This is a genomic window from Enterococcus sp. 12C11_DIV0727 (assembly GCF_002148425.2).
Classification (GTDB): Bacteria; Bacillota; Bacilli; order Lactobacillales; family Enterococcaceae; genus Enterococcus_L; species Enterococcus_L lemimoniae.
On record NZ_CP147248.1, the window covers coordinates 758,871 to 874,213 of the forward strand.

A 115,343-nucleotide genomic window follows, 5' to 3' on the forward strand; every position below is an offset into this window, starting at 1 on the left:
ACCACCGAAGCCCATCACTGTGGAAACAACTAAACCAACTAGCACTTTGCCCCATTCAGAACCATTCACTGCACCAAGTCCGCCTAAAGCCATTGCCGACCCTGTCAATCCAGCTATCAGCGCATGACTCTCACTTGTAGGAATACCAAAATACCAAGCTGCTACCGACCAGACAACAATCGAAAACAAAGAAGCCGCTAGAGCTACTTGCGGTGCATTTCCTTGTGCATCAAAACTCACGATGTTACTGATCGTCTCAGCAACCTGTGCATTAAAATAGGTCATCACTAAGGCACCAAAGAAGTTCATGACAACAGCCATCCAAATGGCCACATTTGGCTTTAAAACACGTGTAGAGACAGCGGTTGCAATTGCATTCGGCGCATCAGTCCATCCATTTACAAATATCACGCCCATCACAAGTGTAACCATTACAACTAAAGCAATATTCACATTGACACCACCATTTCATTTTTCCCCTGTTATGATAGCATAATTTTTATAAAATGTATCTATTTTTCCTAGCAAACTTGATTTCAAATTGATTTTTAGCTAAAGAAATCAATATTTTTACTGTTAAGGAAAAAAACTTGTCATCTTTTATTGCAATGCCTGTTTGGATTAGGTATAATGATTAGTGTTGAATTACATATGGATTTTCCTGTGTAAGACCTTAATTTATCGGAGGTGAAAGAAATGCCAAATATTGAATCTGCAATCAAACGTGTACGTACTAATGCTAATAAGAATGCTCAAAATTCATCTCAAAAAAATGCTATGCGTACAGCGATCAAGAAATTTGAAGATGCTGTAGCTGCTGGTGCTGACAATGTGGATGCGTTATATACAGAAGCTGCTAAAGCTGTTGATATGGCTGAAACAAAAGGATTAATCCATAAAAACAAAGCAAGCCGTGACAAATCTCGTCTAAGTAAAAAATTAGCGAAATAATGATTTTTAGAAGTTAACATTTATGTTAGCTTCTTTTTTATTAAAAAAAAAAGCGCGAGATAGGCTCAAAAAGCTCTATCTCGCGCTGACAATTTTTACTCGATTTGTTGAACTACTCTAGCTTTATTGACATTGATTTTCGATTCCTTTACGGTCGATCTGAATCCAATACTCCGCTATTTTTCCTCTTTCAACTAAATAAACAGCACTAGCAATCTGAATGATTGCTTTATTTTTATCTGTTTGTCCAATCTGTTTCCAACGAACATAGACTTTATTTTCATCAGCTACTATTTCTTGAATAATCAATTCAAATTGTCCATAAAGTTCCTGCATCTCTTCTACGTGCTCAATATAATCTTTAGGTGATCTAGTGATTGTATATTCATCTTCAGACTGAACTTGATGAGCAATGACTTGTTCATGCATAAACTCGTATGCTGCTTGGAGATTTTTTCCAGAACGAACATTTTCAAAAAATGCGCTTACTATTGTTTTGGCCTCACTCAAACAACTCTCTCCCTTTTTAACTTGCTACTTGCCCAGATAATTTTAGAATGAATAACTCAAATAGCAACTCTTTTTCCATTTTACCTGTTTTCATTTTAAAATCATTCTCTACTAATTCATCATAAATAGCTTCTAACCGACTTAATTCAAAACTACGAACTTGCTGCAACGCTAATTTAACGCGGTAGGGATGGATTTTTAAGGTTTCTGCAATGTTCGCTTGTTGATAACCTAATTTCGCTAAAATTTTAGTTTGCAAAAATAAACGGATTTGATTTAATAAAATCGCGTTCAATTTGATAGTTTCCTCACCTTGTAATAATAAGTCTTCATATAATTGAATTGCTTTTTCTCCATTTCCAGATAAAACATCATTTGTTAAATCAAAAACGTTATGCTCCAATGATTTAGGTACTAATTCTTTGACTGCAATTAGTGAGATTATTTTGTTATCAGAAGCGTACAAGAATAACTTTTGTAACTCTCCCATAACTTTTGATAGGTTTAAATCTGTCAGTTGTAGCAACAAATCAAATGCTTCAGGACGAATTTCATAACCTTCACTTTGAATCGTTTGTTCCACATATTGCCTTACATCACGTTCTCCCATTGAATTAACATCAATGACTTCTGCCTGCTTTTTTACAGCTTTCGTGACTTTTTTTCGTTCATCTAATTTTTCAACATTCACAATAAATACTAAAATAGTCGTTGGAGATGGCTGTTCTAAGTAGTTAAGCAAACTATCGATATCATGATCTAGCCCATTCGTTTTTCGTTCGGCAGTTAAAAAATAAGGATTCTCAATAAAAACTAATCGATAATCGCCAAAAAAAGGAATGGTTTCAGCTTCTTCCATTGCGACAGATAAGGGAACTTCTTCCATATCAAAAGAAGAATAGTTGAACTGATCATCTTCTGTTTTGATCAGCTGATCCATCAATTCTGTTTTAAATAATTCACTTAAATAGCCTTCTGTTCCTTGGATTAAATAAACAGAAGCAAACTGCTGTTGTCTTACTTTTTTCAATGCCTCTTGTAAGTTCATAAATTCCCTCATTTCTGTATCCATCCTATCATGTCGTTTCAAGAAATGCTAGTCTTCTTCAATGATTGTTTTAGCCGCTGACATTTTTGTTAAAGGTGTCCATTCATAATAGACCATACCATTTTCATCAGTTCGATACTCATTGATTTTCGCTGCCTTTAATGTCGAAAGGGTTGCTTCATGAGGATGATCAAATCGATTATTCCGACCACATGAAATTACCGCATCTGATAAGTCGATGCTTTGAATAAACGAAGCATCTGATGAAGTCGCACTCCCATGATGCCCCACTTTCAATACGTCTATCTTCAATGAAGGAAATTGTTTTATCAATTGTACTTCTCCTTCTTTTTCTAAATCCCCAGTGAATAAGAAACGTTTGCCAGCTAATTGAGTATAGACTACCATAGAATCTTTATTTTCCCCTGTTCCTGGAGTAGTTGGTGCGAGAATCTTTAACGGGATTGACTGGCTGATCACTGCGCCTGCCAGAATTGGGTAACACTTTGTTCCACTTTTTTTTAGCCCTTCAAGAAGTCGCAGAAAGGCGACTTTTTTCTCTGTACCTTCCGGAAAATAGAGTGAACGAATTGGAATCTTTTCATTGATTGCTAGTAAATCACCACAATGATCGATATCTCCGTGGCTGATCAGTACTTTATCCAAATATTTAACGCCTTTACTTTTCAAATATGGAATCACAGAATAGTCAGCATTCGTTTTTTTATTCCGTCTAGTTGCCCACTTTTCATTTCCAAAATCAAGCTTGCCACCCGTATCGATCAGCATATTTTCTTGATGAAACGGTGTTTGAATAAAAATACTATCTCCTTGTCCAACATCAATAAATGCAACAGTGCCATTTGGCGAAAAATGTTTACTAAAAAGCAGTAAAACGATTGCTACAGCTAATCCATAAACTTTGTTCGATCGTTTATACAACATTTGTAGGAACAAAAAAAGCAATATAGAAAATGTCAAAAACAAAATTGGTGAAAAGGCTCCTATTACCAATGTAAAGGTACTGTGACGGCTCAACCATTCAAAAATACTTTGTTGAATCAAAAAATAAACTTCCAGCCCTCTAACTAAAAGCTGCAGTTTGAAGATAAATGAACTCACCAAACTAACAATTAAAATGGGTAAGATCAATTTTTCAAACACAGGAAGTAGTAAAAAAGTAAATAAGCTGCTTGTTAACTGCCACTCAAAAAACGTTAATCCAACCAAAGGAATCATCATGACATTCAACAATATAGAAAAACAGTACATCCGTAAATAGCGATTATTGATCCACTCTGTAATTGGATGAACATACAAAATGAAAAAAGATAGCCCATAACTTAACTGTCCGCCGATTGAAAATAGTAAATAGGGTCGAAAAAACAAACCAACTATCAGTGCCACGCTCCAACAATCCAATCCTGATAATCCCCACTTAAATTCACGATTACTTAGTGAAATCATACTTTGCAGCAAAGCCCGAACAACACTGATTGAAAATCCAGTAAGTCCACCATAGACAACCGAGAAGAGCAGCTGTAGCCAAAATAGACGTTCTATTGTGATTCCTGCTCTTAAAAACAAATACCTAAAGCTCCCCACAAAAAAAGTCACATGCATTCCAGATAGGCTAAACAAATGAAGAATACCTAAATTTGTTAGTACTCCTTCTTTTTGCGAAAACTCGCTTGATTTAAACCCAAAAATCAGTGTCTTAAGATACAATGCCGTTTCGTTCAAAAATACTTGGTCACAATAATCGATTGCCTTTTTCCTGTAAACACTTAGCCATGAAAAGATATCGTAAACCTTTGGAACTACTTTTTTTATTTTATAGATGTTAGTGATCCTCAGTGTTTGATAGACATTGTTTTCTTTTAAATACTTTCGATAGTCGAATCCGTTAAGATTTATTTGTGCTAGTGGTGTTTCAAACTCGCCTGTAAGATCGATATTGATTGGTTGATTTACTTTTTGCCAGTTTCGCTTTTCATGTTCTGATGAAAACTGATAAAATGCTACTACTTTTCGATTTTCCTTTTTATGTGTAGCGAACGCCCCCTCTAACTGGAGACGATCTCCGTCGATCTTATATTGGTCAGGCAATATAGATAGTTGCCCCTTTACTGCAGTTGTTTCTGGAAATTTTGAGTGTTTTTCTTTGCTACGGATTTGCCAACACAGACCGATCATCGTGAAGATACATAGAAAGCTAACACTAACAATCATTTTATTTCCTGTACAGACTACTCGGCCAATGAAAAAAAGCCAGATAATGCCGGTTAAAAGTGTTGGTTCTAAAACAAAAAAGACTGTTCCTATCGTTACTAATACTGGAAAAATCCAGTAATTATTGATCTGTTTGAGATGCTTCGTCCACTGAAGCAAGCTCTTCTTCTCCTAGTTGTAATTCAGCAAAATATTTTTTTGATAAGGTTACCTGATCTACTGTTGCACCTACTTGCTTGATCAAAGCCATTGCATATTCATCATTTCGATAATCTTTTAAATAATGAATTTTTTTGATACCAGCTTGTAAGATCATCTTGGTACACTGTAAACAAGGAAAATGAGTCACATAAATCTCAGCGCCTTCTGTAGGAATACCAAATTTGGCACATTGTAAGACTGCATTCATCTCTGCATGAATCGTTCTTACACAGTGACCATCTACAATGTAACAACCATCATCTATGCAATGGACATCGCCGCTAACTGATCCGTTGTAGCCTCCAGCAATGATCCGTTTATCCCTAACAATTGTTGCACCGACTTCAAGTCTAGTACACGTACTTCTTAACGATAAAAGCACACTTTGTGCCATAAAATATTGATCCCAAGGGATTCTTTCAAATGTCATAGTTTACTCCTTTTATGATTTATTTACTTTTTTAAGTTATTTCGCCGATATTCAATTTTATAGTAGGATATACAAATAGTAAATTATAGAAAAAGTCTCGTCAAGAACCTGCATACTATATTTGTAAAATAGTGATATTTATTCTCTAAAATCCAATAGTATTTTACACTTTAATCGACTCTTTTAGTTTTTCAAATGTTTTTTCGCCAAAACCCGAAATATTTTTTAGCTCGTCAATTGTTTTGAATCCGCCCTTTTCTTCTCGGTAGCGAATGATCTCTTGGGCCTTTTTCTGACCAATGCTAGGTAAGGTTTGTAGTTCAGATTCATCAGCCTGATTAAGATCAACTTTACTTGTGTCTTTTGAGGGATTCTCTTTAGCATCACCATTTTTATTTTCAACCTGAAGCTCTTCACCAACTTTTGGAACATAAATCACCATCTGATCTGTAATGCGTTCAGAAAAGTTGACTTGTTTTGTGTCCGCCTCCTCATTCACTCCACCAGCAAGCATCACAGCGTCCCAGACACGCATGTTTGCTCTTCCTTCATACATCCCTGGTTTTTCCACAGCACCCTTTATATCCACGTATATTTGCTGTGAAATCGACTCACTTTCCAACGATTGAGATACGCTAGTTGAATTCATTATCAACGCTTCATCTGGATCCTCCACTTGCTTTTGTTTACTATTAACGATCATGAAAAAAATACTTCCACTGATCGATAGTACTAAAATCATCCCAACAATTAAATATTGTTTATACTTTTTCAACAGCTCACGATAATCCATACTTTTCCTCCTTCAAAATAAAGATACGCACTATTTTTCCATTTTCATGATAGAAAAGGAAAAAGTTCATCGTATAATAGGGTAAGAAGGTGATAAAAGATGGAGAAGGAAATTATAGCGTTATTAATAAAGCGAGATTTTTTAGGGTTAGAACAATTTATCGATCTATTGGGGAGCGATATCGTTAAATGCATCCAGGCGCTCTTAAATCACCCGGAGGAAATAACCTATCGGAAAGAAGCTGAAAATGAAGTGTTTTATCGTATTTAGCAGAAAATAGCTAGTTATGATGCGGATAAGAGTAGCTTAAAAACATGGAGCTTAACCATCACACGGAACATTTGTTTAGATAAAAAACGAGCGATCATTCGTGCACAAAACATAATTCCCATAGAACAGCTCCCTGAAAGTACTTTAGTAGATGACTATTTTGAAAAAAGAGAATTTCTTGGATTTGTTACAAAATTTATCAGAAGAAGATCAATTGATTTTTCTCAAATACTACTATTATCAAGATACGCCAAGTGAAATTGCCAAGGAATTAACAATGGATGTTACTCAAGTTTATAATCATCTATCTCGTGGTCGGAAAAAAATCAAAGAGTTATTCGATCCAGACGTCTGAACAACTGGCGAAAAAAAACAAGGAGGAATTCTCATGGTCAATCCATTTAAAGCTGTTATTAACCAAATCAATAAAGACATCTCAACTAGCCAAAAAAAAGAATTGAATACTCAGCAAAAAAGAAATTTATTCAATCAAACAAAAATGTATATTTTTTTGCAAGATTTTATCGAGAAAATGAAATCTTACCTTGAAGATGGTGAAGAAATCCATGCCTACTTACCAATGACAAATGATGGTCAGAACGCTTCTGTTGTAGGGCTTGGTTTACTCGGAATGTATCATCCCGAAACAGAAGAAGCGAAAGCTTACGTGAAGGATTTCAATGATCTCAGAGGAAATCGAATTCTAATTTTCACTGACCAACGAATGATTTTTACAACAATCATCGAATTTTTAGACCAAAGAACTTTTTTTAGTTACCCATATACAACGATCAAAGCAATCACGCTAAGAGAAAATAAAATGAATTACTTTGATTGGGATGATTCTTTCCCACCTAAACGGGTTGCTCTTTATACCTATACGTTTGATTTTGAATCTGAAGACCATATCTTTTCAGAATTGTTAGGTAAACAAGATGCGGATATTTTAAAACGTCAATTGTTGGAAATTCCAGCACTGCAAACTATTCTTGTCACAAGAAAAGTCTATCGCGAACGTAGATTTGATAGAGTCGTTAATAATCCTGTACTGGCTTATAGGCTTATGTATTATTTCTCCATCTTTGCAGCCGTAACCTTCCTTTTGATCTTAGCTTTAGGTGGTTTCTTCCATATTGGACCCGCAAAACAAATGTTCGATTTCACTACTACGCCTACGGTGCAAATGCTTTTAAATTTGTCTTTTTTATAAAAAAACAAGAGCCCGAAATATAACTAAAAAAGTTATGTTTCAGGCTCTTCGTATCCGAATAAACGGTAGGAACGGAAGCAACTCCTTCTTATTTCTCGGAGTTAAACGCTTCTATCCCAACCTCCTTATTACTTATTTTTCTTTCAACGTTTCTAGATAATCTAACGCATCTTGGACATTTTTAACTGGAACAATTTTCATCTTTGTACCAATTTTTTCAGCTGCCGCTTTTGCTTCTTCATAATTCGTTTTGATTTCTGGTTCTGCTTTTTTCATCTCTTTGGTGATCTCATCATCCGGGGCAAAGAAAATCTCTGTATTATTTTTGCTGGCCGTTACAACTTTTTTATCGATTCCGCCGATTCTACCTACAACACCATCTGTATTGATTGTTCCAGTACCAGCGATTTTATGTCCTTTACGAATCCCTTTTTGTGTCAATTGTTCATAGGTTTCAAGTGTAAACATCAATCCAGCTGAAGGGCCCCCGATGTCTCCAGCATCGATTTCGACAGGAATCGATGAGTCAATTTCAGTATGATCGGTCAAGCCGATGCCAATACCAGGCTTTTTATCTGTCGGTAATTCAATTAATTTGCCTGTTGCTTCTTTCGCTTTCCCGTCTTGTAAAAAGTCTACGGTTACAACTTGTCCAACCTTTTGTTTCTTCACATAATCAACAAATTCTTCGCTACTTTTAAATGTTTTACCATCAATCCCTGTAACCGTATCTCCGACTGAAATTTTCCCTTTAAAACTAGAGTTGTCCTCAATAGCTAAGACATACACTCCTTTAAATGTCATTTCATAGGGAACTTTAGCAAGCTTCAGGGCTTGTTCGATCGCAGCATTTTTGGAAGAATCCATATAATATTGTTGAATTCGTTCGTACTCACTGTTTGTACTTGATCCCATCAAGTCTTCTTTGCTCACTAATTCTTGAAAGTCAGAAAATTTAGCTTTTAAGGCTGAACCTAGTGTTGCTTTACGTACACCAACAGTCGTTAGATAAAAAGCTCCTGGTTCTGAATCCTTTTTATTATCTACGGTCACAAATTCTTTTAGATTCTCTGTTGTACCAGGTCCTTCAATGTAATACGGAATAGGAAAGATCATTATAATGATCAATAAAATAACTACTGCAAACGGCAGCATCGATTTAATCGATATTTTTTCTTCACGCTCATTATTCATTTGGCTTCATCTCACGATTCTTTTGGTTTAGTGCTTGGTCGACAACTAAGGGAAGATATGCCGAGACATCTCCACCGAATTTCAGCACTTCTTTTAATAGACTTGAACTCACGTGTGCGTAGGCTTCATCTGCCAATAAAAAAACCGTTTCTAGTTCAGGTGCTAGATGATGGTTCATCATTGCGATGTCTTTTTCATATTCATAATCTTTCACATTTCTGATGCCTCGAATTAAAAAATTAGCCCCTAACTCAGCAGCACTTTCAACTGCCAGTTTGCTTTCTTGAGCAATTACTTCGACATTTTCTAAGTGTGCCACAGCTTGTTTGATCAGCGTCAGTTTTTCATCTAATGTAAAAAGAGCGGTCTTGTTGGTATTTACAAAAACACCGACAATTACTTTATCAAACATTTTTGTACCACGTTCGATCATATTTAAATGACCATTAGTTAACGGATCAAAACTTCCAGGAAAAAGAGCAATTCTAGTCATTATTGGCCTCCTGTTTAAAAATAGTGATTTGCGTGATTCCATATGTCGTCTCACGCGTTTTGATCAACGTCCCAATAGTTTCAGGAAGATCCACTGACTTATCGGTCTCACAAACAATCATAGCATCTTCACTTAATAATTTATAGGCTAGCATTTGCTCTAATTGCTTGGCAATTTCCTGTTTTGCATAGGGTGGGTCCAATAAGACCAAATCTAGTTTTGTTCCTTCTTGTTTTAAAAATTCTAGTGCTTTATTCGCATCCATTTTTTTGACGATAAACTTTTCAGGTTCTTTCGTTACCTCAATATTTTCTTTGATGATCTTAAGTGCAGCAAAATTCTTTTCAATACAAATTCCTAGATCCAACCCTCTAGATACTGCTTCTATCGCTAGGCCACCGCTACCAGCATATAAATCTAAGGCAATTCCTCCATCAAAATAAGGTCCAATCATATTGAAAATTGATTCTTTAACTTTGTCTGTTGTAGGACGTGTATTATCACCATCAAGTGCTTTTAATCGTCGTCCGCCATATTCCCCTGAAATAACCCGCATCTGTTTGTGCTCCTTTACTTGATTGTTCAGTATAAATTAATCGTAATTAAACTATACAGAAAAAAGATGAAAAATGTTTGAAGTTCGATCACATTTTCCATCTCAAATTTTACACATTTTCAGCTAGACGAATTTGAGTATTTAGTTCCTCAACTTCAAATCCTTCTTCTTTTTCATGCTGATAAGCTGCTTTTGTACCGATTTTCTCAGCAAAGTTCATCTCCACATCAGGACGATAAGAGCGTTCTACTCTACGGACAAAGTGTAGCCCATTGATTTTCGCTTCTGAACTTTCAATAGCCTCTTCATTCATATAAATCACCACATATTTCATTCGACGAGAAACATAATGGATCAACCCAAAACGTTTTAGCGTTTTTAATTGTTTCAAGCTATATACCCACACAACTAAACAGCGCCGCTTTTGGATAACAAATTCTTTTTCTTCATTAACTTGCATGACAACTACCTCCGCAACCTGAATGTTTTCCTTTTTCAAAGAAAGGATTTCCAGCATCTACTTTAATATCATCTGAAATAGTTTTAGCTACAGCCATCCCTATCAAATCTAAAACCGTTTGAATCTGTGTTTCAGAAAAACGAAATTCAGCTACTTCTTCACTCAGATCCAGCGCTCGTTTTGCTTTTCGCACAGCTCGTTGTTTTGTTCGGAAATCTGGAGCATGGTTACCATACGCTTCGATTCGTTCAAATGAATCTTTTGCCTCTAAAAATGCCTTTTGTTTGGCTTGAACATCTTTTGAACTGTACATTGTTTGACGATTTACTTTATACGTTTCAAAGCTCTCGCTTGCTAAAATTGCTTGAACAAGTTTTTCTGTCTGATCTTCTATTTCAAAAAGTTTTTCTGTCACTATCATGCTTATTCACTTTCCTCTGTTTGAGATATTTCTTTCTCTGTTTCTTGTAATAAGACTAACATACTTGCTTTAGAGAAAGCAACGCCAATGTTTTCATTTTCTTCGTGTGCAAACCTAGAATGATATAATGAATCAGAAAACCAAGAAAGGACTGTAATCGTTGGATCATACACTGGCTCGATAAACATACCCGTTGCCTTTTTTTTGTCTAGTTGTCCAACTTTTAATAGCTTTTGATATTCGTCATTTGTCAACGTAAAAAGAGCTGATGCGGTCATCTGTTCTTTACTGAACTGCCAAGTTTCAGCACGTTCTGACGAAAGGATATTTTTTTGATTTTTAGCTAAGGTTTCAAAAAGTTTTTGAGCATTGTTTTGGCTTTCTGTATTTACACGGTAAGTCGGTAGGCCTTCTTTAACTCTTAACAAATTGATTGTTCGGATCACCTGATTGCTTTTTACAGCGTCAAAACTTGCCGCTTGTTGGTTTGTAGAAAAAGGAATGACTTCACCTTCAATTAATTGGTAAGGCATTAAAGTCAATAAAGCTTCTTTATTTAGATAAGTAACGGCTGACAATTTTCCAGTTCCATGATTGAAAAATAATATCGCAAAAGTCTTATTATCAAAGGCAATCAGAGGACGGTAATTCATATCTTCTTCCATCAGCTCGATATTATAGTTATTTTCTTTATATGTAAAGGCAAAATTTGAATAGATGGTCATTAATTCTGAAACATCAGATAATTGCATCCCGATTGAAAATGGTGCGACCTCTTTTGTGTCGTTAAAAGCTTTGATCGTAATAATTTTTTCATCTACTACATTCAGCTCTAGGTAATCTGCATCTTTTTGGCCATATATCCATAACTCATACCCCATGCCACTCTTTTGTTTTTCAAGGGGTTCACCATAATCTGTTACAAATTCAGAGACTTTTTTACCTATGTATACAGCATAACCAGAAGTTGAAATTTCTTCATAAGGTAAAGCAGTATGGGAGATCATTGCGCTCCCATGATCTGCTTCTTGTTGGACTTTTTCAGCAGGGAAAAAAACGGGTTGTAGATAACCAATAATCAGGACTACAAAGAAAACGCCTAAAAAAGCTAAAAATCGTTTCATTTTTTTCCCCACTTTTCTTTATTTTTCTTTTACTTCGATCAAAAGATCGCCAGAGCTGATTGGTTCTTCTTCAAATACATAAATATGTTCAACGATTCCATCAAAACGTGCTTCAATCGTGGTTTCCATCTTCATTGCTTCCGTTACTAACAAGGCATCCCCTTTTTTAACTTTATCTCCTTTATTTACTAGAACTTGGAGAACAGAGCCAGACATGGTTGCACCAATTTGCTCTTTATTCGTCGGTTCTGCTTTGCGTTTTGCTTGGACAGATGATTTGATGGAAGTATCTTTGATAACGATTTCTCGACGTTGACCATTTAAGTTAAAGAATAAGACGCGATTTCCTTCAATGTCAGGATCACCGACTTCATCTAAGCGAATAATCAAGGTCTTCCCTTTTTCGATTTGAACTTCTACAGATTCTCCTTGACGAATGCCTTGGAAGAATGTAGGTGTATCTAATAATGTAACATCACCAAAATTTTGATAAGATGTACGATAGTCCAAAAATACTTGAGGATACATTAGATAGCTCAATACTTCTTCTAATTTTGGTTCATATCCAATTTTTTCGGCTAATTCAGCTTTTACTTTATCAAAATTAACAGGTGCAGCTAAGCTACCAGGTCTTTCTGTGAAAGCTGGACGTCCTTTCAAAATAATTCTCTGTAAGTCTTTAGGAAATCCACCGACCGGCTGACCCAAGTCTCCTTGGAAGAAGGTCACAACTGACTCTGGGAAACTTAATTCATCCCCATTTCCATAAATATCTGCTTCTGTTAAATTATTTTGAACCATGAACAAGGCCATATCGCCAACAACTTTTGAAGACGGAGTCACTTTTACAATATCACCAAACATCAGGTTAACTGTGTGATACATTTTTTTAATGTCATCCCATTGATGGCCTAAGCCAACTGCTTTAGCCTGTTGTTGTAAATTGGAGTATTGGCCACCCGGCATTTCATGCATATAAACTTCGGTTTGCGGTGCATTCAAGCCATTTTCAAATGGTTGATAATACATACGTACATCTTCCCAATAATGGTTGATTTTTTGTGTATTATCAATGTTAACGTCCGGCGTCCGATCACCATTAACTAAAGCGTAATACAAACTGCTCATACTTGGCTGGCTTGTAGCACCACTCATCGCACTGGTCGCCACATCTACAATATCTACACCAGCTTTGGTTGCAGCTGAATAAGTGATGATTCCGTTACCACTTGTATCATGAGTATGCAGGTGAATCGGTAAATCTGTCGTATCTTTCAGTTCACTGATTAAACGGTATGCGGCTTGCGGCTTCAATAAACCAGCCATATCTTTGATTGCAATAATATGAGCACCCATTTTTTCAAGTTCTTTGGTCATATTTTTGTAGTACTCAACGTTGTATTTTGCTCTGGATGGATCATTAATATCCCCAGTATAACAAATAGCTGCTTCCGCAATTTTCCCAGTGTCTCTAACAGCTTGAATACTTTTTTCCATTTGCGGCAACCAATTTAAACTGTCAAAAATGCGGAAAACATCAATGCCTTGCCGTGCAGACTCTTTAATAAATTCTTCGATCACATTATCAGAATAATTTTGATAACCAACCGCATTTGATCCTCTAAACAACATTTGTAATAAGGTATTTGGCATCAATTTACGTATCTTGCGTAGTCTTTGCCATGGGTCTTCATTTAAGAAACGGTAAGCTACATCAAATGTTGCACCGCCCCACATTTCACTAGAAAATAATTCTGGCAATCCTTCACCTGTTAAACGAGCAATTTCTTTAAAATCTTGCGTTCTTACACGAGTCGCTAGTAAACTTTGATGGGCATCACGGAAAGTCGTGTCCGTCAGTAAAACATTATCTTGTTTTTTGACCCAATCAATAACGCCTTGGGCGCCATCTTTATCTAATATATTTTTAGCAGTCACATAATCGCTCCGTAATGCTAAATCTGTTGGAATACGCGGTGCATCAAAATATTTTTTTGTTGATTTTTCAATTCCTGGAAAACCATTAACTGTCACTTCACCAATATATTTCATGGTCTTATTGCCACGGTCTCTTAATTTTGGAAATTCAAATAATTGCGGTGTATTGTCAATAAAGGTTGTCTTAGCTTCTCCAGACTGAAATTCTGGATGACCAATCACTTTATGTAAAAACGGAATATTCGTTTTTACACCACGAATTCTAAATTCTCGCAAACTACGTTCCATTTTTTGGATTGCCTTTTCAAAAGTAAAACCATGCGTACATACTTTTACTAATAAAGAATCAAAATACGGTGTAACGACTGCACCGGAATAGGCATTTCCTACATCCAGACGAACGCCAAAGCCACCTGGTGAGCGGTAGGTATCGATTTTACCAGTATCCGGCATAAAGTGATTCAATGGATCTTCTGTAGTAATCCGACACTGAATTGCTGCACCATTCAACGTAATTTGTTCTTGCTGCGGAATCTTCATGTCCTTATGAATATCTAAGCCTTGAGCGATTTGCAGTTGAGAGACTACGATATCTATATCTGTGATCATTTCAGTGATCGTATGCTCGACCTGAACACGAGGATTAACTTCGATAAAATAAAACTGATCCCCTTCAACTAAAAATTCAACGGTTCCAGCATTGACATACTGAACATGTTTCATTAATTGAACTGCTGCATCGCAAATCTCTTTGCGCTTTGCTTCACTCATTGAAACACAAGGTGCAACTTCAACTACTTTTTGATGTCTACGTTGAACCGAACAGTCTCGTTCAAATAAATGAACCACATTACCGTGACTATCACCTAAAATTTGCACTTCAATATGTTTCGGGTTTGAGATATATTTTTCTACATATACTTCATCAGAACCAAATGCTGCTTTTGCTTCACTTTTCGCTCTATCATACCCTTCTTTTGCTTCCTTCTCATCGTGTGCTACCCGCATTCCACGGCCGCCGCCGCCTAATGCTGCTTTGATCATGATCGGAAACCCATGAGTTCTACCAAACTCTAAGACACCTTCCACTGAATCCACTGGACCATCAGATCCCGGGATTGATGCAATTCCTGCAGCTACAGCTGCTTCTTTTGCTTTGATTTTATCACCAAAAATATCTAAGTGATGTAATGTTGGGCCTACAAAGATAAGACCTTCTTCTCCACAACGACGGGCAAAATCTAAGTTTTCAGAAAGAAACCCATATCCTGGATGAATCGCATCAGCGCCAGATTTTTTTGCGATACGAATAATGTCTTCCATATCAAGATAAGCTTCGATCGGCTTTTTGCCTTTACCAACTAAATACGCTTCATCTGCTTTAAAACGATGAACAGAATATTCATCTTCTGCTGCATAGATTGCCACTGTCCCGATGTGCATCTCTGTACAGGCTCTAAAAATTCGAATTGCAATTTCTCCACGATTTGCTACTAAAACTTTTTTCATTCTTTCACTCCTACCTGTTTATTGAGGGCGAAACAGAAATGATAGGCTCTTATTTTATAAAGCGCTCCTTCTGCTTCGCCATCTAATGACCTTCATTGATTTATATCTTACCAAGTAATTGGTATTCTTGGTCCATTTTTTGTTTTTTCTCGTCGGCACTGATATTCAGAACAAACGCAACAGCAATTGAAATAATCAAAACACTGTTCCCGCCATGACTGAGAAAGGGGAATGTGATCCCAGTTAGAGGAATCACTCCAGTAATTCCACCTAAGTTAATAAATACTTGCAATAACAACATTGAACCGATCCCAATACACATTAATGAATTGAACGGTTTTTTTGAACGAACACCGACTAAAATGATACGAGCAATCATAAACATTAAAATTGCTAAAATAATCAATGAAACGAACAACCCTAATTCTTCGATCGTAATGGCAAAAATAAAATCCGAATGAGCTTCAGGCAAGAAGCCTTTCTTTTGAATACTATTGCCTAACCCTTTACCAAACCAACCGCCATTATTGATTGCGTAATAAGAATTAGCTAATTGATGGCCATAGTTTCGTTCATCTTTAAACGGATTTAAGAAAATAGCGAAACGTTGATATACGTATTGATATCTAGCTGGAATAAAACTTCCTTTGCTCAAGATCAATGCTTGAATCACTGCAATACTGCCTAAAATCCCAGCTCCGCCAACGATATAAGTGTACATATAGTTTACTCCGCTAGCCAATAACATAATGATCACCAATAAAGTTAAAATGGCAGCATTCCCCAAATCGGGTTGAATCGCCACAAGAGAAATTAAAAAACCAACTAAAAGCATTGGTCTAAAAACTGCTTTCTTAAACTCTTTATCAATGTACTTCTGTCTTCGGCCTAAGATATAGGCAAGATACCAAATCACCATAATTTTCAAATATTCAGCCGGTTGCATGGAAAATGAGCCAATTAGCAACCAGCCAGAAGCACCATTAATGTTTCGACCTAATGGGGTAAATTTAACTGCTAAGAGTAGAAAGGATATCACGGCGATTGCAAACATGATAAACCCTTTATTTTGAAAGACTGTTGTTTTCATCTTATAAATAAAGAACATTCCTACTAAACTTAAAACCCAAAACTGCAATTGAGACACGACCATCGCTGTTGGGGATTCGCCTTTTGATACGAGCAAAGATGATGTTGAACTGTAAACCATGATCAAGCCCACAGCACTAAGGACTAAGTATGGGATCAAGATACTATAATCTAACAGGTGTCTCTTTTTTATCTTGTTTGGCAAAGTTTAACCCTCCTTGCCAATCTCTTTTTTTTCTTGCGTTTCTTCATAAACGTCACTATATAATTGGTTAAGTTCTTTTTCTAAATCACTTAGCAATTGATGTCCTTCTTTTGCGCTTAAAATGCCTAGTCGAATGGCATACGTCACTTGTCGAGAAAAACCATACATTTGTGTATCTACGACTTCCTCAAAGGCTTTACACTGGGAAATACATAGGCTATTTTTTTGATTACGGATCAACATCATGATTCGTTGTGCATCATCGTTTAACAGCTGAACGGCAAAATCTTTTGAAATGGATTCCATTTGCACTAAACCTCCCATCTTAATTATGTAATTATAGCATAATTTGCCTCATTATTAACAGAAATTTTCTGAAAATCCGCCGTTTAAATTTTTTTTTAATGTTCATCAAATTGGAATGAAAGAAAATCTCATGATTCTCACAACTTCTCTAAAAATTAGTCGTTAAAATCTACTGAGCAGCAAAAATCCTTATGCTATCATTACTCTAATTCTCCGATTCACAAAACGAGCACAGGAGGCTCCTTGTATGATTTTGCTGTTTTTGATCGTTGATTTTTTTCTTTTTTAGTTCAAACCATATACTACAACGTAATAAATTACATAAAACCAACTTAATATTCCATGAAAAATTGCCCAAAGTATACTATGCCAATTTACATATGAGATTACCAACGCTAATGCGCAACCAAATGAAATTCCTGCTTTTGCACTTTCTTTCATTGTTATCCCTCCAATATTTTGTTGATAATGATTTGTAGCCTATTTCAATATTTTAGCTTCTGCATATAACGCTCAAGGGAATTAGCTAGACTTGCCAAATACCTATTAAAGATCAGTATTAAACTGGGATAGAGACAGTTCCTGAAATATCTTTTATATCATTTTTCCCGATTCGCTTCGCTAATATGTATGTTGCAGGAATTTCCAGATCTGTTGTGATCCCTAAATGGCTAGCTTGTTCGAATCCATAGCGGTTGTAATAAGCTGGATCGCCAATCAAAATAATCACGCTATATCCATGTTTTTCGGCCTCTTGTTCAGCTTTAGTCATCAATTTTGCTCCTACACCTTTACCTCGCTGATCTAATCGAACAGTCAAAGGTGCTAAGATCAACCCGTCCATAGTTCTTGTCTCATTGGTTATTCTTGTTTTTGTTAACATGATATGTCCAACGATTTGCATATTTTCTTCTGCTACAAAGGCTAGTTCAGGCAAATAGTTTTCACTTTTCCTCATGCGCTTAACAAATTCTTGTTCCTCCCCATCTTTGACTTTAGCTGTTTTAAAGGCTTCTTTTGTGAAGTCATAAATTACCGGGAAATCTTTTTCTTGTTCTAAACGAATGATCATTTTCATCCCTCCATTCAACTATGTTTTTTGTTTTTGACACAGATTCGTCATTTACAATCATCCATGTTTTTTTACTGATTTATTCTTTGGCTTAAATTCTATTATTAATAGTAACAGAATCTTTTTTAAGAAGCTATCAAAGTACCTAGGTGAGCAGTTAAACCATTCTTTTTATAAAAAAAAAGACCTTTGAAAGTTGAGGCTGGACAGAGGCGTTTATTCGCATTGAGGAGTGTGGGACAAAAGTGGTTTTTACTTTTGTCCCACACCCCTCAATGATCTTTTTTATTTACTCTTTTTTTATTTTATAAATACTTTATTTTTTTAAATCAACGACCATTCTACCTTTGATTTTCCCTTGTTCCATTTCTTCAAAGATATCGTTCACTTCATTTAGGCAACGTCTTTCTACAACAGGAACTACTTTACCTTCCGCTCCAAACTGGAATGCTTCTTCTAAATCTTTACGTGTTCCTACTAAGGAACCAACGATTTGAATACCATCTAGAACAGTTTTAACGATTGCAAGATCCATTGTTTCTGGAGGAAGTCCAACAGCAACAACTTTACCTGCAGCTCTTACAGAATCAACCGCTTGATTGAATGCAACTTTAGAGACAGCTGTAACGACAGCAGCGTGAGCGCCACCAACTTTTTCTTGGATCCAAGCACCTGCATCGCCATCTGTTAATGGATTACATACTAGGTCAGCATCTAGTTCTTTTGCAAATTCTAGTTTGTCATCATTGATATCAACAGCAATAACTTTTGCATTGAAGACATTCTTAGCATATTGGATAGCCAAATTCCCTAAACCACCAATACCGTATATCGCAACCCATTGACCTGGTTTTACATCAGAAACTTTAATTGCTTTATAGCAAGTAACACCAGCACATGAGATACTACTAGCTTGAGCTGGATCTAATCCTTCTGGTACTTTAACGGCATAATCAGCTTTAACGATACATTGTTCAGCCATAGCACCGTCTACTGAAAACCAGCATTTTTTACTTGGCGGCAGAATGTTTCCCGTCCAGTAATACAATATTCACAAGTCCCACAACCTTCAAAGAACTAAGCGATACTAACGCGGTCTCCTACTTTTAGACTTTCAACACCTGGAGCGATTTCTTTTACGATTCCAATTCCTTCATGACCAATAACTCGACCTGGTACTTCACCGAAATCACCATGAGCTACATGTAAATCAGTATGACAAACACCACAGTATTCTACATCCACTAAAGCTTCACCAGCTTCAAGCGGTCTAATTTCTACATCTTTAATTTCTACTTTTCCATTATTTTCTTTCGTCACAACAGCTTCTTTCATTCTATCACTCCTGTATTTAGTATTATATGGTAACGATTATATTCCACCATCTATGAAATCGTTTTATCAGAACTTTCGAGAAATTGTTCAAGATAAAAAGAAACTTTGTTCAACTTCAATAAAAAAGAGTGAAAATGAATCACTTTGCATGATTCATTCCCACTCTTTTAGGAGTACACTATTTATTTTTTTAGATTGCTGTTGTTGCACCACGGTATACAATACCACGACGAGGATCAACAGTGATCAATTCGTCATTTGCAATCAAGTTTGTAGCATCAGCTGCACCAACGATTACTGGAATATCTTTCGCAATTGCAACAACTGCTGCATGAGAAGTTAATCCACCTTCTTCAACGACTAAAGCAATTGCTTTATCAATCGCAGGCATATAATCTTTGTCAGTTGTTTTAACGACTAAGATAGAACCTTCTGTTGCGTTTGCTACAGCTTCTTCTGCTGTAGCGGCTACAACAGCTTTAGCAATAATTGATTCTTCACCGATTCCTTGGCCTTGAACTAATTTTGATCCGATCATTTGGATCTTCATTAAGTTTGTTGTTCCTTTTTCACCAACTGGAACACCAGCAGTGATAATAATCAAATCACCTTCGCTTGCAAATCCTTCTTCTTGAGAAATGTGTGTTGCTAAATTGAACATTTCGTCAGTGCTTGCTGGTTTGTCAGCAACTGTTGCATAAACACCCCAAGATAATGATAAGCTGCGTGCTTTTTGTTCTGTAAATGTAATCGCAACGATATGAGATTTTGGACGATATTTAGAAATCATACGAGCTGTATGACCAGATTCAGTTGCTGCAACGATAGTTTGGATTCCTAAATTACGAGCAGTATGTCCAACTGATTGACCAATTGCTTCTGCCATATCGGTTTTGCTGTATAATTTTAATGCAAATGTATCTTGATTGATCAATGCTTCTTCCGTACGAACAGCGATACGCGCCATTGTTTGTACAGCTTCTAATGGGTAATCCCCAGCAGCAGTTTCACCAGAAAGCATTACAGCATCTGTTCCATCATAGATCGCATTAGCCACATCATTGGCTTCAGCACGTGTTGGACGTGGGTTGCGTTGCATAGAATCCAGCATTTGAGTAGCCGTGATAACTGGTTTACCTAAAGCGTTACATTTTTTGATCAAGTCTTTTTGAACAACTGGTACATCTTCAGTTGGAATCTCAACACCCATGTCCCCACGAGCAACCATTAAACCATCTGAAACTTTCAAGATTTCATCGATGTTATCGATACCTTCTTGGTTTTCGATTTTAGGAATGATTTGGATATGAGTAGCATTTTCTTCTTCTAAAATTTTAGTAATTTCTAAAACGTCAGTTGCACGACGAACGAAACTAGCAGCGATAAAATCAACGCCTTGTTCGATACCAAAACGAATATCAGCCGCATCTTTTTCTGTAATACCAGGAAGGTTTACAGATACGCCAGGAACGTTAACACCTTTTTTATTTTTCAAGATACCTTCATTTTTAACAAGCGTAACGATTTCATTTGCAACACGATCGATATCTGTTACTTCTAAATCGATTAAACCGTCATCTAAAAGAATGTGAGAACCGATGTTTACATCGTTAATTAATTCTGGATAAGTGATTGAGAATTTTTCAGGAGTTCCTAAAACTTCTGTCGTAGAAAGACGAACTGTTTCACCTGTTTTTAGAGTGATTGCGCCATTTTCCATTTCGTTCGTACGGATTTCAGGGCCTTTTGTATCAAGTAAGATCGCTACACGTTTACCTGTAATTTTTACAGCTTCACGAATATTTTTGATGCGGTTGCCATGTTCTTCAAAATCACCATGTGAGAAGTTCAAACGGCAAACATTCATCCCTGCATTTATTAAATTTACTAGCATATCTACTGATTCACTAGCTGGTCCGATCGTACATACGATTTTCGTTTTTTTCATTACCAAACGCTCCTATTCCAATTTTGTTTATACGTTATGAAGATTATCTATTTTCCTCAAGAAATCCTTTGAATAAATGATGAAGCCAGAAGCAACTCCTTCAGAAATATGCTTATGTTCCAACCTCCATTCTTAGAAAGAAATCTCTTGATTTAAATCATAAAGTGATAAGTCTGGTTTGTGTTTGTGGTTTTCCAATGTGTCAACGATATCGGCTGAAACAACTTGGTTATCCAACATACCGATACATTGTCCGCCAATACCGGCTTTCAATAATTCAACGGCATATGAACCAAATTTACTTGCTAATACACGATCACGAGCACTTGGTGAGCCACCGCGGACAACGTGTCCTAAAATAGAAACACGTGTATGGAAATCACCATGTTCAGAAAGTTTATCAGCAAATTCATTTCCGCCCATAACGCCTTCTGCCAAGATGATCAAGCAATGTTTTTTGCCACGATCGCGGCCTTCTCTGATACGTTTTGCAACATTGACCATGTCGAAATCATGTTCAGGAATAATGATTTCATCAGCACCACCTGCTACACCTGACCAAAGAGCGATATCGCCTGCACCACGTCCCATTACTTCAATGACAAATGTCCGAACATGCGAAGTTGCAGTATCACGAATACGGTCAATCGATTCTAATACTGTATTAATCGCTGTATCAAAGCCAATTGTGAAATCAGTCCCTGGAATATCATTGTCAATTGTTCCTGGAATTCCTACAGCTGGGAAACCACGTTTTGTTAGTGCCATTGCACCATGATAAGAACCATCACCACCGATAACAACTAAACCTTCGATACCAAATTTTTTCAATTGTTCGATGCCTTTCAATTGTCCTTCTTCTGTTGCAAATTCTGGGTAACGTGCAGAATATAAAAATGTTCCTCCACGTTGAATCTTATCGCCAACATCTGCAATGTCTAAGCGGCGGATATCACCTGCTACCAAACCTGCAAAACCGTAGTTGATTCCATAAACTTCGATTCCGTCAAAAATCCCTTTACGCACCACTGCACGAATTGCAGCGTTCATTCCTGGGGCATCTCCCCCACTGGTTAAAATACCGATACGTTTCATTCGTTCTTTCACCTCATATAATATACTTTTAAGCTGTAACAATTTTTTTGTCACAGTTATTCATTACTCAAAAATATTACGTCACTCATTTTACCATTAATAGTGCAAAAAGTCTTGATTTAAGAAGAAATAATTGAAAAAAGATGAAAACAATTAGTATTTTTTACCGTAAATCATTTGAAAACAACATTTTGAGCGCCTAAGATCGTTTCTAGTTCTTCTTTTGCCGCCACTGTATCAGCTAGCCAATTCTCTTCTCCTAAGACTAATTTCTTCCCGTTTTTTTCAAAATAAATAATCACTGGTGTATTGCCTTTATGTTTTTGAATGACTTCCCGAATACTTTGTAACACGTTTTTTTGATCTTTTTCAGCAATTATTTTCAGGTAACAAGTTGTTGCACTAATACTGTTTTCAATATCACTTGCCTTTTCAATCTGATTGACCAATAATTGTAATTCTTGGTTATAGTTACTTTTTTCTATTTTGCCTTCTACGAAATAAACTTGATTTTTTTCAACATTTTGACGCAACGTTCTAAAAACGGTTGGAAAAAGAGTCAAAGAGAGTGATCCAGTTAAATCATCTCCTTCAACAAAAGCCATTTGTTCTCCTTTTTTCGTTCGGATCACTCGAATATCTTTCACATAAATTAACAAGCGAGCTGTTTGTTTTTCAACAACGTCACTAACAAGCATGACCTGCTTCATTAATCGTGTTTTTTTGAATTCTTCAGTTGGGTGTCCAGATAAATAAACCCCTAAATATTGTTCTTCTTGTTCTAGTTTTTCTTCTAAAGTATAGTCTGCAATTTCTACTTCTTTTAGTTTCAAGGTGTCTTCCAATAGATTCATGCTGCCACCGCTATAAATGATATTTTGAATTTCACTATCTAAACTAACAGACAACTGACGACGATTAGGCTGAAGTTCGTCAAAAGCACCAATTGCGATTAGTGGTTGGATATTTTCAGCTTTCAACCATTTGCGATCGATACGTAACAAAAATTGATCAAAGGTTTTGAATGGTCCTCGCTCTTTTCGTTCGTCAAGGATGTTTTGGATGAAATCTCTACGAATTCCTTTTAGCGAGCTAAAACCAAACATGATTTGATCATCATTATTTAGATAGAAACTATATTGGCTAGAATTGATTGCAGGTTGCATAATCGTCATTTTATTTTTACGAGCTTCACCAATGTACTCTTTGATTTTTGTTGGGTTATGTCTTACCGAATGGAGGATCGCTGCATAAAAAGCACCTGGAAAATGAACTTTTAAATAGGCCATTTGAAACCCGATAAAGGAATACGCAAAAGCATGAGATCGGTTAAATCCATAATTGGCAAAACGCTCGATATAATCATAAATCGTTGTTGCTACGGCTTCGCTATGTCCTTGTTTCATAGCACCTTCAACAAAGTGCTTTCGTTCCTCATCTAGTACATCTTTTTTCTTTTTACTGACCGCACGCCTTAAAATATCAGCCTGACCCAGACTAAAACCAGCCATAGTAGAAGCAACTTGAATGATTTGCTCTTGATAAACAATCACACCATACGTATTCTTCAAAATCGGTTCTAAAACAGCATCAGGATACTCGATTGGTTCCTGTCCTTTTTTTCTCCGGACAAACAAATCGATATTTTGCATGGGACCTGGACGATATAAAGCATTGACCGCTGCAATATCTTCAATACTTGTCGGACCTAATTTTCTTAAAACATTTCTTATCCCAGCTGATTCAAATTGGAAAACGCCACTGGTCTCCCCACGTCTAAACAAGGCTAAGGTCAATTCATCATCTAATGGAATTTGGTTTAAAATCACTTCTTTTTTGTAGACTCTTTTGATTGACTTGATCGTATCATCGATGATCGATAGATTTCGCAAGCCTAGGAAATCCATTTTGAGTAAGCCAATTTTCTCCACATCATTCATCGTAAATTGCGTCAAGAAGATATCATTTGAACCTGGTTGTAACGGTACAATATCTATGAGATCAAGATCACTGATCACTACCCCCGCCGCATGAGTCGACACGTGCCGTGGTAATCCTTCTAACCGAACAGCAGTATCATATAAAAGGCGATTTATTTCAGAAGAATTCACCAGCTCTACTAATTTTTTTGAATCTGCATAAGCTGTTTTCAAGGTCATTTTCAGAACACTCGGAACAGCACTAGACCAACGATTAGATTCACTTTGTGATAAGCCAAAGACTCTAGCTACATCTCTTAAAACCATTTTTGCTGCCATCGTCCCGAAAGTAGCGATCTGCGCCATATGATAGTGTCCATATTTTTCTCGAACATATTGCAAGACTTCTTCACGTCGATTATCGGGAATATCTAAATCTATATCGGGCATCGAGTGTCTTTCAGGATTTAAAAAACGTTCAAATAGTAAATCATATTTGATTGGATCTACATCCGTAATCGATAAAACGTAAGAAACCAAGGATCCTGCTGCTGAACCACGTCCGGCTCCCGTTACGATCTTTCTTTCATGGGCAAAAGCCATAACATCCCAAACAATCAAAAAATAATCATCAAACCCCATTGTATGGATGATATCTAACTCTTTTGCCAAGCGTTTTTCATACTCAATCGTAACAGTTGGGATGCGTTCAGGTAATTTTTGTACACACAGTTCTTTTAAAAATGCCCCTGCCTCTTTACCATCTGGAATCGGATAATGCGGCAGTAATCGTTGATGTAACGGGATTTCTAAGGTACAATCATCAGCCAACAGTTCTGCGTTATGCACTGCTTGGTCATTGACTTTTACAAGTAATTGTTTTACGGCATCTGTCTGACTTCTTAGATAATATGGCCCTTCAATTTCAGTTTCCTCTGCATTCAAGGTCATTTGTTGCCCTTCATCGATATGAGCCAACACCTTTAAGGCAAAACCATCCTCGCGATTTAAATAGCGGGTTTCTTGTAATGCTACAAGTGGTTGTTCTCTTGTTTCATAAAATTGGAACAAAGCTGGATCGGTTTCCGGGTTACACGTAAATGAAGCTCCTGCAAAAAAAGATGATGGATCAAAAAAGTCTGTTAGCTGTTCTAAGCTTTCAGCCGCTTCTGCTTCACTTCGCTTTAAGGCAAAAGCAACCTCTCCTTTATCAGACGGCATCACGGCGTATAGATGATTCAAATACTCCTTGACTCCTTCTAAATAGAAAACTCTCTTACTGTTCATTTTGGCAGTAGAAATCCGCATCAAATTTTGATACCCTTGAAGATCTTTTGCATATAATAACAATTGAGCTGGCTGCTCCGATTTTTGTGGTGTATATTCTAATGTTAACCCGATGATTGGTTTGATTGCTTCTTTTTTGCAGGCCTCAAAAAATTCAATGGCGCCATGAAGTACATTAATATCCGTAATTCCTAAAGTTGTATAGCCTAAATTTTTGGCTTGTTGCACTAATTCTTGAATACGAATAGTACTGGAAAGTAATGAGTAAGAAGTAATTGTATATAGTTGTGGAAAAGGCATAAGACATCTCCTTATATGTATGATGGTTTTGATTCAAAAATGTAACTTTCAATTTCTTTACATTTACAAAAATTGTGCTAAACTATAGCTAGAAAAGAGGTGCAATCCATGCGTTACATTCTTGTATTGTTGTGGTCCTTTTTACTAGGACAAGTGGTCGGTTATATCGGCGGTGCCTTAAACGGCGGATCTTACGATTTTATGCTGACAACGATTATGTCATTGATTACCGGTGTGATTATCTTATTGATTGGTCAATTCGCTTTACCAAAAAAAGAAACCACTAAAAGTGCTCAATAACTTTGCAAATGAGACATCTTTTTTTAAGTAATCGTCTCGCCATTTATTACTTGAAAATCATCTTTATAAAAAAACCAGTTACTACAAACATTGTAACTGGTTTTTTTATGTTTTCAACTGTTTAGAGTCTTTTATTTAAAATTTTGCGAAAATTGAATAAAGAAAGGCAAATATTACCTAAGACAAAACAAGCTGTGACAATAAATACGGCACTATAACCAAAACCGTGAGCAACGGTCGATCCGATCATTGGACCTAAAACCTGCCCAAAATTACTAAACATTTGATTGTAACTGTAAATTCTGCTGACACCCTCTGATGGTGTGATTTTACTAATCAACGTATTGATCGACGGCATCAAAGCGCCTGTTGAAAAGCCTAGAAAAAATCGTAGTAAACCTAGTTGAAACGGTGTCTTAACAAAAGCCATCGGAATATAACAAATCATCGATAGCATCAATCCCGCCAACAAAACTTTATGATTCCCGATTTTATCCCCAAGCTTCCCTAGAACGGGTGAAGAGATGACTGCCGATACACCAGCTACCGAAACAATCAGACCACTGATAAACAAAATATTACCTGTATCATGGCTCAATGAACGGATATATAAGGTTAAAATCGGGCTGATACTTGTCACACCAATTTGCAAAATTAACGTTGTGATGAATAACCCAATCAAAATGGACACATGATCCATCTTTGAAAAAATATCTTTTGTACTCAACAGATCTTTCTTCTCTACTGGTTGAAAATCCTCTTTTACCATAAAAATTGTCAGTAATGTTGTAATTAATAGTACGATCCCAGTAATGATGAATACATTTTCCATTCCAAACCATTGTGCTAAAGCACCACCGATCGAAGGTCCAATCAAATTCCCTGCAATGGCACCTGTTGACAACGTTCCTAAAGCCCAACCGCTTTTTTCTTTAGGTGCTTGAGAGGCAATCATAGCTGTCGCATTGGGAATATAGCCAGATAGAATCCCGTTGAAAAAACGCATAATGAGCAACCAATAAACGTTTGACACAAAAGCCAAAGACCCCATCGTAATCGTCATCCCAGCTGCCGCTCGAATCATCATCACTTTGCGCCCTTTTCTATCTGCCAGATTCCCCCAGATTGGCGCTACAATTGCAGCGGCAAATGCTGTAACGGCTATCGCAAGTCCTGAAAAAAGCTCAACTTGACTCTTCGGTGTCCCTAACTGTTCAACATAAACAGGGATAAAAGGCATCACCAAACTAATGCTCGCACCTGTAAAAAAACAACCTAACCAAGCAACCATTAAATTCTTTTTCCACTCAATTCTCATAATAACGTACACCTCACAAGTTCTTCACTATTAACTATACTCCAAATTCTGTAATCTCTCAAAAAATTTTTCTGTTAAACAAAATAAAAAAGCCCAACTGCCTAAAAGACAGCTAGACCTTTTCATTAAAAACCTCTTTTATAAAATCGCCAAAATAACAAAGTTTAAGATAAACAGAGCATTAACGACCCAAAGAATGGGCGAAACTTCATTAAATTTTCCTTTTGCTACTTTTACTACTGCATAAAAAATGAAGCCAGCTGCAATCCCATAAGAAATACTGTAACATAAGCCCATAAAAATAGAGGCAAAAAATGCTGGCACAGCTTCTTCTAAATTGGTCCATTCAATATCCTTAAATGATGCCAACATCATCACACCGACTAAAATCAAAGCAGGTGCTGTTGCTTGTGCTGGAACAATTGCAATCAGCGGTGAAAATAAACTACTTAATGCAAATAATCCTGCTACAACAACTGAAGTCAAACCAGTTCGTCCGCCAGCTCCGATCCCTGCAGCACTTTCTACGTAAGTTGTTGTATTAGAGGTTCCAAAAACTGCGCCAATCGACGTTGCGATTGCATCTGCAAATAACGCTTTATCCATTTTTGTTGAAAAACCTTTACTATCTTCTAAAGCTAATTCATCCTCTTTAGAGAAAATACCGGTCCGACGTCCTGTTCCAATAAAGGTACCGATCGTATCAAATGTATCTGATAAGCTAAACGCAATGACCGTCATCAAAACTTGGGGAATTTTAGATGCATCGCTAAACAATGACTGCATTCCATCCGCTCCAAAGGCTGCACCAAAAGTAGTTCCTAGTTCACCAATAGAACTTCCCAACGAATTTGCTTGCCAATCAATTGCTGATAAATCGACCACGCCCATTGGTATTGCAATGATCGTTGTCGCCACAATCCCAATCAAAATAGCACCGCGAACATTTAAAACGACCAAGATCGTCATTAAGACTAAACCAATCACAGCTAATATAATTTCTGGATTATTAAAGTTCCCTAAAGCTGGAACCACACTATCACCATTAACCATTCCATTGACTGGCTCAGATTGTACTGTGAAATCTAACAGCTTTGCATTTTTGATCCCAACATAGGCAACAAAAATTCCAATCCCTCCACCAATTGCATGTTGCATACTTTCTGGGATAGCGTTAATGATCAATTTACGAATTTTTGTAACAGTGATCAACACATTGATCAATCCGCAGATAAAGACCATCGCTAAAGCTTGCTGCCATGTATAGCCTAATCCAAAAACTACCGTAAACGTAAAAAATGCATTTAAACCCATTCCAGGAGCTTGTGCATAAGGAACATTTGCAAAAAGTCCCATGATCAAAGTTCCAATAATCGATGCAATGATCGTTGCTAAAAATACTGCTTGAAACGGCATTCCTGTTTGAGATAGAATCGAAGGATTAACGAATAAGATATAACTCATTGCAAAAAATGTTGTTACACCTGCCACCATTTCAGTTGAGATTGTCGTTTTGTTTTCCTTTAATTTGAAAAACTTTTCCATAAAGTTGTCTCGCTCCCTTTTTACCCAAAAATTTCATCAAGAGTTTGTTTAACGTTATAAATTAATAAGTGCTTGTTCCGCTTTCCTGATGAATACTTATAAAGTATACGTTAGCGAGGTGACCATTTCAACAAATTATTAACTTTAATACTAATATCTTTTATTAATGTTCGTGTTTAACCATTTTGAATAAAATTTATAAAAAACCTTACAGTCGTGATGATTACTCAGCGACTGTAAAGTTTTTGTTTTATATCATTTTTCTCTTGATCAACACAACAATATTTGTGCTAATAGCGAATACTCCAAATAGAGCTGAACGGTTTTCTGATCGTTCTCCCGTTTTTGGTAATTCTTTTTTAGAAGCTGCCTTAGCAAGCTCTTTGGTATTTGTTCCTTCGCTAATAACATCTTTCTTAGGTAAAATTTCAATTGGAAAAACAACCTGATTTTTTTCTGTATCTAGCACGACAGCTGTTAGTTTCTTTTTACCTTTAATTTTTAATGAGGTTACATTCATTTTGATAAGACCTTGTGAATCAGCTTGGCCGACTAAGTCTCCTTCTGGAAGCTCCGCTGTTCTTGTGTTCATTTGAGGAATTTCGCCATCATAGAGTACAATTGTTGCATTTGGTAGCGTAACACCTCTCAAAAGTTCATCATCTTCGTATAAGGGATCAAAAATCGTTGCCTTTTTAATTTTCTCTTCACCTTCATTTGGAGCTGGAACTTCTGGATCAGGTGGTGTTGTCGGGTCCACTAATTTTTTACGATTTTCAACAGAAGCTTCAATTAATTCTCCAGCGGCTTCCTTACCTTCAATATACCCAATGAACGTTTCGGTATCTGGTTGAATTGCATTGATCAACTTCGCCCCAGTAAAACCAGAAAAACCGTCTCCTCCACCAAATAAAAAGTCATTGATGACAACTAAATAGGGAGCGTCCGCCTGAATTGACGTGCCATCTTTTTTATGCATTTCATGAACTTTGAATGGTTGATTCTTATCTGTTGTTGCAGTATACGTATAGCTTAACCCAGAAATTTGTAAAAAGTAGCGTTCTTCTTCATCATATTGTTCGTTTAATACTTGTTCAATTTGGGCACCGGTCATCTCAACCACCTGCATAATATTGCCAAATGGCTGTACGGCTTGAGCCGCTCCCCACGTAATATCACGATTCGCTTCAACCGCTAAATCAGCACGAATGCCACCGTTGTTAGTCATTGCAAAATCAGCATCGATCCCTTGGAGTTTCGCCATCGTGACTTGCCCATCCGTAATCAAATTTCCAAGAGGAGATTCTTTTGAGTCATTAACTTCTCGAGTGATTCCGCCTGTTTCTTTTGCTGTCCCAATTTTTTTGTTCGTCACCTGTGCCACACGTGCTTCAGCATCCTTCACAGTTGCTTCAACCTTTGAATCAACTTTTGGTACATCCTTAGCGGCTGGATCAACTGGTAGAACTTTGGCTTTTGGTGTCTCTACAAAATCATTGATTTTTGGATCAAGTGTCCCTTGCAAGTCAATATATCCTTTTCCTTGCGCTGTAGACTGAACCACTCTCGTCTTATTCACAACACCGTTGGTATATTGATGGTTATGTGCTGCAAAAAAAGCATCTACACTATTCTCTGGATAAAGTTTATCCACTGACGCCATGATTTCTGCGGCTTCTCCATTCACTTTATCCGCCTTGCTTGTTGCAGGGATATGAGCCAAGACTACGATCGCATTCACACCTTCTGCTTGTAACTTGTTGGAATAATAAGCAATAGTCTCAGCTTCGTCCAAAAAGTCATACGCTTCATAATGTTCTTTTAAAACTAAGTTAGGAATTTCAGTTGTAACCACACCGATAAAACCGACTTTTACTTTATTCGTTGCTGTTCCAACCTCTTTGATTTTGTAAGGTTTCCAACCGAAAGGAATTTCTTCCGTTCCTTTTTTGACAACATTACCAATGACGATTTCAGTTTTTGAGGCTTCTCTTGGATATGCAGCTAAAATACCATATGGATCATTAAGCGGTTTTTCGCCAATCATGATGCGATTAAATTCTTGGAGCCCTTCATCAAATTCGTGATTTCCAATAGTCCCAACCGCAAAATCCATTTGATTCAACACTTTAATCGTTGGTTCATCTTGAAGCAGCCCCGAGCTTGCAGGACTTGCCCCGACCATATCACCAGCATGAACACGCACTGTTTGAGCATTTTTGTTAGCGTTTTTAAATTGTTCTTGCGCTTGATTCAAATAACCGGCTAATAAAGGCGCCGTCCCAGCATTCGCAGTTTTCTTTCCTTCATCATCAAAAAAAGAACCCGTTGTATTCAAGGCACCGTGAAAATCATTGATCCCTAAGATTTGAATGGGAATGTTCCCCTCCGCTAACGGCTGTTCAAGCGTTCCCTTCTGATCACCTGTTCCATTGATTGTTTCCGCATTAGCAACATTGTCCGCCAAGGCCACGCCACTGCTAATTCCCCCAATAGTAAATAAAATAGTTAACAAAGAGCTTTGCCACTTTTTCATATTTATAACTCCTCTTCGATTATTTCCAAACATACTTAGTTAAAGAGTAACAATTTCCTCACACACTGTCAATACGACTTTTCTTGCTCTTCTATCAGCTCCAACCCTTTTAATCCAACAATAAAAGCAAGTAAAATAAGCTGCATCATTGTAAGTAATAGAACAAACAAGACTTTATTCACCGACCAATCAAAAAAAAGTCGGATGGTTTGGACCGGTTTTGTAAATAAATGAACACTATGCAAGCGATCAAATCGTCCAACGAAAATAGCTAAACTAGACAAGAAATTGATCAACACAATCAAAAATAGCCCTTGCCATTTTTTCTTTAAGATATTTCTTTGAAAACTTTCACTGATTATTGTGAGAACGGTCGCCATCCCTAAAAAACCATAGCCACAAATTCCAATCGTCAACAAACTAAACGATAACCAATCAGAAAGTGACTGACCAAATATCTGATTCATTCCTTGATAGATCGATAACCGTTCTAAATGAAAAAAGTCCGTAAATAAATAAGGTGCATTTGGATAAAATAATAGCCAAACTGAGCCTAAAAGGAGAAACATTCGCCTTCCTACTTGTTTAAAATGAAAACTAATTTCAAGTGGAATATATGCCAATAAAACATTCAAAGCCATAAAATGGTACATCTCAGCAAAAAACAGCATATACACACAATAGAAAAGAGTTACGATCCGGATTGACCAACGATAAGTTTGAACCAAGTGTTTCACCGTCCTTTTTTCATTTAGTGTATCACAAAGAATTTATTTTCAAAAATTTTCTTGAAAACTTGTCATTCTGCTATTTTATGCTAGACTTAGTTAAAGAAAACTTTCCGGGAGGAACGATTTTGAAAAAATTAATTGCAATTGACTTAGATGGTACAACGTTAAATGCACAATCTTTAATTAGTGCAACAACTGAAAAAGCTTTAAAAAATGCGATGGCGCATGGTCATTATGTCAGCATAGTTACTGGTCGTCCTTATCGAATGAGCGGTCAATTTTATCGCCAATTAGGCCTAGCTACACCCATGGTCAATTTCAATGGCGCTCTCGTTCATATGCCTGAAAAACAATGGGCAGATGAATTGGAAACTGGGATCCAGCGAGATTTAGTGTTTGATATTTTAGCTCAAAAGAAAGCATTAAATCTTGATTTTGTTGCTGCAGAAAATAAAGAAACGTTTTATATTGATAGTTTAGATTACTTCGATTCAGCTTTTTTTGCATCAGAAGCAACTGAAAACAACCTATTAACTGCTAAAAATTTAATTACCGATCCAACTTCTATGATGGTTCGGACATCAAAAGATCAGGCTGCACTTGTCTCGGATTCTTTGATGAAGCAATATGGTGATTATGTTGATGTTCGAACTTGGGGCGGACCAACACCTATTTTAGAGATCGTTTCTAAAGGTATCCAAAAAGCAAAAGGCGTGGAACAAGTTGCTAAATACCTAGACGTGAAGCGTTCAGACATTATCGCATTTGGTGATGAACATAATGATGAAGAGATGTTGGATTATGTTGGTTGGGGTGTTGCAATGAAAAATGCTACTGATCAAATCAAATCCGTAGCCAATGATGTCACTGAGAAAACCAATGACGATGATGGCTTAGCCGATTATTTAGAACGATATTTAGATATAAAAAAATAGTAGCTATTTATTTGCATTTAGGCTGTCAACCAAAAGTGATTTTCACTTTTGGTTGACAGCCTATTTTTTACATCTTTGACAAAATTTAACTCTCTTGCTAAAATAAGAACGTACGTTCGATTCCGAATTAGAAAAGAGGGTTAAAATGGAGCTAGCTAAAAAAATAGAAATTCTTGCTGAATCTGCAAAATATGATGTTTCATGCTCAAGTAGTGGTGTTACTGATAATACACGAAACGGAACTGTAGGTAGCACTTCAGCCGCCGGTATTTGCCATTCTTTCACAAGTGACGGACGTTGCGTTTCACTTTTGAAGCTACTTTTCACAAACGCATGTATTTTTGACTGTCATTACTGTATCAATAGAAAATCCAATACGATTCCCAGAGCAACCTTTACGCCACAAGAAGTTGCAGATTTAACCATGGATTTTTATATGCGCAACTATATTGAAGGGCTTTTCTTAAGTTCGGCTATCATTAAAAATGTTGATTACACAAGTGAATTATTAATCAAAACGTTAAAGATTTTGCGTTACGAAAAAGGATTTAAGGGATACATCCATGTCAAAGCAATTCCTGGAGCTGATGAAAAGCTAATTGAAGAATTAGGGTATTTGGCCGATCGAATGAGTATTAATGTGGAGCTACCTTCAAGAGAAAGTTTGAAACTGTTAGCACCGGATAAGGATCCATTTACCTTATACAAACCAATGAAACAAATCACACATAAAAAACATGAGTTAGCTCAAGTTCCAGCTTTAAGAAAACAAGCAAGCTTTGTCCCCGCAGGTCAATCCACTCAGATGATCATTGGGGCATCTCCTGAAAGTGATCATGCTATTGTCAAAATTGCGGAAAATCTTTATCAAAAATACGAATTGAAAAGAGTCTATTACTCAGCCTACATTCCGGTAAATCAAGATTCCTTACTACCAGCGATCACAACTGATCCACCTTTATTACGAGAGCACCGTCTATATCAAGCGGACTGGCTCCTACGTTTCTACCGATTTTCTGCGGATGAAATCTTGTCTGAAGATAAACCAAATTTTAATTTGTATCTTGATCCCAAAGCCAATTGGGCCGTTCAGCATTATGAGCAATTTCCGATTGATGTCCAAACAGCCTCATATGACCAATTGCTACGGATTCCCGGAATCGGTCCTAAAAGTGCTCTTAATATCCTAAAAGCGCGGAAATATTATCAATTGCATCTCACTGATTTAAAAAAATTAGGTGTCGTGATTAAACGAGCACAATATTTCGTCAGCTGTAACGGTGCTCGCCAGGCCGGGCTTATTCATGATCCTGAATGGGTCATCGCTTCCCTAATTTCATCTCGCCAATATGAAACATTAAAACAGGTCAACAGCCAGTCAAGGCAAGAACAACTCACTTTATTTGACGTAGAACGGTTTGAAACAACGAAACGAAAGGAAGCTCGTTATGCAAATTGAAAAAACAACTGAAGTTTGGGAGTACGACGGCAGTTTTCATGGATTTTTAACAATTGTCTATCATGCTTTTAAAAAAAGACAGTTTCCAGAAATTATTTTAACACCGGATACTGCTGTTGAAAGTTTGTTTATCAGTCATTGGATCTCAACCGATACAGCTTTGGCTCATAAAATGTATAAACGTCTACTTACTCGCTTGAGACAAGAAAATAGTCAGTTTATTATTGATGGGTTTTATTGTTCCTTAAAAGAAAAAGAACGATTTTTACTTGATGCGATTCAAATTGCTTTAGAATCAAAAGACTTGCTGTTAAATCATCTTGGACATTCATCTATTTTAGCCTTACAAAATGCCTTAAAGTCTCTTTTTGGTGAAGTTCACTTGTTCACAGGATTTATTCGTTTTGAATACATAGGAGAGCTACTTTATAGCACGATTGCGCCAAAACATTTTTCATTGCCTTACCTATGTCCCCATTTTGCCAAGCGATATCCGCAAGAAATGATTATGATTTATGACGAAACACATCGTTTACTTGGTATTATTGAACATGGAGAAATTAGTTTTATTGAAAACAGTGATCCTCCAACTTTTCATACAAAAGAGAGTGAACAAGAAATCCAAGCTCATTGGCGTTCATTTCTACAAGCCATTACCATTCAAGAACGAAAAAATGAACGAGCTCAGTTGTCACATTTGCCTAAACGTTATCGTCATCATATGGTTGATTTCAATTAATCTAGTATTAAAAAAAAAACGAGGTGGGCTTTGGACATAACTCTGCGAGTCATATTCAAAGCCCACTTTATCTAATAAGATTGATCAGATACTTAGTCCATTCTAAGGTGGATTTTTTTCACAATTATTTTATCTGATAAATGAGATTGATTACTTTGTTCGCCAATCACCTCAGCAAAAATATTGGTCCGGTCTTCTTTTTTCTGTAACTGATACTCGATTTTTCCAGTTTCATTCAATTCATTCATCATTTCACTATAGTCGTCTTCTTCGATTTTCCTAGTAATAAAGCCTAGTGAAACTAATTGATCATCTAGATTTTTAGTAGATATTAGAGACCCAAAAGCAATGTTTTGACGGATTTCTTGATTTAATTCTGTGATTTTTATCTCTTGACCTTGTTCAGCCTTTTTTTTCTTGATCAATGCTTCGTATTGTTCAACGCTCAACATGACACCAGCAACTTTTTTTCTATTGTAAATATACACGCCGGAATTCGTTTCTTTTGCTGTTTCAAAAATCGTCATCGGAGATTGCTTCACATCTGTAACTGAAAATGCTATGTTTTTTTTCACTTTATTTTTCATTGTTCAACTTCCCTTCCAGATGATTATATCATACAGAATTTTAGTGTGAAGGGCTTTTTGTGATTGTTGCTCTTTTAGTTAGGCGAATTTTGGGCAACAAAAAACAAGTGCCGTTACTAAAGCTCTATGAGATTTAATAACGTCACTTAAAAACCAAATAAACAGTGTCAAAAAGTCAGGATTTTCCAATTGCCACTTTAACCTGCTGGATTGATCCCTTTAAATCCAATGTCATGCCGATAAAAGGTACCTGTAGTGTCAACAGTATCCAAAACCTTGTATACTGCCTCTTGTGCTTGTTTTAATGTTTCTCCACTAGCTTCAACAAGGTAAATTCGTCCGCCATTTGAAATGAGCCGACCGCCTTCTTCTTTTACTCCTGCATAATAAACTTGTTCCGTTTCAATAGTGGAAAAGTCAGGAATCAGATGATTTTTTTCATACTTATTAGGATAGCCATTTGCTGCGACTACTACACCTAAACTGTATCCTGTTTGTTTCCATTTAATATCTGGTTGCTTACCATTTACTAAATCATCGATAACCTGGGCAAAATCACTTTCTAAACGTTGTAGGACAACCTGTGTTTCTGGATCACCAAAACGAGCGTTAAATTCAATCACCTTTGGTCCCGTCTGGGTAGCAATCAAGCCAGCATATAGAATCCCTGTAAATGCTCTGTCTTCAGCTACCATCCCTTGGGCTGTCGGTTTTAGAATCGTTGCAATTGCTTCTGCAACTAACTCATCAGAAATTTGTGGTACAGGGCTATAAGCGCCCATCCCGCCCGTGTTCGGACCAAGATCATTTTCATAGGCTCGTTTATGATCTTGAGCAATCACCATCGGATAAATTTCTTGATTTCGAACAAAAGCCAATAAAGAAAATTCTTCTCCAGCTAAAAACTCTTCAATGACAACTTTGGCACCACTTGAACCAAACTTATTTTCTTCCAACATCTCTTTTAAAGCTTCAATTGCTACTTCGACTGTCTCGGCTACTACGACACCTTTACCCGCTGCTAAACCATCTGCTTTAATAACAATCGGTGCCCCTTGTTCAATGACATAGGCTTGAGCTTTCGCAAAATCAAAGAATGTTCGATGTGCTGCCGTTGGTATATTGTATTTATTCATGATTGTTTTCGCAAAATCTTTAGAACCTTCGATAAAGGCTGCAGCTTTAAGTGGACCAAACACCTTCAAACCACTAGCTGAAAAATCATCCACGATACCATTTAGTAATGGTATTTCAGGACCGACAAATGTCCAGTCCACATTATTTTCCTTTGCAAATTGAATTAAGCTTGCGTGATCATCTTCTGCAATATCTACTAATTGAATGCCATCATTTTTCATTCCAGCATTGCCCTTAGCACAAAATACAGTTGTGACTTTCGGACTTTGAACCAGCTTTTGTGCAATTGTATGTTCTCTGCCGCCGCTTCCAATGACTAAAATCGTTAATCCCATTAAATTCTCCTTTTAATGTCTAAAGTGTCTACTATCAGTAAAGACCATTGCAATACCATATTTATCTGCCATCTCAATCGATTCTTGATCCTTGATACTTCCACCCGGTTGAATAATTGCTTTTATCCCATGTTTACCCGCATACTCTACGCTATCGCTCATTGGGAAAAAAGCATCACTCGCTAATACTGCCTGATCAACTTTAGTTCCAGCTTGATTGATTGCAATTTGAACCGAACCGACGCGATTCATTTGTCCTGCTCCGATCCCTAATGTTTGCTGACTATTTGCAACAACAATGGCATTGCTTTTTACATGCTTGACTGTTTTCCAAGCGAATTCCAGTCCTTTTAATTCCTCACTAGTTGGTTGACGCTTAGTCACTACTTGCCAGCTTTCTGCTTGTTCTTGGATGATATCTTGATTTTGAACCAGTAGTCCACCTAAAACCGAAACAAACTCGTTTTCGATAGCTTGATCTTTTGCTGAAAAATCTAATGTCATTAAGCGAAGGTTCTTTTTGCTACTTAAAACACTAAAGGCCTCGTCTGAAAAACTCGGCGCAATAATAATTTCTAGAAATAATTTATGCATTTTTTCAGCCGTTTGCACATCTACTTCACGATTCAATACAATGATACCACCAAAAATCGAAACTGGATCCGCTTCATAGGCTGATTGATAGGCTTCATTGATTGTTTCTCCAAGACCGACACCGCAAGGGTTCATATGTTTGACTGCCACAACAGCTGGTTGATCAAATTCTCTAGAGATGCGAATAGCTGCATCAGCATCTTTAATATTATTATAAGATAATTCTTTACCGTGAAGTTGTTTAGCACTGGCAATTGAAAATGAAACGGGTAATGTATTTTGATAAAAGGCCGCTTGTTGATGACTATTTTCGCCATAACGCAATTCTTGTTTCAACTCATACGTAAGTGTCAATGTTTCAGTGTCTGTTTCTCCAACAGCCTCCGTCAAATAATCGGCAATTAACGCATCATAGGCTGCTGTGTGACGAAATACTTTTGCTGCCAACTTTTGTCTTGTTACGAGGGTTGTTCCGTCATTTTCAGAGAGCTCTAGCAGGACTTGCTCATAATCTTTTGGGTCTACAACTACTGTCACAAATTGATGGTTTTTTGCAGCACTTCTTAACATGCTTGGTCCACCAATATCAATGTTTTCAATCGCTTGTTCTTGTGTTACATCTTCTTTCAATATTGTTTCTTTAAATGGATAAAGATTTACACAAACAAAATCGATTGGCTGAATGCCATGTGCTTCCATCGCTTCCATGTGATGACTCAGATCACGGCGACCTAATAAACCACCATGAATCTTTGGATGTAATGTTTTTACACGCCCATCCATCATCTCTGGGAAATCTGTTATTTCTTCAATACCGATTGTTGAAACACCCGCTTGCTCAAGCGCCGCTTTGGTCCCGCCTGTCGAAATAATTTCAACGTCTTGATCCACTAATCCTTTAGCGAATGCAATGACACCTGTTTTATCTGAAACACTGATCAACGCTCTTTTCTTTATCATCAATGACTCTCTCCTTGCTGGGTTTTAATAAGTTGGGCCAAAACACTGGGAAATAGCTTATGCTCTATAGTATGGATTTTTTTTTCTAAAGAATCAAGTGTGTCAAAAGAAGTGATTCTGACTTTTTCTTGCGCTATAATCGGACCAGTATCAACACCATCATCGACATAATGAATTGTTACACCCGTTTCTGGCACTTCTGCAAGAAAGGCATCCCTGATTCCATGTAAACCAGGGAATTCCGGTAATAACGAGGGATGAATATTAATCATTCGATTTGAAAAAACTTCTAACAAAGTCGGTCCAATGATTCTCATATAGCCTGCTAAAACGACTAAATCTATTTGCTCTTCCTCAAGTAAATGAAGGATCTCTGCTTCATACATGGCTTTTGATTCAAAATCTTTCGGCGCAAATGAAATCACAGGAATCGACATGGCTCTGGCTCGCTGAACAACATAAGCATCTTTTTTATCACAAAATAATAAAGTGATTTCTGCCTCGATTTCTCCAGCTGCTACAGCTTCAGCGATCGCTTGAAAATTACTTCCATTACCTGAGGCAAATATCGCTAACTTCATCCTTACACCTCTTTAAAAATAACAGCTTGTTTCACTTTTTTAGTGACTTTTCCAATAACATGACATGATTCATCAAGTTCATTTAAAATCGTTTGAACAGCACTAACTTTTTCAGGCGAAACAGCTAAAACCATCCCAATGCCCATATTGAAAATTTCATACATTTCCATTGTTGGGATCTGACCATAGTTTTCCAACGTTGTAAAAATGGGTAACACTGGCCAGCTGCCAAGCTGTATCTCAGCTGATAGATTTTCTGGAAGCATTCTAGGGATATTTTCAACAAAACCACCACCGGTAATATGAGCAATACCATTCACTAATTCCTGTTTTATTAGTGGCAGTATTGAGTTAACATAAATTTTAGTTGGCGTTAAAAGAACTGACCCCAAAGGCTTTTCATTTAACTCTGGAATTAAACTTTCTCCAGAAAATTGATGAGTTTTAAAGAAAATTTCCCGCACGAGTGAATACCCGTTTGAATGGATTCCGCTTGAAGATAAGCCAAGAAGAACGTCTCCTTCTCGAATATTTTCACCTGTAATTAATTGCCGTTTTTCGGCGATCCCTACAGCAAATCCGGCTAGGTCATAATCATTTTCACCATACATACCAGGCATTTCAGCCGTCTCACCGCCAATCAAAGCAGCCCCCGCTTGAAGACATCCTTCGGCGACACCTGCCACCACCTGTTCTAATCTTTCTGGCCGATTTTTTCCAGTCGCAATATAATCTAGAAAATAAAGCGGCTCAGCACCTTGTGCAACAATATCATTCACGCACATCGCTACACAATCGATCCCAATCGTATCATGTTTATTTTCTTGAATCGCCACCATTAATTTGGTTCCCACACCATCTGTCCCCGAAATCAAGACAGGTTCCTTCATTTCCACCGCACTTAAATCAAAACAACCGCCAAAACCACCTAGCGCTCCCATCACACCGATACGTTCAGTTCGTTGTACGTGTTTCTTAATTCTCTCTACGACTTCATAGCCTGCTTCAACATCAACGCCTGCTTTTGTATAGGCATTTCCCATTTATGGTTCCTCCTACAATCAATTTCTACTCTTTAATTTAATCTGGCAAAACTGATTTTCTCTTTTAATGATGCTTGATAGTTCATTTCATAATCATATAGCGGCGTTGGATAATCTCCATTAAAATAAGCCATACAAAGTCCAGAATAAGGCTCATCATAATTCAACCCAATTGAATCAATCAATCCTTGTTCACTTAAAAAACTTAATGAATCAGCTTTGATCAGTTGTTCTATTTCAGAAACAGAGTGGTTGGCCGCAATTAATTCTTTCCTTGTTTGAATATCGATTCCATAGAAACAAGGAAATCTTAAAGGGGGTGACGCAATGCGGACATGAACTTCTTTTGCCCCAGCATCTTTAAGTAATTGGACAATTCGACGACTAGTTGTGCCTCGCACGATTGAATCATCCACCATGATCACCCGTTTTCCTTCGACAACACCACGAACCGCTGACAGCTTCATTCTGACCCCTTGTTCTCGCAATTCTTGAGTAGGTTGGATAAAGGTTCGTGCGATATATTGATTTTTCACTAAGCCCATTTCATAAGGAATACCACTTGCTTCCGCATAACCACTTGCCGCTGAAAGCGAAGAATTTGGGACTCCTACTACCATATCTGCTTCAACTGGCGCTTCTTGTGCTAAGCGTTTTCCCATATTTTTACGTGCAGTATGGACATTTACTCCTGCAATATTTGAATCAGGTCTAGCAAAGTAAATGTATTCCATTGAACAAATCGAATATTGCGTTTCTTGCGTATACTGTTCTATTTTATACCCAGAATCATCAATAATGATTAATTCTCCCGGTCCTACATCTCGAACAAACGTAGCCCCAATCACTTCTAGGGCACAGGTTTCACTTGTGACTACATAAGCACCATTTTTCATTTGGCCAATAGACAATGGCCGAAATGCATTGGGATCTAGAGCCGCTATCATCGCAGTTTCAGTCATCAAAAGATAGGCGAATCCACCTTTAACAGTCTGTAAACTTTCTTTTAGCTGATCGATAAACGTCGGTTGTTTACTGCCTCGAATCAAATGCATCAAAATTTCTGTATCAGAATTTGAATGAAAGATTGCACCATTTTGCTCTAACTCTTTTCTCAAGCTTTTTGCATTGGTTAAATTACCGTTATGAGCTAAGCCACAGGCACCATCATAAAATTTGAATAAAAAAGGTTGAATATTATCAACACTGCCATTTCCAGCTGTAGCATAACGAACATGACCGATTGCGGCATGACCACTTAAAGAGGCTAAAGATCGATCATCTTTAAACACCTCTGATAATAATCCTAGACCTCGATAGCCGTTTAACCTGCCATCTTGATTAGAGACGATACCAGCTCCTTCTTGCCCTCTATGTTGTAAGCTATGCAAACCAAAATAGGTTACTCGCGCCGCATCTGAGTGTCCCCAAATACCAAAAATACCACATTCTTCATTTAAACTTTTTACTTCATAAGACATGGAATTGCTTCCTCCCACAACTCTTTGGCTGTTTGCGTCAAGACTTCGATTGATTGCTCCTGCGTTTCAATTTTAAGTATTCCATTATCTGTCACTTTCCCAACAAGGCGAGCTTTTCCATCCATCACAGCTTCAAAAGCTACTTGTTTTTCTGGTTTGATCGATAGGACAAATCTTGATTGAGATTCTGAAAAGAGAAATGATATAGGCATCTCTAACTTAACTTCAAGTCCAAAACTATTTTTAAAAGCGGACTCTGCTAAAGCTACACCTAATCCACCTTCCGAACAATCGTGAGCACTTTCGATCAATCCTGCTTTGATGGCTGCTAACACTAACTGCTGGATTTCTTTTTCTTGAAGCAAATCAAAATCCATTAATTTTCCTTCTATTAAACCTAATGTTAATTTTTGTAGTTCACTACCGTTAAAATCAGCTTTTGTTTCGCCTAAAACATAAATTAAATCATCAACTGCTTTAAATTCTTGCGTCGTAATGTGTGCTAAATCTTCAATCAGACCTACCATTCCAATGACAGGTGTGGGATAAATCGCCTTACCATTTGTTTCATTGTATAAAGAAACATTTCCAGAAATCACGGGTGTTGCTAAAACCTCACAGGCCTTTGCAATCCCATCAGCTGAAGTCCAAAGCTCCCAAAAGCCTTCAGGTTTATCTGGTGAACCATAATTTAGACAATCTGTGATTGCTAAAGGTTGCCCACCACTTGCGATAATATTTCTAGCAGCTTCTGCTACTGCGATCTGTCCACCAATTTCCGGATTTAGATAAAGATACCGTGCATTGCAATCAGTTGTCATAGCTAACGCTTTTTGCGTACCACGAACTCGTAATATCGCTGCATCACTTCCTGGCAAAACGACGGTATTCGTTCTAACCTGTGAGTCATACGTTTCGTAGATCATTTTTTTAGAAGCAATTGTAGGTTGCTGCAGTAGTTGTAATAACGTTTGTGCTCCGTCGTTTATTTCCGGTTGAAAATCTGCTAAGGATGCAAAAGTTTTGATCCTTACGGGTTCTACGCGCTCCTTATTATAAACTGGAGCATCTTCTGCTAAAGCGTCAACGGGTAAATTAGCGACTTCTATACCACGATGATTTAAACGATACAAGCCATCATCCGTTACTTTACCAATCGTTACTGCATCTAATTCGTACTTTTCAAAAAGTTCGATTACTTCGGCTTCATGTCCTTTCTCAACACATATCAACATCCGCTCTTGTGATTCTGACAACATCATTTCATATGGCGTCATTCCTGTTTCCCTTTGCGGCACATCATCCAAATCTAAAATCAAACCCGAACCCGCTTTTGAAGCCATTTCTGCACTAGAAGAAACCAGACCAGCCGCGCCCATATCTTGAATTCCGACTAAAATGTCTGCATGTTCCAATATCAATTCCAAACAGGCTTCCAGTAAAAGTTTTTCCATAAAAGGGTCACCAACCTGAACTGCTGAACGTTGTTGCTCTTCCCCTTCAACAAATTCTTCAGAAGCAAACGTTGCCCCGTGAATACCGTCGCGTCCTGTTTTTGCTCCGACATACATGATTGCATTGCCTACTCCCTTAGCTTGCCCTTTTTGGATATCCTTATGATCAATCAAGCCAACGCACATCGCATTGACTAGCGGATTCCCTTCGTAACATGGATCAAAAGCAACTTCTCCACCAACTGTTGGAATACCGATACAATTCCCATAACCACTAATACCAGCAACCACTTCTTCTAACAAGAATTTTGTCCGTTCATTTGTCAATTCGCCAAAGCGCAATGAATCTAATAGTGCAATCGGTCGAGCCCCCATACTAAAAATATCTCTGATGATTCCGCCAACACCTGTTGCTGCGCCTTCATAAGGTTCAATAGCAGAAGGGTGATTATGACTTTCTGCTTTAAATACAACTGCCTGACCATCACCAATATCAACGATCCCCGCACCTTCACCAGGTCCCTGCAAAACTTGTGGCCCGTCTGTTGGAAACTTTCTTAAAACCGACTTGGAATTTTTATAGGAACAGTGTTCACTCCACATCACTGAAAATAATCCAGTTTCCGTATAATTAGGCATACGACCTAGAATATCTTCTTCAATCATTCGATATTCTTCGTCCGTCAACCCCCAGTCTGAATAGATACGCTGACTTTTGATCGCTTGTGCTGTAGGTTCTTTGGCTTTCATCATACATTTGTCCTAGCCTTTCCATAGTTTTTAACGATTGATTTGAAAAAACGTACCCCATCCTGTGACCCTAATAAGCTTTCGACTGCCCGTTCTGGATGTGGCATCATTCCTAAAACATTGCCCTTCTCATTAACGATTCCTGCAATATTTTCTAAGCTACCATTGGGGTTGTCATTGGCATAGGTAAAGACGATCTGCTGATTTTCTTTTAATTTTTCAAGAGTCGCTTCATCACAATAGTAGTTTCCTTCGCCGTGAGCCACTGGCAATTGAATTACTTCATCCACTTGATATTCTGAAGTAAAGTTTGTTTGATTATTAACGACTTGTAGTTGAACGGTTTTACAAACAAAATGTAGTGACTCATTCCGAAGTAAAGTACCTGGCAAAAGTCCAGCTTCTGTTAAAATTTGGAAGCCATTGCATGTCCCAAAAACCGGCTTGCCTTCATCTGCTAAGCGAATCACTTCACTAATAATTTTTGAAAAACGGGCAATCGCACCACATCTTAGATAGTCTCCGTATGAAAAACCGCCAGGAATCAAAACCCCATCGAACCCTGCTAAACTATCTGCATCATGCCGAACATATTCAGCCTCTTCGCCCAAGATATCTTTGACAGCCCATAGTAAATCCATATCACAATTCGACCCTGGAAAAACAATTACGGCAAACTTCATCTTATACTTCCTCCACGATTTCATAGCGATATGTTTCCATATTTACATTAGCAAGTAGTTTGTCGCAGATTGCTTCAATTACAGTTTCGATTGGCTGTGCTGTTTGATGAACCTTAATCTCAAAATATTTGCCGATCCGAATCTCAGAAATTTCTTCAAAGCCAAGACGATGGACTGCTCCTTTGACAGCTTCACCTTGTGGATCTAAAACAGAATCTTTATAGGTAACGTAAACTTTAACATTATACATACAGCAGAACTCTCCCTTATTTTTAGTGAAATGCTTTTTCTAAACGATCTAGAACTTTTTGATAGACTGGAACAAGCTCGCCTAAATTCCTGCGGTAAACATCTTTATCTAAATGATCATTTGTTTCTTTATCCCATAAACGACAAGTATCAGGAGTGATTTCATCGGCAAGTAAAATTGTACCATCTGCTCGTTTACCAAATTCTAGTTTGAAGTCAATCAACTGAATATCGATTTTTCCAAACAAATCAATCAGTGCAAGATTTATTTTATGCGCTTCTTGTTTGATTGCGAGAATTTCTTTTTCAGTTCCTATTTGTAAAATCTTCACATGATCATCGTTAATGATTGGATCATCTAGTTGGTCATCCTTGTAATAAAATTCCAAAACTGGAAAAGCTAGTGGCTCTCCCTCTGTCACTCCTAAGCGCTTAGCAAAGCTACCTGCAGAAACATTTCGAATCACCACTTCCAAGGGTATCATCTCAAGTGCCTCTATAAATTGTTCGTGTTTTGATATTTGCCTAATAAAATGATTTTGAATTCCTTTTTGTTTAAGTTCTTCAAATACAAAAGCTGTTATCTGATTATTTAAACTCCCTTTTCCAGCTACACTATCTTTTCGAGCACCATTAAGAGCAGTAGCTTGATCCAAATATTTTACTCTTATCACGCTAGAATCATCTGTTTTAAATAGTTTTTTAGCTTTTCCTTCGTACAACATTGTATTATCACCCACTGATCATGACACATCCCTTTCCGTACATTAATAATCACAAGCATCATTTTAGTTCGTGTATATCTTTGTTTACAGTTTAACAAGACACATAGAAGCCGTCAACGATTTATTAATGATTATGATAATAAACACAATTATCGTTCGTGTTTTAAACTATCTATCTATTTAAAATATTAAGAAAAGCTTGTAAGCATTTACAAGCAACTAGAAAAGTGGTATGCTAATCGAAACTATAGCGACAGAAAATTCACTTTTATTTTTTTACTATAAGTGATGATTTTTTAGGAGGGAACACAAGAATGACTAGCGATTATGACAGTTTGGCGCAGGATTTTTTGACAGGATTAGCACCTGAAGAAAGAACAAAATTGTATAATGATTTACTGGCATTGGAGGTAGTTCACAAATTAAATCAACATAGTACTTATTACACATTTAAAAATTTAAAACGAGCGGCTCATCGTCATTCAGAAAGACGCAAACGAACGTTCCGTTATATGAATAGCTTCAATAACGAACTAATCATTCATCAAATACATGAGCAGCATTTTTTCAAAAATAAATACTGCATACATGTCTATTTCAATTCGCAAGAGTATAACTATCTTTTTATTGAGCGTTTACTTTCTAAACTAAAATCTCCAGTATCCGCGCCTATGCGAACATTTCAAGAAATTACGGTTTAATATGCTACTGCATTTAGACTAAAAAATAAGCCTGGAACATAACTCTTTGAGTTATGTTCCAGGCTCTTCGTATCCGGATAAGCGTCGGGATCAGAAACAACCTCATATCAACAAAAGAAAGGAACAAGCTATGGAAAAATTAAAAGTCAATGTAACGATTGATCGACCAGTTGGTTATAAAGATTCATTTGGCAATACCTATCTAGTCAACTACGGCTTTATCGCTGGCGAATTTGGGGGCGACGATGAAGAACAGGATGCCTATATTTTGAACATCCCTTCTGAGAAACTGATGTATTTTACTGGAATTGTAACAGCAGTTATCCATAGAAATGATGATAATGAAACAAAATGGATCGTAATTCCTGAGAAATCATCGATTACCGAAAAAGAGATCCTTAAACAAACCTATTTTATCGAACAATATTTTGACAGCTATGTAGAAATGCTTTGATTAAAAAATAGCAGCGAAGTCACAAAGATGTGAGCTCGCTGCTATTTTTGACTATTACGCTAAGCCGACCCGTTCAAAAATAATATCAACATTTTTCAAATGATAGTTATAATCAAAAGCATCATCTAATTCTTCTTTAGACAAAATCGCAGTAATCTTATCATCTGCCTCTAGTAATGGCCTAAAGGCCGTTTGGTGATCCCAAGCATAAGCCGTTTTTGGTTGTACTAAATCATACGCTGCTTCGCGAGCCATGCCATGATCAATCAACTTCAATAAAACACGTTGGCTATAAATCAAGCCATACGTCGCATCCATATTTCGTTTCATATTTTCAGGAAATACGGTTAGATTCTTTACGATATTAGAAAATCGATTCAGCATATAATCCAGCAAAATCGTTGTATCAGGAATAATGATACGCTCTGCTGACGAATGAGAAATATCACGTTCATGCCATAAAGTGACATTCTCATAAGCAGTCACCATATGACCACGAATAACACGAGCCAGACCAGTCATATTTTCAGAACCGATCGGATTTCGTTTATGCGGCATCGCTGAAGAACCTTTTTGGCCTTTCGCAAAAAATTCTTCGACTTCTCTCGTCTCTGATTTTTGCAAACCACGAATTTCAGTCGCAAATTTCTCAATGCTTGTTGCAATTAGCGCCATCGACGACAAATACTCAGCATGTAAATCACGAGGTAAAACTTGTGTAGAAATTTCTTGCGCTCGAAGCCCTAAATGTTCACAAACATATTCTTCCACAAAAGGTGAAATATTCGCAAATGTCCCTACTGCTCCACTGATTTTACCAGCTTCTACACCTTTAGCTGCATGTTCAAAACGTTCAATATTTCGTTTCATTTCTGAATACCATAAGGCAAGTTTCAAGCCAAACGTTGTCGGTTCAGCATGTACACCATGAGTCCGCCCCATCATAACAGTCTGTTTATGCTCTTTTGCTTTTTCACCAACGATTTCAGTAAATTTCTTTAAGTCTGCTCTTAAAATATCGTTTGCTTGTTTTAGTAAATAACCATATGCCGTGTCCACCACATCGGTACTTGTTAAACCATAGTGAACCCATTTACGTTCTTCCCCTAATGTTTCGGAAACGGCACGAGTAAAGGCAACTACGTCATGTCTTGTTTCCGCTTCGATTTCTAAAATACGCGCAACATCAAACGATGCATTCTCACGAATTTTTTGTACATCTTCTTTCGGGATATCTCCTAATTCAGCCCATGCTTCGTCGGCCAAGATTTCAACTTCCAGCCAAGCATTGTAGCGGTTTTCATCTGTCCAAATTGCACCCATTTCAGGTCGTGTATAACGATCGATCATTCGTTTGTTTGCTCCTTTTTAATCCCAAATATTGGTTTGATAAATATCTTCTAAAGTCTCAAAAACATCTTCTGTCAAAATGGTGATATGCCCCATTTTTCGACCTTTTTTCGCTTCTGCTTTACCGTAATAGTGAAAATGCCAATCGGGTTTTTCAGAAATCACGTCCATTGTTTCATAGATTTCATTTCCTAAAATATTGACCATTACAGCTTCTGATAAAAGCTCGACTTCCGGCAACGGCCAACCGCAAATACCGCGAATATGAGCATCAAATTGGCTCAATGAACAAGCTTCGATCGAGTAATGACCAGAGTTATGAGGTCTTGGTGCTAACTCGTTTACATAAATACCACCATCACTTGTTAAAAACATCTCAACTGCTAAAGTTCCAGCCAAATCAACAGCTTCGGCAATCACACGAGCAATTCTCTGAGCCTCTTCAACGACATCTTCATTAACTCGCGCAGGAGCAATCGTTTCATGTAAAATATTATGTCGATGAATATTTTCTACAACTGGGAAAACAGTGATATTTCCTTGACCGTTCCCACTTACTAAAACTGATATTTCTTTTTCATATGGAATCCAAGCCTCTAACACACAGGTGCCTTCTCTAAGAACATTCATTGAAGGAGCTAAATCTGACGTGCTGTATAGAACAAATTGACCTTTACCATCATATCCGCCACGAGTCGTCTTCAAGACACAAGGATATCCGATTCCATCAATTGCATCTTGGATATCTGTAGGACTAACAATCGTAGCAAACGGCGCAATCACAATATTATTTGCTTCTAAGAAAGATTTTTCCAACAAGCGATCTTGTGTGATCGCTAAAAGGTCTGTTCCTTGAGGAATGCTTACTAAATCTTGAACATGCATCAATGCTCCAACATCTACGTTCTCAAACTCATAGGTTAAGACCTGGGCACGTTTTGCCAATTCCTCTAACGCTTCTATATCATCGTAATCAGCTAATAAATGCCAATCAGCGACTTGAGCAGCAGGGCAATCAACAGTTGGATCTAACACACCTACACGGAAACCCATTTCTCGTGCACTTAGAGCCATCATTCTGCCTAATTGTCCGCCACCAATAATACCGATCATTTGTCCCGGTAATAAAGGTTTATTCAAGTTCATCACTACTTTCCATCACAGTCTCTTCGAGAAATTTACGTTTGTCTTCTAATTTCCCCGCTAACTCTATATCATACAGGGAAAGCATCCGAACTGCAAGCAGTCCGCTATTGATAGCACCTGCTTTTCCTATCGCAGTAGTTGCTACCGGGACACCACCAGGCATTTGTACAATGGAAAGTAACGAATCCATTCCGTTGAGTGCTTTTGACTGAACTGGGACACCGATCACAGGCAATGTTGTTTTTGCTGCGATCATGCCGGGCAAATGAGCTGCTCCTCCTGCTCCAGCAATAATAATTTTAATACCACGATTACGTGCTTGCTCAGCGAATTCAAACATATAATCAGGTGTCCGATGTGCTGAGACTACTTTTTTTTCATAAGGAATATCGAACTCATCTAAACAATCACAGGCATGTTTCATTGTTGGCCAATCAGATGTACTTCCCATAACTACTGAAACTATGACAGACATAACATTCCCCTTTCTTTCTCTATTCCTTTTTATTTTAGCAACGGAAATCTCACGTGTCAAAGTAAAATCGAATATTATAGATTTTTTTAATAATAATGTTCGTATTGTACGATCAAAAAAAGAAAAACCGGAAAATTGTCCGGTTTTTCAAGTATCAATCTATTCCTCCGTTTTTAAACCATTGAATAATAAATTCAAAATGATTGCTGTCAAACTACTCATTACGATACCATTTCCTGTAAACATCCTTACCGTTTCTGGCATTTGTTGAAATAGTGCAGGAATCATATTAAAACCAAGACCAAAACCAATTGAAATAGCAATGATCAATAAATTTTTATCATTATTATAGTCAACTTTGGATAACATTCGCATCCCTTGAACGGCAACCATCCCAAACATCACGAGCATACCGCCGCCTAATACTGACTCTGGAATGATTTGAGCAACTGCTCCAACCTTTGGCAACAGCCCTAAAGCAATTAAGAAAAATGCAGAATAATAAATTGGTCGGCGAGTTTTAATACCAGAAAGCTGAACGAGTCCAACATTTTGAGAAAAACCCGTATAAGGAAATGTGTTAAAAATTCCTCCTAAAATAACCGCTAAACCTTCTGCTCGATAGCCTTTTTTCAGCTCTTCTTCTCCTATATGCTTACCTGTGATATCTCCCAGAGCAAAATAAACGCCAGTTGATTCAACCATACTAACGATCGAAATAATGATCATCAACAAGATTGAAGAAACATCAAATGTTGGGGTTCCAAAATAAAATGGTTGTGGAAAATGAAACCATGTTGCTTGACCTACTGGCGCTAAATCAACCTGCCCTAAAACAGCAGCAAGAAGCGTACCACCAACTAATCCGACTAAAACTGCAATCGACTTGATAAACCCTCTGCCCCATACTTGAATAACAATGATCAAGCCAATTGTTACAAAAGCTAGTAACAGACTTGTAGTATTTCCAAAATCAGGAGCCGCAGCTGATCCACCACCCATTTTTTCAACAGCCACTGGTATTAGCGTTAAACCAATTACAGTAATAACCGTTCCAGTTACTAATGGCGGAAATAGCTTTTTGATTTTCGAGAAAATTCCCGATACTAAAACGACAAAAATCCCAGAAGCGATGATTGAGCCATAAATTGCACCCACACCTTTATCACTACCGATCATAATCAACGGCGCTACTGCTTGTATTGCGCAGCCAAGTACTACTGGCAACCCAATCCCAAAAAATTTATTAACAGTCAGTTGGAGCAATGTAGCGATCCCACACATAAAAATATCAATCGAAATCAAGTACGTCATTTGTTCTGAGTTAAAATTCAAACCTGTTCCAATCAGCAAAGGTACCGCCACAGCACCTGCGTACATCGCCAGCAGATGCTGCAAACCTAAAACCGCCGCTTTACCATTGTCAGTTTCATTTTGAACGATTTGTTCTTTTATTGGGTTCCCGTTACTTTCCAAGTTTACGCATCCCCCTCAAGAAATTCGACTTCTCCATTTTTCAATGATGCGATACGAGCTAATGACACTACGCGCAAGCCCATTTTTTCTAATAAATCTCGTCCGTCTTGGAAAGACTTTTCAATAACGATACCAATCCCATCAACCTCAGCACCCGCTTGTTGGCACAGTTCCACCAAACCTTTTGCCGCTTGACCGTTAGCTAAAAAATCATCAATGATCAACACTTTATCATCACTTGATAGAAATTTTCTTGAAATAGAAATTTGACTTGTTACTTGTTTAGTAAACGAATAAACAGAAGACGTCAACAATTCTTCATCCATGGTTAAACTTTTTGCTTTGCGGGCAAAAATCATTGGTACTGCTAATTTTTTAGCTGCAAAAAGAGCTGGAGCAATCCCTGATGCTTCGATTGTAACAACTTTTGTAATCCCTGCCTGTGCAAATACTTCAGCAAAACGGTAACCGATCGCTTCCATCAAATCAGGATCTACTTGGTGGGTAACAAAACTATCTACTTTTAAGACGCCTTCCCCTAAAACTCGCCCATCTTCTTTAATTCGTTGTACTAATTCTTCCATTTCATCCGACTCCTTCACCAATTTTTTCTATGCAACATTTCTTATAAGCACAAAAAGACCTTTTCTGCATAAGCAAAAAAGGGTCTGAGACTCTTTTTCACTTATAGACCAACTTTTACGGTGTTGGGTAGAGACAGCCATCCATATCATGACCATATATAAGCTTCTTGTATTAGTATACAATAGTACAAAACTCTGAAAATTTCAATGAAAAATAAGATATTTTCATTGAAATTTTACAGAGCCTTATCAGAATCTGTATCATTACGATACTACTTTTTATCAATACTCGTTTTAATTATCATTCTTTTTCTCTAAATTTCTATATTTATCCATCTTATGACTAAACAGTTCGCCATTACTTGGCGGCGTATACGTAATAGCATTTGCCCCAGCTTCGATTGTCTCAGTGATAGACTCATCAGTTGGACCGCCTGTAGCAATGATCGGTAATTCTGGATATTTATTACGGAAAAATTTCACAGTCTTAGCTGTATCTTTACCAGCACTGATATTGATCATCGTTACGCCAGCTTCAATTTTTTCGTCAATTGGTGTATGTATAGATGTCACTGTACTGACCACTGGAATGTCAACCACTTCACAAACCATTTCAACGGTTTCAACAGGTGTTGGGCCATTCAATACTACACCAATCGAACCTTGCGCTTCTGCAAATAAACTCATGTACGCAGAACGTTGTCCTTGAGTCAAGCCACCACCTACACCTGAGAAAACAGGAATATCTGCAGCCTCAATAATACTTTTAGTAATGGCAGGGTGCGGGGTAAATGGATATACTGCAATCACAGCATTCGCATCCGTGTTCCGTATGATGGCAATATCTGTTGTAAAGATAATTGATTTGATTTTTTTTCCAAAAATTCGGATACCGCTTGCTTTAGCAATGACTTTTGGCACTTGCACAATATCTTGCTTTAGAGGCGTTACGATTTCTGGTACCCACTTTTCATCCACTTAATCTACTCCTTTTTACTTCGTGATTAATGATCATATTGATTTAGATCATAACTTTCGATCACATGAATCACCTTATCTGCATAGGTTGGATCCGTTGCATAACCAGCATCTTGCAATGCTTGTGCCGCTTGTTTATAGTTCTTAGCTAAAAGAACATGTTCATATAAACGGGGATTCCATGTTACACCATTAACAAATAAGCGCGTATGATCATCCATTGATTCTTCCCAAGTATCATACACTCTAAAATCACCTTGAATCACGATCCACTCTTCATTGATATACTCTCTCGTCTCAAGATTAATCTTTTTCTGATCACCATAAGCCTTGATCCCAAATAAATTATTATACTTAGAAGCTAGTGTACTTTGCCCCCAATTTGACTCTAAAATCCCTTGTCCAATGATAATACTTGGCAAAACGCCGTAAGAAGCTTGCAATTCTTTCGCATGCGGACTGATTCTGTCGATAAACTGTTCTTTTGATACTTGTCCTTGCTTTTGTGCAGTCTCTTCTTCTATGTGTGAGTTGTCCGACAATACATTAATTGAAAAGATAAACGCGACTCCAACGATCAACAAACCTGCAAAAAGCGCTGGTAAATTCGTTTTTCTTATTTTTTTCTTCTTATACCTTTGACTATTCATACATTCCCTACTTTGTTTTGTATTCGTTCCTATACTAATATTGATTGGTTTAGGACAATGGCTGACTGATTATATCAGTTTTTTTCCAGACAATCAATCAACAGCTGTTGTAGTCGTAGTTGTCGATGCTTTCGTTGGTATTTCAGATGTAGTTGTCGATGCTAATACACTCGATTCAGTCGGCGCTTCACTACTATTTTGCGGTTTTTCTTTTGGTGTTGTATGACCAAAAAACACAAAGATAACAGCACCTAACACAATGATGACGGATAAAATTCCTAAAATTTGTTTCACAAAAAAACTCCCTTACTTACTTATTCACCAACGTAAGTACCCATCAAGTTTTCATTTACCCAATCAAGTAATTCGACTTTTGATCCTTCTAATTGACCTTGCAATGTGGCAGGCAATCGAAACGTAACAATATCGTCAAACCCCCATTCGCCGTATGATACTGTTACTTTCAAATCAATAAATGCCTGATTCTTTTCTTCACGGTTCGTTTTTGATGGAATCAATTCAGCCATACCTGCCCCTGATTGCAACCATTTTTTGGCGATCAACGTTTTCAAGCGTTTGTATTCTGAAACAGCGATATTTCTCTTTTCTGGAAATAAGATTGTCTGACGTAATATTTTTTGTGTCAACATCCATTCATAATCAGAAAATAAGTTTTTTACTTTTTGCATTTCTTCACTGGTCAAATTGATGCGACCTTTTTTCCAATTATCCCAATTTTCTTTTGAGGTTTGGAGATAGTCCGTATAAAAGTTTTCTTCTGTTTCAAACTGTTCTATAATTGCATCGATAAGAATATCAATATACATTTGGTGCATGACTTTCGCCTCCTTCTCCTATTTTACTGAAAATATCAAAAAAATGCATCTCTTTGAATCACTTATTTCTGTATTTTTAAGAAACATTCAGTCGTTTCCCATAAATAATAAGACAATAATAGGCTTCTGTCCAAAATCTACCATCATTTTGACCTTCTAAGGTATAATGGATTTGTATTTAGTCAATTAGACAGTCTATGCTTTTGCTTTGAAACATGCCAAGAAATTATGAGTTGATATTGATTGGTACAATGTGATGGAAGGAAACGTTCCTTCAATTAGTTGTTTTGATGTTGAAAAGTACAAGGTGTAGAGCAGCGAAACGTTGTTACTATATGTTATCTAGCTTCAAGAGCTAGCTCCTCGAGAAAAAGATAAAATCTGAATGAGGCAAAAAGCACCTCAGTCATTTTTCCCTATTTTCTTGTCGAAGCTGAACGAGCTCTTTCTGCTTTTATTGTTATCTAGCTGTGTGGCTAGCACTACGCTCTGCTCCGATCTCAACAATTCCTAAGAGCTAAAGCTCTAAGGATTAAAGGCCTTCGGGAAAAAGATAAAATATGATTGTGGCAAAAAACGCCACCCTCATATTTCCCTATTTTCCTGTCAAAGCTAAATGAGGCCACTACGCTTTTATTGTTATCTAGCTGCGTGGCCTAGCTCTTCGGGAAAAAGATAAAATATGATTGTGGCAAAAGGCGCCACCCTCATATTTCCCTATTTTCCTGTCAGAGCTAAATGAGGCCACTACGCTTTTATATTAAGGAGGATATTTATGAACTTTTACAATTGGGGCATTATTGGCCTTGGAGAAATCGCAACGAGTTTTGTTGATCATTTTCAACAGGAAAATAGCAAGATAGCGGCAGTTGCTTCTAGAACATTGGCAAAGGCTGAAACATTTGCTAAAGAACACAATATTCCTACAGCTTATGGCTCATTTGAAGAATTATTAGCTGATAGATCGATCGATATCGTCTATATCGCTGTTCCTAATCGGCAGCATATCGATCATATTTTAAAAGCATTGTCTGCAGGCAAACATGTTCTTTGCGAAAAGGCAATCACGATGAATAGTGCGGAGTTAGCAGAGGCGATGAAATTAGCTGAAGAAAATGGGTTGATTTTAGCTGAAGCCATGACTATTTTCAACATGCCTTTATATCAAGAGCTAAGAAGCCAAATTGATTCTAAGCGCTTTGGTAAATTAAAAATGATCCAAGCTCCCTTTGGCAGCTATAAAGAGCCTGATCCAACAAACCGGTTCTTTAACCCTGATTTAGCTGGCGGTGCGCTTTTGGATATTGGTACGTATGCCGTTTCTTTTGCTCGTTGGTTCTTTACTGCTCAACCCACAGTAGTTTCATCTATTATGCAGCCATTCTCAACCGGCGTAGATGAACAATCAGCAACGATTCTTCAAAATGAAGCACAGGAAATGGCTACAGTCTCATTAAGTTTCCAAGCTAAAATGCCCAAGCAAGGAATTGTCGCTTTCGAAGAGGCTTACATTGTGATAAATGAGTATCCACGAGCAGACGAGGCCAAAATCTTTTTTAATGACGGTACAGTGGAAACAATCATATCCGGTGACAGCAACCAGGCTTTAAACTACGAAATCACAAATATGATCAAAATGATTGATGGAGAACAATCGAATCGTTCACTCTTTCTAACAAAAGATGTAATCGATCTACTTGATCAAATGCAACAAGCTTGGAATAAATAAATAAACGCCCTTTAGCTTCCTCATATTAAATGATGAAAGTTAAAGGGCATTCTTTTTTATTTTCCAATTGATCGAGACACTTTCCCGTGAAAGTTTGTCTTTGTCTTTTTCTTATTACATTTCATTTGGCGCATGCAGGCCAAGTAAACGTAAATCTTCTTTTATGATTGTCGCCATAGCATAAACTAATGCTAAGCGTGATTCTTTTTGTTCATCATCTGTTAAAATTTTGACATGAGCATAATATTTATTAAACGCTTGAGCAACTTGAATGGCATGTTTGGCAATCACTGAAGGTTCATATTTTTCAGCTGCTTGCATCACAACATCTGGGAATTTTTGCAACAACTTAACAACTTCCCAACTATCTTTATCATCTAAAGCATATGCTTTGGTTTCATCGATCGTGAAATCCGCTTTCCTAAGAATACTCATAGCACGAGCATGCGTATATTGGACATAAGGACCCGTTTCTCCTTCGAAGCGGACAACCTCTTCTAAAACAAAGTCAAAATTATTTAGACGATCATTTTTTAGATCATGGAAAATAACAGAACCAATCCCAACCTGTCTAGCCACTTCCTCACGATTTGGCAAATCAGGATTTTTCTCCATAATTTGTTTGTTCGCAAGTTCAACTGCTTCGTTTAGCACTTCTTCCAATAAAACAATTTTTCCTTTACGAGTCGATAGTTTTTTACCACCTTGTGTGATCAAGCCGAATGGAATATGATGCATATCTTGTGACCAGTCAAATCCAAGCTCTTTTAATACAGCTTTTAATTGCTTGAAGTGATTACTTTGTTCATTTCCAACGACATAAATCGATTTAGCAAAATCATAGTTACGTTTACGGTAAACAGCTGCTGCCAAATCACGTGTGATATATAGTGTAGCCCCATCAGATTTTTTGATCAAAGCAGGATTTAAATCATAGGCAGACAAATCAACGATTTCCGCTCCTTGATTTTCTTGTAATAAATGTTTTTCTTCTAGCATTGTGACAATTTCATCCATCTTATCATTATAGAAAGCTTCTCCATTGTATGAATCAAAAGAAACTTCTAACATTGAATAAATTTTATCGAATTCTTTTAGTGATTCCGTACGGAACCATTGCCATAATTCGGTTGCTTCTTCGTCGCCTTCTTCTAGTTTTTTAAACCAAGTGCGAGCTTCCTCTTCTAACTCTGGTTGTGTTTCAGCTTCTTCATGGAATTGTACGTATAAGCGTAATAATTCAGTGATGGGTGCCGTTTTAACCGCTTCTTCTGAACCCCATTTTTTGTAACCAACAATTAATTTTCCGAATTGCGTTCCCCAATCCCCTAAATGATTGATACGGATTGGTGTATAACCAATTTTTTCAAGAATAAAGGCAATAGAATTTCCAATCACAGTCGAACGTAAGTGTCCCATAGAAATTGGTTTAGCGATATTAGGCGAGGACATATCAATTGGAACATTTCCTTTTTCACCGATTGAGCTATCACCATAATGTCCTTTATCTTTCGCAATTTGACTGATGACTGCTTGACTGACCATTTTTTTATTCATGAAAAAGTTTAAATATGGTCCTACCACTTCAATTTTTTCAAAGTCTGTTCCAGCAATTTTTTCTGCTAAATCGGCGGCAATTTGTTGAGGGGCTTTGCGATAGACTTTAGCCAGTGAAAAAGCCGGAAAAGCAACATCTCCATGATCAACTGATTTAGGATTTTCCAATAATTGTGTAACAGCTTCTAAAGATAGATCTTCTTTTACTACATCATAAATGGCTTTTGCTACGATTTCTTTGTTATTCATAGATATCCTCCTAATTTTAAAAAGCTAAAAAAGCTTTTTTGTATGGTCTATTTTATTGTCTAATTTGATGGTGACTTTTCTCACTTCACGCACCTTGTATTGTGCATCATCGAATCACTTTGTTCTTCGTGATTTACAACAATGAGATCGAAGCGCAGCGTTGTGATTCACTAGTACGGTGACTTCTCTCACTTCGTTCGCCAAGTATTGTTCATCATCTACTCTGGCGGAGCCAGTCGTAGTGATTCACAACAAAAAGTCTCTAGTGTTAAAAAACACCAGAGACGAGATTTCCCGCGGTACCACTCTAATTGTCCGAACTTTTCTAAGACGGACCCACTTAATCTATTAACGGAAGATTGCCGTCTGCCTAGGCAGATCCTCAAAAGTGCGCTTCCTTCATTTGATTATTTTCGGCTTTCACCATCCCGAAATCGCTTTGATAATTTGTAATGAAGTACTCTCTTTTTCAACGAATCATTATTAAACTGGGTTCATTATAGCAAATATTTTTCTTTATGCCTAGTCTTGTCTATTGATTTTTAGATTTAAATCGTCATAAACGTTAAACTAGGGTCTGCATTTAGATGATAATCTGCTAAATGTCCTTTTTCTGCTTCAACAAATGCTGCGGCCCCGATCATTGCAGCATTATCTCCGCATAATCTAAGTGGTGGAACAATGAAGGTCACACCTGGGAGTTCTTTTGTCACTTCTTTGGTCAAACGCTCACGAAGCCCTTGATTTGCAGCAACGCCGCCTGCCATTACTAATTGTTTGATTGGATATTCCTTACAAGCCCGAATTGTCTTTTCTGTTAAAACATCAATCACACTTGCCTGAAAACTTGCAGCTAAATCTTTTGTGCTCAATTGTTCCTCTCGTTGCTCCGCATTATGAACTGTGTTGATAAAGGAACTTTTCAACCCGCTGAAGCTAAAATCATAATTATCTTCTTTGATCATCGCACGAGGAAAATGATACGTATCTTGACCCTGATGGGCCAACTCGTCGATTTCTTTTCCGCTAGGATAACATAGTCCTAAAACTCTGCCAACTTTATCATAGGCCTCACCAGCTGCGTCGTCTCTTGTTTCACCGACAATGTCAAAAGAACCCGTTTCTTTCATATAAACTAATTCCGTGTGGCCACCGCTGACTAATAAAGCCATTAATGGGAATTGTAGTGGTTCTACGAAATTCGCCGCATAAATATGCCCAGCCATATGATTCACTGGAATCAATGGTAAATCATGTGCCCAAGCAAATGTCTTTGCGGCTGAGATTCCGATCAATAAAGCCCCTACTAAGCCTGGTCCATAAGTGACTCCTACACCACTCAAGTCATCTGGTTCCACCTCAGCCTCGATCAAGGCCTCTTCAATGCACATCGTAATTTCTTCAACATGATGTCGACTAGCAACTTCTGGTACCACACCGCCGAAACGTTGATGACTTTTCACTTGTGAAGCGACGATATTCGATAGTATTTCTCTGCCGTCTTCAACGACCGCTACACTTGTTTCATCGCAACTACTCTCAATAGCTAAAATTAATTTTCTTTTTTTGTAAAAAAAAGTCATTGTTTCACTTCCTTAATGTTTAAACACATAACAATTCCATCCTCTTTAGGATGAGTATAATAATTTTTGCGGCAATTAATGATTTTGAATCCATTTTTTTCATATAGTTGTCGAGCATTTGTATTCGATACACGCACTTCCAAAAAAATTTGAGCAACGTCTTGTTGGATCAATTGTTGGATCAACTGGGCAATCAAACGACCACCATGCCCAAGGTGCTGAAAATTTTTGTGAATGACAACATGTGTGATCTCCACTTCATCTAAAACAAGTTGATAACTGATAAAACCGATCCACTGCCCTGCTTCACTCAACACCAAATAATCACTTGTTTGCTGCGCTAAATCTAGGCTAAATTGTTCGATTGACCAAGGCGAGCCATGTTCGTACCCAGCCTCACTAATTGACCAAATTTTTTCAGCAATTTTTCCTGTTGGTAGTGTTTTTTTTGAATAGTACATCGTTTTACACTTCTTTTAAATGCAAGATCATTTCCAATGCATCTTCTTTATTTTCAGTGTAATAAGCTGGTTTAATCGTACTTGAAGCAAAGCCAAGTTGGCGATAAACTCGTTGGGCATTTTTATTACTGATTCTAACTTCTAAAGAAATCGTCTCACAATTATTGGCCCTTGCAAACTGAATAACTTCTCTAATCAAGAAACTACCAATTCCTTTTCCTTGATTTTGAGTTAAAACTGCTACGTTTGTAATATGCGCATCTTTGTCAAAAATACGGCAACCAACAAATCCAATCGTTTTTTCGTCTTTTTGAATGAGTAAATATAAATGAGGTTCAGCTGCTTGAAGTTCCATCAAAAAAGCTGTTTTAGTCCAAGGCAGCTCACCAGCATACACTTCTCGTTCAATTGAAAGCAAATCTTTGATATCATCAAGGACGATTGCCCGCACAGAATATGATTCATTTGAAATTTCTACAGTTCTTTCATCATAGGGACGATTTTTAAAAAAGATGCCTAAAAGGCTATGAAATAGATTAAATTTTTTCAACATAATTTTCTACCTCTGCTGTATGTTCTTTTAACCAATTTTCCTCTGCTTCCACTCTTTTTAAATAATTAGGTAAAAAGTGATGAATATCTTTTTCTGGTTCTGCTAATCTACCAAGTTCAGCAAGGGCAGCCGCATTAGGGACTTGCCATTGCGAAATGGTACAAATTTCAGCTTCTGGTAAAACAGATTCAATTTGTATTCGAAAATTTTCGGCATCCTCTCCAACAAAGTAAACATGATCAAATTCTTTTAATCGATCCAACCACGTATCCATTCCAATATGCTGATCTGCAATAATCGTCGTCAATACGCCATCAATAAACTGATATGCACCAGTATAAACATTTTTTCTACGAGCATCAAAAACTGGGATAATCAGTCCTTTACTTTGGACACAATTGGCTGCCAAAGCTTTCAAACTTGATATTCCGACTAGCTCTTTTTTTAACGTATATGCTAACGTCTTTGCCGTTGTCACGCCGATTCTTAAACCCGTATAAGAACCTGGACCTTGGGCTACCACAATACGGTCAATAGCACTCGGTTTTAAGCCAACATCTTCCATCAGTCTTGTGATTGCAGGCATTAACGTTAAACTATGGTTTCTTTTCACTGTGATTGTATATTGTCCTATTATTTTCTTCTCTTCACAAACAGCAACTGTCAATGTCTGATTCGAGGTATCAATTGCTAAAATTCGCACAAAAAATCCCTTTCTTTCATCATGTAGTTGGTTTATTGTAGCATATTTTCATTCCTTCGTAAAAAAAGCAGTCGCCACAACAATAAATTAGGGTATGCGACAAAAGTAACGTTCACTTTTGTTTCACACCCTACATACGAATAAACGGTGGGAGTAAACGGTCCTCTATGATTCGAGGATCGGAGTGAAACGAGAACCGTAAAGGCACAAGCAACTCCTACTTATTGCTATAAAACGCAATGTCTACTATACTTTGTTCCGATCTCCATAATTTTCATCACTTGATATTTGCTTCTAAATAATCGATCAAGGTTTTACTAATGTTTGTTGCTGTATCATTTTTTCTAGAATCTTCCACCATGATCATTGCGGAAAATTTATTATGACTTCGATCCATTGCCAATAGGAAACTATTTTCTTTACCAACCGTATCTTGCTTGTCTTTGATTTCAGCTGTTCCCGTTTTAGCTGCTAGAGAAAAGTCAGGATTGTACATATTGTGGACGTAACCTGTTTCATCTTCTACACTACCAAGCAAATCTGTCACAATCGTATTTGCAGCATTTGAACTGATGGCATTTTCTTTCGTCTTGGTTTCTTTACTTAATTCGATTTTCGGATATACGAGTTTGCCTTCATTTTGGAAAACAGTATACATAGCCGCTTGTTGAATCGGGGTCACCAATAGCTGACCTTGCCCATATCCTGTATCTGCTAGTAGAATCTCTGAATTGAATTTATCTTCATTTGAGATTTGTGCTGGGTTCATTGGGATGGCCAAATCTAATTTTTCTCCGAAAATAAATTTATCGAGTCCTTTTCTAAACGTCTCTTCGCCCATCCGTAACGTTTGTTGCGCAAAATAAATATTATCAGAATTGACTAATGCTGTTCGCAAGTTTACAGGGCTTGCTTCTTTAACTCGGGTAACAAAATAATCCCCCCATGAAGCATCTTTTTGCCATTTCAACCCATTGATTTCAATTTCTTCATCTGGTTTCAAGGTACCCGCATCTAGACCAATCCCACCAGTAATTGTTTTAAATGTTGATCCTGGTGCATAACCTGTTGCAAAACGAGCCATAAATGGTAAGTTTTCATTATTCGCATAGGCATCATAATCAACTTGAGAAATGCCATTTGCCATTTTATTTGGATCGAACGATGGTGAACTGGCCGCAGCTAATAGATCACCTTGTTGTGGATCCATGACCACAGCACTACCAGGACGATTGTTAAAAATAGTGTAGGCTTGCGACTGAACATTTTTATCAATCGCTATCTGGATTTTATCTCCATCTTTTTTAGCTACTTTTTGCAGGACGCTTCTGAATTCACCTTTGTCATCAATAATCGTGATATTACCGCCGTCTTGTCCTCGTAATTGTTTGTCATATGCTTGTTCCAATCCGACTTTCCCAATGACACCAGTACTGCTCAATGACGGGTCTTTTTCAATATCTTCTGCCGTGATTGTACCGACATAACCGACTAATTGCGCTGCTGCTTCTTTTAGCGGATAGTAACGAACCATTGCATCTTGAGACGCCGCGCCTTGGGGGAAAGTAGTTACCGGATCAAATGAGATCGCCAAAGGAACGAAAGAGTCTGGTTTGACCCATTCTTGTTTAAGCTTTTGCTCTATGTCCTCTATCGATACTTTAAATTGCTCACTAAAGGCTTTGATATTATTGGTTTTCTCTTGACCTTCTCCAAGTTTACCTGGAACAATCCCCACTTGATCAAACGCTTGATTGACCGCCAGCCCTTCACCGTTTCGATCAACGATTTCCCCTCTGTTCGCCGGATCAATCCCCATCGTCACTTTATCTTGTCCAGTCATTTCGGGGAAAATCAAATTAGGAGCCCAGTCTATTTCATAACGATCACTTGTTTTTTTAATCGTTGTTTTATAGGTTAGATCCTTCAAATTACCTAAAGGTGTCGTCATATCTAATTTATAAGTAAATGTAAATTGACCCTTTTTATCTTTTGTTACTTTGACCTCTTTACTTTTAATTCCTTCTGCTTGAATCCCAGAAAAAATTGTTTGGTATTTTTCTACTAATTTGGCATTATCATAGCCACTTTCCTTGACTGATCCCTCATTTAAGAGTTCTGGAAACTTGTCAAATTCTTGCTTCGAAAAATAACTTAAAAATGTCTTAGCAGATTTTTCTGCGTTGTTTAGTTCTTGTGTTTTCTGCCAAGTGCTATAGGCAAAATAGCCCCCTGCTAAAACACCTACCGCTACAATACCACCAATTGCTAATAGTACTGGTTTGTTTGACTTTTTCTGATTTCTTCTTTCCACTTCCCAATCCCCCATGTTCTTGATTCGGTTCTTTGTACCTATTATACCTTATCTGGCAAAATCTAGGATAGAAAAATGAAGCTTTTGTCAAAATTTAAATTATCAATTCATTTCACTGTATTTCTAACTACTATTTGCAGTTTGAAGTCAGTCCTTAGTGGTATTTATCTTATGGATACTTATGGTATACTATTTTTATTAAATATTTTTTTAGCTAGCTACGTGGGCTTGGCTTTAGGGTATTGGAAAAAAGATAAATTTTGAATGAGGCAAAGAACACCTCAGTCATCATTTCCTATTTTTCTGTCAAAGCTGGGTGAGCCCATTCAGCTTTTAGTATTATCTAGCTTCATGAGCTAGCTTTTCGGAAAAAAGATAAATAATGAATGAGGCAAAAAAACGCCTCAGTCATCATTTCCTATTTTTCTGTCAAAGCTGAGCGAGCCCATTCAGCTTTTAAAATAAGGAGGAATTTCTGATGGGAATTTTTAAAGCGGCAACAAGTACGATTGGCGGCGGCTTAGCTGATCAATGGATTGAAGTTATCGAGCCTGATAATATGAGTGACACGACCGTTATGACAAAAGGTGTTTTTGTCCGTAAGAATGATAAACGTGGCGCAAATCGCAAAGGAACTGAGGATGTATTAACTGATGGTTCTGTGATTCATGTTTACCCGAATATGATGATGATCTTAGTCGATGGCGGCAAAATCATTGATTATACTGCTGAAGAAGGCTATTACACAGTTAAAAATGATTCAGCCCCATCAGCATTCAATGGTTCTTTAAAAGAAGCAATTTCAGAAACATTTGATCGTTTTAAATTTGGTGGCGTTACACCGCAAAAACAACAAGTTTTTTATATTAACTTGCAAGAAATCAAAGGAATCAAGTTTGGAACTTCTTCACCGATCAATTACTTTGATAACTTTTACAATGCAGAACTATTTTTACGTGCACACGGTAATTACTCAATCAAGATCACGGATCCTTTATTATTCTTTTCAAACGCGATTCCTAGAAACAAGAGTCAAGTTGATATCAATGACATCAATGAACAATATCTAGCAGAATTTTTGACTGCCTTACAATCAGCAATCAATAAAATGTCAGCAGATGGTGAACGTATTTCTTATGTACCTTCTAAAAGTTTAGAGCTAAGTAAGTATATGGGGCAAGTGCTAGATGATGAATGGCGTGAACTACGCGGAATGGAAATCGTTTCTGTTGCGGTTGCCAGTATTTCTTATACAGATGATTCTACAAAACTGATCAATATGCGTAACCAAGGTGCTATGCTTAGTGATGCTGAAGTTCGTGAAGGTTATGTACAAGGCGCTATGGCTCGCGGGATGGAAGCTGCTGGTAGTAATGAAGGCGGTGCTATGAATGGCTTTATGGGTGTAGGCATGGGCATGAATACAAGTGGCAATTATTTTGCCCAAGCGTCTCAAACCAATCAGCAACAGATGCAAGAAAAACAAAATCAACAAAATGCCCAAGGCTCTGAAGATACTTGGACTTGTCCGCAATGTGGAACTGAAAACAATGGGAAATTCTGTTCTAACTGTGGTACACCAAAACCAACTAATGAAAAACCAAAATTAGAAATGAAATGCAGCGAATGTAGTGAAATCGTTGATTTATCAAATGGTATTCCAAAATTCTGCCCACACTGTGGCAAACCATTCCAAGGAATTCCGCTATAAGAAAAAGTTTAGGGCTAGGCGACTGTAACCTGCCCTTTTTCTATCTAAATCTGGCGTATTAGTAAGCAATTCTGTTATTTCAACACGTCAAAGAAAGGATTAGTCATGACGGATACATTTACACACAAATGCCCAAACTGTGGTGGACCACTGCTATTTAACCCAAAAGATCAAAAATTCCACTGTGAATACTGTTTAAGTGTCTATACAGAAGATGAAGTCACTGCCTATGAAACTGCACAGCGAGATGCCCATTTAGAAGCCGATACTGCTCAAGTGCCTGAACCAGAACTAACATTTTCGTCAGAATCTCAAGCAGAAGGCATGACACCTGAAGAAAAAGCAGCATTCAAAGAAGCAACTGGGACCCAAGATATGAATGAAGATACGCTAGAAGGTGCAATGGAATTATTTGATTGTCCCAGTTGCGGTGCTCAGATTGTTACAGAAGCAACAACTGCTGCTACTTATTGTTACTATTGTCACAACCCAGTTGTCTTGTCAGGACGATTAAGCGGCAAATTTCTACCTGAAAAAGTCCTGCCTTTCTCAATTGAAAAAGAGGAAGCCGTAGAAAAATTTTTAGCTTGGACAAAGAAGAAATGGTTTATCCCAAAAGACTTTTTCAATAAAGAACAAATCGATAAAATGACTGGTGTTTATTTCCCCTATTGGGTTGTCGATGCCAAGGTCAATGGTCAATTAAATGGTATGGGGACAACGATTCGCATTTGGCGTGTTGGAGACATTGAATACACGGAAACCCAGCAATTCGATGTTGAACGTCAGGGAAAGCTTTCGTTTAAAGAATTGATCAAAAATGCTCTCTCTAAAAATGTCCAACAAAAAATGGTCGAAGCCGTCCAACCTTTTTTATTAGATAAAGCAGTCGCGTTTAAAAGTCAATATTTAGCTGGATTTCAGGTGGAGAAACGAGATATTGAATACGATGCGATTCAAAACGCAATCCAAAGTGAATTAAAAGATTACTCTGAATCCCTACTAAGGGATACAGCTTCCGGCTATACCACTTTAACAAAATTACGGACAGACATTTCATTAGAAAACGAAGAAAATCACTATATGCTATTGCCGATTTGGGTAGTAACTTATCGCAGTAATGAACAGTCAAAAAAAGTCTATTATTATGCTATGAATGGTCAAACTGGTAAAGTCAGTGGCATTTTACCTGTTAGCTATAGACGGTTGGGACTCTTTACTTTTGGTGTTTTCGCTTCAATCTTAGCTCTTTTTCTAATTGGAGGTTGGTTTATATGAGGAAATATTGTTTTAGTCTGCTTGCCGCTATTTTTCTATTATTCAGCTTTACTATGAAGGCTCAAGCAGCAGATGACTCAATTGACGATCAGGCTTCACTTTTAACATCTGAAGAAGTCTTACAATTGAAAGAAGCAATTAGACCAATCGAGGCCAAGACAAAAGCACGTATCTTTATTGTGACAAATACTGACAATGATCTTGACTCAACGAGATTTGCGGATTATTACATGCTCGATCGAATTGGTAAAAATCAAAACGGGGTCACTTTTTACATTGATATGAACCAACGAAAGTTCATTATTTCTACATCAGGAAATATGATCGATTACTTGGATGACAAAAGGATCGAGAATACACTGGATGATATAGAACCAAGCATGAAAAACGGAAATTATTTTCAAGCAGCTCAAAGCTTTCTAGAAAATACAAGTGATTATTTTGATCAAGGGGTTCCAGGAGGACATTATCGAGTGGATACTGAAACCGGGAAAATTACTCGTTATAAAGCCTTGACCACAACTGAAATGATCATTTCCTTCGTTGCAGCGATTGTTTTAAGTGGTATTTTCTTTGCTGTCAGTATTTCAAAATATCAATTAAAATTTGGTACCTATAAATACCCTTTCAGAGAGAAATCCAGTCTTGATCTGACTCGCAGAAATGATACGTTGATCAATTCTTTCGTTACGACTCGGCGGATTCCTAGAAGTAATTCTAATGGCGGCTCTGGCGGCGGTGGAAGCAGCACTCATTCAACTGGCGGTGGAACATTTGGCGGCGGCGGTCGTAGTTTTTAAAAAATCCCTTGTTAAAGTGCTTTAACACACTCTTTGACAAGGGATTTTTTTCAACTCAGAATATCTAATAACTATTTGGTAAACTCAATCATACTATTATCTTCTTTTGCCTGTGGATTAAATCCTACAGTAATAAAGGTGCCTGTTCCCTATCCATTTCGATTAAAAATAAGATTATTCTCTGGTGAATGTAGCAAAATACCACGTATTTAAATCGTTCATTCACTCCCCTGCCTCCTCTAAACATCGTAAACCATAAAACAAACGTATAGAATCCCCAGAAACAAACGAATCCTTTTCTTATACTAAATAAGGCGAAACCCCAAATGGTATCTTGTTATTTAGCAAGATACAAGGTAGTATATAGACAAGTAACCCGAACAAAATAAGTTAGCTTCCATTGAGATCGGGTCTTCGATAACGATTATTTTATAAAGCGAGGAAATAATAAATGAAAAAAATACTAAGTTTAGGCGTTTTAACGGTATGCGGATTAACATTAGCTGCTTGTAATGGAGCTAATGATTCTGCGGATAACAAAAAAAATGAAAGCACCTCAGCTTCTCAAACAAAAGCTGAAGATGTTTATTTTAAAGATGATACGTTAAAAATCGAAATGGCTACATTAAAAATTCTTTCTACGGAAGTGTTGCCTGCAGACGAAAGCTTATTTAGAGAAAAACCACAATTAGCCATTACCTATGAAGTAACCAATGATAGTAAGGAGCCAATTTCAGCCTCCACCGTTTGGATTGCTTGTATGGGCTTGACGCAAGAAGGATCAGACACCATCAATAAATTGAATGTCGGCATGACACCTCAAGATGAAAAATTTGCGGAGTATACGGAACATCAATTAGACGATATCAAACCTGGCGGTACAGCTAAAGCCATTATCTCATATGATTTAGATGACACAGAAACTCCTGTTATTTTGAAAGCAAATCAAGGAATGGCTGGAAAAGAACTTGGCGAAAAAACAATCAACTTAAAATAGACTTCGCCGTTTACTCAAATTTAGGGTGTAGGATAAAAGTGTTCTTTACTTTTGTCCTACACCCTTTTCATGTCCAAAAAACAAAACTCAACTATCACTCAAAAATGGTTTCATGCGCAAAAATGTATTTACTTCTCGAATGAATTGATTGATTTGTGGTACTAATCTTTTGAAATGCTCAGATTCAATATGAGTGTTTAAAGCAGCTTCATCCGGCCATTCTTCAATGAAAATAAAATGACCGGGATCAGTTTGATCAATGAATAAATCATAAGCAATACATTGAGGTTCTTGTTTCGTTTTCTCTACTAATTCTTGGTATAACGGTGTCACTTTTGAAATATACTCTACTTTGATATAATCTTCCGTAATTAATTTTAACATTCGCTTTCCCACCTACTTATTGAATAATGATTTTTAGATAAAATAAAAGATCACTATAAGCTAGTGATCTTTTATTCGGGTGTTCCTATCAAAGCAATATAGCTATCTATGTTAACGATGCGCATATGTTTTACATCAAATTGCCCTCTACTATTATAGTTTCCTTTTACCTCGATTTCATATTGGTGCATCGGTAACGACAGCACATACTTGGCAAATGGTTTGTTTCTGATTACACAATTAATACAAACATCATTTTCCCAAATTAGCATTCCCGTAATAGCATATGGCTTTTCTTTAAACACCTTGATATGGGTTAGTAATCCTATGTGAGTATCCATAGCTTTATGATACACGAAATATTTTCAATGTCCAGTCTCTTGTTTATGAAATTGAAATAGCACGTTTTTTCTGGTTTGTTATACTTGATTTAAAGTTTTTTTCAATACTGGCGTTTACTATTTTAAGCAAAATAAAAAAGGCCTAGCAGCCTTGATTGGTTAAAACTATTTCAATCAGACACATGGCGGCACCTACTTAGTGCTGCTTCCTTCCGGATCTGACACGCTTCGTAAGCCCACCATTGTCCTAGCCTTTCGGCAAGATTTAGTATACCGTATTTTTTGATTCTTGGCTAGTCTTTCTTTTGATTTTTTAAAAGTTTCTTTTGTTCCCGCAATTTTCTAAAAAAACTTGAGAGTAAGTCTCCACATTCTTGCTCTAAAATCCCAGATTCTACATAAGCAACATGATTGAATCGCTCATCGGATAATAAATTCATTAAGGTTCCAGCAGTCCCACCTTTGGGATCGTTAGCCCCATAGTAAACTTCAGCCACTCTAGAAAGAATCATAGCACCACTGCACATTGGACAAGGTTCTAGCGTAACAAATAATTGAGCTCTTTCTAAGCGCCAGTTTTCAATTGCGGCGCAAGCTTGCTTGATAGCATACATTTCAGCATGAGCAGTAGCATCTTGGCTTTCTTCCCTAAGATTATGCCCCCGACCGATGATTTGTCCATCTAAAACAACGATCGCCCCAATAGGAACTTCTTTGATTGCTTCCGCTTTCTTCGCTTCTTTGATTGCTTCTAACATAAATATTTCTTTTTCTTCTATCGTCAAAGTGGTCGTTTTTTCATTCAAGCAATTTCCACCTTTCATCCTTTATACTTTTATCTTATTCATGGTACAATAAACTAGTGAGGTGTGTCTATGACTATTAAAGAATTAATTGAACTATATCCTTTCGGAAAAATCCAAGAAACAAAAGCAACCAACGAAAACATTTCATTTCCTGTAGATGGAAAATATTTTGTACTCCCTAAAGATTCATTACAAGAAACAGAAATTCGCCTATTAAAAAAGCTTTTCCCAGTAAAAGATTCCTTTGTGGATCCAAAAAAACATCCTTGGTATGACTATCTTTTTAATCAAGGCTCTCTTAACCTTGTAGGGAATTTCCGAGTAATCCACATCCAGCTCAAAAAGCCCAAAGCTTTCTTACAAGCAGAGTGGGAAAATAGTATTACCGAAATCTTTCCTAATCTTGTAGACTTCTTTTTCACTAGCGAGAATGATGGCGCTTTAATTGAGAAATATGCTAAAAATCATTATACTTTAGAAGAACTCCAAAGTATCTTTTTAACCTTAGATGCTGATTTTGATTCTTCGACGACCGCCTTTATAGGAAATTTTTTCTCGGCTCATGAACCATTCCCTACATTATTTGAAGAAGAGCAACAAATCTTTAAAAAAGAAACAGAATATCTTCGTGGAAAAACGACTTTTGCTTTACCAGATGTGGCTTTACATTATTTTACCCAAGAAGCAATGAAACAAAGTAACATTATCCAAACATTTTACAAGCAGTTGGTTTTGACCAATGAGATTCAACAGCTTATCCTTTCACTTTGGCGCAATCAAGGAAATATCAGCTCTACTGCCAAAGATCTATATATGCATCGCAATACACTTCATTATCGTTTAGAAAAGTTTTATGAGCAAACAGGTCTCTCTTTAAAGAAAATGGACGATCTTGTGTTCTGTTATTTATTAATTACAAAACAAAAAAAATAAGCTAGTTAAACCAAAAGGGTGTGGGACAAAAGCAAAAAACACTTTTGTTTCACACCCTAAATACGGATAAACGGCGGGAGCAGAAGCAATCCCTTCTTATTTCTCGGGATTAAACACTTCTGTCCCAGCCTCTTTTTTAATGTCATCATACCTAAATCACGTTTTTCTTTTATATCATTTCTTCAACGAAACTAACTAAACGATCCTTTAAATTCTCTGTATTGTCTTTAAGAGATTCTCCGTAAGAAGAGATTTTTTTTCTGCCGTCTTTGACTTTACCTAAAACATTCATCATAGAATCAAGCTCATCATCAGATAAATCATCTACAATCCCTAGCAATTTTTCATTGCCGCCAAATTTATCATTCACAAATTTTTTCGCTTTACAACGATTTGTTACATGATATACTTTTTTGACGATTTTCTCAGAAGCAATCACTGCTACTGATAGGCCTGCTACTGCAGCAATACTTAAACCAATACTTATTTTTGTTGATGTTTTCATGCTTTTCAGCTCCTTCTTACTATCTATTCTTATGATAACACACTCTTAAAAATTGAGGTAATAAAACAAAATACTAGTTGTTTTTTAATCGCGGCGATTATTTCCGCCAAATAAAATAATCAAACGAAGTAATTGTAAAAATGTTGCTAATGCTGCAGCGACATAAGTCAAGGCAGCAGCAAATAATACTTTTCTAGCCATCGGTACTTCTTCTTCTGTCAAAATATTTCCATCTGATAGAATTTTTAAGGCCCTACGTGAGGCATTGAATTCTACTGGTAGTGTAACCAACTGGAAAAGCAAAGCCAATGAAAAAGCCAGTATTCCGATATTGATCAATGTTTGATTCCAGCTAAACAACACACCAACTAAGATAATTGGAAATGACAAAGCAGAACCAAAGTTCGCGACAGGTACGATTGCTGCACGAATTTTTAACGGACTATAGCCTGTATGATCCTGCACCGCATGCCCACATTCATGAGCGGCAACCCCAATCGCTGCAACAGATGTTGATTGTGCCGTTGCTTCAGATAAACTCAACAGTTTAGTGTTGGAATTATAATTATCGGTTAAGTCTCCAGCTATTTGTTGAACCCCAACATTGTTGATTTGTTCCTTTTCTAAAATAAATTGTGCTGCTTTAGTTCCGGTTATATTATTTCTACTTTGAACTTTATCATATTTTTTAAACGTACTATTTACGTAAGCTGATGCAGCCATTGAAATTAACAATCCCACAATCACCAAAATATATGTTGGATCAAATATTGCGTAAAAAGGCATCATTTTTATTCCCCCTTATTCTTTTCTATATTGTATCATGAGATTCTAAAAAAAGTGTAACTATAACTTGACGAAATTATGAACTCTAAGATTCAATCTCTAACAAAACTGTCACATTAATTTAAGACAATTCAATGGCATCCTCCTCTAAAAAAGGGCATACTAGGGAAGAGGTGACTATAATGAAAAAATTACTATTATTTATCCTACCATTCATTGTTTTAACTGCTGGTGTCTGGTTTGGTTATAATTATTATTTTGGTGGAAAAGATTACTATACTCGTGTTGGTACACCAACAGAAATAAAATCAGGGAAATTTGATACTGGTGAAAAATATACAGAATATAATTATACGCAAACCGCATTTGATAAAAAAGGTGAAAAAAGCGTTCAAACTATGAGAGAAATTAGAGATCAACCATTACGAATCAATGCGTATTTAAAGTTAAAAGTCAATCCTAGAAAAGGAGTACTCAGCTGGGAAGAAGTATCTGAATCAACCATACCTGAAAAAGCCCTTAAACAACTGACTAACTAAACTTAAAAAGCCCTTCATCGATTTTGATGAAAGGCTTTTTTATTACAATTGGTTACTGATTTTTTCAATATTTTTCAAAACAATCGATACTGTACCATCTGGATTATTAACAAATTCAATTAAATCCCCATTTCGATATACTTCAAGTGGAACAATTAGTTCGATCCCATTGCTCATTTTCAGTTTTTGCTTACCAAATTTTTTCTCTGAAATTTCTCTTGCTTCACGAACAGGGGGTGTTTTGTCGACAAATTTTGATTCATTGACTTCATCTTGATACGCCATCCGTGCAGAAATATTCTCTTTGAAAACTAACTCTGCTACTTGCTCATTGTCGATCGTTCCTGTTTCTTCAATACTTTCATAAACAGCTTCTTTTACAGAAGCGATCAATTCAAACTCATCTTCGTTGAATTTTTTTCCGATTCGTTTTACTGCTTTTTTGATTTCCTTCATATTTTCTTCTATAGAAGGTGCCGGTTGTGATTCAATAACTTTTTCCGAGAAGTACCAAACTTTTTCACCAGAAAATTCATAACGTTTCTCTAGTAGCTCATAGGCTAAAGTATCAAGATTAACGGTCATCCCCTCATCTGGTTTTTGCGATTTTGAAGGTAAAATCGCTCGATTGATAATTAATTTATTGTAGACCGCTTCATCTTCGTAGTCCACATAATGAGTGTAGCTTTCTTTATAATTTAGTTTGATCATTCCTAAGTGCATCACAGTATCTAACTCATATAAAATGAACAGGACATCCGCACTTGGTGCATCCTCACTACCAGAATAAACATCATACCAATGCTGAGCTAATTGCTGACTTTTTTGAACAAAGTCATTTGGAATTCCTCGCATTTTATCAACAAACCCGCTCTTCTCTGCCAAGATCCCAGTTTTTGTTTGAGCCGTTGAAAGTTTTGTTATTTTACTTGTTAAATAAACCCGAATGTATTCAGTCGTTAAATCTAATTCCTTTGCTGAAAACACCGGAGTTCCCGTTTCACGATCAATAATGTGTAAAATAGCACTTTTTAAATAAATATCCATAGTCATTCTCCCTTTTCTTAAGCCCTATTTAGTCTACCCGAAAGAACCAAAAAAGCCAACTATTTTTATTAGAAAAGCGGAACACGTTTGCTCAGATCCTGAGTGATATAAGAAAAATAATTTTAGCAGGGTGCTTTTCCCTGTGAATTCTTTTTCGTTATCACCGAAGGATCTAACGTGTGTAGCTGGATTAGCAGAAAAGCGGAACAAATCGCTTAGCCTTGGAGAAAATTAGGAATCTGAATGTGGAACGCTTCTTGTTCCATGTGAGGATTATCTATTTTCCTCAAAGGCTGATTTGTGCAACTAGATCAGCAGAAAAGCGGAACACGTTTGTTCAGATCCTGAGTGATATAAGAAAAAAATTTTAACAGGGTGCTTTTCCCTGTGAATTCTTTTTCGTTATCACCGAAGGATTTAACGTGTATAGCTGGATCAGTAGAAAAGCGGAACACGTTTGCTCAGATCCTGAGTGATATAAGAGAAATAATTTTAACAGGGTGCTTTCCCTTGTGAATTCTTTTTCGTTATCTCTGAAGGATCTAATGTGTATAGCTGGATCAAGAAAAGCGGAATGAGCTTGTTCAGCTCTGACAGAAAAATAGGGAATCTTCTTTGTGATTCTTTTTATCACGAATAAGATTCATCTTAAAAAAAGCAAGACAACAACTTCTTGTCTTGCTTTAGCAAATCATAGAACAATTTTATCTAAAACTATTCATTTAGTTTTCTTCAACAAATAATTTCCCAGTCGCTTCGTCAACAGGATCTATTTTGTTGAAAATGCCTTTCGTTCTAAAAATGTAAGTTAAAATGAATGGAACAACTACAGCAATCAGCATGGCTCCTAAAAATGGCACGTAGTATTGTGGAACAATCGATAAGATACCCGGCAAGCCGCCAACACCGATGCTGATTGCTTTAACATCAAACAGTGTAGAAAACAGCCCGGCGCAAGCAGATCCAATCATTCCAGCCACAAATGGATAAATATACTTCAAATTAATCCCGAACATCGCGGGCTCAGTAACACCTAAATAACATGAAATCATTGCAGGAATCGAAACTTGCTCCTCTTCCTTATTCCCTCTATGCATAAAGACAACAGCCAATACGGCAGAACCTTGGGCAATATTCGATAATGCGATCATTGGCCACAAATTTGTTGATTTAAAATCAGCAATCAATTGTAAATCGATTGCATTCGTCATATGATGCAACCCTGTAATAACCAACGGCGCATACATGAAACCAAAGACTGCACCAAACAACCAATTAAGCGAAGAGGTTAAACCTGCATTAACGATATCTGAAATCCAACTGCCGATCGTCCAACCAATTGGGCCTAAAATCACATGTGCTGCAATGACGGTTGGAACTAAGGCAAAGAGTGGGACAAAAATCATTGAAACGGCTTGGGGAATAACTTTTCTGAAAAATATTTCTAAATAGGCTAGTAAAAATCCAGCTAACATCGCTGGGATAACTTGTGCTTGATACCCAATCATATTTACTTGAGCAAACCCAAAATCCCAAAATGGAATATCAGCGGCGGCTGTACTTGCTACAGAATAAGCATTTAATAATTGCGGTGATACCAACGTAATCCCTAAAACAATCCCCAGAATTTGAGTGGTTCCCATTTTTTTAGTAATACTCCAAGTAATACCCACTGGCAAGAATTGGAAAATGGCTTCACCAATCAACCATAAAAATGAGTTCACTCCACTCCAAAATTGTGAAACTTCAACAATCTTCTGACCATCCAAAAAGCCAAATGGAATCCCTTCCAATACATTTCTAAATCCAAGAATCAATCCACCAATAACCAAAGCCGGAATCAGCGGTGTAAAAATTTCAGCTAAAACAGAAATCGCTCGTTGGACGGGATTAAGATTTTGTTTGGCTGCCGCTTTCCCCTGCTCTTTGGAAACGCCTTCAAGTCCTGAAATAGCAGAAAACTCATTATAAAACTGAGGGACTTCGTTACCAATAATAACTTGAAACTGTCCAGCATTTGTGAACGTACCTTTTACAGATGGAATTTTTTCGATCGCTGTCGTATCCGCTTTACTAGGATCATTAAGCACAAAACGCATCCGTGTTGCACAGTGTGAAACCGCAGCAATATTTTCCTTGCCCCCTACATCCTCTAACAGTTTTTTTGCATCTTCTTGAAACTTACCCATTTCCTTTGCTCCTCTCGTGTAACTTGTATATACAATTAATCTGTATTTGTATAATACTTTATTATTTCATTTTTTACAAGCGTTTTCTTTTTAAAAAATCATTTTTTTTATTCGCAAATAGAATCTAGGTTACAAATTGGATATACAAAGTACGCCTCTCATTTTCAAATTATTAGAAAATACTTCGCAAAATGGTACACTTGGATTTATCAAATAAAAAATGAAATGGCTGCTCAAAAGTAGTTATTTTGACTGAGGAAAAAATGAAAAAAAATAAACTTGCTAGTAAATTAAAAAAACGCTTGTCAGCTGTTCAAGTATTGGCATTAGGATTTATTGTACTGATTTTTGTTGGAGGAACGCTTCTATCACTACCGATTTTCTCACGTAGTGGTAATGCCACACCTTTTATTGATGCACTATTCACTGCTGTTTCTGCCGTTTGCGTCACTGGCTTGACCACACTTAATACCGCTTTACATTGGAATGCTTATGGTCAATTGGTTATTATGATCCTAATTGAAATTGGCGGCTTAGGGTTTATGACGATGCCCGTGATTTTGTATTTTTTTTACGATGAAAAATAACATTGAGTACGCGGATATTATTACGAGAAGCTCTCAATCTGGATGATATGTCTGGAGCATTTCGTCTAATGATGTATGTGGTTAAATTAGCGGCAATCATTCAATTAGCTGGTGCCATATTGCTTTCAATTGAATTTGTCCCTGAATTTGGGTGGAGAAAAGGACTCTTCTTTGGACTATTTCACTCTATTTCCAGTTTTTGTAATGCGGGATTTGATTTATTAGGAGATAGTTTAACACCTTATCAAACAAAGCCTTACGTTTTACTCGTTATTGGGGCTTTAATTATTTCTGGTGGCCTAGGTTTTATCGTTTGGCAAGATTTACTACGTTTTAAAGAGAAACGGAAATTTTCCTTGCACACAAAGATTGCTCTGATTACGACTGCTTCTTTATTGGTTGGCGCTTTTATTATCTTTTTCCTTACAGAGCACAATGCAAGCAACCTAACAACAGGAACAAGTTTTTTTGAACGACTAGCGAATACCTTTTTCATGTCCGTGACACCAAGAACCGCAGGGTATTATTCAATTGATTATATACAGATGACCAATGCCGGCTTGATCACAACCATTTTTCTAATGTATGTTGGTGGAACATCTGGCTCTACCGCTGGTGGTCTAAAAACAACTACATTTGCAGTTTTAGTTATTCAAATCGTATCGATTTTCAAAGGTCGAACACGCGCAGAATTTCAAGGTCGAACAATCAGAAATAGCACAGTATTTCGTGCATTGACCCTATTTTTCATCACCCTGACTTTATGCGTTCTGTCGATCATGCTTTTAACAATCACAGAAAATATACCAGAATCTTCTGGAATAGAATACGTTGCGTTTGAAGTATTTTCGGCTTTCGGCACGGTAGGACTGACTATGGGCTTAACACCTGACTTGTCTATCGCCGGAAAAATTATCATTATGTTATTGATGTATATTGGTCGAGTAGGAATTTATACAATTGGTTTTTCATTGCTGACAAAATTCCAAAAGCAGCAAGCTAAATTTAAGTACCCAGATGAAAGTGTTATGATTGGATAAATGAAGACATGGAAAAAAGAGTTTGGAGCCTAACTTTTTGAGTTAGGCTCCAAACTCTTTTTCTTTATCCTATTTACTATCTAAATAAAAAATCCCACCCTCTATTGAAGGTGGGAAAAGGAGTTTTACTCAAAAGAGTAAAATGAAAAAATAAAAAGGGTTGTTGTTGGTATGAGTGTATAATACTATTTTTTTAAATTATTATCAACTAATATCCCTTGGATAATCACTATTGTTTTAAAAAAATGATTAGAACGTTTCCTTTATTTACAATAAAAATGAAATCTCATTTAAATAATCTTCTAGAATAATAAAAATCCCACTTTCTATTGAAAGTGGGAAAAGGAGTTTTACTCTAGAAGAGTAAAATGAAAAAATAAAAAGGGTTGTTGTTGGTATAACAGTATGATAACTTCAATTAACTAAAATTTCAACTAATAACCCTCGCAAAATTTAAATTAAGTAGATTTATCACATAAGCAACTCAAAAAAATATTATTTTTAAATATCAATTTATTTTTATTATTTTATTAAATTGTGATCAATATGAAATGATCACAATAAAAAAACGATCCAATATGATTGGATCGTTCTGAAAGTCTTCAATTAGTTTTTAACGATATTTGTTGCTTGTGGTCCACGTTGACCTTCTTCGATATCAAATGATACGCTTTGGCCTTCGTCTAAAGATTTGAATCCGTCACCTTGGATTGCTGAAAAGTGAGCGAATAAATCTGTTCCGTTATCTTGAGTAATAAAACCAAAACCTTTATCTGCGTTAAACCATTTCACTGTACCTGTATTCATAGATGTGTTCCTCCTAGTGCTCTTAGCACGATTAATTTTTGCAATACCTTTGTGATAAAAAAAGAGGAATTAAAACACCCTTACGAATGAAATGACCTATTAATTTAAATTACAATTATACTACATTTGTTATTGTACAACGGAATGATATGAATGTATACATTTTTATCGATTTATGAGAGAACACTCATTTTACGTTTACAGACTTGTTTCACCTATTACGTTAGGATCAACTTAAAATCCCACCTCGAATGAAGTGGGATAAGGATAGTTATTTGTTAAGGTATTGATTTTTCAGACTTGTTCAGTCTACTATATAAAGTCTATTCATGCAAACATATTTTATAAAACTTATTTTTTCGTATAATAAATACGATCCAAAGCAATGGTTATGAGTAAAAATACGTGCTGATCTTGTGTATCATCGATCTCAATATGGTATTCATCTCCACCTATTGTTAACTTCTTTTTGTCAATATCACAAAGAATCTTATCATTCAATCTAAATTGATGACTACCCTTCATGCCATAACCTAACTTGACTTCCCCAATTGGTGAATCGACGTTCATTTGATAACTAAAGATATTCAATGAGCGCGACATTGAAATGGCCTTTTGCACCTGTACTGAAATATGATATTTTTTTAAATTATATCGTAAAAATGAGCCAGTGATACTTAAAAAGTTCACATTCGTCTCACATTTAGCTAACGTTTGGTCTTCTAGGTCCGTAATTTCAAATTTTTCTCTTCACAAAAAACTTCCTTTTACTTTATATAGTGCATTACCTGCTGCATCCAAAACTTCATATGTTGGATTCAAAGCAACCAATTTTTGTTTAATAATATATTTCATATCGAATCTCCCTTTTTCTCTTCCCTTTTTACTGAAATCTCTGCATAATTTAAGCGATTATATTCATCATCATAGACGGATAAATTGACAGGTGTAGTTGTGTCTACTAATTTAAAGACTTCATATAGGTAGACCTATTTCTTAGGTATATCTGAACATCTACACTGAATCACTAAATAAAAATGAGTGCGGGCAAACGAAATTTCGTCTTGCTCCGCACTCTAAATCTGAGTAACTATTGAGAAAAAAGTTGATTCTATCAAGTACAATAGCTACTATTACTCTCTACTCTTAAAAAGTAGTTCAATTTTCTTCACAAAACTTTGGGCCATTTTATCTGAATGTGTGATAACAATGATCGTATCACTCCCAGCAATCGTTCCAGCAATCTCTTCGTATTTTACTTCATCAATATAATTCGTAATGACATCTGCCAAGCCATTCTCAGTATGAATCAATACAATAAACGCTACTTGCTCGATCCTTTTTAATGAACCTTGCAACGCTTCACGTAGTTTCTTCTCACTATCTTTTTCTGAGGCTTGATCCACAATGGTATATTTGATTTCGCCATCTTCTTGATAGGTTTTTACAATTGATAATTCCTTAGCATCTCTAGAGATCGTCGACTGTGTGGCATTTACACCATTTCGGCTAAGTAAAGCCAGTAACTCTTCTTGGGTTTCAATCGTATTTTGGCTAATCAGTTGTCTAATAATTTTTTGCCGTTCCTCTTTATTCATTTTTCACTTCCTAGTTTGCTCTCTATAACATCAACATCGCACCAATCAATACCAATAGATTCATAAGACTGATGATAATAATTGGTTTTAGCATAAATTTAGTCCATGTCGAATAATCGATTTTAGAAATTTCCAAACCGCCCATGACCACACCTGAAGTGGGTGTAATTAAATTGATCAAATCGCAACCAGCTGTAAAAATCATTACTATCACATCAGGACTCAATCCGATATTATGGGCGAGTCCTCCCATAACTGGGATCGAAACGTAGGCTAATACAGAAGTTGATGGAATTAAAAATGAAAGCAGCAGATATAAAATATACGCACCGATCACAAATAAAATTGGAGACAGCCCTTGAAGTGCAGAAGCAGATTTATCTAAGATAAATAAATCCAAGTGTGTTGTCGCCATCAAGATCGATGCACCTCTAGCCACTACAATAATCAACACAACGGACAAAATATCTTTGACTCCATCAATAAAGGTTGTGATCGTTTGTTTTTCTGATAGCCCATAGACAACTGCAATAACTAAACTCATCAAGAAAAACCACATAGCAAGATCACCGAAATACCAATGACCAAAACTAGTTCCAGTCAGAAAAGCTGTCCAGCCATTAAAGATATGAACACCAAATGACTCCCATGGAATCAACGAGACCACCATCACAAGAAAGCCAAAAGAGAAAATACTTAGTATTAGCTTATGCTTCTGGGTAAAAGGCAACTCTTTATTTTCATCTTGTCCAAAATACACTTCCATATCTTTTTGTTCTTGTAAAGAAAGTAAGGTAGACCCTTTATCTGCTTTGACTTTTTTAGCGTATTTCATCATATAAAAAATAGAGAATAAGGTGGTTGTAAACCATAAGATCAAGCCTATTATTAAAATCACGCCAGTGTTAGGCTGGATATTGATACTTTTTAGTGCATCCATTGCAACCCCTGTCGCAAAAGGATTAACCGTTGAGCCGATCACACCAGAACCTGCTCCTAACAGAACGGTTCCCACTGCCACCAATGTATCAAATCCTGCAGCAACCATCGTAGCGGTGATCAGTGCATAAAAGGGTAAAGTTTCTTCAGCCATCCCGTAAGTAGAGCCACCGATCGAAAATAACACCATCAAAATCGGAATAATGATCAACTCATTGCCTTTCAATTTACGAACTACATGTTGGATGCCTGCTTCTAAAGCACCCGTTTTAGTAAGAATATTCAGAAATCCACCTAAAACTAAGATAAAAACACAAATCTCAATCGCATCTTTAAAGCCATTAAACGGTGACATCACTAAATCAGAGATTTTTGCCCCCACCACATGATCAACGGCTTTTGTTCCTCCTGAGGGAATTGTTGGTGTAAAACGTTCTCCCGCTATAAACCAAGAAACAATAGTCAAAGCAATGATTATAATAAACAAAATACTAAAGGAGGATAAGGATTTTTTCTGTCTTTGCTTTTTTGTTTTTTCTATTCTTTTTTCTGTATGAGAACCATACTTTTCCTTTCCTGTTTTTTCCATTCTTTTCAACATAAGAAGAAAAATACAGGGAAATACTAGTCATAATCCAAAGAAAAATAAGCTGGATCAAAAAAGATCAATTCTTTATGCAGATACTGAATTTTCTTTTTTTTAACCAATTTCTTTATTACAAGGCACGCTGTTTCTCTGGTTGTGCCACTGCTATGAGAAATATCATTCATTAAAATCGGATAGGGGATCACAACCTGATTAAAATAGTTTTTTTCGCCTAAATCATGCATCAAAATCGCCAGCGTATTTTTAACACGCTGGGATGCACTAGAAGTCACACAGCTTTCGATTTTAAGGACATGCTTTTTTAATGCCAAAGTGACTTGATTAAAATAAAATAGCAACTGCTGATTATTCCCCTGTATCACTTTTTCAAAAATTTTTCTTGAGATGTAACACACTTCGATATCGGTAATGGCAATAGCAGAGAAATGATAGTTTTCATCTGTAAAAAGTCCAGTCAACGGGAAAACCGCTTTGTCTTTCACAAAGTTTAAGTAAAAAAGTGTACCTGATTGATCAATTTTTTCAAATTTCACAAGCCCCTTTTTCAAAATAAACATCCGGTTTCGCTCATCACCAGCATCAAAAAGAACTTGCCCTTTTTTGTAGGCTCTACAATATGAATTTTCTTGGATGACGGCTGCTTCCTCTTCATTTAGTAGGGAAAAATATTGGCATCCTTCAAGTGCTTGATTCTCTTGTATTACTGTCATTTTTTTCAACTCCAACTTAGTCAATAATTTTTTCTACTCATGCTCTTCAATGAAGTGTGGTTTTAATTATTCAAAAACGATTTCTGTCCCCACCTCTTGCTCGCCAAACTCACTTAGTTTTTCTAGCGACGTGATCACCGCTTTATTCAGCGGTTTTGCTTTAACATATTGAATAGCCGCTTCTACTTTAGGAAGCATACTTCCAGGTTCAAATTGTCCTTGTTTGATATAGTTTTCTAATTCTTTAACCGTTACTTTTTTTAGTTTTTGTTCGTCTTTTTTGCCAAAATTAATCGCAACATTTTCAACCCCAGTTAGAATAACAAATAAATCTGCATCGGTTAGCTCGGCTATTTTTTATGAAGAAAAATCTTTATCGATCACTGCTTCTACTCCCGTTAATTCTTTACCGACAACAGGAATTCCACCGCCTCCCCCGCAAATCGTAATAATCTTATTTGCAATCAAGGTTTTGATGATCTGATGTTCTTGGATGGATAAAGGTTTTGGACTAGGCACCACTTTGCGCCAACCACGACCAGCATCTTCTTTATATAAAGTATTCGTTTCATTCATTAGTGTTTGTGCTGCTGCTTCCGTTAAAAATGGCCCAATTGGTTTAGTTAGATTTTGGAACGCTGGATCATTTTCTGAAACAACAGTTTGTGTGATCAAGGTTGCTACTTCTTTTTTTAGAACAGCCGCTTCCAACTCTTTTAATAAGGCATTTTTTAACCAATACCCAATACTTCCTTGGGTCATAGCAACACAGGTATCTAAGGGCATTGCTGGGTTTTCTTTTGAATCAGCTACCTGTTGTTGAATCAATAAGTTCCCCACTTGAGGACCATTACCATGAGAAATCACGATTTGATAGCCTTTTTGAATTAATTTGACTAGCTGTTTCGCTGTATAAAGCAACGCTTTTTGTTGCGCTGTGGAACTTGCATCTGTCGATAAAATCGCATTGCCACCCAATGCGATAACAATTGTTGGCTTTTCCATAAAATCCCTGCTTCCTGTTTAATCAGTCTTTTCTTTCTTAAACCTTAGGAATAAAAAGATTCCCTAGCGTTGCTGCCATGATTGCTTTAATAGAATGCATTCTATTAAAGCTTCTTCAAATTGTCTGCCGTATTGACTTCTAAACACTTCATCGGTGATTTCCATTTCGCTGATACCAAATTTTTCCTTGACCATTTGACCGTATTCCGTCGTAGCATCATGGAACGCTGGCAAGCAGTGAAGAACGATTAGTTTTCCTTGCGCGTTACCTGTTTTATTAACCATTTCCATATTGATTTGATAATCTTTTAATAAACGAACCCGTTCTTCAAATTTATCTTCTTCGCCCTTTGAAACCCAGACATCCGTATAAAGAACATTGGCTCCTTGAACTCCTTGTGCCACATCATCAGTAATCATGATCTCACTACCTGATCCAGCTGCAAATTTTTTCGCATAGGCCACAACAGATTCCTCTGGAAATAGTGATTCAGGCGCACAGATTCTAACGTTAACCCCTAAAATAGCCCCAGTTATTAGTAAACTATTGGCCATATTATTCCGCCCATCGCCAACGTAAACCAGTGTAACATCTTCAAGTGTCCCAAAATTTTCTTTAATGGTCATATAATCTGCGATCATTTGAGTTGGATGCCATTCATCTGTCAAACCATTCCAAACGGGCACACAAGAATATTTAGCCAAATCTTCCACAACTTGTTGACTGAATCCTCTAAATTCAATCCCATCAAACATACTACCTAAAACCTTCGCAGTATCTTCTACTGACTCTTTTTTCCCTAATTGAATGTCATTTTTCCCTAAAAATTCAGGATGCGCTCCTAAATCAATTGATGCCGTTGTAAAGGCTGAACGAGTTCGGGTAGATGTTTTTTCAAACAGTAACGCAATGTTTTTCCCTTCAAGATAATGATGAGGAATTCCTTGTTTTTTTAATTTTTTTAAATGAATAGAAAAATCGATCAAATAGTTTAACTCTTCCTTTGTAAAATCCTTTTCTGCTAATAAACTACGTCCTTTAAATACTGAATCTGTCATAATAGTTTCCTCCTAATTTTAAAAGCGTAGCAAAACGCTAAGTTCCTGAACAATTTAGGAAATCAGCTTAAAGATGTTTTTGGTCTTTCAGATGATTTATTTAATTGTTGAGGGAACTGTTTCGCGAAGCTAGATAGTTTTAAAAGCGGAACAAATCGGTAAATCCTGTAGAAAATTAGGAAATTGGCTTTGAAACGTTCTTTGTTTCACTGACAATTTATCTATTTTCATAAGGATTAATTTGTGCAGCTAGATATGGTAACAATGTTCCGTTTCGCTATACCTTGTACTTTTCAACATAAAAACAACTAATGGAAGCAACGTTCCTTTCAGTCAACTTGTACCAATCAACATCAACTCATTTCTTCGTTGTGTTTCTTGGCATGTTTCTCGGCATGTTTTAAAGCAAAAGCGTAATAAGCTCAATTAAATATCTGTCCGATCAAACGGCATACTCATACAACGAGGTCCACCACGTCCACGAACCAGTTCACTGCCAGGAATATAATTTAGCTTAACGCCTGCTTCTTCTAATTTTTGATTTGTAACCGTATTGCGGTCATAAACCACTACTTCTCCAGGTGCAATTGCAAGTGTATTCGAACCATCATTCCATTGTTCTCGTGCTGCGGCAGTAGGATTTCCTCCGCCACAACGGATCAAAGTCACATGATCTAGCTCTAAATATTTGCATAGAATATGTTCTAAGGTATCTGTTTCTTCGGAAATGACTAAACCATCTTTTCCTTGAGAAATTGAGTAAATCGTTAAGTTCCCTTCAATTTCGGGGTGGATCGTAAATTTGTCATGGTCGACCATTGTAAATACGGTATCCAGATGCATGAACTTACGCTCTTCACCAATATCAAAGGCTAAAACTCGTTCAAAGCCTAACTCTTGTTCAAAAATATTTCTAGCTAGTTTTTCAATAGAAACCACGTCTGTTCGCTGAGAAATCCCAACGGCAATTAATTTTTTGGATAAAATCAGTTCATCGCCGCCTTCAATACGAGTATTTTCATCGCGACTGTAGACCATTGGTACTTGAGCCGTTTTGAACATTGGATGATGACCAAAAATATATTTACCATACAATGTTTCTCTTCTTCTAGTAACTGAGTACATCCGATTTAGTGAAACACCATGACCGATCGTTGCAAATGGGTCACGAGTAAAATATAGATTGGGCATTGGATCGATAATAAATGGATAATGCGTGTCAGCAAGATTAGATAAACTATTTTGTTTCAAGGTAGCCAGCTCTGACTTTTGGATTCCTGCCATTGTCTTATCAATCAGTTCTCTCCCGTCAGGAATAGATTGTAAAAACTCTTGTAAAAACTGTTTGGTTCGTTCTTCTTTGATATCGGCTTCAATTAGGTATTCAGTAATAAACTGGTCTTTGATCGTTTGCTCTGTTAATGATTCTGCCGCTAAGTCTTCCAAATATAAAACCTCTACACCTTTTAGTCTTAACGTTTCTGCAAAAAAATCATGTTCTTTTTGGGCTTGTTCTAAAAAGGGAATATCGTCAAAAAGAAGTGATTCCAGATAATCTGGCATTAAATTTTCTAATTCCTTTCCTGGTCTGTGGAGCATTACTGTGTTCAATTTTCCAATTTCAGAAAAAATATTAATTGGATTCTTCATCAAAATACCTCCTTCTTTTGGTTCGTTATTAGCGTAACAAAATGATAGCGTTCTCTTCTTAGTGTTTTTCAAATTCAAAAGACTAAGATAACCTCATTATGCAAAAATGATGCATATTTTTTCATACATTTAAATTGAGAGGGAAATCTGAACTAGTTAAATTTATACTTATCCTATTTTTTCGAGAATATACAGGCTTTTTATTAAAAAAAATTTACTAGGTGTTCTATTAGTAGCTTTTTAGTATCACTATTTTCTCATCCTTGACTCAATAGTGATACTAAAAAGCTGTTATCGTATTTTTACTTTTCGCACAGTCGAATATAACTTTCTATTTAATTTCTGTGAGTTATTTTCCCTTCACAAGTATCAAACGTCTTTTTATTTTATAGCGATTAACGTGACTTAGATATAAATTAGCTACACATAAAAAAGCTCCACCCATCTTTAACATAGATTGGGTGAAACTTTTTTTCTTTTTCTATTAAGGTGCTTTATCATTCGTTGTTGACTTTACAGATGATTTGATATCTTTACTTGAACCAATTTTAACATCTAAAATAAGTACTTTCGATTTTTTAGAATCAATAGATAACTTCCTCTGTTTCGATTTATTTTCATCTATTTTTTTAGCTAAATATGAAAAATCCGATCCGCATATTGTTTTTCAATCGTCAAATTATATTCCATGCCTCCGTCAATATTGGCACTCTTATACACCGGCGGAACAAAATCTCGTTTGATCATCAGCTCAAAGGCTTGGTACATTGTTTGCTGTAGCAATAAGGTCGCTGCAAATGAAGAAGTTCCACAAACTTTGGTCGTCAATCCTGCTACAGATAAAGCTGCATCTCCTTCAATCGAGTGGTTGTCTAAAACCACGTCAGCATATTCGTATAACATTTTTCCATTACTGTGCCGTGAACTTGATTTTTTGGAAACATCTAGTGCCGTCACCACAATCAATTTATTCCCGTGTTCTTTGATTATTTCCGCTAATTCGATACTCATTGGATTACGACCAGAATTGGAAATCAGAAAAAATACATCATTGGGCGCAATCATCATTTTATGCCCCAACATTTTTCCTACCCCTTCAAACTGTTCATACATTCCGCCAGCCGGATCCATAATTGTTTTAGAAGGGATCAGTCCTCCAGCACGTCCACTTATCTCAAGCGCGCCTGCGTATGAATGACCACTACCAAATGCTTGCGTAACACCACCATTCATAATTCCTTCCGCAACTAATTCTGCCGCTTTTGTTATATGCTCTTGTTCTTGTACTTCTAGTAGCTCTGTTAATTTTCGGCATTCATCAAAAAATGTCAGACTCATCCATTAATCCTCCCTCGTATTTCCTTTAAATTTGTCCGTATGATTGAAATTTAGTCGCCATCCGTAACATTTCAGCATCATCTAACACAACTGGTTCTCCAATACTTTTAGCTCGGTAATAAATATTGGCGCAATATTCTACTTCCTCTAAAACATTGTAGGCATTTTCAATATCTTTGTGTCCAACTAAAATACCATGATTTGCTAATAAAACAGCTTTCCGATCTTCCATAGCAGTATAAGCATTTTCAGCTAGTTCTGGTGTTCCATAGCTAGCATATTCAGCGCAACGCACATCAGGACCTGCGACAGCAATCATATAGTGTGTTGCTGGTAGATTCCAGCGTAATTCAGCGAGAACCGTTGAGTAAATCGTATGTGCATGGATCATGCAGTTTAAATCAGCTCTTTTTTCATAAAAAATTTTATGCATAACCCACTCACTAGACGGTTTTTTCGTGCCTTCTACAACTGTACCATCTAACGTCATCAAGACTAAATCTGATTCGGTGATTTCTGGAAAAGGGATACCAGACGGTGTGATCAACATTTGTCTTTTTTCACGATTAAAGATACTTAGATTACCACCCGTTCCCAGAGTATAGTTGTCTTGAATTAATTTTTTCCCATAAGCAATTAGTTTACTTCTTTCTTCATTCATTTGCATTTTGTGACTTCCAATCTTTATTTGTATAGTGGACCATAGTAAGTACAAGCTTTAAAATCAGCTACTTCTAAATTATCAGTGCCAAATCCAGAAAAGCTATGGGGTCTAAAAATACGATCTTTTGAAACATTGTGGAAAGAAACTGGAATCCTCAGCATACTAGCTAACGTAATGAGATCTGCTCCGATATGACCATGAACGGAAGCACAATGATTCGATCCCCAATAATTCATTACATCAAAAACACTTGTATCTTGATCTTCCAAGCAAGGTGCAAACCAAATCGTCGGCCAAGTTTGGTCGGTTCGTTGATTTAAAGTATCATGGATTTCTAGTTCTAGTTCACACGTATAGCCTTCAATCAATTGTAGGGTTGGCCCTACGCCATCAACGAGGTTGATTCTAATCATCGTTAAAGGCAAATTACCTTCTGACACATATTGGGAAGAAAAACCGCCGCCTCTAAAATATTCATAATTAGCTCGACACCACTTGGTTTTATCTAAACATTGTTGAATATCGGCTTCTGTCATTTCCCAAAATGCTTTCATCACTGATTGACCGTCTTGACCTTTAACAGCCCCAGTCCCGTCAAGAGCTGAAGCACCGGAATTCAATAAATGAAGAACCCCATTACTCGCTTTCCCCTGTAGTTTTTTACCAGTCATTCGTTCAACAGCTTCTGGTGACCAATAGGTTCGCACGTCAGAAAAGATCGGCGCTTTATTTGTTAAAAGTGTTGCTAGCAACATTGAAGCTCCATTCAACGAATCATTTTCGGTTGCAAAGGCTGTTGGTTGACGCGCGCCATTCCAATCAAAAGTTGACGCCATGATTGCTTCTGCAAAGTCACCATTTGGCAACCAATCAGTCCATTGACGCTGTCCCTGAAAACCGCCAGCTATTGCATCCCTTCCTCTCGCCTCCTCAAGCCAACCTAATTTCTTTAGTTGTTTATTCCCAAATAAAATATCCCGAATAATAATGGACTGTTTAGCAATAAAAGACCAGTCTTCCGTTTCTGGAATTACTTTTGATTTGGTGATAATCTCAGCATATTTTTTTCCTTGATTAATATCGACGCCTTCGTGACAATTTTCTTTGATCCAGTGTAATGCTTTCTCATACTCAACTGGATCATAAATATTTAAGTGAACTCTTCTTAAAATTTCTGTCATATCGACATATTCCACATTCATCCCAAGGTAAGTATTGAAAAACTGACTATCAATTTGTGATCCAGCGATGCCCATAGAGGAAGAGCCGATATTAACGTACGCTTTATTTTTCATCTGTCCAACAGCCAAGGCTGCTCGTGCAAAGGCAAGAATTTTCTCTTGTACATCCTCTGGGACTGTGTGGTCATCTAAATTTTGTACATCATGCCCATAAATTTTGAAAGCTGGAATACCTTTCTGCGCATAGCCTGACATAGCCGCTGCTAAATAGACCGCTCCTGGTCGTTCTGTACCATTAAAGCCCCAAATCGCCTTGATATGGTTTGTCTCCAAATCCATTGTTTCCGTACCGTAGCACCAACATGGTGTTACAGAAAGTGTCGCAATGATATTTTCTGCTTTGAATTGTTCCCTCACAACACCTGCATCACCTTGTCCACCAATTGTTCGATCTGCAATGACACACTGAACAGGCGCGCCATCAGCATAATGAAGACTCGTTTCAATCAATTTTTTGGCAGCTTTTGCCATATTCATTGTTTTTTCTTCAAGATTTTCTCGAACACCCCCTTGTCTCCCGTCAATCGTTGGACGAATTCCGATTTTTGGATAATTCATTGATTTGTTCCTCCATCTTTTTTTTATAAACACCGTATTCTGCGTTCCATTTTACAGCTGCTTCAGGTTCGTATACTTTGAAGATTGCTGTATTCTTTTTAATTGCTTCCAACTTCTCTTCCGAAGTAATACCATTTGCCTTTAATTGCATCAAACAATTGCCAATGGCTGTTGCTTCTGAAAGACCTGACTTCACACTTTTATTCAGAGCATTGGCTGTATATTGACATAACACCTCAGATTTTGAACCACCGCCAACGATCACAAGATGTTTTTCCGCCACGTTTAACTCTGGGTTTTGTGCTAATTTTTCGAGTGTATATTTGTATTTAAATGCTAAACTTGTATAAATACTTTGGAATATAGAAGCTGCTGTCATTGGTTGGCGTTGTTGACTTTGGACTGCAAACTGCTGAATTTTTTGAATGATTCCTCCAGGTGACGAAAACCTAGGATCATCGGTATCGAAATAACAGACATTTTTTTTAGCTTGGTCTTGGTGATTGATAAGTGCTGCTATTTTTTCATAATTGTAGCTCTCTCCGATATTTTGGTAGTCTTTGATTGCTTCTTCGATCAGCCACAACCCAGTGAGATTTTTCAACAGCAAGGTCCTGCCCGCAGCAGATTTTTCATTTGAAAAACCAGCTTCTACTATTTCGCTCTTTATCAATGGTGTATCTATCTCTAATCCAAGTATAGACCAGGTTCCAGAGGAGATAAATAGATGATCTTCTAATGCTGGAATACTAAAAACTGCGCTAGCTGTATCATGTGCTGCAACATTGATTACTTTGACATGCTCAAGACTTAACTCAGGAACGACCTTTGGTAATACTGGTCCCAAAATAGTTCCTGTAGAGACAATCTCAGGAAAGATGTTTCTTGGTAATCCTACTTTTTCTATTAAAGCCTCATCCCATTGATTTTTATAAGGATTCAATAGTTGTGTCGTTGAGGCAATACTTAACTCTGTTTTAGCAATTCCAGTGAACAGATAATTAAGTAGATCTGGAATCAGTAGGAAAAATTGTATCTGCTGTAAGGGGGTCTCTTTGTCTTGGGCTACTAATTGAAATAACGAATTGATTGCCAAAGCATGCAGACCTGTTCTTTCAAATAAGTATTGTGTTCCTAATTGATTTTGAATTGCACTGTATGTCTCATTCGCATAATTATCTCGATAACAAAATGGCGTTCTAATGAAGCCATCATTCGCTACTAAACCAAAATCCACACCCCATGTATCGATACCAATACTCATAAAATCTGGTGAAACCTCCGATGCCAGTTGTAGCCCTTGAGCGATTTCTCTAAAAATTTTGTTGATATCCCAATACAAATGATGGTTTTTATTGATCATGTATTCTTTAAAACGATGAATTTCTTTAAGAGTAAGTTTTTTATCTGCTAATTCACCTAAGATGACCCGTCCAGATGAACCACCTAAATCAACTGCAACAACGTTCTTTTTCATTTTGCTACCCTAAAATATTCAGTGCTCGCAATAAAATCGCTAACACAACGATAAATAAAATAGCTCTGGTCGAGTTAAAATACTTGGTACCTAGTAAATAATAAACAAGCGCTACAACTAAAACGGGTAATAACATCGGCATGATTTGATCTAATGTTTCTTGTAATTTTAAGGACACTTCACCTGATTTAAATTCCCAAGTGATTGGTGCTTTAACAACTGAAGGAATCAGAGCTCCTATAACTGTAATTCCTAACAAAGTTGCCGCATCTGTTAACGCTGATAATCGTCCTGACATTGCACCTACTAACTTAGCCCCTTGTTTGTAGCCGATAAAGACGGTGTGGTAACGGAAAATCAAAATCCCAATATTCACTAAAATCCAAATCAAAACACCTATAGCATTTCCGTTCAACGCCATATAGGAAGCGACCGATCCAAAAACTGTGGGAAATAGCACGCCAAAAATCGTATCCCCAACTCCAGCAAAGGAACCCATCAAGCCTGTTTTAATACTTGATACGGCTTCTTTTGATTCAATTCCTTCGATTTCTTCTGCTGCAATATCGATCCCTAAAATAAAACCGCCCATATGAGGTGTTGTATTAAAAAATTGATTATGCACTAACATCATTTCTTGCAAGTCAACTCTATCCGGATAAAGTTTCTGTAAAGCTGGTAACATTGCATATAAATAACCCGGCGCCATCATTTTTTCGTAATTCCAGGCCATTTGACTTCCATATAACCAATTGATACTGACTTTTTTTAAGTCCTGTTTATTAATCTTCGTATTCTCCATCTTGAAGACCTCCACTCATATTTGCTGAATAGACAACCGTTTGCTGTTGGTTTTGATTTTGTTCCTTAATCGTATCTTTAAATGCTTTCAAAGCTAAACCTAAACCAATCAATGCTACACCAAACATTGGAACACTTAAATAAGCTACTGCTACGAATCCCACGATTAAGTAAGTAATATAATTTTTGACAGGAAGATAGCGTAGTAAAATAGCAATCCCTACAGCTGGCAAAAGCCCGCCAGCCGTGGCCAGTCCATTTGTCAACCACGCAGGAATATAATTCAACATCAGATTCACTAACCCTTCACCAAAAACCAACATGACAAAAACGGGTAAAGATCGTGAAAGCCCCCAAGATAGAATCCCTAAGCGATTATTTAACTTGACCTGTTTAACATCTACTTTATCAATGGCTTTATCTATTCTTTTTTGGAAAAATACATTACAAAATCGAGCTAATATATCTAGTTGAACCATTAGCAAACCAACTGGTATCGCCAAACTTAAACCAAACTCAACTCCTTTGTTTGACAGTACAGCAAATGTCGTTCCAATAATCGATGCTGTCATATAGTCAGGGACAGAGGCTCCCCCATACGCTTGAATTCCTAACCCCATCAATTGTAATGTTGCCCCCACAGCTAGACCTGTTTTGATATCCCCCATAATGATTCCTGCAATCATCCCAATAATGACTGCCTGTCCAGCTAAAATATTTGTACCAAGCATTTCAACTACCCCGATAAAGGCTAAAAGGGTCAATAATATTATTTGCCATATTTCGATATTCATCCTTGTTCCTCCTATTAATGATTTACTCAAGAACCTAGCCAACAACTAAAGCTAGATAGATAAAACAGTAACGCACTTATTAAAATCCTTTAAAGATAATCTGTTATTTTCTTCTTTTCCTCATTTGGTACCATTTGAACAACGACATTGACATTTTTCTGATCAAGGTACAACAAATCATTTAACTCTTCCTTAGAAATATAAACCGATTTTTTCAACAGTTCTCGATTTTCCTTCTTAGACATATTTCCAAGCGTAACAGAGGGGATCTTCGTACCAAGTTCAAATAGTTGTTTCACAATAAAAGGGGTTTTCACTATTATTAACAGTCGTTCATTTTTGTAAAGGCCTTCATTTATTCTATTCGCAGCATTCTCAACCGTTAAAATACTCAATTTACTATTTTTAGGACAAGCTGCTCGAAGTGCTGATTTTTCCATATCGCTTTTAACAATCGTATCATCAATAATCATGACTCTGGTTGCAGATAAGTTACCGATCCATGATGTTGCCACTTGACCATGAATCAGTCGTTCATCAATTCTAATTTGAACGATGCCATTTTTGTCGACATTTACTGAGTCTAGCGGTTGAGTTGTTTTTACATTTTCCTCTTTTTTTCCTTCAAAGCTGACGATTTGATCCGTATTTGTAATCACATCGGCAACTCGTTCACCTAAAGCAATCGGAATTAACAATTGTAATGAAATACCCGTTAAGATTCCTACGATTTTTTCTCGGCTTTCGTAAAGTATTTTTGCCGCATTATAAGGCGTTCCTCCAAAAATATCCGTAAGAATAATAAACTCTTCATTATGACTCTCCAAAATGAAAGTGATTTTTTCAATCAAGTCATCACGCGACAATTCTTCTGTGAAAGAGACAGCAAAAATAGTATGGTGCTTTCCAGTAATCATTTCACAACTAGACAAGCAAGCTTCAGCATATTGTCCATGTGCAACGATAAGATAGTTCATTACAACTCCTCCTTTAGAATCAATTCAATTACAGGAACATTTTCGAATGGCTTTTGAATCGGTAAATTTAATACAACAGATGCTGGATCAAGCGATTCTTTAATATTGACCTCTGTGATTTCCTTACGTAAATCTTTATAGGATGGACGAATACCCGTAATCGTTTTAGAGTCTTTAAATTGAATTTCAGATCCATCACTCAGCAAACGGGCAAATTGAATTTTACCGCCCAACCCATCCAGTAAAACGGTACGATAGGGCCATGAAAAAAGATGAAGATATAAGCGATTGCCTTTTTGCGTAAAACGACAATCTAAAGGCGCCTTGTAGGGACTGCTTCCACATCCGTAAATAGCTTGAGAATGATAGTTCATCCATGTTTGGACACCGTTTAAAATATCTAAACTTGTTTTATCCCACTCACCTCTGCCGTTTGGTCCGACATTCAGCAACATATTGCCATTCTTTGACACATTATCCACTAATAATTTGATGATTGTTTCACTACTTTTCCAATCTAAGTTGTTTCGATCATAGCCCCAACTTCCATTTAACGTTTGACAAGATTCCCAAATTAATTCTTTGCCATTTTTTTCCATCCCCCCTGATCTTTGATATTGCTCTGGCGTCCCAACACCTCTATGAAGATCCAAACGGTCATTGATAATAATTTGAGGCTGAAGCGTTAAAATCAATTTTTCTAAGTTTTCAGAATCCCAATCATCTCTTCCTTTTCCTACTGAATTTCCCCAATCTCTGCTAGGATAGGAAAAATCAAACCAGAGATAATCAATTTCTCCATAATTTGTCAGCAATTCCGTGATCTGGTCTTTCATAAATTGCTGATAGGTCAGCATATTGCCTGGATGAGCCTCAATATATTCCAAATTATTCCGCTCTGGATGGTACCCATCAACTAGGAAATCTGCCCTTTGCCAATCAAGCAACGAATAGTAAAAACCAATACGAATGCCTTCATTTTTAAAAGCTGAAACTAATTCGCTGAGAAGATCCTTCCCATAAGGTGTATTCGTGATGTTATACTCGGAAAACGCTGTATCCCATAGTGCAAACCCATCGTGGTGTTTGACTGTGATCACAACATACTTAAACCCAATATCTTTTGCCTTTTTGGCCCATTCTTCTGGCTTTAATAGATCTGGCTCAAACACTTCAAAGTATTTTTGATACTCAGCTAAACTTTGTTCTTCTAAAGTCATCCCCCATTCATGACGCGCGGCCACTGAATATAAACCAAAATGAATAAACAAACCAAACCGATCATGGACAAACCATTCAGGATCACCGTAATTGTTCGGCCAATCAATTTCTCTTACCATGTTATTTCCTCCAATTATCAAAAAGATTTCAGCGTTAGCTGATAATGCTTATAATCTAAAAATGTTTCGATGATTTCATAAACTTCCCCATCAATAAAGCTTTTTTTATAGAATTTAATGACGGGTGTTCCAACACTTAGATTCATTTTTGCCAAGTCCTCTTTTGAAACATCATCGATTATTTGAATTGTTTCTTCAAATTCTGTTGTAAATGTATTGATCTGAAAATAGTTGTAAAAATTTTTTGAAACTGAAAGTCCATCTTTGGCTGTAATAAAATCGAATTTTGAAAAGTATCGTTCTGGAATGAAATTTCGTTGTAAGGTAAAGGGGTGACCATTAACATACTTTACTCGTTCAACGACGTAAACCTTCTCAGCTCGTTCCACTGTCAAAAGATGATTATTGATTTTGTCATCGCTTTCATAAATATTAACTAATTCTGTTTTCTGTGTATCCATCGTAGAGAAACGATTATTTTCTGTAAAATAAACTTTCTTATCCACCATCGATTTTGTCACAAAGGTTCCGGAGCCTTGCTTTCTGTAAATTAAATTCAGATTTTCTAATGTAGACAAAGCTTTAGTAATCGTTGTTTTACTAACATTATATGTTTCCATCAGTGTTTTTTCTGTTGGTAGCCGATTCCCTGGAAAAACAGACTTCTCTTGAATTTGTTTTTTAATATCATTCACAATATGTTCATATTTCTTCACAAATCCATCACTCCTCTTCATTTATCATGATAACTTTTATAAGTAAATCGCTTACACACATGTTACAATAGTTTTATACCGATTTCTATACTTTGAAAAAACTTGAATTTTATCCATGATTATAAAATAGTTTGTTCTTTTTTATTCAAAATAGTTCATACGGAGGAATTTTATATGCTTGAAAATGAACGACAAGAAGAAATTTTAGCGGTTATAAAACAGAAGAAATACATAAAACCAAAAGAACTAAGTGAAGCCTTATTTGTTAGTCTCTCAACGATTAGAAGAGACCTTATCCACCTTGAAAAATTAGGTTTGATTCATAAGCATCATGGGCAAGTATCACTTTTTGAAAATAATGAACCTGCACATGAATTAAGAGAAAAAAATCATAATCAAGAAAAAAACTACATTGCTAAAATTGCTTCCAACTATTTAGAAAACGGTAAAACACTCTTTTTAGACTCAAGCACCACAACAAATGCATTATGTCCGTATATCAATGAATTTAGTAATCTTACAATTATTACCAATAGTTTGAAAAATGCTCTCGACCTCTCAAGTAATACTGCTAATCGAGTGATTGTGCCTGGTGGAACGTTAAAGCCATTTTCTGTTTCATTATTAGGAGAAAAAACGTCTTCCTTCATTCAAGAATTTAATGCAGATTTAGCCTTTTTCTCATGTAAAAGTTTTGATTTGTCAGGAGTCTATGAAGAGGATTTTCAACAGGGGTATTTGAAAAACAATATGATTGCACATGCGAAAACGGCCATCTTATTGAGTGATATGTCGAAATTATATAAGAAAAACTTTTTTACTTTTTCTACGTACGCAGCCATTGATACTATTGTTCTTGATCAAAAGCCGGATAATAAATTTATTGAAATGTGTTCTAGCAATGAATGTGAATTGGCTTGGTAATTTTAGTGTGTTGAAGATTGAATTGCTTGATTTTTTAGACAAAAAAAACCACGAGTTTAATCACTCGTGGGAAAATCTTATTTTTAGATCGAATTTTTACTACTTCTTGGGTTCGTCCTCGTCCATTTTCAGAACTGCCATGAACGCCTCTTGCGGTACTTCAACAGAGCCAACTTGTTTCATTCGTTTCTTACCATCTTTTTGTTTCTCCAATAGCTTACGTTTACGTGAAATATCTCCACCATAACACTTAGCCAAAACATTTTTACGCAATGCTTTGATCGTTGAACGTGCGGTGATTTTTTGACCGATCGCTGCTTGGATTGGCACTTCAAATTGTTGGCGAGGAATTAATTTTTTCAACTTCTCAACAATTACTTTACCACGTTCAAAAGCAAAATCTTTATGCACAATAAAACTCAATGCATCGACTTTTTCTGAATTTAATAAAATATCCATCTTAGATAAATTACTCTTACGGTAACCAATCATTTCATAATCTAAAGATGCATAACCTTTCGTTCCAGATTTCAACCGGTCAAAGAAGTCATACACAATCTCTGATAACGGCATATCGTAAACAACATTCACACGGTATTCATCCAAATAATCCATGGTAACGAATTCGCCACGTTTTCGTTGCGAAATTTCCATTACAGCCCCAACGTATTCATTTGGTACCATGATCGTTGCTTTTACATAAGGTTCTTCTACAAAATCAACAGTACTTTGATCGGGAAATTCCGCTGGATTATCGACCACGATTTTCGTTCCATCAGTCTTAGTTACATGATAAATTACTGATGGAGCTGTTGTAATCAAATCAAGATTAAACTCTCGTTCTAAACGTTCTTGAATCACGTCCATATGCAATAAACCTAAAAATCCACAACGATAACCAAATCCTAAAGCTTGAGAAGATTCCGCTTCAAACTGCAAAGCCGCATCATTTAATTGTAATTTTTCTAGGGCTTCACGTAATTCAACATAGCGAGAGTTATCGATTGGGTACAATCCGCAATAAACCATCGGATTCATTTTGCGATAGCCTGCTAATGCCTCTTTGGCAGGATTATTTGCTAATGTCACAGTATCCCCTACTTGGGTATCGCGAACCGTTTTGATTGCGGCTGTAATGTAACCTACATCCCCAACCATTAAGAAATCACGGCTGATCGGTTTTGGTGAGAAAATACCGACATCGGTTACTTCAAAGGTTTTATTGTTATTCATCATCATGATTTTATCACCAGGTTTTACGACGCCATCCATGATTCGGACATTTAAAATAACCCCACGATAACTGTCATAAACTGAATCAAAAATCAATGCTTTCAAAGGTGCTTCAAGATCCCCAGTTGGAGCTGGCACTAGATCTACGATTTGTTCTAAGATCTCTTCGATCCCAATTCCAGCTTTGGCACTTGCTAGAACAGCCTCACTAGCATCGATCCCAATCACATCTTCGATTTCTGTACGAACTCGTTCTGGATCAGCTGCTGGTAAATCGATTTTATTGATGACTGGAATAATTTCTAAATCATTATCTAAGGCTAAATAAACGTTGGCTAACGTTTGTGCTTCGATCCCTTGTGCTGCATCAACGACTAAAATAGCTCCTTCGCAGGCCGCTAAACTTCTTGATACCTCATAGGTAAAATCCACGTGCCCTGGGGTGTCGATTAGATGGAAGATATAATCTTCCCCATCTTTCGCTGTATAAGTCAGTTCAACAGCATTCAATTTAATCGTAATACCACGTTCACGTTCTAGATCCATCGCATCCAATAATTGATCTTGCATTTCACGATCAGAAACCGTTTCTGTTTTTTGTAAAATCCGGTCAGCTAGAGTGGATTTCCCATGGTCAATATGAGCAATAATGGAAAAGTTACGAATTTTCTCTTGTCTTTGCTTCATTTCATTTATATTCATTAATAGTCCTCATTTCTTTTATGAACAGCTGAATGAGCAGGTGATTTTTAATTCTAGCTCAGTCGCTCATCGCTCAGATCATTTTCAATCAGCACTTTTCATTATAACAAGATTTCGCCTAGAATTAAAGAACTTTCCTATGTTTACCAGAATCTAGTACTCTCCTTTGACTATTAAAGGCAAATTTCATCTTCCTTAATAAATTCCTTGCTGGTTATAGTTGATTTCACTGTGTCTTGATCAATAAATTTTACGCTTCATTTTCCACCTTCAACTAATAGTCGCACACACTCTACTAGGTCTAAAAACCCCTCTTTACTATTTCTTAGGAAGTAATACTCTATTTATTCCTATTTTTTTGATATACTGAAGGTAGAAAAAATAATTGGAGATGGAAAAATGGACCAAAAAGAGTTCAGAGATAGTTTAGAATTAAAAGCCGTAGATGAAAAATATGTAGATCAATTTAATGAGTTATTGAGTTATGTCTTTCAGTTTACAGAAGCTGATTTAGAAGAAAGCGGCTATGAAAGTAAAAAAGAATTGATCAAATCAAAACAACCAATTTTAGAACAATCAAAAGTTTTTGGTTGGTTCCACGAAGATCAATTGATTTCTCAAATTGCCATTTATCCTTGTGAGGTCAATATTCACGGAACCCTTTTCAAAATGGGTGGGATCACGGGCGTGGGGACCTATCCAGAATATGCGAATCACGGTTTGATGCAGGATTTGATTCATCTTGCCCTTAAAAATATGCGAGAGGATCAACAATGGATTTCTTACCTTTACCCTTACAGTATTCCTTATTACCGTAGGAAAGGTTGGGAGATCATGTCCGATAAACTATCGTTCAAAATTCGTGATACCCAACTACCGAAACAAGTTGAAGTACCTGGTATGGTGGAGCGTGTCAGTGTTGATCATGAAGATGTCTTTACTGTCTATGCCAAATTTGCCCGACAAAATCATGGTGCCTTGATCCGTAGTGAATTTAACTGGGAAGAATATTGGCGCTTTGAAAATGAAGATGAACGAACCGCAGCTGTCTATTATGGTGCGAATCAAGAACCGTTAGGTGTGCTCTTTTACTGGGTAGCGGAAGATGTCTTTCATATTAAAGAAATGTTTTATATCAATCAGGAAGCTCGTAATGGCTTATGGAATTTCATTTCAGCTCATTTCTCTATGATTGATTGGGCTGAAGGCGATATTTATAAAAATGAACCGTTAGCCTTTTTACTAGATGACAGTCAAATCAAAGAAACCATCGAACCTTATTACATGGCCAGAATCGTGGATGTAAAAGAAATGTTGCTAGCTTATCCCTATGCAAGTACTGCAAAACCGTTTCATTTTATCGTAAGTGATCCTGTGGCTGAATGGAATAATGGTGTATTCAGTCTCTTATGGGATGAAGATGATCAGGTTTCTGTTTCCGATGAACCATTGGGACAACCTGTGCAGATCGATATTCAAACGTTGACTTGTCTACTAATGAACTATCGTCGCCCAACCTATCTACATCGGATCGAACGATTAGAGACAGATAAAGAAACCTTAAATTCATTAGAACGGATTTTCCCTGATCAAGAAGCTTATTTTAGCGATTATTTTTGATCATTATTAACACTTTAACATTACAACAGATAACGTTCACTGGAGGAAACAAAACATGAAAATTTACTTTGCAGGCCCGATGTTTGCGAAAGCTGACTTACTTTACAACGAATTTTTGGTCAAACAAATTCGCGCTTTGGATGATTCACTGGAGGTTTACTTACCGCAAGAAAACGGTGCGATCAATGATAAAACAGCCTATGCAGACAGCACGATGATCGCAGTAGCTGATACTGAACGAGTCCTTGAAAGTGATCTATTAGTTGCTGTTTTAGATGGTATTACGATCGATGCTGGTGTGGCTTCTGAAATTGGGGTCGCTTATGCAAAAAACATCCCGATGATTGGTTTGTATACTGATACACGCCAACAAGGAGCCGATAATCAAAAGAAATTAGCGGCTTTGAGTGAGACTGCTGAGAATCAATTCCATTATCTTAATTTGTATACAATCGGCTTACTAAAATTAAATGGAACTGTTGCTACGAATGAACAAGATTTCTTAGAATTGATCAAAGAACCATTCACTAAATAATTCAGTTGTACTTTATAAAATACGAAAATTGGAGGCTTTTATATGAAGTTAGAATTTGAAGATAAACAAGAAAAAAATGCCTTTTACTTTTTACTCGTATTTGGTTTTATTACATTACTCGTCAATATCGTTAAAACTTTTGTGGTTCATCCAACTGAACAATATGTACTGTTAACATTTGAAATGGTTGCTGGGATTGCAGTAATCTTTCTACCATTTGTTTTTACAAAATTTACCGGATTAGTTTTTCCAAAAATGGTCCGACTTTATTATTGGTTTTTCATTTGGATCGCAGTTTTTCTTGGAACTGGGCTACGTTTGATTATTATCGTACCATTTTGGGATAAAATTTTACACGCAGTTAGCCCGATTTTATTGGTCGCAGTAGGCTATGCCATCATTGGCTATTGTTTACGTGACGCTGATTTTACTAAAGTTAGTCCTTGGTTGTTTATTATTATGGGCTTTGCATTTGCTGGATTAGCTGGTGTTTTCTGGGAGTTCTGGGAGTTTCTCTGTGACTCGCTTGGTAACATGAATTTGCAGCGTTATATGACGGAAGCAGGTAAACCTTTAGTTGGTCGGGCTGCATTGATGGATACGATGGGCGATCTATTTACAAATACGATTGGTGCCTTGATATTAACCTTTTATAGCTTTACCCAACGACATAAACCTGATTATTTTAAAGCTTATGCGTTTAGAAAAGTTAAAAAATAAAAAAGAACCACTTTAGAAAGCCTAAAGTGGTTTTTTTGCTATTCTACTTCTAACTCTACTGAAATATTGCCTCTTGTCGCTTTTGAATAAGGGCATACTTCATGAGCTGCTTTGACTAATTCTTCTGCTGTTTCACGATCGACATCATCGATTTTCACAGATAAGACAACCCCTACTTGGAAACCAGATTGTTCATCGCTAAATAGAGAAACAGTTGCTTTTACAGTACTTTTAGACGTAATCTTTTTTTGTGCCATAACAAGTTCCAACGCACTATTGAAACAAGAACTGTATGCTGCGGCAAATAATTGTTCTGGATTTGTTTTATTTTCTTGATGAGGTCCAGGAGAGGTTACTTGATAACTAAATGATTTATCAGGTGAAAATACTTCCCCTTCTCTTCCGCCAGTATTGATAATGGTTGTTGAATAGATTTTTTTCATGATTCATTCCTCCGCTTCTTTTTTATGGGACTCTATCGTACAATTAAATTGTACACAACATTTATTCGAAAGTACATTAGTTTGCTTAAGCTTTTTGTTCTTTCCAAAGAAAAAACTTCAAAAAGCAGGAGCTAGTAATGTACATCCTACTTTTTGAAGTCGTGTTCTATCTTATTTTAACTGAGTAATATCACTTACCTGTTTACTTAAAGTATTGATTTGTTTGATTAAGGAAAAATAGTTTGTTTCACTAAAATCTAACTGAGTCAAACAGCCTTCCACTTGGTCATAAATCTCTGTTTCCAGCTGAATTGCCTTTTCTGTAAGGGAAATAATCACAATTCGTTCATCATCTGGTAATCTGTCACGATTGAGGTAACCATTTTTCTCCATTCTTTTCAGCATAGGTGTCAATGTTCCTGTATCTAATTCAAGTTTTTCACCGATATCCGAGATCCGTTGATCTGAATATTCCCAAAGAACAAGCAACACTAAATATTGGGGATACGTTAAATTAAATGGTTTTAATGCTTTGGCATACATTCTATTAAATTGTTTGGAGACACTTTGTAAAGAAAAACATAGTTGTTCTTCTAGTCTTCTACTTTTTTTATCCACTAGATCCCTCTTTTTGCTATTGTTATATTAGTTAGATTCTACACAATATCGTTTTTAAAATCAATTTTTTTCACTTATAAAAAAAGTGTGAAGGGGTTATAACTTTGCGAGTTATAACCCCTTCACACGGAATCCGAATAAACGCTTCGGTCTCAGCCTCAATTGCTTTAACTTACTCTGTTATCGTCTCATTTTTAAATACTAATTGTCCATTTAATAACGTGATTGTTACTTTTGTTTTCGGTAATACACGTCCTGACACGATTTCTTTCGCTAAGGGAGTCTCTACTTCTTTAGTAATAAAACGTTTCAGCGGACGAGCACCATAAGCTGGATCATAGCCACTTTCTGCAATCCAAGTTTTCGCTTCATCAGAAACCACTAATTCGATTTCTTGCCGTTCTAAGCGTCGAGCTAGTTGAGCCGTCATCTTGCCAATGATTCCTTTGACATTATCCAAGCATAGTGGCGTGAACAATATCGTGTCATCAATTCTATTTAAGAACTCTGGTTTGAAATGACCGCGTAAAATAGTCATTACTTGCTCTTCAACTGCTTCTGGAATCGTGCCTTCTGGTGTAACCCCTTCAAGCAACAGTTGAGAACCAATATTACTAGTCATGATCAATACAGTATTTTTGAAATCAACCACACGCCCTTTAGAATCTGTCAAACGACCATCATCTAACACTTGGAGTAAAATGTTAAATACGTCAGGATGCGCTTTTTCAATTTCATCTAGCAACACGATGGTATAAGGATTACGACGAACGGCCTCTGTCAATTGCCCACCTTCTTCATAACCGATGTAGCCTGGAGGTGCGCCGACTAAACGAGAGACACTATGTTTTTCCATATACTCACTCATATCGATCCGCACCATATGCTCTTCTGAATCAAATAGATCTTCTGCTAACGCTTTAGCAAGTTCTGTCTTACCAACACCAGTTGGTCCTAAGAATAGGAAGGATCCCAAAGGACGATCTGGATCTTGTAACCCAGCACGAGAACGAATCACAGCATCACTAACAGCATCGACCGCTTCATCTTGACCAATCACACGTTTGTGTAAAGTCTCGTTCAATTTCATTAGTTTTTCTCGTTCCCCTTCAACCAGTTTCGTTACAGGGATTCCGGTTAAACGACCAACTACTTGAGCAATTTCATTTTCAGTCACGGCTTCTTGCACCATACGGACATTTTCTTTGTCATTTTTTGCTTCAAGTTGTTTTAATTCCTCTTCTAATTGAGGAATTGTACCATGACGAAGGACAGCTGCTCGTTCTAAATCATAATTGTTTTCAGCGTCTTCTAACTCATGTTTTGCTTTATCGATTTCACCTCGTTTATTGCTAACGGCATTGACCTCTTCTTTTTCAGTCTCCCATTGCATCTTCATGGCATTTGCTTCTTCACGAAGATCAGCCAGTTCTTCTTGCAATGCGTTTAGACGTTTTTTACTAGCATCATCAGATTCTTTTTTCAAGGCAGCTTCTTCGATTTCTAATTGCATTAAACGACGCGTTACTTGATCAAGTTCTGTTGGCATTGAATTCATTTCCACACGAATCGTAGCACTTGCTTCATCAACTAAGTCAATGGCTTTATCTGGTAAAAAACGATCCGTGATATAACGGTCAGATAACGTTGCTGCAGCAACTAAAGCATTGTCATGGATGTTGACACTATGATGGATTTCAAAACGTTCTTTTAACCCACGCAAAATACTGATCGTATCTTCAACAGTCGGCTCTTTTACCAAAACTTTTTGGAAACGGCGTTCTAACGCTTTATCTTTTTCCATATATTGACGATATTCATCTAATGTTGTTGCGCCGATCAAATGTAATTCACCACGAGCCAACATAGGTTTCAATAAGTTACCCGCATCCATACTACCTTCTGTTTTTCCTGCTCCAACGATATTATGGATTTCATCAATGAATAAAATGATACGCCCTTCACTCTTTTTGACCTCTTTTAAAACAGCTTTTAAACGTTCTTCAAATTCGCCACGGAATTTGGCGCCAGCGATCAACGCTCCCATATCTAACGAAAAGATCGTCTTATCCTTTAAGTTTTCCGGTACATCTTTTCGCACGATTCTTTGGGCTAATCCTTCAACGATAGCTGTTTTACCAACACCAGGTTCGCCGATCAAAACAGGGTTATTTTTTGTTTTTCGTGAAAGAATTCGAACAACATCACGGATTTCTTCATCACGACCAATGATCGGATCTTGATTGCCGCTTTTTACCTGCTGTACCAAATCTACACCATATTTTTCTAATGCTTTGTATTGTTCTTCTTGATTTTGAGAAGTCACACGATCTCCTCCTCTCATGTCTTCGATATTTTTACGTAATTCTTTTTCTGTGATTCCTTGACTAGTCAAATACTTGGTCAAGCGATAATTTTTCAATTTCATCAACGCTAAAATCACGATTTCAGTCGCTAGAAATTCATCTTGAAATGATTCTCTCAACTTATCTGCTTCACCTAATAAGTTAAATAGATTTTGACTCATACTTTGTCCATATTGGATATTGCTCCCTTGAATACTAGGGTACTCATCGATTGCCTGATCGATTTCTCGCTCAAAAGCCTCGACGTCAACACCAGCATCTGTATAAAAATTACGACCAAAATGATTCGGCTGTATAAAAATCTTCCATAGATGAGCAATATCGATTTCCTGATGGTGGCGAGTTACTGCGACCTGTTGTGCTTCAGCAATGGCCTCTTGTAAAGTTGTAGTCATTTTTTCGATATTCATAACATTACCTCCTAAATTTAAAAGCGTAATAAGCCCGTTTAGGCTCGACTAGAAAATAGAAAAAATCGATTGAGACGCTCTTTGTTTCACTCTATTTTTATCTTTTTCCCGAGAGACTGGCTTATGGAGCTAGATAGATAAAAGCGTAATGAGCTCGTTTAGCCTTGACAGAAAAATAGGAAAATTGAGAGTGTCGCTTTTTAACCACAATCAGATTTTATCTTTTTTCCGAAAGGCTGGCTCATAAAGCTAGATACTGTTAAAAGCTGAAGGACCTAGCTGTGACACTTCTGGCCACACTCTAATCTTAGCTTTTCTTCAGCCTTATACCTAAAATTGCCTTCTATATAAATAGTATCCTTTATTCCCTAAAAAAACATTACGTCTTTTGGACTATTTTTACCAAGGTCTGAAGTCTGATTAACTTTGACCTTATAGATTAATTATACTTGATTGGTCAGTAAAGGTCAAATAAAAACTTCTTTTTTTTGACCAATTACCCCTACCTATTTTTATGATACTCCAACTAATTATTTTAGCAAATAATATGAGTTTCATTAGCAAAAAAAGATGATCCAAACGCTCAACCGAACGTTTTTAGATCATCTTTAGATTATTAAATTTTTTCAACTTTTATTACTGAATTCCCAGCAACTTGAGGTGGAATCGACATTGTCATGGCTGGTAACCCGACTAAGGTAAACTGAATTTTATCTCCCGCTCTTAAATCCGCTTCTGTCAGTCCAGCTGCTAATTGCTCGGTCGATACATTTAGGATCACACCATCATTTTTCATCATATTGAGGATTTCTTCAGGGTCAATTACTGCTTCCACCTCATTTAAAACCAAACGAATCGATTGGTCAACTGTCTCGTTTTTCTTTCCATCTTCAACTAGGATAGCAGTGAAAACGGATTGTTTTTGCACCTTGTCCGAACTATTAGAAGTTTGTTCAGTTGATTCTTCTTTCTTACTCATCATAGAAGTTTCAGTACTTCCTTTCGTTTCACCGTTATTATTAGCTGTACAAGCACCTAAAATGAACAATGCGCAAATTGTTCCTACAGCAATACTCATTTTTTTCATTAAAATTCCACCTTTCCCCTCATGATACTCTTATACAATTTCCAGTTGGAATTCGAAACTATATTTAACCGCAAGAATACCAACCTACAATCATTAGGTTTTTGGTCAAACTTTTTAGGATCAATACCTAAGCAGATAGATTCTAACCATTTCTTCGATCATTTCCTGACATCGTGATTTCTTGTGCTAAATAACGAATTCGTTCCATGATTCGGCGGGCCTTCAAAGGTTCTTGTTCCCCACGTTGCGTGACAGATAGATGTTTTTCTAACTCTTTTAAATCAAGATTAGAAGAGAAAAAAGTCACTAATTGCTCTTGCATGCGATATTGTAAAATAACACTTAAAACATCGTCACGAATCCAGGATGTCATTGATTCTGCGCCTAGATCATCAATCATCAACACTGGTGATTTTTTAACAGCATCTAGCTTGGGTCCAACCATATCCTTACCGATTGCTTGTTTCATTTCAACTGTAAAGGTTGGGAAATGCACAATAGTCGTCACAAATCCTCGTTCCGCTAAACTATTTGCAATGGCACCTAATAGAAATGATTTTCCTACGCCGAATGTTCCTTGAAGATATAGTCCTTTGTGAAATTCTTTTGGTTCAGAAGTATATTCGTTCAAAAATTTCATTGTTTCAGCCATCGCCTGCGCTCGACCTTGAGAGGCTGTATCAAAACGGCTTAAACTAGCTTCTCGTACATCTTTAGGCATATCCATCGCGCGAACTCTTTTACGAATCTCATCTTCTTTTTGCTTGGCAATCAACGCTTCAGTTGGTACATAAGTAACATCGATATAGTGAAAATTCAAGGTTAATTTCGGCTCATAGCCAGGAGCGATCATTGATGGATCATTCAATTGATATTTACGTTTTTCTTGTACAAACTCATACAGTTTCGAATAGCTTTTACGGATGTCATCATCCGTCAATCGCTCACGATGTTCTTGAATAAATTCTTGGACATCCGTATCTTTTAATACAACATCGACCAGTTCATTATAGCGTTCGTTCATATCTCTGTTTTGAATGATTTTTGACATTTCTTTTCCTACGTCTTCCATTAGTTGCCGCCTCCTTTACTCAGAAAATCTTGAATTTCTTTATCTAATCGTGCTTGTTCTTCCTTCGATAGCTTTTGCTCTTCAACCGGATTTTCTACCCAATCTGGTAGTGTTTCCTGACGAATTGGACGGTTGTTTTGTCCGTAGCGCTGTCTCGTTTGTTTTTGTTCTTTGCCTTTTTTGGCTAACTCACGCACATGATCAATCGCCTTTTCAGGGGAAAAAATACCACTTTGTGCCCATTCATTGGCGATTCGATTAACATAGTCCGCTTTTAGTGTTGGTTGTTTTTGAATATTATAAACATAATTGATCAAGACATTGATCACACTGTTTGGCAGTCCGGATTTACTCACTAAGTATTTAACTAAAGAACGCTCTTGTGGCGTAGTGTAACCACCTCGTTCGTTTTTTAAGGCTTCTAAATAATTCAGCGGAAAATTCTTCTCACTATCCATGATCATTTGAATATCTTGTGTTGAAAAACCATTCATTTTTAATGAGTTGTAACGATATGTTTGCTGATCGTCGGCAGATAGTTCCACTGAATCATTGGTTTGGAATTGGCTGGTCTTTTGTTTTTTATCCGGATCATAAGTACGATACACCGCTCGTTCAAAGTCTTTGACGTCGATCTTACTCGTATAATAATCAAATGATTTAGAACAAAACTCGATCATATCTAATTCTGTGATTCCAAATAAATTGTGGAAGATAAATACCTCTTCCTTAAAACCAGCACTATTATCAGGAAGTTTGATTCCTAAATTTTCAATTCCTTGAACAAAATAGACCCAATCAAAGGTTTCATTGACTGCACTTGGTTTTTTCACAGGTCTTGGATCAGTGAACGCTTGCTCCATCTTACCTAGCTGACCACTTTGTGCAATGATTTGCTCCTCTTTGAACAGATAGATATCTTTAAAACTAGCTGAAATATCTTCAAAACCCGTCAAACTAATAAATTTTGGTTTGAATCGTTCAAATAATTTATCCATCTTTCTTTGTCCAACACTGTTTAAAAGAGTCAGTGACAACACTTCGTCTTTAAAGAAACGTTCAGCCGTTTCAGGATGATTTAAACGATATAAAAAGTAAGTCCCTAGTTCATTATCTTCTTTAACAAAGGTACCTAATAAGCCAATACCTTCTAATTTTTTTCTGGCAGTTTGAATTTCTTTGATACTCATGTCCAACATCGTAATCAGCTCTGCATGAAAAAGTGATTCACTAACACCTGTTTCTGTAACTTCTGATAACAGAGTCAAATATAAACTAAACGCTTTCGCCCCTATTAGCGGTTGATATAAAAGTGTTAAAACAGTTTGTTCTTGGTCAGACAAAGGATAAGCAATAGTTGCTTGAAATATGCTTTTTGGCTGGACTTCTTTCCACTTCTCTTTCAAGGAAAGACCTCCTTATTCATTGGTTGTATCAGCGTTTGAAGACTTTGCTTTATCAACGATTCCTTGCAATTCTTTTAAGAATACACTCATATCTTTAAATTGACGGTACACGCTGGCAAAACGAATATAGGCAATTTCATCTAGATTGACTAAATCTTCCATTACATATTCTCCGACTAGTGTCGTTGAAACTTCATTCTCGCCTAAGCTACGAACACGATTTTCAACATTGTCAACGATTTGTTCCATTTGTTCCATGGCAACTGGACGTTTTTCTGCTGAGCGAATCAACCCGCGTAAAATCTTCTCTCTATTAAATTCTTCTCGGTCACCGTTTTTCTTAATGACTAATAATGGTGCCGCTTCAATCCGTTCAAATGTTGTAAAACGGTAATTACAATTTTCACACTCTCTACGACGACGGATTGCACGACCATCGTCAGCTTGACGACTATCAATTACACGAGAATTATTATGATGACATCTTGGACAACGCATAGCATTCACCTCATTTTATCTAATAATATCTATTTTAACAGTTAATTTTAAGTTTACTTCCTATATTATAACATGAAATGCTTAAGAAACCAGACATTAACGATTACTTCTTAACCATTTTTTTTCATTTGTTTAACGTTTATTTAATAACAGTTTTTTAAATAAAATGAATCAGACTCTCACTGAGCTGGTTATTTCTCTTATCAATTTATCTAAACAAGTTTTAACAAAAAAATGAAAACAAAATCGGCTTTAACATTCGCTGCCTCTCTTGTCTTCATTTATCTGAAAAATAGTTCTCATTACAGATAGAGTAACTAAAAATGATTGTTTAACACCCAATTTTCCACCAATTTCTTAGTTTCTTGGATCGTTTTTTGATTATCAAATACGATATCTGCTTTTTGCTTTTTCTGTTCGATCGATAATTGACTATTTATTCGTTGCCACGCTTCTTGTTCCGTCAGATGATCTCTTTCCATCAGACGATCCAGTTGAATCGTTTCTGGAACATAGACAACCGCTACTTGGTCCATGTCATTTTCATATCCGCCCTCATAAAGCAAGGGAATATCAACAACGACTAATGACGCTTGGTCTTTTTTCTTTTCAATTTGCGATAAGATTGCTTCTCTTAAAAAAGGAGAGAGTAATGCATTTAGTTTTTGTCTTTTTTCTTCGTCTGAAAAAACGAGCGCTCCTAATTTTTTACGGTCCAATGAACGATCTGGCTGCAACATTTCTGTTCCAAACGTAGACACAATTTTAGCTAACCCTGGCCTCCCCACTTCAACAACCTCTCGAGCAATCACATCAGCATCAACAACTGGAAACCCCAGTTCTTTAAAAACCTTTACAACGGTACTTTTCCCTGTAGCAATCCCACCAGTTAGTCCTAATATCATAGTCATCGTTTAGTTCCTCACTTTTAAGGTTTGACACTTCGGACAAAAATGAGTTCCTCGTTGCGCAACTTTGATTTTTTTGATTGGTGTAGCACATCGTGGACATGGTTTCTCCGTTTGGCCATAAACATTTAGTGAAATTTGGAAGGTTCCTGCTTCACCTAGCGCATTTAAGTAGCTACGGATTGTTGTTCCGCCAGCTTCAACCGCTCGGCCTAGGACATCGATGATTGCATAATACAGCCCTTCAACCTCTTTAGGTTTTAATGAATCAGCGGGTTGTTCTGGATGAATACTCGCTTCCCACAAAGCCTCATCTACATAAATATTCCCTAAACCAGTAACTAGTCGTTGATCTAATAATAACGGTTTGATGGCTTTATGATGTTTTTTTAACCCAACTCGAAATTCCTTTAATTTGAATTGAGTAGGAATTGGTTCAGGACCTAAAGCCAAGATACCTTTATAATGTTCACCTTGATTTTTAGGCACTAAAACCATACGACCAAATTTCCGAACATCAAGATAACGGAGTTCAGTTCCATCGGTAAACGTGAAAATCACGTGAGTATGTTTTGTTCGCTCTTCTTCTGGCTTATGAATTTCATATTTTCCTTCCATCCGCAGATGAGAAATCATATCGTAATTCGTTAATTTGAAAATCAAAAATTTGCCACGTCGTTCCATTTTTTCGATTGTTTGACCAATCAACTGTTGCGCAAAAATATCTGTTTCAGGTGATTCAATGATTCTCGGCCATAATATCGTGACTTCTTCGATTGTTTTGTCGACAACTAACTTTTCCAACCCTTTTCTGACGGTTTCAACTTCTGGTAATTCAGGCATAACTCACCTCTCCTTTGAAGAAAAAGACCGAAACAAACACATCAAGATTTTACAACCTTGTTCGTTAGGTCAGTCTTTTTCAGCTTATTTTGCTTCGTACCATGTTTTACCCCAGCTGCTATCTGTCAGCAATGGTACATGTAATGAAACAGCATTTTCCATCACTTCTTTAACCAAAGCATTTAGCTGATCTAATTCAGCTTCTGGCGCTTCAAAAACAAGCTCATCGTGAACTTGCAGTAACATCGTTGCCTGCATTTTTTCTTCTTTTAATCGTTGATCCATATTGATCATCGCAATTTTCAAAATATCAGCGGCACTACCTTGAATCGGTGTATTGATTGCAGTTCGTTCTGCAAACGAACGAAGATTGAAATTACGTGAATTGATATCTGGCAAATAACGACGACGGTTATACAAGGTTTCTACAAATCCTTTATCTTTAGCGTCGCGAACGATATCTTCCATATATTTTTTAACACCTGGGTATTTCTCAAAATAAGTATCAATATACTCTTGTGCTTGTTTCCTAGTAATACCTAAATTTTGGGATAAGCCATAATCGCTGATTCCATAAACGATCCCAAAATTGACCGCTTTGGCTTGGCGACGCATATTTGGCGTAACATCTTCTGGTTTTTCGATACCAAACACACGCATCGCTGTACTTGAGTGAATATCTTGCCCTTCAATAAAAGCTTCTTTCAAATGCTGATCATCAGAAATATGAGCTAATACACGTAGTTCGATTTGAGAATAATCAGATGAAAAAATCAACCAGTCTTTTTCTCTTGGCACAAAAGCTTCACGAATTTTACGCCCTTCTTCTAGACGGATTGGAATATTTTGTAAATTAGGATCAACAGAGCTTAAACGACCCGTTTGAGTTAACGTTTGCACATACCTTGTATGGATTTTATCATCTGGCTGAATTACTTTTAAGAGACCTTCAACATAAGTCGATTGAATTTTAGCAATCTGACGGTAAACTAAAATATCTTCTACGATCGGTGCTTGTTCTTTTAACTGTTCTAAAACGTCAACGGCTGTTGAGTAGCCAGTTTTTGTTTTTTTAATAACAGGCAAGCCCTTTTTTTCAAACAGAATTACGCCTAATTGTTTCGGTGAATTCAAGTTAAATTCTTCGCCCGCTTCAGCATAGATTTTTTGTTCGATTTCACGTAGTCGATCTGAAAACTCAATACGCATTTCTTTTAATCGATTTGCATCTACACGAATTCCCGTAATCTCCATGTCACCTAAAATTTTTGACAGTGGTAGCTCCATTTTATAGAATAAATCAGCTTGATTTTTTTCAACCAATTCTGTATCTAATTTTGCGAAAAGAAATTGAATAGCCTTAACTTTTCGAGCCAAGTGACTGAAAAATGCTTCATCGTCTTCTGGCAGCCCTTTTTTGGCACCTTTTCCATAGACTGATTCATCCGAATGAATAGCTGTGTAGCCGTAATGTTGAGCCACGCCTTCAATATCAGCACTATTATCATTTGTATCTAGTAAATAAGCAGCCAATAAAACATCAAACTTAATCCCTTGTGGTTTTCCGACATAGCGATTTAGTGATACATAGGTCCGTTTTGCATCATATACAGTTTTCTTATAGTTATCTGATAATACCCAATCAACAAATGGTTTACTTTCAAATAGCTCTAAACTATTTGTCACGTATACTTTTTCTTTATTGCCCCAAGCAACTCCTACGATAGGAGAGGTATGGTAATTTTCTTCCATCATTTCAACATATAAGGCCATATCATCTGTAAACATTTCTTCAGTGAACGTATCCACTACATCGAAATGAACATCTTCAAGTTCAACAGCTTCTTCTTCAACATTTAATTTGCTTAACATTTGCTTGAATTCCATTTCCTTATAGAATGGAATCAGTTTTTCTAGATCTTTTCCTTCATATTTCAATTCATCGATGTCGACTTTGACTGGAGAATCAACATTGATTGTCGCTAAACGCTTAGACATGAAGGCTTGCTCTTTATCATTGATTAAGTTTTCTTTCATTTTACTTGGTTTCATGCTGTCGATGTTTTCATAAACACCTTCAACTGAACCAAATTCTTTCAATAATTTGATTGCTGTTTTCTCACCAATTTTTGTAACACCTGGAATATTATCTGATGTATCTCCAGCAAGACCTTTCATATCGATGATCTGATTAGGTGTTAGGCCATCATATTTTTCAGCTACATGTGCTGGTGTATAAGTTTCGAGATCACTAACACCTTTGATCGTAATGTCAACTTTGACTGAATCTGTCGCCAATTGCGTTAAATCTCGATCTCCAGACAACACAACAACATCAAATTGGTCTTTTGGCACTTTAGTAGCCAATGTTCCGATAATATCATCTGCTTCATAATTTTCTAGCTCATAATACTTCACGCCTAAACCAGTCAGCAATTCGCGAATATAAGGCATTTGCTCTTTAAATTCTCCTGGCGTTTTTGAACGACCTGCTTTGTATTCTGAATAAAATTCGGTTCTAAAGGTTGTCTTCCCAGCATCAAATGCGACTAAAACATGCGTCGGATTTTCTTTAGCCATGACGTTTTCAAACATATTATTAAACGCATAAACGGCATTGGTATGTAACCCATTTTTATTTTTAAATCGTTCTAGGGAATTGTGCAAAGCAAAAAATGCTCGAAAGGCAACACTGTTTCCATCAACTAATAATAACTTATTTTTTGTCATCTTTTTTCTCCTCATCTTCAGCAAACTGGTTTCCTATCTATTCTAACAAAAAACTGTCAACTTTGCAGTAGGAAGGAACTAAAGTTCGCAAAGCTGCATTGAATACAAAAGAAAACCCGCTCTGCACACTCAGAGCGGGTCAAATTAGGAGTTCACACAAATGAAATTGTTTTTGTAGCAATTGTCTTTCTTCTATGTCCTTATAGTACAAGTAATTTGTGAACATTGTATGAACGAAAAATTTCTAAAATGTAACTTTTTTTAGGAAAAATCGGCCTATATTTCTATTTATACCGAAATCTTTAACTCTAAGGCAAGATATTTCCAGCCGCACGGTAAATTTCATACCATTCTTCTCTACTTAAAACAATCTCTGATGCTTTAGCAATTTCTGCGATTCGTCCTTTATTCATTGTTCCTGCGATCACCTGCATTTGGGCTGGATGCCGTAAAATCCACGCAGTTGCAAGACCTGTAGCTGTACAATTATGTTTTTCAGCGATTTTATCTAACGTGGCATTCAGCTCTGAAAATGTTTCATTTCCAATAAAAACACCTTCGAAGAAACCGTACTGATAAGGTGACCAAGCTTGGATGGTCATTTGATTTAAACGAGAATAATCTAAAATACTGCCATCATGATCTACACTTGCTTCATCTGTCATATTTACATGGATACCTTGATCGATCATTCCAGTATGTTTAATTCCAAATTGCAACTGATTTGCTAATAATGGTTGTTTTACTGTTTTTTTCAATAAATCGATTTGCATTGGTTTTTGATTGCTGACACCAAAATATTTCACTTTGCCTTGTGCTTCGAGCTGATCAAAAGCAGCCGCAACTTCTTCTGGTTCAACAAGTGTATCTGGTCGATGAAGTAATAATGCATCGATATAATCCACACCTAAACGTTTTAAACTGCCTTCAACGGAAGAAATGATATGTTCTTTTGAAAAGTCAAACATACCTTTACGAATCCCGCATTTTGTTTGAATAATAATTTCTTCTCTTTTGATCGATGTTTCTTTTAATGCTTTACCAAAAATCGTTTCGCACTCGCCACCGCCATAAATATCTGCATGATCAAAAAAATCGATACCGTGCTCATACGCTGTCTCAATAATTTCTGCTGGTTTTTCAACTCCATTCATTCTCATACAACCA

At 36.8% G+C, this 115,343-nt stretch carries 104 protein-coding genes, 1 other RNA gene, 4 pseudogenes, 1 riboswitch and 1 other annotated feature (2 of these 111 cut by a window edge); of the genes and pseudogenes, 22 read left to right on the forward strand and 87 right to left on the reverse strand.

Annotated features, from left to right (window positions below; genetic code table 11):
* On the reverse strand, window positions 1-432 hold the start of the coding sequence (locus A5866_RS03715) for an inorganic phosphate transporter (RefSeq protein WP_086445519.1). Its footprint begins 561 nt before the window's first position; 432 of the gene's 993 nt are visible here — the first part of the coding sequence; its start codon is at window positions 430-432; its stop codon lies off the left edge, out of view.
* Between the two features lie 264 nt (window positions 433-696).
* On the opposite strand from A5866_RS03715, the gene rpsT reads away from it, so the two are divergent.
* Window positions 697-951 carry a 30S ribosomal protein S20 gene (gene rpsT / locus A5866_RS03720; protein WP_010772698.1) on the forward strand — a complete coding sequence of 85 codons (255 nt, stop codon included), beginning with the start codon at window positions 697-699 and terminating at the stop codon, window positions 949-951.
* A gap of 123 nt (window positions 952-1,074) precedes the next feature.
* On the opposite strand, the gene A5866_RS03725 is transcribed toward rpsT, so the two are convergent.
* The 5 genes from A5866_RS03725 to A5866_RS03745 form a co-directional block, all read right to left on the reverse strand.
* Window positions 1,075-1,461, reverse strand: a complete 387-nt coding sequence (locus A5866_RS03725) for an ester cyclase (RefSeq protein ID WP_086279269.1) — start codon at window positions 1,459-1,461, stop codon at window positions 1,075-1,077.
* 16 nt (window positions 1,462-1,477) lie between these two features.
* Complete coding sequence (gene holA / locus A5866_RS03730; RefSeq protein ID WP_086444339.1) at window positions 1,478-2,509, reverse strand: DNA polymerase III subunit delta; 1,032 nt, start codon at window positions 2,507-2,509, stop codon at window positions 1,478-1,480.
* Between the two features lie 48 nt (window positions 2,510-2,557).
* Window positions 2,558-4,900, reverse strand: coding sequence for a DNA internalization-related competence protein ComEC/Rec2 (locus A5866_RS03735; protein WP_254907549.1), 2,343 nt, complete (start codon window positions 4,898-4,900; stop codon window positions 2,558-2,560).
* A complete protein-coding gene (locus A5866_RS03740) occupies window positions 4,863-5,372 on the reverse strand; it encodes a ComE operon protein 2 (RefSeq protein WP_086444338.1) in 510 nt (169 codons plus the stop codon). Before A5866_RS03740 ends, A5866_RS03735 begins: the two co-directional genes overlap by 38 nt.
* Window positions 5,373-5,535: 163 nt before the next feature.
* Window positions 5,536-6,165 (reverse strand): helix-hairpin-helix domain-containing protein, encoded by a 630-nt coding sequence (locus A5866_RS03745; protein WP_086279266.1) that lies wholly within the window; start codon window positions 6,163-6,165, stop codon window positions 5,536-5,538.
* A gap of 99 nt (window positions 6,166-6,264) precedes the next feature.
* Here A5866_RS03745 and A5866_RS03750 point away from each other — a divergent pair, with 99 nt between their 5' ends.
* From A5866_RS03750 to A5866_RS03760, 3 genes are all read left to right on the forward strand, one after another.
* On the forward strand, window positions 6,265-6,435 hold the full coding sequence (locus A5866_RS03750; RefSeq protein ID WP_254907548.1) for a hypothetical protein: 171 nt from the start codon (window positions 6,265-6,267) through the stop codon (window positions 6,433-6,435).
* 160 nt (window positions 6,436-6,595) lie between these two features.
* Window positions 6,596-6,790: a sigma factor-like helix-turn-helix DNA-binding protein gene (locus tag A5866_RS03755; RefSeq protein ID WP_254907547.1), complete on the forward strand. Its 195-nt coding sequence runs from the start codon at window positions 6,596-6,598 to the stop codon at window positions 6,788-6,790.
* A gap of 33 nt (window positions 6,791-6,823) precedes the next feature.
* Window positions 6,824-7,645 (forward strand): hypothetical protein, encoded by an 822-nt coding sequence (locus tag A5866_RS03760; protein ID WP_086444337.1) that lies wholly within the window; start codon window positions 6,824-6,826, stop codon window positions 7,643-7,645.
* A gap of 132 nt (window positions 7,646-7,777) precedes the next feature.
* Here A5866_RS03760 and A5866_RS03765 read toward each other — a convergent pair whose 3' ends face one another.
* The 15 genes and pseudogenes from A5866_RS03765 to dnaE form a co-directional block, all read right to left on the reverse strand.
* Window positions 7,778-8,839 (reverse strand): SepM family pheromone-processing serine protease, encoded by a 1,062-nt coding sequence (locus A5866_RS03765; RefSeq protein ID WP_086444336.1) that lies wholly within the window; start codon window positions 8,837-8,839, stop codon window positions 7,778-7,780.
* The gene (gene coaD / locus A5866_RS03770; RefSeq protein WP_086279263.1) at window positions 8,832-9,332 is read right to left on the reverse strand and encodes a pantetheine-phosphate adenylyltransferase; all 501 of its coding nucleotides are present in this window, start codon (window positions 9,330-9,332) and stop codon (window positions 8,832-8,834) included. The genes A5866_RS03765 and coaD overlap by 8 nt, the downstream gene beginning before the upstream one ends.
* The gene (gene rsmD, locus A5866_RS03775; protein WP_254907315.1) at window positions 9,325-9,918 is read right to left on the reverse strand and encodes a 16S rRNA (guanine(966)-N(2))-methyltransferase RsmD; all 594 of its coding nucleotides are present in this window, start codon (window positions 9,916-9,918) and stop codon (window positions 9,325-9,327) included. Before rsmD ends, coaD begins: the two co-directional genes overlap by 8 nt.
* Before the next feature lie 79 nt (window positions 9,919-9,997).
* The gene (locus A5866_RS03780; RefSeq protein WP_086279261.1) at window positions 9,998-10,348 is read right to left on the reverse strand and encodes a YlbG family protein; all 351 of its coding nucleotides are present in this window, start codon (window positions 10,346-10,348) and stop codon (window positions 9,998-10,000) included.
* Window positions 10,338-10,769: a YlbF family regulator gene (locus A5866_RS03785; protein WP_086444335.1), complete on the reverse strand. Its 432-nt coding sequence runs from the start codon at window positions 10,767-10,769 to the stop codon at window positions 10,338-10,340. The genes A5866_RS03780 and A5866_RS03785 overlap by 11 nt, the downstream gene beginning before the upstream one ends.
* Before the next feature lie 2 nt (window positions 10,770-10,771).
* Window positions 10,772-11,893 carry a CAP-associated domain-containing protein gene (locus A5866_RS03790; RefSeq protein ID WP_086279259.1) on the reverse strand — a complete coding sequence of 374 codons (1,122 nt, stop codon included), beginning with the start codon at window positions 11,891-11,893 and terminating at the stop codon, window positions 10,772-10,774.
* Window positions 11,894-11,911: 18 nt separating this feature from the next.
* Window positions 11,912-15,340 (reverse strand): pyruvate carboxylase, encoded by a 3,429-nt coding sequence (locus tag A5866_RS03795; protein WP_086444334.1) that lies wholly within the window; start codon window positions 15,338-15,340, stop codon window positions 11,912-11,914.
* Between the two features lie 100 nt (window positions 15,341-15,440).
* Window positions 15,441-16,634, reverse strand: coding sequence for an FtsW/RodA/SpoVE family cell cycle protein (locus A5866_RS03800; protein ID WP_086444333.1), 1,194 nt, complete (start codon window positions 16,632-16,634; stop codon window positions 15,441-15,443).
* Between the two features lie 3 nt (window positions 16,635-16,637).
* Window positions 16,638-16,940 carry a YlaN family protein gene (locus A5866_RS03805; protein ID WP_086279256.1) on the reverse strand — a complete coding sequence of 101 codons (303 nt, stop codon included), beginning with the start codon at window positions 16,938-16,940 and terminating at the stop codon, window positions 16,638-16,640.
* A gap of 285 nt (window positions 16,941-17,225) precedes the next feature.
* Window positions 17,226-17,381, reverse strand: a complete 156-nt coding sequence (locus A5866_RS03810) for a hypothetical protein (protein ID WP_176271428.1) — start codon at window positions 17,379-17,381, stop codon at window positions 17,226-17,228.
* Window positions 17,382-17,499: 118 nt separating this feature from the next.
* Window positions 17,500-18,012: a GNAT family N-acetyltransferase gene (locus tag A5866_RS03815; RefSeq protein ID WP_176332556.1), complete on the reverse strand. Its 513-nt coding sequence runs from the start codon at window positions 18,010-18,012 to the stop codon at window positions 17,500-17,502.
* Window positions 18,013-18,328: 316 nt separating this feature from the next.
* Window positions 18,329-19,347 (reverse strand): annotated as a pseudogene (adhP, locus tag A5866_RS03820) (alcohol dehydrogenase AdhP).
* Window positions 19,348-19,537: 190 nt separating this feature from the next.
* Window positions 19,538-21,295 carry a pyruvate kinase gene (gene pyk / locus A5866_RS03825; RefSeq protein ID WP_086444331.1) on the reverse strand — a complete coding sequence of 586 codons (1,758 nt, stop codon included), beginning with the start codon at window positions 21,293-21,295 and terminating at the stop codon, window positions 19,538-19,540.
* 132 nt (window positions 21,296-21,427) lie between these two features.
* A complete protein-coding gene (pfkA, locus tag A5866_RS03830) occupies window positions 21,428-22,390 on the reverse strand; it encodes a 6-phosphofructokinase (RefSeq protein ID WP_086444330.1) in 963 nt (320 codons plus the stop codon).
* 173 nt (window positions 22,391-22,563) lie between these two features.
* On the reverse strand, window positions 22,564-25,896 hold the full coding sequence (dnaE, locus tag A5866_RS03835; RefSeq protein WP_086444329.1) for a DNA polymerase III subunit alpha: 3,333 nt from the start codon (window positions 25,894-25,896) through the stop codon (window positions 22,564-22,566).
* 108 nt (window positions 25,897-26,004) lie between these two features.
* Between dnaE and A5866_RS03840 the strand changes: the two genes are divergently transcribed.
* A complete protein-coding gene (locus A5866_RS03840) occupies window positions 26,005-26,196 on the forward strand; it encodes a YjzD family protein (RefSeq protein ID WP_069652995.1) in 192 nt (63 codons plus the stop codon).
* 121 nt (window positions 26,197-26,317) lie between these two features.
* On the opposite strand, the gene A5866_RS03845 is transcribed toward A5866_RS03840, so the two are convergent.
* The 4 genes from A5866_RS03845 to A5866_RS03860 all read right to left on the reverse strand — a co-directional run bounded on the left by A5866_RS03845 (window position 26,318) and on the right by A5866_RS03860 (window position 32,266).
* On the reverse strand, window positions 26,318-27,514 hold the full coding sequence (locus tag A5866_RS03845; protein WP_086444328.1) for a multidrug efflux MFS transporter: 1,197 nt from the start codon (window positions 27,512-27,514) through the stop codon (window positions 26,318-26,320).
* A 138-nt stretch (window positions 27,515-27,652) separates the two neighbouring features.
* Window positions 27,653-29,059, reverse strand: coding sequence for an NCS2 family permease (locus tag A5866_RS03850; protein ID WP_086279249.1), 1,407 nt, complete (start codon window positions 29,057-29,059; stop codon window positions 27,653-27,655).
* 250 nt (window positions 29,060-29,309) lie between these two features.
* Window positions 29,310-31,595, reverse strand: coding sequence for a 5'-nucleotidase C-terminal domain-containing protein (locus A5866_RS03855; protein ID WP_086444327.1), 2,286 nt, complete (start codon window positions 31,593-31,595; stop codon window positions 29,310-29,312).
* Between the two features lie 68 nt (window positions 31,596-31,663).
* Window positions 31,664-32,266, reverse strand: a complete 603-nt coding sequence (locus A5866_RS03860; RefSeq protein WP_086445517.1) for a DUF1361 domain-containing protein — start codon at window positions 32,264-32,266, stop codon at window positions 31,664-31,666.
* Between the two features lie 185 nt (window positions 32,267-32,451).
* Here A5866_RS03860 and A5866_RS03865 point away from each other — a divergent pair, with 185 nt between their 5' ends.
* The 3 genes from A5866_RS03865 to A5866_RS03875 all read left to right on the forward strand — a co-directional run bounded on the left by A5866_RS03865 (window position 32,452) and on the right by A5866_RS03875 (window position 35,459).
* Window positions 32,452-33,261, forward strand: coding sequence for a Cof-type HAD-IIB family hydrolase (locus A5866_RS03865; RefSeq protein ID WP_086445516.1), 810 nt, complete (start codon window positions 32,452-32,454; stop codon window positions 33,259-33,261).
* 145 nt (window positions 33,262-33,406) lie between these two features.
* Window positions 33,407-34,720, forward strand: a complete 1,314-nt coding sequence (locus A5866_RS03870) for a putative DNA modification/repair radical SAM protein (protein WP_086444326.1) — start codon at window positions 33,407-33,409, stop codon at window positions 34,718-34,720.
* A complete protein-coding gene (locus A5866_RS03875) occupies window positions 34,710-35,459 on the forward strand; it encodes a TIGR03915 family putative DNA repair protein (RefSeq protein ID WP_086444325.1) in 750 nt (249 codons plus the stop codon). The genes A5866_RS03870 and A5866_RS03875 overlap by 11 nt, the downstream gene beginning before the upstream one ends.
* Window positions 35,460-35,551: 92 nt before the next feature.
* On the opposite strand, the gene A5866_RS03880 is transcribed toward A5866_RS03875, so the two are convergent.
* The 10 genes from A5866_RS03880 to purC form a co-directional block, all read right to left on the reverse strand.
* Window positions 35,552-36,046 carry a type II toxin-antitoxin system Phd/YefM family antitoxin gene (locus tag A5866_RS03880; RefSeq protein WP_086444324.1) on the reverse strand — a complete coding sequence of 165 codons (495 nt, stop codon included), beginning with the start codon at window positions 36,044-36,046 and terminating at the stop codon, window positions 35,552-35,554.
* A gap of 197 nt (window positions 36,047-36,243) precedes the next feature.
* A complete protein-coding gene (gene purD / locus A5866_RS03885; protein WP_086444323.1) occupies window positions 36,244-37,518 on the reverse strand; it encodes a phosphoribosylamine--glycine ligase in 1,275 nt (424 codons plus the stop codon).
* Window positions 37,519-37,530: 12 nt separating this feature from the next.
* Window positions 37,531-39,072, reverse strand: coding sequence for a bifunctional phosphoribosylaminoimidazolecarboxamide formyltransferase/IMP cyclohydrolase (gene purH / locus A5866_RS03890; RefSeq protein WP_086279243.1), 1,542 nt, complete (start codon window positions 39,070-39,072; stop codon window positions 37,531-37,533).
* Window positions 39,072-39,653: a phosphoribosylglycinamide formyltransferase gene (gene purN / locus A5866_RS03895; RefSeq protein ID WP_086279242.1), complete on the reverse strand. Its 582-nt coding sequence runs from the start codon at window positions 39,651-39,653 to the stop codon at window positions 39,072-39,074. The genes purH and purN overlap by 1 nt, the downstream gene beginning before the upstream one ends.
* A gap of 2 nt (window positions 39,654-39,655) precedes the next feature.
* Complete coding sequence (purM, locus tag A5866_RS03900; RefSeq protein ID WP_086444322.1) at window positions 39,656-40,696, reverse strand: phosphoribosylformylglycinamidine cyclo-ligase; 1,041 nt, start codon at window positions 40,694-40,696, stop codon at window positions 39,656-39,658.
* A gap of 32 nt (window positions 40,697-40,728) precedes the next feature.
* Complete coding sequence (gene purF, locus A5866_RS03905) at window positions 40,729-42,177, reverse strand: amidophosphoribosyltransferase (RefSeq protein ID WP_086279240.1); 1,449 nt, start codon at window positions 42,175-42,177, stop codon at window positions 40,729-40,731.
* Window positions 42,162-44,384, reverse strand: a complete 2,223-nt coding sequence (purL, locus tag A5866_RS03910) for a phosphoribosylformylglycinamidine synthase subunit PurL (RefSeq protein ID WP_086444321.1) — start codon at window positions 44,382-44,384, stop codon at window positions 42,162-42,164. The genes purF and purL overlap by 16 nt, the downstream gene beginning before the upstream one ends.
* On the reverse strand, window positions 44,381-45,064 hold the full coding sequence (gene purQ, locus A5866_RS03915) for a phosphoribosylformylglycinamidine synthase subunit PurQ (protein ID WP_086444320.1): 684 nt from the start codon (window positions 45,062-45,064) through the stop codon (window positions 44,381-44,383). The genes purL and purQ overlap by 4 nt, the downstream gene beginning before the upstream one ends.
* 1 nt (window position 45,065) lies before the next feature.
* Entirely contained in the window at window positions 45,066-45,314 is a 249-nt protein-coding gene (purS, locus tag A5866_RS03920) for a phosphoribosylformylglycinamidine synthase subunit PurS (protein ID WP_086279237.1), read from the reverse strand.
* 22 nt (window positions 45,315-45,336) lie between these two features.
* A complete protein-coding gene (purC, locus tag A5866_RS03925) occupies window positions 45,337-46,038 on the reverse strand; it encodes a phosphoribosylaminoimidazolesuccinocarboxamide synthase (protein ID WP_086279236.1) in 702 nt (233 codons plus the stop codon).
* Between the two features lie 314 nt (window positions 46,039-46,352).
* Here purC and A5866_RS03930 point away from each other — a divergent pair, with 314 nt between their 5' ends.
* Together A5866_RS03930 and A5866_RS03935 are read left to right on the forward strand one after the other, a co-directional pair.
* On the forward strand, window positions 46,353-46,739 hold the full coding sequence (locus tag A5866_RS03930; protein WP_086279235.1) for a hypothetical protein: 387 nt from the start codon (window positions 46,353-46,355) through the stop codon (window positions 46,737-46,739).
* A gap of 46 nt (window positions 46,740-46,785) precedes the next feature.
* A complete protein-coding gene (locus A5866_RS03935) occupies window positions 46,786-47,193 on the forward strand; it encodes an inorganic pyrophosphatase (RefSeq protein WP_339099743.1) in 408 nt (135 codons plus the stop codon).
* Window positions 47,194-47,247: 54 nt separating this feature from the next.
* On the opposite strand, the gene purB is transcribed toward A5866_RS03935, so the two are convergent.
* The 9 genes from purB to A5866_RS03980 all read right to left on the reverse strand — a co-directional run bounded on the left by purB (window position 47,248) and on the right by A5866_RS03980 (window position 54,688).
* Window positions 47,248-48,543: an adenylosuccinate lyase gene (gene purB / locus A5866_RS03940; RefSeq protein WP_086444319.1), complete on the reverse strand. Its 1,296-nt coding sequence runs from the start codon at window positions 48,541-48,543 to the stop codon at window positions 47,248-47,250.
* Between the two features lie 18 nt (window positions 48,544-48,561).
* A complete protein-coding gene (gene purK, locus A5866_RS03945) occupies window positions 48,562-49,692 on the reverse strand; it encodes a 5-(carboxyamino)imidazole ribonucleotide synthase (protein ID WP_176271426.1) in 1,131 nt (376 codons plus the stop codon).
* A complete protein-coding gene (gene purE / locus A5866_RS03950; RefSeq protein WP_086444318.1) occupies window positions 49,676-50,164 on the reverse strand; it encodes a 5-(carboxyamino)imidazole ribonucleotide mutase in 489 nt (162 codons plus the stop codon). Before purE ends, purK begins: the two co-directional genes overlap by 17 nt.
* A gap of 159 nt (window positions 50,165-50,323) precedes the next feature.
* Window positions 50,324-51,640, reverse strand: a complete 1,317-nt coding sequence (locus A5866_RS03955; protein ID WP_303393773.1) for a nucleobase:cation symporter-2 family protein — start codon at window positions 51,638-51,640, stop codon at window positions 50,324-50,326.
* Window positions 51,641-51,642: 2 nt separating this feature from the next.
* On the reverse strand, window positions 51,643-52,224 hold the full coding sequence (locus tag A5866_RS03960; RefSeq protein ID WP_086444317.1) for a xanthine phosphoribosyltransferase: 582 nt from the start codon (window positions 52,222-52,224) through the stop codon (window positions 51,643-51,645).
* Window positions 52,225-52,308: 84 nt separating this feature from the next.
* A riboswitch (purine riboswitch) is annotated at window positions 52,309-52,406 on the reverse strand.
* Between the two features lie 112 nt (window positions 52,407-52,518).
* Window positions 52,519-53,202 (reverse strand): hydrolase, encoded by a 684-nt coding sequence (locus A5866_RS03965; protein ID WP_086279230.1) that lies wholly within the window; start codon window positions 53,200-53,202, stop codon window positions 52,519-52,521.
* A 26-nt stretch (window positions 53,203-53,228) separates the two neighbouring features.
* A complete protein-coding gene (locus A5866_RS03970; RefSeq protein ID WP_086279229.1) occupies window positions 53,229-53,852 on the reverse strand; it encodes a glycoside hydrolase family 73 protein in 624 nt (207 codons plus the stop codon).
* A 93-nt stretch (window positions 53,853-53,945) separates the two neighbouring features.
* Complete coding sequence (locus A5866_RS03975; RefSeq protein ID WP_086444316.1) at window positions 53,946-54,146, reverse strand: hypothetical protein; 201 nt, start codon at window positions 54,144-54,146, stop codon at window positions 53,946-53,948.
* Between the two features lie 20 nt (window positions 54,147-54,166).
* The gene (locus tag A5866_RS03980) at window positions 54,167-54,688 is read right to left on the reverse strand and encodes a hypothetical protein (protein WP_086444315.1); all 522 of its coding nucleotides are present in this window, start codon (window positions 54,686-54,688) and stop codon (window positions 54,167-54,169) included.
* Window positions 54,689-55,463: 775 nt separating this feature from the next.
* Here A5866_RS03980 and A5866_RS03985 point away from each other — a divergent pair.
* Entirely contained in the window at window positions 55,464-56,417 is a 954-nt protein-coding gene (locus A5866_RS03985) for a Gfo/Idh/MocA family protein (protein WP_086279226.1), read from the forward strand.
* A 114-nt stretch (window positions 56,418-56,531) separates the two neighbouring features.
* On the opposite strand, the gene argS is transcribed toward A5866_RS03985, so the two are convergent.
* From argS to A5866_RS04015, 6 genes are all read right to left on the reverse strand, one after another.
* Window positions 56,532-58,223, reverse strand: a complete 1,692-nt coding sequence (argS, locus tag A5866_RS03990; protein ID WP_086444314.1) for an arginine--tRNA ligase — start codon at window positions 58,221-58,223, stop codon at window positions 56,532-56,534.
* Between the two features lie 277 nt (window positions 58,224-58,500).
* Window positions 58,501-58,705: a binding site (T-box leader), on the reverse strand.
* A gap of 66 nt (window positions 58,706-58,771) precedes the next feature.
* Window positions 58,772-59,806 (reverse strand): tRNA (adenosine(37)-N6)-threonylcarbamoyltransferase complex transferase subunit TsaD, encoded by a 1,035-nt coding sequence (gene tsaD, locus A5866_RS03995; RefSeq protein ID WP_086279224.1) that lies wholly within the window; start codon window positions 59,804-59,806, stop codon window positions 58,772-58,774.
* Complete coding sequence (gene rimI, locus A5866_RS04000) at window positions 59,803-60,267, reverse strand: ribosomal protein S18-alanine N-acetyltransferase (protein ID WP_086279223.1); 465 nt, start codon at window positions 60,265-60,267, stop codon at window positions 59,803-59,805. The genes tsaD and rimI (A5866_RS04000) overlap by 4 nt, the downstream gene beginning before the upstream one ends.
* A gap of 4 nt (window positions 60,268-60,271) precedes the next feature.
* Entirely contained in the window at window positions 60,272-60,820 is a 549-nt protein-coding gene (rimI, locus tag A5866_RS04005; protein ID WP_086444313.1) for a ribosomal protein S18-alanine N-acetyltransferase, read from the reverse strand.
* Window positions 60,804-61,523 (reverse strand): tRNA (adenosine(37)-N6)-threonylcarbamoyltransferase complex dimerization subunit type 1 TsaB, encoded by a 720-nt coding sequence (tsaB, locus tag A5866_RS04010; protein ID WP_086444312.1) that lies wholly within the window; start codon window positions 61,521-61,523, stop codon window positions 60,804-60,806. The genes rimI (A5866_RS04005) and tsaB overlap by 17 nt, the downstream gene beginning before the upstream one ends.
* A gap of 277 nt (window positions 61,524-61,800) precedes the next feature.
* The gene (locus A5866_RS04015) at window positions 61,801-63,852 is read right to left on the reverse strand and encodes a penicillin-binding transpeptidase domain-containing protein (RefSeq protein ID WP_176332555.1); all 2,052 of its coding nucleotides are present in this window, start codon (window positions 63,850-63,852) and stop codon (window positions 61,801-61,803) included.
* 463 nt (window positions 63,853-64,315) lie between these two features.
* Here A5866_RS04015 and A5866_RS04020 point away from each other — a divergent pair, with 463 nt between their 5' ends.
* From A5866_RS04020 to A5866_RS04035, 4 genes are all read left to right on the forward strand, one after another.
* Window positions 64,316-65,548 (forward strand): SPFH domain-containing protein, encoded by a 1,233-nt coding sequence (locus tag A5866_RS04020; RefSeq protein WP_086279219.1) that lies wholly within the window; start codon window positions 64,316-64,318, stop codon window positions 65,546-65,548.
* Window positions 65,549-65,653: 105 nt separating this feature from the next.
* The gene (locus tag A5866_RS04025) at window positions 65,654-66,826 is read left to right on the forward strand and encodes an ATP-binding protein (protein WP_086279218.1); all 1,173 of its coding nucleotides are present in this window, start codon (window positions 65,654-65,656) and stop codon (window positions 66,824-66,826) included.
* Entirely contained in the window at window positions 66,823-67,626 is an 804-nt protein-coding gene (locus A5866_RS04030; RefSeq protein ID WP_086444310.1) for a TPM domain-containing protein, read from the forward strand. Before A5866_RS04025 ends, A5866_RS04030 begins: the two co-directional genes overlap by 4 nt.
* Before the next feature lie 451 nt (window positions 67,627-68,077).
* Window positions 68,078-68,623, forward strand: coding sequence for a DUF5067 domain-containing protein (locus tag A5866_RS04035; RefSeq protein ID WP_086279216.1), 546 nt, complete (start codon window positions 68,078-68,080; stop codon window positions 68,621-68,623).
* 87 nt (window positions 68,624-68,710) lie between these two features.
* Here the strand turns inward: A5866_RS04035 and A5866_RS04040 are convergent, their stop codons facing one another.
* The 4 genes from A5866_RS04040 to tadA all read right to left on the reverse strand — a co-directional run bounded on the left by A5866_RS04040 (window position 68,711) and on the right by tadA (window position 70,154).
* A complete protein-coding gene (locus A5866_RS04040) occupies window positions 68,711-69,007 on the reverse strand; it encodes a putative quinol monooxygenase (protein WP_086279215.1) in 297 nt (98 codons plus the stop codon).
* Window positions 69,008-69,078: 71 nt separating this feature from the next.
* Window positions 69,079-69,363: a hypothetical protein gene (locus A5866_RS04045; protein WP_254907274.1), complete on the reverse strand. Its 285-nt coding sequence runs from the start codon at window positions 69,361-69,363 to the stop codon at window positions 69,079-69,081.
* 152 nt (window positions 69,364-69,515) lie between these two features.
* Window positions 69,516-69,602, reverse strand: an RNA gene (gene ffs / locus A5866_RS04050) — signal recognition particle sRNA small type.
* A gap of 39 nt (window positions 69,603-69,641) precedes the next feature.
* The gene (tadA, locus tag A5866_RS04055; RefSeq protein WP_086444309.1) at window positions 69,642-70,154 is read right to left on the reverse strand and encodes a tRNA adenosine(34) deaminase TadA; all 513 of its coding nucleotides are present in this window, start codon (window positions 70,152-70,154) and stop codon (window positions 69,642-69,644) included.
* A 69-nt stretch (window positions 70,155-70,223) separates the two neighbouring features.
* Between tadA and A5866_RS04060 the strand changes: the two genes are divergently transcribed.
* Window positions 70,224-71,087 (forward strand): helix-turn-helix domain-containing protein, encoded by an 864-nt coding sequence (locus tag A5866_RS04060; protein WP_086444308.1) that lies wholly within the window; start codon window positions 70,224-70,226, stop codon window positions 71,085-71,087.
* 169 nt (window positions 71,088-71,256) lie between these two features.
* Here the strand turns inward: A5866_RS04060 and A5866_RS04065 are convergent, their stop codons facing one another.
* Window positions 71,257-71,592, reverse strand: a complete 336-nt coding sequence (locus A5866_RS04065; protein WP_086444307.1) for a hypothetical protein — start codon at window positions 71,590-71,592, stop codon at window positions 71,257-71,259.
* Window positions 71,593-71,676: 84 nt separating this feature from the next.
* Entirely contained in the window at window positions 71,677-72,381 is a 705-nt protein-coding gene (locus tag A5866_RS04070; protein ID WP_086279211.1) for a zinc metallopeptidase, read from the reverse strand.
* A gap of 179 nt (window positions 72,382-72,560) precedes the next feature.
* Between A5866_RS04070 and A5866_RS04075 the strand changes: the two genes are divergently transcribed.
* Window positions 72,561-72,917, forward strand: coding sequence for a YxeA family protein (locus tag A5866_RS04075; protein ID WP_086444306.1), 357 nt, complete (start codon window positions 72,561-72,563; stop codon window positions 72,915-72,917).
* Between the two features lie 42 nt (window positions 72,918-72,959).
* On the opposite strand, the gene A5866_RS04080 is transcribed toward A5866_RS04075, so the two are convergent.
* Both A5866_RS04080 and treP read right to left on the reverse strand, forming a co-directional pair.
* A complete protein-coding gene (locus tag A5866_RS04080) occupies window positions 72,960-73,964 on the reverse strand; it encodes a nucleoid-associated protein (RefSeq protein ID WP_086444305.1) in 1,005 nt (334 codons plus the stop codon).
* A 722-nt stretch (window positions 73,965-74,686) separates the two neighbouring features.
* The gene (treP, locus tag A5866_RS04085; RefSeq protein WP_086444304.1) at window positions 74,687-76,153 is read right to left on the reverse strand and encodes a PTS system trehalose-specific EIIBC component; all 1,467 of its coding nucleotides are present in this window, start codon (window positions 76,151-76,153) and stop codon (window positions 74,687-74,689) included.
* 263 nt (window positions 76,154-76,416) lie between these two features.
* Here treP and A5866_RS04090 point away from each other — a divergent pair.
* Window positions 76,417-77,780 (forward strand): annotated as a pseudogene (locus A5866_RS04090) (TrkH family potassium uptake protein).
* Between the two features lie 606 nt (window positions 77,781-78,386).
* Here A5866_RS04090 and A5866_RS04095 read toward each other — a convergent pair.
* From A5866_RS04095 to A5866_RS04175, 17 genes and pseudogenes are all read right to left on the reverse strand, one after another.
* Window positions 78,387-78,587: a cold-shock protein gene (locus tag A5866_RS04095; protein ID WP_010772775.1), complete on the reverse strand. Its 201-nt coding sequence runs from the start codon at window positions 78,585-78,587 to the stop codon at window positions 78,387-78,389.
* 351 nt (window positions 78,588-78,938) lie between these two features.
* On the reverse strand, window positions 78,939-79,277 hold the full coding sequence (locus tag A5866_RS04100; RefSeq protein WP_140335125.1) for a hypothetical protein: 339 nt from the start codon (window positions 79,275-79,277) through the stop codon (window positions 78,939-78,941).
* 443 nt (window positions 79,278-79,720) lie between these two features.
* The gene (argR, locus tag A5866_RS04105; protein ID WP_086444302.1) at window positions 79,721-80,185 is read right to left on the reverse strand and encodes an arginine repressor; all 465 of its coding nucleotides are present in this window, start codon (window positions 80,183-80,185) and stop codon (window positions 79,721-79,723) included.
* Window positions 80,186-80,207: 22 nt separating this feature from the next.
* Window positions 80,208-81,713 carry a YfcC family protein gene (locus tag A5866_RS04110; RefSeq protein WP_086444301.1) on the reverse strand — a complete coding sequence of 502 codons (1,506 nt, stop codon included), beginning with the start codon at window positions 81,711-81,713 and terminating at the stop codon, window positions 80,208-80,210.
* A 35-nt stretch (window positions 81,714-81,748) separates the two neighbouring features.
* Window positions 81,749-82,441, reverse strand: coding sequence for a Crp/Fnr family transcriptional regulator (locus tag A5866_RS04115; protein WP_086444300.1), 693 nt, complete (start codon window positions 82,439-82,441; stop codon window positions 81,749-81,751).
* A gap of 66 nt (window positions 82,442-82,507) precedes the next feature.
* Window positions 82,508-83,446: pseudogene (arcC, locus tag A5866_RS04120) on the reverse strand (carbamate kinase).
* 37 nt (window positions 83,447-83,483) lie between these two features.
* Window positions 83,484-84,505 (reverse strand): annotated as a pseudogene (gene argF, locus A5866_RS04125) (ornithine carbamoyltransferase).
* A 426-nt stretch (window positions 84,506-84,931) separates the two neighbouring features.
* Complete coding sequence (gene arcA, locus A5866_RS04130; protein WP_086444299.1) at window positions 84,932-86,155, reverse strand: arginine deiminase; 1,224 nt, start codon at window positions 86,153-86,155, stop codon at window positions 84,932-84,934.
* Between the two features lie 633 nt (window positions 86,156-86,788).
* The gene (locus tag A5866_RS04135; protein ID WP_086279203.1) at window positions 86,789-87,493 is read right to left on the reverse strand and encodes an SIS domain-containing protein; all 705 of its coding nucleotides are present in this window, start codon (window positions 87,491-87,493) and stop codon (window positions 86,789-86,791) included.
* A 25-nt stretch (window positions 87,494-87,518) separates the two neighbouring features.
* Window positions 87,519-88,160, reverse strand: coding sequence for an L-fuculose-phosphate aldolase (locus A5866_RS04140; RefSeq protein WP_086279202.1), 642 nt, complete (start codon window positions 88,158-88,160; stop codon window positions 87,519-87,521).
* A 17-nt stretch (window positions 88,161-88,177) separates the two neighbouring features.
* Window positions 88,178-89,956 carry an L-fucose isomerase gene (locus tag A5866_RS04145; protein WP_086444298.1) on the reverse strand — a complete coding sequence of 593 codons (1,779 nt, stop codon included), beginning with the start codon at window positions 89,954-89,956 and terminating at the stop codon, window positions 88,178-88,180.
* On the reverse strand, window positions 89,919-91,433 hold the full coding sequence (locus A5866_RS04150) for a rhamnulokinase (RefSeq protein WP_086444297.1): 1,515 nt from the start codon (window positions 91,431-91,433) through the stop codon (window positions 89,919-89,921). The genes A5866_RS04145 and A5866_RS04150 overlap by 38 nt, the downstream gene beginning before the upstream one ends.
* A 4-nt stretch (window positions 91,434-91,437) precedes the next feature.
* Entirely contained in the window at window positions 91,438-92,235 is a 798-nt protein-coding gene (locus A5866_RS04155; protein ID WP_086444296.1) for a PTS system mannose/fructose/sorbose family transporter subunit IID, read from the reverse strand.
* Window positions 92,216-93,028: a PTS mannose/fructose/sorbose/N-acetylgalactosamine transporter subunit IIC gene (locus A5866_RS04160; protein WP_086279198.1), complete on the reverse strand. Its 813-nt coding sequence runs from the start codon at window positions 93,026-93,028 to the stop codon at window positions 92,216-92,218. Before A5866_RS04160 ends, A5866_RS04155 begins: the two co-directional genes overlap by 20 nt.
* Before the next feature lie 89 nt (window positions 93,029-93,117).
* The gene (locus tag A5866_RS04165) at window positions 93,118-94,005 is read right to left on the reverse strand and encodes a PTS mannose/fructose/sorbose transporter subunit IIAB (RefSeq protein ID WP_086279197.1); all 888 of its coding nucleotides are present in this window, start codon (window positions 94,003-94,005) and stop codon (window positions 93,118-93,120) included.
* Complete coding sequence (locus tag A5866_RS04170) at window positions 94,005-95,345, reverse strand: alpha-L-fucosidase (RefSeq protein ID WP_086279196.1); 1,341 nt, start codon at window positions 95,343-95,345, stop codon at window positions 94,005-94,007. Before A5866_RS04170 ends, A5866_RS04165 begins: the two co-directional genes overlap by 1 nt.
* Before the next feature lie 17 nt (window positions 95,346-95,362).
* Complete coding sequence (locus tag A5866_RS04175; protein ID WP_176271424.1) at window positions 95,363-96,061, reverse strand: GntR family transcriptional regulator; 699 nt, start codon at window positions 96,059-96,061, stop codon at window positions 95,363-95,365.
* Between the two features lie 174 nt (window positions 96,062-96,235).
* Between A5866_RS04175 and A5866_RS04180 the strand changes: the two genes are divergently transcribed.
* Window positions 96,236-96,985 (forward strand): DeoR/GlpR family DNA-binding transcription regulator, encoded by a 750-nt coding sequence (locus A5866_RS04180; RefSeq protein WP_086444295.1) that lies wholly within the window; start codon window positions 96,236-96,238, stop codon window positions 96,983-96,985.
* A gap of 99 nt (window positions 96,986-97,084) precedes the next feature.
* Here the strand turns inward: A5866_RS04180 and lepA are convergent, their stop codons facing one another.
* Entirely contained in the window at window positions 97,085-98,920 is a 1,836-nt protein-coding gene (gene lepA / locus A5866_RS04185) for a translation elongation factor 4 (RefSeq protein ID WP_086279193.1), read from the reverse strand.
* A gap of 399 nt (window positions 98,921-99,319) precedes the next feature.
* Here lepA and A5866_RS04190 point away from each other — a divergent pair, with 399 nt between their 5' ends.
* The 3 genes from A5866_RS04190 to A5866_RS04200 are packed head-to-tail and all read left to right on the forward strand — an operon-like array spanning window position 99,320 to window position 101,795.
* Entirely contained in the window at window positions 99,320-100,540 is a 1,221-nt protein-coding gene (locus A5866_RS04190; RefSeq protein ID WP_086279192.1) for a GNAT family N-acetyltransferase, read from the forward strand.
* Between the two features lie 55 nt (window positions 100,541-100,595).
* Entirely contained in the window at window positions 100,596-101,075 is a 480-nt protein-coding gene (locus A5866_RS04195; RefSeq protein ID WP_086444294.1) for a nucleoside 2-deoxyribosyltransferase, read from the forward strand.
* Window positions 101,076-101,117: 42 nt separating this feature from the next.
* A complete protein-coding gene (locus tag A5866_RS04200; RefSeq protein ID WP_086444293.1) occupies window positions 101,118-101,795 on the forward strand; it encodes a hypothetical protein in 678 nt (225 codons plus the stop codon).
* Window positions 101,796-101,833: 38 nt separating this feature from the next.
* Here the strand turns inward: A5866_RS04200 and A5866_RS04205 are convergent, their stop codons facing one another.
* From A5866_RS04205 to A5866_RS04255, 11 genes are all read right to left on the reverse strand, one after another.
* The gene (locus A5866_RS04205; RefSeq protein ID WP_086444292.1) at window positions 101,834-102,238 is read right to left on the reverse strand and encodes an organic hydroperoxide resistance protein; all 405 of its coding nucleotides are present in this window, start codon (window positions 102,236-102,238) and stop codon (window positions 101,834-101,836) included.
* A 171-nt stretch (window positions 102,239-102,409) separates the two neighbouring features.
* Window positions 102,410-102,856, reverse strand: a complete 447-nt coding sequence (locus tag A5866_RS04210; protein ID WP_086279188.1) for a MarR family winged helix-turn-helix transcriptional regulator — start codon at window positions 102,854-102,856, stop codon at window positions 102,410-102,412.
* Window positions 102,857-103,028: 172 nt separating this feature from the next.
* Window positions 103,029-105,632, reverse strand: a complete 2,604-nt coding sequence (clpB, locus tag A5866_RS04215; protein ID WP_086444291.1) for an ATP-dependent chaperone ClpB — start codon at window positions 105,630-105,632, stop codon at window positions 103,029-103,031.
* A 616-nt stretch (window positions 105,633-106,248) separates the two neighbouring features.
* Window positions 106,249-106,719, reverse strand: coding sequence for a hypothetical protein (locus A5866_RS04220; protein ID WP_086279186.1), 471 nt, complete (start codon window positions 106,717-106,719; stop codon window positions 106,249-106,251).
* 142 nt (window positions 106,720-106,861) lie between these two features.
* Complete coding sequence (gene dnaI / locus A5866_RS04225) at window positions 106,862-107,791, reverse strand: primosomal protein DnaI (protein WP_086279185.1); 930 nt, start codon at window positions 107,789-107,791, stop codon at window positions 106,862-106,864.
* The gene (locus tag A5866_RS04230) at window positions 107,791-109,197 is read right to left on the reverse strand and encodes a replication initiation and membrane attachment family protein (protein WP_086279184.1); all 1,407 of its coding nucleotides are present in this window, start codon (window positions 109,195-109,197) and stop codon (window positions 107,791-107,793) included. The genes dnaI and A5866_RS04230 overlap by 1 nt, the downstream gene beginning before the upstream one ends.
* Window positions 109,198-109,209: 12 nt before the next feature.
* Window positions 109,210-109,695, reverse strand: a complete 486-nt coding sequence (nrdR, locus tag A5866_RS04235) for a transcriptional regulator NrdR (protein ID WP_086279183.1) — start codon at window positions 109,693-109,695, stop codon at window positions 109,210-109,212.
* Window positions 109,696-110,012: 317 nt separating this feature from the next.
* Window positions 110,013-110,606 carry a dephospho-CoA kinase gene (gene coaE / locus A5866_RS04240; protein WP_086444290.1) on the reverse strand — a complete coding sequence of 198 codons (594 nt, stop codon included), beginning with the start codon at window positions 110,604-110,606 and terminating at the stop codon, window positions 110,013-110,015.
* A gap of 3 nt (window positions 110,607-110,609) precedes the next feature.
* Entirely contained in the window at window positions 110,610-111,446 is an 837-nt protein-coding gene (gene mutM / locus A5866_RS04245; protein WP_086444289.1) for a DNA-formamidopyrimidine glycosylase, read from the reverse strand.
* 84 nt (window positions 111,447-111,530) lie between these two features.
* Window positions 111,531-114,176, reverse strand: coding sequence for a DNA polymerase I (gene polA / locus A5866_RS04250; RefSeq protein WP_086444288.1), 2,646 nt, complete (start codon window positions 114,174-114,176; stop codon window positions 111,531-111,533).
* 308 nt (window positions 114,177-114,484) lie between these two features.
* A protein-coding gene (locus A5866_RS04255) for an aldo/keto reductase (protein WP_086279179.1) crosses the window boundary here: on the reverse strand, window positions 114,485-115,343 show its 3' portion. Its footprint extends 53 nt past the window's final position; only the last 859 of its 912 coding nucleotides appear in the window; the start codon falls outside the window, past its right edge — the gene reads right to left on this strand; its stop codon occupies window positions 114,485-114,487.

Excerpts from the sequence above, each read along its gene's own strand:
- rpsT (WP_010772698.1), top strand. The coding sequence starts at position 697 with ATGCCAAATATTGAATCTGCAATCAAACGTGTACGTACTAATGCTAAT.
- holA (WP_086444339.1), bottom strand. The coding sequence starts at position 2,509 with ATGAACTTACAAGAGGCATTGAAAAAAGTAAGACAACAGCAGTTTGCT.
- A5866_RS03740 (WP_086444338.1), bottom strand. The coding sequence starts at position 5,372 with ATGACATTTGAAAGAATCCCTTGGGATCAATATTTTATGGCACAAAGT.
- A5866_RS03745 (WP_086279266.1), bottom strand. The coding sequence starts at position 6,165 with ATGGATTATCGTGAGCTGTTGAAAAAGTATAAACAATATTTAATTGTT.
- A5866_RS03750 (WP_254907548.1), top strand. The coding sequence starts at position 6,265 with ATGGAGAAGGAAATTATAGCGTTATTAATAAAGCGAGATTTTTTAGGG.
- A5866_RS03760 (WP_086444337.1), top strand. The coding sequence starts at position 6,824 with ATGGTCAATCCATTTAAAGCTGTTATTAACCAAATCAATAAAGACATC.
- A5866_RS03765 (WP_086444336.1), bottom strand. The coding sequence starts at position 8,839 with ATGAATAATGAGCGTGAAGAAAAAATATCGATTAAATCGATGCTGCCG.
- coaD (WP_086279263.1), bottom strand. The coding sequence starts at position 9,332 with ATGACTAGAATTGCTCTTTTTCCTGGAAGTTTTGATCCGTTAACTAAT.
- A5866_RS03780 (WP_086279261.1), bottom strand. The coding sequence starts at position 10,348 with ATGCAAGTTAATGAAGAAAAAGAATTTGTTATCCAAAAGCGGCGCTGT.
- A5866_RS03785 (WP_086444335.1), bottom strand. The coding sequence starts at position 10,769 with ATGATAGTGACAGAAAAACTTTTTGAAATAGAAGATCAGACAGAAAAA.
- A5866_RS03790 (WP_086279259.1), bottom strand. The coding sequence starts at position 11,893 with ATGAAACGATTTTTAGCTTTTTTAGGCGTTTTCTTTGTAGTCCTGATT.
- A5866_RS03795 (WP_086444334.1), bottom strand. The coding sequence starts at position 15,340 with ATGAAAAAAGTTTTAGTAGCAAATCGTGGAGAAATTGCAATTCGAATT.
- A5866_RS03805 (WP_086279256.1), bottom strand. The coding sequence starts at position 16,940 with ATGGAATCCATTTCAAAAGATTTTGCCGTTCAGCTGTTAAACGATGAT.
- A5866_RS03810 (WP_176271428.1), bottom strand. The coding sequence starts at position 17,381 with ATGAAAGAAAGTGCAAAAGCAGGAATTTCATTTGGTTGCGCATTAGCG.
- A5866_RS03815 (WP_176332556.1), bottom strand. The coding sequence starts at position 18,012 with ATGATCATTCGTTTAGAACAAGAAAAAGATTTCCCGGTAATTTATGAC.
- pyk (WP_086444331.1), bottom strand. The coding sequence starts at position 21,295 with ATGAAAAAAACGAAAATCGTATGTACGATCGGACCAGCTAGTGAATCA.
- pfkA (WP_086444330.1), bottom strand. The coding sequence starts at position 22,390 with ATGAAACGTATCGGTATTTTAACCAGTGGGGGAGATGCCCCAGGAATG.
- dnaE (WP_086444329.1), bottom strand. The coding sequence starts at position 25,896 with ATGCCTTTTCCACAACTATATACAATTACTTCTTACTCATTACTTTCC.
- A5866_RS03840 (WP_069652995.1), top strand. The coding sequence starts at position 26,005 with ATGCGTTACATTCTTGTATTGTTGTGGTCCTTTTTACTAGGACAAGTG.
- A5866_RS03845 (WP_086444328.1), bottom strand. The coding sequence starts at position 27,514 with ATGAGAATTGAGTGGAAAAAGAATTTAATGGTTGCTTGGTTAGGTTGT.
- A5866_RS03850 (WP_086279249.1), bottom strand. The coding sequence starts at position 29,059 with ATGGAAAAGTTTTTCAAATTAAAGGAAAACAAAACGACAATCTCAACT.
- A5866_RS03855 (WP_086444327.1), bottom strand. The coding sequence starts at position 31,595 with ATGAAAAAGTGGCAAAGCTCTTTGTTAACTATTTTATTTACTATTGGG.
- A5866_RS03860 (WP_086445517.1), bottom strand. The coding sequence starts at position 32,266 with ATGCTGTTTTTTGCTGAGATGTACCATTTTATGGCTTTGAATGTTTTA.
- A5866_RS03870 (WP_086444326.1), top strand. The coding sequence starts at position 33,407 with ATGGAGCTAGCTAAAAAAATAGAAATTCTTGCTGAATCTGCAAAATAT.
- A5866_RS03875 (WP_086444325.1), top strand. The coding sequence starts at position 34,710 with ATGCAAATTGAAAAAACAACTGAAGTTTGGGAGTACGACGGCAGTTTT.
- A5866_RS03880 (WP_086444324.1), bottom strand. The coding sequence starts at position 36,046 with ATGAAAAATAAAGTGAAAAAAAACATAGCATTTTCAGTTACAGATGTG.
- purD (WP_086444323.1), bottom strand. The coding sequence starts at position 37,518 with ATGGGATTAACGATTTTAGTCATTGGAAGCGGCGGCAGAGAACATACA.
- purH (WP_086279243.1), bottom strand. The coding sequence starts at position 39,072 with ATGATAAAGAAAAGAGCGTTGATCAGTGTTTCAGATAAAACAGGTGTC.
- purN (WP_086279242.1), bottom strand. The coding sequence starts at position 39,653 with ATGAAGTTAGCGATATTTGCCTCAGGTAATGGAAGTAATTTTCAAGCG.
- purM (WP_086444322.1), bottom strand. The coding sequence starts at position 40,696 with ATGGGAAATGCCTATACAAAAGCAGGCGTTGATGTTGAAGCAGGCTAT.
- purF (WP_086279240.1), bottom strand. The coding sequence starts at position 42,177 with ATGTCTTATGAAGTAAAAAGTTTAAATGAAGAATGTGGTATTTTTGGT.
- purL (WP_086444321.1), bottom strand. The coding sequence starts at position 44,384 with ATGATGAAAGCCAAAGAACCTACAGCACAAGCGATCAAAAGTCAGCGT.
- purQ (WP_086444320.1), bottom strand. The coding sequence starts at position 45,064 with ATGAAGTTTGCCGTAATTGTTTTTCCAGGGTCGAATTGTGATATGGAT.
- purS (WP_086279237.1), bottom strand. The coding sequence starts at position 45,314 with ATGTATAATGTTAAAGTTTACGTTACCTATAAAGATTCTGTTTTAGAT.
- purC (WP_086279236.1), bottom strand. The coding sequence starts at position 46,038 with ATGTTGTACGAAGGAAAAGCTAAAAAACTATTTAAAACAGATGATTCT.
- A5866_RS03930 (WP_086279235.1), top strand. The coding sequence starts at position 46,353 with ATGACTAGCGATTATGACAGTTTGGCGCAGGATTTTTTGACAGGATTA.
- purB (WP_086444319.1), bottom strand. The coding sequence starts at position 48,543 with ATGATCGATCGTTATACACGACCTGAAATGGGTGCAATTTGGACAGAT.
- purE (WP_086444318.1), bottom strand. The coding sequence starts at position 50,164 with ATGTCTGTCATAGTTTCAGTAGTTATGGGAAGTACATCTGATTGGCCA.
- A5866_RS03960 (WP_086444317.1), bottom strand. The coding sequence starts at position 52,224 with ATGGAAGAATTAGTACAACGAATTAAAGAAGATGGGCGAGTTTTAGGG.
- A5866_RS03970 (WP_086279229.1), bottom strand. The coding sequence starts at position 53,852 with ATGAATAGTCAAAGGTATAAGAAGAAAAAAATAAGAAAAACGAATTTA.
- A5866_RS03980 (WP_086444315.1), bottom strand. The coding sequence starts at position 54,688 with ATGCACCAAATGTATATTGATATTCTTATCGATGCAATTATAGAACAG.
- A5866_RS03985 (WP_086279226.1), top strand. The coding sequence starts at position 55,464 with ATGAACTTTTACAATTGGGGCATTATTGGCCTTGGAGAAATCGCAACG.
- argS (WP_086444314.1), bottom strand. The coding sequence starts at position 58,223 with ATGAATAACAAAGAAATCGTAGCAAAAGCCATTTATGATGTAGTAAAA.
- tsaD (WP_086279224.1), bottom strand. The coding sequence starts at position 59,806 with ATGACTTTTTTTTACAAAAAAAGAAAATTAATTTTAGCTATTGAGAGT.
- rimI (WP_086279223.1), bottom strand. The coding sequence starts at position 60,267 with ATGTACTATTCAAAAAAAACACTACCAACAGGAAAAATTGCTGAAAAA.
- rimI (WP_086444313.1), bottom strand. The coding sequence starts at position 60,820 with ATGTTGAAAAAATTTAATCTATTTCATAGCCTTTTAGGCATCTTTTTT.
- A5866_RS04015 (WP_176332555.1), bottom strand. The coding sequence starts at position 63,852 with ATGGGGGATTGGGAAGTGGAAAGAAGAAATCAGAAAAAGTCAAACAAA.
- A5866_RS04020 (WP_086279219.1), top strand. The coding sequence starts at position 64,316 with ATGGGAATTTTTAAAGCGGCAACAAGTACGATTGGCGGCGGCTTAGCT.
- A5866_RS04025 (WP_086279218.1), top strand. The coding sequence starts at position 65,654 with ATGACGGATACATTTACACACAAATGCCCAAACTGTGGTGGACCACTG.
- A5866_RS04030 (WP_086444310.1), top strand. The coding sequence starts at position 66,823 with ATGAGGAAATATTGTTTTAGTCTGCTTGCCGCTATTTTTCTATTATTC.
- A5866_RS04035 (WP_086279216.1), top strand. The coding sequence starts at position 68,078 with ATGAAAAAAATACTAAGTTTAGGCGTTTTAACGGTATGCGGATTAACA.
- A5866_RS04040 (WP_086279215.1), bottom strand. The coding sequence starts at position 69,007 with ATGTTAAAATTAATTACGGAAGATTATATCAAAGTAGAGTATATTTCA.
- A5866_RS04060 (WP_086444308.1), top strand. The coding sequence starts at position 70,224 with ATGACTATTAAAGAATTAATTGAACTATATCCTTTCGGAAAAATCCAA.
- A5866_RS04065 (WP_086444307.1), bottom strand. The coding sequence starts at position 71,592 with ATGAAAACATCAACAAAAATAAGTATTGGTTTAAGTATTGCTGCAGTA.
- A5866_RS04070 (WP_086279211.1), bottom strand. The coding sequence starts at position 72,381 with ATGATGCCTTTTTACGCAATATTTGATCCAACATATATTTTGGTGATT.
- A5866_RS04075 (WP_086444306.1), top strand. The coding sequence starts at position 72,561 with ATGAAAAAATTACTATTATTTATCCTACCATTCATTGTTTTAACTGCT.
- A5866_RS04080 (WP_086444305.1), bottom strand. The coding sequence starts at position 73,964 with ATGGATATTTATTTAAAAAGTGCTATTTTACACATTATTGATCGTGAA.
- treP (WP_086444304.1), bottom strand. The coding sequence starts at position 76,153 with ATGGGTAAGTTTCAAGAAGATGCAAAAAAACTGTTAGAGGATGTAGGG.
- A5866_RS04095 (WP_010772775.1), bottom strand. The coding sequence starts at position 78,587 with ATGAATACAGGTACAGTGAAATGGTTTAACGCAGATAAAGGTTTTGGT.
- argR (WP_086444302.1), bottom strand. The coding sequence starts at position 80,185 with ATGAATAAAGAGGAACGGCAAAAAATTATTAGACAACTGATTAGCCAA.
- A5866_RS04110 (WP_086444301.1), bottom strand. The coding sequence starts at position 81,713 with ATGGAAAAAACAGGAAAGGAAAAGTATGGTTCTCATACAGAAAAAAGA.
- A5866_RS04115 (WP_086444300.1), bottom strand. The coding sequence starts at position 82,441 with ATGACAGTAATACAAGAGAATCAAGCACTTGAAGGATGCCAATATTTT.
- arcA (WP_086444299.1), bottom strand. The coding sequence starts at position 86,155 with ATGAAGAATCCAATTAATATTTTTTCTGAAATTGGAAAATTGAACACA.
- A5866_RS04135 (WP_086279203.1), bottom strand. The coding sequence starts at position 87,493 with ATGAGTCTGACATTTTTTGATGAATGCCGAAAATTAACAGAGCTACTA.
- A5866_RS04140 (WP_086279202.1), bottom strand. The coding sequence starts at position 88,160 with ATGCAAATGAATGAAGAAAGAAGTAAACTAATTGCTTATGGGAAAAAA.
- A5866_RS04145 (WP_086444298.1), bottom strand. The coding sequence starts at position 89,956 with ATGAATTATCCAAAAATCGGAATTCGTCCAACGATTGACGGGAGACAA.
- A5866_RS04150 (WP_086444297.1), bottom strand. The coding sequence starts at position 91,433 with ATGAAAAAGAACGTTGTTGCAGTTGATTTAGGTGGTTCATCTGGACGG.
- A5866_RS04155 (WP_086444296.1), bottom strand. The coding sequence starts at position 92,235 with ATGGAGAATACGAAGATTAATAAACAGGACTTAAAAAAAGTCAGTATC.
- A5866_RS04160 (WP_086279198.1), bottom strand. The coding sequence starts at position 93,028 with ATGAATATCGAAATATGGCAAATAATATTATTGACCCTTTTAGCCTTT.
- A5866_RS04165 (WP_086279197.1), bottom strand. The coding sequence starts at position 94,005 with ATGAACTATCTTATCGTTGCACATGGACAATATGCTGAAGCTTGCTTG.
- A5866_RS04170 (WP_086279196.1), bottom strand. The coding sequence starts at position 95,345 with ATGGTAAGAGAAATTGATTGGCCGAACAATTACGGTGATCCTGAATGG.
- A5866_RS04180 (WP_086444295.1), top strand. The coding sequence starts at position 96,236 with ATGCTTGAAAATGAACGACAAGAAGAAATTTTAGCGGTTATAAAACAG.
- lepA (WP_086279193.1), bottom strand. The coding sequence starts at position 98,920 with ATGAATATAAATGAAATGAAGCAAAGACAAGAGAAAATTCGTAACTTT.
- A5866_RS04190 (WP_086279192.1), top strand. The coding sequence starts at position 99,320 with ATGGACCAAAAAGAGTTCAGAGATAGTTTAGAATTAAAAGCCGTAGAT.
- A5866_RS04195 (WP_086444294.1), top strand. The coding sequence starts at position 100,596 with ATGAAAATTTACTTTGCAGGCCCGATGTTTGCGAAAGCTGACTTACTT.
- A5866_RS04200 (WP_086444293.1), top strand. The coding sequence starts at position 101,118 with ATGAAGTTAGAATTTGAAGATAAACAAGAAAAAAATGCCTTTTACTTT.
- A5866_RS04205 (WP_086444292.1), bottom strand. The coding sequence starts at position 102,238 with ATGAAAAAAATCTATTCAACAACCATTATCAATACTGGCGGAAGAGAA.
- clpB (WP_086444291.1), bottom strand. The coding sequence starts at position 105,632 with ATGAATATCGAAAAAATGACTACAACTTTACAAGAGGCCATTGCTGAA.
- A5866_RS04220 (WP_086279186.1), bottom strand. The coding sequence starts at position 106,719 with ATGAAAAAAATGAGTATTGCTGTAGGAACAATTTGCGCATTGTTCATT.
- dnaI (WP_086279185.1), bottom strand. The coding sequence starts at position 107,791 with ATGGAAGACGTAGGAAAAGAAATGTCAAAAATCATTCAAAACAGAGAT.
- nrdR (WP_086279183.1), bottom strand. The coding sequence starts at position 109,695 with ATGCGTTGTCCAAGATGTCATCATAATAATTCTCGTGTAATTGATAGT.
- coaE (WP_086444290.1), bottom strand. The coding sequence starts at position 110,606 with ATGACTATGATATTAGGACTAACTGGTGGGATTGCTACAGGGAAAAGT.
- mutM (WP_086444289.1), bottom strand. The coding sequence starts at position 111,446 with ATGCCTGAATTACCAGAAGTTGAAACCGTCAGAAAAGGGTTGGAAAAG.
- polA (WP_086444288.1), bottom strand. The coding sequence starts at position 114,176 with ATGACAAAAAATAAGTTATTATTAGTTGATGGAAACAGTGTTGCCTTT.